Raw genomic sequence first — 115343 nt, 5'->3', positions numbered from 1 at the left:
GTTCTCCATGGCCACCTTTCACTTCGATCTCGTCTCTCCGGAAAAGCTCGCCTTCTCGGGCGAGGTCGATCAAGTCGACATCCCCGGCGTCGAGGGTGATTTCGGCGTGCTGGCCGGACATGCGCCGGTCGTGGCCGCGATCCGCCCCGGCATTCTCACCATCACCACCGGCGGCAGGCACGAGAAGGTCATCGTGCTCGGCGGCCTCGCCGAAGTCTCCGAAAAGGGCCTGACCGTGCTCGCCGACGTCGCGACGTCGCTGGCCGAGCTCGACCGTGCCCAGTTCGCCGAGACGATCGCGGAGATGGAAGAGAATCTGAAGGAGCACGAAGCCGGCGAGCTCGATCACGCCATCGAGCGGCTCGACCACTTCAAGAGCATCCAGCAGCAGCTCAGCTCCACGGCTATGCACTAAGCCCCGGGGCACCGCTCCGGGGCTCAAGCCTGGAATTCCTGAAAAGGTTCAGCGCTCGTCACGACCGTGGCGGGCGCTGAAACTTTGTTGCACGATCGATGAAGCTGCCGTGTATTTTATCTCGAAGTGTCAAACACTTCGCTACTGTGCATGGGGTTGTTTTCGCGGTTTTCAGTTTCCGAACGCCGCAAACTGCTGCGCCACCGCGCGGTAGACCTCGCGGCGGAACGGCACCACGAGATCGACGACGCGGTCGAGGCGCTCCCAGCGCCAGGCGTCGAACTCGGCGGGTTGGCCGTTGCGCGGCGTCAGCGGATCGATCTCGTCGTCGCGGCCGGTGAAGCGCAGCGCGAACCATTTCTGGCGCTGGCCTCGGAACTTCGCGAGCCGGTGCGTCGGCGGCCCGTCGTAAGGCGGGAATTCGTAGGTGAACCAGTCCGTCTCGCCGAGAAAGTCGGCGCTGACGACATTGGTCTCCTCCCAGAGCTCGCGCATCGCCGCATCGCGCAGATCCTCGCCCTCGTCGACGCCGCCCTGCGGCATCTGCCAATCGAGCCCCGGCAGGATGATCTCCGGCCCGTCGCCCTTGAAGCGGTGGCCGATCAGCACACGGCCGTCGGCATTGAACAGGGCAATGCCCACGTTGGGGCGGTAGGGCTTTTCATTGGTCATCTTTGTCATTCCGGGGCGCGCGGAGCGCGAGCTCCGATGCGCAATTGCGCATCTGAGAATCCTTAACCACAGGCAGTCGACGGTTGGAAGCTCGTGGTGATATTCGGCCCACCACTCCCGCCTGGGGTTATGGATCCCCGCCTTCGCGGGGATGACGAGCGAGGGCGGAGCGACAGTGGATCATTCATCCGCCAGCGCAGAAAATTCCTTCACCACGCGCTCATAGACCGGGCGCTTGAAGGGGATGATCAACCCAGGGAGATTCTTCATCGATTCCCAGCGCCAGCTCACGAATTCCGCCTTGTGGCCGCCACCGCCGGGCTTCTCGACGTTGATCTCGCTGTCCTTGCCGGTGAAGCGTACCGCGTACCATTTCTGGCGCTGGCCGCGGTAGCGGCCCTTCCAGGCACGCCCCGCAACCGTGCGTGGAATGTCGTAAGTGAGCCAGTCCGGGACTTCGCCGAGCCGCTCGACCGAGCGCACGCTGGTCTCCTCGTAGAGCTCGCGCTTGGCGGCTTCCCAGGTGTCCTCGCCGGGGTCGACGCCGCCCTGCGGCATCTGCCAGACATGGGTGTCGTCGACATGCTCGATGCCGCCGGCGCGGCGGCCGATGAACACCAGTCCCTTTGGATTGAGCAGCATCACACCGACGCAGGTCCGGTAGGGCAGATCCTCGTAACGCGCCATTCCGCCAGACCTCTCGCATGCCTCAGGTCCGGCTTGATGCGGCCCCGCGGGAGCCGTGCCGTACCAATTTGTTGATTTAGCTGGATTTTGATTTCAGCATCGCGGTTGTCAATGGCACCAAAAGGATACCTCGGTCGCCCAATGTCTTGGTCCAGGCGCCGATGCGTTCGATCGAGACGGGCAGGGCCGAGGCCGTGCCGACAGCGAAGCCGCGTTCGCGTGCGGTCGATTCGAGCTTGTTCAGAGCGCGGTCGATCTCGGTCGGCGTCGGCACCACGTCGATGGCGATGTCGCCCTTGCCGAACGGCATGGCCTGGTTCGCCGCGGCCTGGGGCGCGATGCTGCGCGGCGAGGAGCCGTCGTCGAAGAAGCCGAGGCCGCGCTTGGCGGCCTCGCGGATGATCGGCTGCATCGCCGGCTCGGTCGCGATGAATCGCGCGCCCATGAAATTGGTGAGGCCGGCATAGCCCTGCATCCGGCTCAGGTGCCAATAGAGACGGTCGATGTTCTGGTCGGGGCTGAGCGAGGTCAGCAGCGTCTGCGGTCCCGGATCATTGTCGGGGAAGTCATAGGGCTCCATCGGGATCTGGAGGAAGATCTCGTGGCGCTGCGCGCGGGCCCGCTCGGCGAGCTTGCCGGGGTCGGCGCCATAGGGCGTGAAGGCCAGCGTCACTGCCGGCGGCAGCTTCATGATCGCGTCGGTGGTCTTGGCGGCGCCGACGCCGAGGCCGCCGATCACGATCGCCACCACGGGCATCTTGGCAGCCTTGGCGCGGTCGGCGTCCGCCGCATAGACGTTGAAAGGCTTCAGCCCGTCAGCGGCCACCGGGATCATGCCGTAGCGTGATTTCTCCAAGAGCTTCGGATTGATCCCGGCCATGACGGACGGCGCAGCGGATGCCGCCTCGCTTTTGTCGGCGGCATCGCCACCGCCGATCACCACGTCGTGGCGGGCGCCGGTCGAGCCGTCGATCATGGTGATGGTCTTCTGCTCGCCGGGGGCGGCCTGCTTCGGCGTCTCCTTGGTCTCGTGCTTGCCCTCTGGCTTGCTCTCTAAGCCGTGGCCGGAGGCCGCCGGCTTCTCGTCCGTGGCATCGGGAGCGCGGATCGCGAGCCGGGTCATCGGCTCGCCGCCGAGCGGATCCTTGTTGAAGATGGCGAAGCCGGCAAAGGTGAGGAGGAACAGGCCAAGCAGGACGGCAAGCAGCTGCATGGCCGTGAACGGCAGCCGCAGCCGCCGTTTCCGGCGCGGCTTGTCCTGTCCGAGCGGGGCGCTCAGATCATCGGCCGTTTCAGTCATGCAAGGTCCCGAATCACTCCAGCCGACGATACCACGCCGTGGTCAAGCGGCGGCAGGCCGGGATAGGCCGGGGACGTCGGGAGCTCCACGCAAAAAGGGCGGCTCCAGGAGCCGCCCTTTTCGTCAGATCTCAGAATGCGGGGACTTAGTTCGCCGCCTTGGGCTTGTCGGTCGTGGCCTTGCTGTCGCCGCCCGGCGTGGGTGCGGCGGAGGCGCTGTTCTTGATGCCGTGGAGCAGGTCGCCGGCGAGCTTGAGCGCCTTGTCGTCCTTGGCATCCGGCGGGACGTAGGACTGCGAACCGGTCTTCTCGTCGCCGTCGTTCTTCAGATGGCCACGCAGCGAAGCCTCGCCCTTGGTGTCGGTGCGTGACTTCAGCTCGTCCGGCACGTCCTGCAGCACCTCGATGTCGGGTACGATGCCCTTGGCCTGGATCGACTTGCCCGACGGCGTGTAGTAGCGGGCGGTGGTCAGCCGCAGCGCGCCGTTGCCGCTTCCGAGCGGAATGATGGTCTGCACCGACCCCTTGCCGAACGAGCGCGTGCCGACGATCGTCGCTCGCTTGTGGTCCTGCAGCGCGCCGGCGACGATTTCCGACGCCGAGGCCGAGCCGCCATTGACCAGCACGATGACCGGCTTGCCCTTGGTCAGGTCGCCCGCATGCGCGGTGCGGCGCTGGGTCTCCTCGGCGTTGCGGCCGCGGGTCGACACGATCTCGCCCTTTTCCAGGAACGAGTCGGAGACGGTGACCGCTTCCTCGAGCAGGCCGCCCGGATTGTTGCGGAGGTCGATGATGAAGCCCTTGAGCTTGTCGCCGATCTGGTTCGTGAGGCTGGAGACCTCGCGCTTCAGGCCTTCGGTGGTCTGCTCGTTGAAGGTGGTGATGCGGATATAGGCGATGTCGTCCTGCTCGACGCGCGCGCGCACGGAGCGGACGCGGATGTTGTCGCGCACCAGGGTGACGTCGATGGGATTGTCCTGGCCCTTGCGGATGATCTTGAGCTTGATCTTGGTGTTGACCGGGCCGCGCATTTTCTCGACCGCCTGGTTCAGGGTCAGGCCCTGCACCGCCTCGTCGTCGAGATTGGTGATGATGTCGTTGGCCATGACGCCGGCGCGCGAGGCCGGCGTGTCGTCGATCGGCGAGACCACCTTGATCAGGCCGTCTTCCATCGTGACCTCGATGCCGAGGCCGCCGAACTCACCGCGGGTCTGCACCTGCATGTCGCGGAAGCTCTTGGCGTCCATGTAGCTCGAATGCGGATCGAGGCCGGTGAGCATGCCGCTGATGGCGGATTCGATCAGCTTGGTGTCATCGGGCTTCTCGACATAGTCGGAGCGCACGCGCTCGAAGACGTCGCCGAACAGATTGAGCTGGCGATAGGTGTCCGCGGTGGCGGCTCGCGCGCTGGAGCCCATGAACACCGCGCGGGGCTGGGTCACGAACAGCGTCAGCGCTGCACCGGTGGCGGCGCTGAGGAGGATTACTGAAGTCTTGCGCATCATCCGCGAACCTTCTCGCCTTCATTTGCGGCCCACCATGGGCCTGGATCGATTGGAGTGCCGTCTTTACGGAACTCGACATACAGCACAGGTTGACTCGCGTTCGTGGCGAGAATGGAGGCGACTTGAGATGTCGACCCCATGGTCGCGACCGGCTCCCCCGTGAGCACAAACTGTCCGATGTTGACCGAAATGCGCTCCATCCCGGCGATCAGGACATGATACCCGCCCCCGGCGTTGAGGATCAAGAGTTGTCCATAGCTGCGGAACGGGCCGGCATAGACCACCCAGCCGTCACACGGCGTCGTGACCTGGGAGCCGGGCTTGGTGGCCAGCGAAATACCCTTCTGGACCCCGCCAACCCCGTCGGAACCGCCAAAATCCCTGATCTTGTTACCGTTAACAGGGAGAGGCAAAAGGCCCTTGGCCGAGGCGAAGGCGATCGCCGGGGTGGTGCGGGACTTGTCCTTGAAAGCGCCCGGGCCCGACTTGGCGCTGGCGGCCGCCTTCGCCTCGGCCTGCCTTGCGGCCTCCGCGGCCTTCTCGGCAGCCTTGGCGGCGCTTTGCAGGTCCTGCTCCATCTTGGCGATCAGCCCCTGGAGATCGCCGACCTGCTTTGAAAGCGCGATGGCGCGCGAACTCTCGGTGTCCAAGTCCTTCTCGCGTGCCGCCTGCTGGCGTTGCCGCTCGTCGACCAAAGCGGCGAGCCGGGTCTGATCGTTGCGGACCCTGTCGCGGTCGGAGGCGAGCTGGTCGCGCTCGGTGGCGATTGTCTTGCGCAAGGCCACGAGCTCGCCGAGCTCGGCCGCGATCTTCTCGGCGCGGCCGCGCAATTCCGGCACGACGGCGCCGAGCAGCATCGCCGTGCGCAGTGATTGCAGCGCATCTTCGGGCCGCACCAGCAGCGCCGGAGGCGTGCGCCGGCCAGCGCGCTGCAAGGCCGCGAGCACTTCGACGATGTCGGCACGGCGTGAATCGAGCGAAGCACGCATCTGCTGCTCGCGGCCGTTCAGCGCGCGCAGCCGCGCTTCGGCCTCGTCGATCTTGGTCTCCACAGTGCGCACATTGGCGGCGGTCTCGATCAGCTGCTGGTTGAGCTGGGTGCGGTCCTGGCCGAGCGCGGTGATCTCGGCCTTGAGCTTGGCCTGCGCTTCTTCCGCGCTCTTCTGCCTGGCGCGCGCGGCTTCCAGCTCCTGCTCGCGCTGCTTGATCGCGTCGGGCGAGATCGCTGCGGTCTGCGGCGCCGGTGTTGCGGTCTGGGCTTGCGCCAGGCTTGCGCCGGCGACGTTGGCGATCAGCAGCAGGTTGAGAATCGGCGCTCGCATCGCTTCTCGGCAAAAGTGCTCGTTGTGGCGCGCATCACGCGCGGTGATAGGGATGGCCGGCCAGAATGGTGGCGGCCCGATAAAGCTGTTCCAGAAGCATGACGCGGACCATTTGGTGCGGCCAGGTCGCAGAGCCGAACGCGATCGCGAGTTTGGCCTTACGGCGCAATTCGGGCGAAAGTCCGTCCGCGCCTCCGATCACGAAAATAGTATGTCCGGCGCCTTCGTCGCGCCAGCGTCCGAGATGCCGTGCGAATACGGTGGACTCGAGATTCTGGCCGCGTTCGTCCAGCGCCACCAGGACGGATCTTTCCGGGATATGCGCCGAGATCGCCGCGGCCTCTTCGGCCATCCGTGTCGCGGTATCGCGCGCGCGGCTCTCGGGAATTTCGTGGATGCTGAGCTCGCGGAATCCAAGCTTGCGGCCGGCCTCGTCGAACCGCTCGAAATAGCGGTCCGCAAGCTCCCGTTCGGGGCCCTGCTTCAGCCGGCCCACCGCAATGACGGCAACACGCATGATATCTTCAGGGTCTGATATCTTCAGGGTCGCGTTTTCAAGACCGCGCGCCATAAGCGCGCGCACACGACGCTAGCATGCGCGCCAGCCGATTCGAAATCGGCTCGATGAGCCTAGATCGCCTTCGCCGCCCCCGGGCCCTGCGTGTACAATCTCTCGAGATTGTAGAACTCGCGGACCTCGGGTCTGAACACGTGCACGATCACGTCGCCGGAATCGATCAGCACCCAGTCGCAATTGGGCAAGCCCTCGACATGGATGTTCTTGATGCCGTTTTCCTTGAGGCTCTTGGTGACGTTTTCCGCGATCGCGCCGACGTGCCGGTTCACCCGGCCGGTGGTAACGATCATGTAGTCGGAGTACGCCGATTTGCCGCGAAGGTCGATGGTGACCGTCTCTTCCGCCTTCATGTCCTCGAGGCGGGAGAGGATCAGGCTCAGCGTCTTGTCGGCGTCGGGTTGCGCCTTCAAGGCCGCAGCTTTGGTCGATGTTTTACGCGTAGGCTTGGCAACCTTGGGTAAAACAGGCTTGGACAATACAGATGTGGTCAGGGACCATTCCTTTCACTGTATCGCGAACGCCGAATCCGGCGCTCACTGGTTACACTACATCATGTGGGGTTAAGGGTTTCAATATGCCAGAGAGCCTCCAGCCCGCACACTTCGTCTCACTTCGTACCTTTCCAGCTCCCGTCCGGGTTCCGCAGGCCCGTCGAGGAGAGGTTCAGCTTCAATCCGGTCAGGAACACCCAGGCGGGCGCCGGCCGATCCGCAAGTTCTGCTGCCTTCGTCTCGGGCAGACGGTAGCGCGATAACGCCTTGGCCGCCGGCGAGGCGAGGGCACGAAAACTCTGCGGCGGGCGATCGATGACCGCGATCGGCACCTGGCCGGCGATGCGCCGCCAGTCCTGCCAGCGGTGGAATTGAGCGAGATTGTCGGCGCCCATGATCCAGACAAAGCGCAGGCCGCGAAGGCGGCGGCGCAACGTGTTGATCGTGTCGATAGTGTAGCGCGTGCGAATGACGGATTCGAGACAGCTCACCTCGATCCTGGGATCGTTGGCGACGTCGCGCGCGGCCTGCATGCGCTCGCCGAGCTCGTGCAGCGGGCCGTTCTCCTTCAGCGGATTGCCGGGCGTGACCAGCCACCAGACGCGATCGAGCTGCAATCGCTTCAGCGCGAATTGACTGATCGCGCGATGGGCCTGATGCGGCGGATTGAAGGAGCCGCCGAGCAGGCCGACACGCATGCCCGGTGTCGAGGGCGGGATCGCTTGCGCCACGAAACGCGGCACGACGAAATTGTTGCTCAATTGCCCGCGCCTCGCGACGTTACCTACGGCCGCGTCTGCCCGGTGCCGTGGACGCGATATTTGAAGCTCGTCAACTGCTCGGCGCCGACCGGGCCGCGGGCGTGGAACCGGCCGGTGGCAATCCCGATCTCGGCGCCGAAACCGAACTCGCCGCCGTCGGCGAACTGCGTCGAGGCGTTGTGCAGTACGATCGCGGAATCGACCTCGCTCAGGAATTTCTTCGCGGCAGCCTCGTCCGCACTCACGATCGCGTCGGTGTGATGCGAGCCGTGGTTCTGGATGTGCGCGATCGCGCCGTCGACGCCGTCGACCACCTTCGCCGCGATGATCGCGTCGAGATATTCGGTGTCCCAATCGTCCGCGCTGGCAGGCTTGACCCGTGCATCGATCTTCTGCACGGCGTCGTCGCCGCGCACCTCGCAGCCGGCATCGAGCAGCATCTCGACCAGCGGTTTCAGATTTTTGCCGGCAGCGGCGCGATCGACCAGCAGCGTCTCGGCCGCGCCGCAGACGCCGGTGCGTCGCATCTTGGCATTGAGCACGATCGACTTCGCCATGGCGAGGTCGGCGCTGCCATCGACATAGACGTGGTTGACGCCTTCGAGATGCGCGAACACCGGCACGCGCGCCTCCTGCTCGACGCGCGCGACGAGGCTCTTGCCCCCGCGCGGCACGATCACGTCGATCGCACCGTTCAGGCCCGACAGCATCATGCCGACCGCGGCGCGGTCGCGCGTCGGCACCAGCGTGATCGCAGCTTCGGGAAGGCCCGCTTCGCGCAGGCCCTGCACCAGGCACTCATGAATGGCACGGCAGGATCGAAAACTGTCGGAGCCGCCGCGCAAGATCACGGCATTGCCGGACTTCAGGCACAGCACGCCGGCGTCCGCCGCAACGTTCGGACGGCTCTCAAAAATCACGCCGACGACGCCGAGCGGCACGCGCACGCGCTCGATGGTCATGCCGTTCGGCCGCTGCCAGCTCTCGGTGACGACGCCGACGGGATCGGGAATGTTGCGCACGGTTGCGATACCTTCGGCCATCGCCTCGATACGCGCCTGCGTCAGCGCGAGACGATCGATGAAAGCACCGGTGGCCTCGCCGCTGGCGCGGGCCTCGGCGACGTCCTCGGCATTGGCGGCGAGAATGGCGGCCGCATGGTTGCGGATCGCCCTCTCCATCGCCTCCAGCGCGCGGTTCTTCTGCTCCGCCGGCGCCAGCGCCAGAACCCGCGCCGCAGCACGGGTGCGGCTGGCGAGATCGTTCATCAGCGCCTGAAGATCGGCGCCGCTATCGACGGCTTTGAGGGGGGCGGCCATGGCTGATTCAACCTTCTGCTAAGGGCGTGTCCTAGCACGGAAATCGCGGGTTTGGCGAGGCTGGGAATTGGCATGACAGGGCGGCGAAGACGGGAGCGGGCGCGCTGAAATTCGCGCGACGTCGCCGGGAGAAAGCCCCTCTCTCAGTGTCGACCCAGCCGATGAAGCAGGTCGTCTGGTCCCGGCACCTCGCCGTGATCCCTGATCCAGGCCTCCGACATGTTCCTGATCTCGCCCGGGGTCAGGCCAAACTGTCGGCGAAAGGCGCGGACGAACGTGGAGTCGCTGCTGAACTGCAGATCGACGGCGAGATCAATCAGGCGCTTGTCCCGCGATGCCGGTGAGATCAGCAGCATCAAGCCGCGATTGAGCCTTTGCTCCTGCACGTAATGCGCAAGTCCTCCGTCCGCTTCGAACAGGCGATAAAGACTGGCACGGGAGATCTGAAAGCGGCGGCAAAGGTCCTGGACCGCGAGCGCGTCGGTATCGAGATTGGCTGCGATATGGCGCTTGATCATCGCGAGATACAGATGGCGCTCGGCCCGCTCGATGGCGCCGTCGACTTCGACGACGCTGCCGGCTGCGCCGGCGATGATATCGGCCATTGCCTCGATCGTGGCGGCGGGGCCGCCGGCCTCCGGCACGGTCGGCTGCCAAAGCGCGGCAAACTGGCTTGCCAGAAGACGCGCGTGGTGATGGCTGGCCGGCAAAGATGACGCCGTCGCCGAATCCGGATGCGCCAGCCGCGGCGCCAACACCGGGCGCGACAGGATGAGTGCCATCAGGTGGGCGCGGTCGTCGCCCGCCCCCGTCAGCACGGTGTGGTTCGGTTGCGCCATGTCGATCAGGCAGATGTCGCCGGGCCGCAGCGTCACCTCGCGGCGGCCCGAGGCGAAGCGCATCTCCCCCTGCAGGCAAAGGGTGACTTGATAATGATCGAGGCCGCCACGTGCGACGTGCGCGGGTGTCCTGTCGTATTCCAGCGCGCTCGCGAAGGATTCGACCAGCAAGGCATTTCCACACGCCATTGTCGCGGTGGAGACATGGAAATCATCATCGGCGGTCAAGGGGATCACGTCGCAGATGCCCGCTGTTGCCGCACGCAACTGTGCGAGGGCATGAGCCCCGCGCCCGCCCTCGTCGGCCGACATATTCTCGCTCACTGGTGCCTCGCGGACATCGTGGGTTCGACAAAGACGAGGCCGCACACAGCGTAGACTGTTGGGAGCGCCAATATCGGCCACCGCTATGTAGCGATCCGAGAATCGCACCGCAAGCGACACGTCTTGGACGAGCGTATGGCGGTAGACGCAATCAGCAATTGTGGTGACGGCTCCGCCGAACGATTCTGTGCCCTGCCTGCATCAGCATCCAATGAAATCGTCGCCTGAGACGCTCGGCACATCGCCCCCGCGGGCGACCTGTTACCGCTTGCCCCGCGCCCTACGACGTCGCGCGTGCCCAGCTTCGAGGCAATCGCGGCATGCTTTCGCCCGAGGTTTGCGACATTGAAGTCTCCCGGATTGCCGCTGCGCGTCGCGCTGCTCGCCACTATGCTCGGCCTCTCCTGGCACGCAAATGCAGCCACGCTGTTCGTGACGACCACGGCCGATGCCGGCGCCGGAAGCCTGCGGGCGGCGCTCACCAGCGCGGGCAATGGCGATACCATTGTTTTCCAGACTGGCGGCACCATCACGCTCGCGAGTGAACTGCCTGTCATCACCAAGAACCTGACCATCGACGGCAACGGCAATAACCCGGTCATCAGCGGTGCCGGGACCTATCGTCCGTTCTTCATCGGCGACGCCGGGACGACCGGTTCGACCTATTCGGTCACGATCGCGAACCTCTCCATCGCCAACGCGGCGGCGCAGGGCGGTAGCGGCATCGACGGCGGCGGCGGCGGTGCCGGTCTCGGCGGCGCGGTGTTCGTCTCGAGCAACGGCGCGCTGACGCTCAACAATGTGAGCTTGAGCAACAACCATGCGAGCGGGGGCGCGGGCGGCGCCTTTACCAACAACCTGAGCGGCGGTGGTGGTGGCATGGGCGGAAATGGCGGAAGCAGCTCAAGCTCCGCAGGCAATGGCGGCGGCGGGCTGGCTGTCGGCAGCAACAGCGTGAGCGGTCTTGGGACCAACGGTGGCGGCGCCAACGGTGGTACCGGCACAATGAACGCCGGCACCGGCGGTAGCGGAGGGTTCGGTGGCGGCGGCGGCGGGAGCAATGCGACTCTTACGTCTGGTGATTCGCAGGGCGGCAGCGGAGGTTCGGCGGCGGGGGCGGCGGCGGCTTTACCATCACGGGTCAAGGCACCGGCGGCGCAGGCGGGTACGGCGGCGGCGGCGGCGGGGCATACAGCGGGGTTAGCGCCGTCGGGGGTGATGGCGGTTTCGGTGGCGGCGGCGCCGCCGTATACTCTGCTACGCGCACAGCCGGAACCGGCGGGTTCGGCGCGGGCGCTGCGGATGTCAGCCTGTCTGTCCCGCTTGCCGCGGGCGGCGGCGGCGGGCTCGGCGCTGGCGGCGCGGTCTATGTCCAGACTGGCGGTACCGTCACGGTCAGCGGCTCGTTGATCGTCAACGGCAACAGCGTTGCAGGCGGCAGCGGCGGCGGCGGCTACGGCGCTTCAGGCAGCGCTTACGGTTCCGGCATCTTCTTCCAGGGCACCAGCGGCACCACGACCACGCTCGCTTTCGGGTCCGGCAGCCAATCGATTGCCGACACGATCGCCGATTACATCGGCTCGGGCGGGACCAATCCCGGCGGTGGCACCAACGCCGCGGACCAGGGTGGCAGCGTCGCGCTCACCAAAAGCGGCGGCGGCACCCTCGCCCTTGCCGGCCCCAACACCTATAGCGGTGGCACCACCATCAACGAGGGCTCTACGCTCGTGATCGGCAGCGGCAGCGCACTCGGCAGCGGCGCGCTGACGCTCAACGGCGGTGCAACCGGCGTTACCGTGAACTTCAACGGCAGCTTCAGTGTTGCCAACAACATCACGGCCACCGGCGATCCGACCTACAACGTTCTCACCGGCAACACGGTGAACCTGAGCGGCGTGCTGTCGGGTTCGGGCGATGTCGTCGTCAACAACCAGAGCGGCTATGCCGGATCGCTCGTTCTTTCGGGGGTGAATACCTATACCGGCCCGACCGTGGTCAATGCCGGGACGCTGCAGGCCGGATCGACCAGCGCTTTCGGCAACAATTCCGCGATGACGGTTGCCAGCGGTGCAATTCTCGACCTCGCCGGATTCTCCAACGCCGTGGGATCGCTGGCCGGTGCCGGCACCGTCACCAACAGCGGCGTCGCCGCCGTCCTGACTGCCGGCGGCAATAACGCCTCGACGGTGTTCTCCGGCACGATCGGGGACGGCACGGGGCCGATCGCGCTGACCAAGACTGGCAGCGGTCTGCTGGTGCTCGGCGGTGTCAATAGTTACAGCGGGGTGACGCTCGTTGGCGGCGGCGAGCTGCGGGTGAATGGCTCGATTGCTTCTTCCAGCTCGACCACGATTCTCAGCGGCGCCATCCTCAGCGGCAGCGGCACGCTCGGCAACACGTTGATCCAGAGCGGCGCGATATTCGCGCCCGGCTCGGGCACGCCGGGCAGTGCAATGACGATCGCCGGCAACCTCGCCTTCCAGTCGGGCGCGGTCTATCTGGTTCAACTCAATCCGACCGCAACGACCGGCGCCATCGTCAACGGCAGCGCGACGCTCGCGGGCAGCGTTATCGCCTCGTTTGCGTCAGGGACCTATCTGACCCGCAGCTATTCGATCCTGCATGCGACGTCGATCAGCGGCAGTTTTGCGACCTTCTCTACCGTCGCCCTGCCGGCCGGCTTCAACGTCGACCTGCAAACCACGACAACCGACGTGCTGATCAATCTGACGGCCCAACTCGGCGCGCTCTCCTCCGGCGGGTTGAACCGCAACCAGCGCAACGTCGCCGATGCGCTCAACGGCTTCTTCAACGGCGGCGGCGCACTGCCGCCCGGCTTCGTCGCGGTGTTCGGGCTGACCGGTGCCCCGCTTGCGGGCGCACTGACCCAGCTCTCCGGCGAAACCGCGACCGGCGCGCAACAGACGACCTTCGACGCCATGGATCAGTTTCTCGGCGTGCTCACCGATTCGTTCGTCGATGGCCGCGGATCGCGCGGGGCGGACACGGATGGCGCGATGGGCTATGCCGCCGCGGCCGGCAAGCGCAGCGGCGCCGAGCGAGAGGCCTACGGCATGATGACCAAGACACCCTCGCGCACGGGCTTCGATCCGCGCTGGCGCGTTTGGGCCGCGGGTTTTGGTGGGACGCAGACGACCGACGGAAATGCAGCGATCGGCTCCAACACTGCCACCAGCCGCATTGCCGGCACCGCGGTCGGTGCGGATGTGTGGCTGTCTCCGCGCACGGTCGCGGGCGTCGCCCTGGCAGGCGGCGGAACGAGCTTCAACGTCGCCAATGGCGGCGGCGGCCGCTCCGATCTATTCCAGGCCGGCGCCTTCATGCGGCATACCGCCGGGCCGGCCTTTGTCACCGCAGCACTCGCCTATGGCTGGCAGGAGGTCACCACCGATCGCACCATCAGCGTTGCCGGCAGCGACCGGCTGCAGGCGCGCTTCAATGCCAACGCCTTTTCCGGACGTGCCGAGGCCGGCTACCGTTTCGCGACGCCCTGGCTCGGCGTGACACCCTATGCCGCTGCGCAGGTCACCGCGTTCGACCTGCCGGCTTATGCCGAGCAGGTGCTGGCCGGCTCCGGCACCTTCGCATTGAGCTATGTGGCGAAGACCGCGACTGCGACGCGCAGCGAGATCGGGCTGCGCACGGACAGATCGTTCCTGATCGATGAGGCGGTGATGACCGTTCGCGGCCGCGCCGCGTGGGCGCACGAATACGGCATCGATCGCAACATCGTCGCCACCTTCCAGACCTTGCCCGGCGCAAGCTTGGTCGTGGGCGGTGCATCGCCGGGTCCGGACGCGGCGCTTGCCACCGCGTCCGCCGAGATCGCGTGGCGCAATGGCTTCTCGATCGCCGCGTCGTTCGAAGGGGCCTTCTCCCACGTTGTCAGGAGCTACGCCGGCAAAGGCGTCATCCGCTATGCCTGGTAGGACATGATGGTCAGGCGGGATCAGTCGGCTGCTACCCGCCCACCACCAGATCGTCGCGGTGGATCATCTCGGAGCGGCCGCTGATGCCGAGGATCATCATCACATCGGGCGAGGAGCGTCCCTTGATGCGGTCGGCATCCTCGGCGTCGTAGGCGACGAGACCGCGGCCGACCTCGCTGGTGTCGGGGCCGCGGACGATCACGGCATCGCCGCGGGCGAACTGGCCCTCCACCTTGATCACGCCGGCCGGCAACAGGCTGGCGCCGGCGCGCAGCGCCGTCACGGCGCCCGCATCGATCGTCAGCGTGCCCTTCGGCTCCAGCGTGCCTGCGATCCAGCGCTTTCGCGAGGTGATGGGGTTGGCCGGCGTCAGGAACCAGGTGCAGCGGCCGCCATTGGCGATCGCCTGCAGGGGATGCTCGATCTTGCCGGAGGCGATCAGCATGTGGGTACCGCCCGTGGTGGCGATCTTGGCCGCCTCGACCTTGGTGCGCATGCCGCCGCGCGACAGTTCGGACTCGGCGTCTCCCGCCACCGCCTCGATCTCCGAGGAGATGCTCTCGACCACCGGGATCAGTCTGGCGTTCGGGTTGTTCTTCGGCGGCGCGTCGTAGAGCCCATCGATATCGGACAGCAGCACCAGGAGGTCCGCGCTCGCCATGGTGGCGACGCGCGCGGCGAGGCGGTCATTGTCGCCGTAGCGGATTTCGTTGGTGGCGACCGTGTCGTTCTCGTTGATCACGGGGATCGCGCGCCATTCCAGCAGCTTGCCGATGGTGGAGCGGGCGTTGAGATAGCGGCGGCGCTCCTCGGTGTCCTGGAGCGTCACCAGGATCTGGCCGGTGCCGATGCCGTGCGCCCCCAACACCTCGGACCAGATACGCGCCAGCGCGATCTGGCCGACCGCGGCGGCGGCCTGGCTCTCCTCCAACTTCAGCGGGCCGCGCGGCAGCTTGAGGCGGCTGCGGCCGAGCGCGATCGAGCCGGAGGAGACGACGAGGACATCGCGCCCTTCGTTGTGCAGCTTGGCCATGTCGTCGGCGAGCGCGGCGAGCCAGGACGCCCGCACCTCGCCCTTGTCGGAATCTACCAGCAGCGCGGAGCCGACCTTGACGACGATACGGCGGAATTGACTGAGTTCGGGGCTGGCCATGTGGGTATGTGCTGGCGCGTGTGGCGAATTGCTCTGCATCGGAAGCGGCGGAGCGAAAGAGCGGCGCCGGTGAGGCCTGCTTTTGCAGCAGGACGATGGCCGGCGCAAGGCGGGCGAGATGGTAAACGGCCGACGGCGGCCTTGTCTTGGACGCCGTTCCGGTTCTAATGCCGGCAACCAAAAACGGAGCTGGAGAGGAAACGTATGGACCGCCGCAAATTCATGACCGGATGCCTCGGCCTGCCGCTCCTGGCGCAAGCGGGTGGGGCGCAAGCGCAGGCCGGGCTGAGCAAGATCATCTTCCCCTTCGCGGCCGGGGCCGGCGGCGACACGCTGTGCCGGCTGATCGCGCAGGAGATGGCCCCGGTGCTGCAACGGACCATCGTGGTCGAGAACCGCACCGGCGGCGACGGCCTGATCGGCATCAAGGCGGTGAAGGGCGCAAGTCCCGACGGCAGCATGGTGCTGGTGACGACCGGGCCCACCATGTACCTGCTGCCGATGGTGGAGACGACACCGAGCTTCGACACGGCCAGGGACTTCATGCCGGTGTCGCTGCTGGCGCGGTTCGAATTCGCCGTCGTGATCGGCCCGGGGGTCGACGCCCCGGATTTCAAGAACTTTGTCGCCTGGCTGAAGGCGCATCCCGACAAGACGTCGTTTGGCGTGCCGAGCAACGGCACCATCCCTCATTTCACGGGCTCCAAGCTGGAGAAGGACCTCGGCATTGCCCTGACCCGCGTGCCCTATCGCGGCAGCGCGCCGATCCTCAACGACCTCGTCGGCGGCCACATCTCGTTCGGCATCACCACGCTGGCCGACGCGCTGCCGCAGCATCGCGCCAAGGGGGTGAAGATCGTCGCGGTCGCGAGCGCGGAGCGCTCGCCCTTTGCTCCCGACGTCCCGACGCTGAAGGAGAGCGGCATCGATCTCGTCGCGGACGCCTGGTACGGCATGTGGCTTCCCGCCGGCAGCCCGCCGGAGTTTGCGAGCAAGCTTGGTGCAGCCGCAAGCGCCGCGCTGGCGAAGCCCGAGGTGAAGGAGAAGCTGACGGCGATCGGGATGATTCCGGTCGGGAGCAATGCAGATGGGCTCACCAAGGAGCTGGCAGCGAACATCGCGTTGTGGCAGCCGATCGTGAAGGCGACGGGCTACAAGATCGAGAATTGAATCTCCCGCGGCGACACACACTCAGTCGTCATGGCCGGGCTTGACCCGGCCATCCACGTGCGTCCGCGCTTACCGCAAGACGTGGGTGCCCTGGTCAAGCCCGGGCGAATGGAGAGAGCCTCCCTCCACTCACATCTTCGCGCGCTGCGCGATACCGTCCTTGATTGCTGCAAGCTCGGCCTCGTCCCAGATGCCGATCAGAATCCCACCCTTCACCTGCAGCTGGTTCTCCGCATAGGCCGCGATCTTCTCGCGCGGCGTCGTGATGTGGTCGTTGGGATGCAGCGCCCAGTCGAACAGCTCGGCCTGCAACCGAGCTACGATGCCCGCGCATTCCGGATCGTCGCCGCGATCCAGATATTCGTCCGGATCGGTTTCGAGATCGTACAGCATCGGGCGGAAGCCGGAGGCGTGGATGTACTTCCAGCGGCCGTCGAACACCATGAACAGGCGGCAGCGTTCGATCGGCTGGTTCAGCTTCAGCCGCACGTCCTGCATGGCGTAGTCATATTCGGAGAACGCAACCTTGCGCCAATCCGATGGCTTCGGGCCACGCAGCAGCGGCAGCAGCGAGCGCCCTTCGAGGATGTGGCCCGGCACCTTGCCGCCGAAATAGTCGACGAAGGTCGGTGCGAGATCGATCGCCTCCACCAGCGCATCGCAAAGCGTGCCTCGCGTGGCGTCGGCTTCCCTGGAGGGATCGATGACGATGAGCGGGATCTTCGCGGACTGTTCGTGGAACAGATCCTTCTCGCCCATCCAGTGATCGCCGAGATAATCACCGTGATCGGAGGTGAACACGATCATCGTCGTCTCCAGCAGGCCGCGTTCCTCCAGGAACTTCATCAGCACGCCCATCTGGTCGTCGATCTGCGTGATCAGGCCCATATAGGTCGGGATCACCTTTTCGCGGGCCTCATCGCGCGCCATGTTGCGGGAGTAGCGCATGTCCATATAGGCGCCGAACACCGGATGCGGATTCTGGCGCTCGCGCTCGGAGCGGATCACCGGAATCATGTCGTCGGTCGAATACATGCTCGCATAGGGCTCTGGCGCGATGTAGGGCCAGTGCGGCTTGATGTAGGACAGATGCAGGCACCACGACCGGCCGTCGGTCTCGGCCTCGCTGATGAAATCCATCGCGCGCCGCGTCATGTAGGGCGTCTCGGAATGCTCGTCCGGCAGGCGTGCGGCCTTGTCGGCATGCACCAGCAGCCAGCCGTTCTGCAAGGAGCCATCGTCGGCCGCGCCTGAATTGGCCCAGTGCTCCCAGGGGTTGGTGGCTTCAAAGCCCTGCTGGCGCAGATAGTCATCGTATTTCGGCCGCGGACGACCCGTCGGATGCAGGCCGTCGTCGCGCTCATAGGGCTCGAAACCGCATTCGGCGACGTGCACGCCGATGATCGATTCCGGCGGGATGCCGAGCGCCTTCATGCCCTCGAGGTCGGGCGCCATGTGGGTCTTGCCGACCAGCACGTTGCGCACGCCGATCTTGCCCAGGTGATCGCCGAGCGTGGGCTCGCCGACGCGCAGCGGCCAGCCGTTCCAATGCGAGCCGTGCGAGCGCATGTAGCGCCCGGTGTAGAACGACATCCGCGACGGGCCACAGATCGGCGACTGCACATAGGCGTTGGTGAACAGCACGCCGCGCCTGGCCATGGCGTCGATGTTCGGTGTCTTCAGCGTGGGATGGCCGGTGCAGCCGAGATAATCATAGCGAAGCTGGTCGCACATGATCCAGAGAACGTTCTTCGCGCGCGCCATGCGTCTCGCTCCACCCTTCGTTCGCTTGATATAGCGCTATTGATGGTGCGAAGAAAACCTCTCCCACAGGGAGAGGTCGGCGCGTAGCGCCGGGTGAGGGGTTACGGTGTCTCGTGGGACCTGATCCCCTCACCCGATTTGCTAACGCAAATCGACCTCTCCCCGGTGGGGAGAGGTGTGGAGAGCGCTGCTTACTTCACGCCGACCATGGCTCCGCTTCGGCGGCGCTCTTGGCCTTGCTGGACACCGGGGCCTCGCCGATCACCTCGGCAAGCGCGCGCAACGCTTCCTTGACGCCCTGGCCGGTCGCGCCCGAGAGCAGCAGCGGCGTCTTCCTGGCGGCGCGCTTGAGGCGGTCCTTCTGCTTCTTGAGCTCGTCCGGCTCGACCGCGTCGATCTTGTTCAGCGCGACGATCTCGATCTTGTCGGTGAGCTGTCCGCCATAGGCATCGAGCTCCTTGCGCACGGTCTTGTAGGCCTTGCCAGCGTGCTCGCACGTTGCGTCGACGAGATGCAGCAGCACCCGGCAGCGTTCGACATGGCCGAGGAAGCGGTCGCCGAGGCCCGCGCCTTCATGCGCGCCCTCGATCAGACCGGGAATATCGGCCAGCACGAACTCACGGCCGTCGGCATTCACGACGCCGAGCTGCGGATGCAGCGTGGTGAAGGGATAGTCGGCGATCTTCGGTTTCGCCGCGCTGACCTTGGAGAGGAAGGTCGACTTGCCGGCATTGGGCAGGCCGACGAGGCCGGCATCGGCGATCAGCTTCAGCCGCAGCCAGATCCAGCGCTCCTCGCCGGGCTGGCCGGGATTGGCGTTGCGCGGCGCGCGGTTGGTCGACGACTTGAAATGCGCGTTGCCGAAGCCGCCATTGCCGCCCTCGGCCAGCACGAACTTCTCGCCCACCTTGGTGAAGTCGTGGATCAGCGTCTCGCGGTCCTCGTCGAAGATCTGGGTGCCGACCGGCACCTTGAGCACGATGTTCTTGCCGTTGGCGCCGTGGCGGTCCGAGCCGGAGCCGTTCTCGCCCTTCTGGGCCTTGAAGTGCTGCTGGTAGCGGTAGTCGATCAGCGTGTTGAGGCCATCGGCGACCTCGATGATGACGTTGCCGCCGCGGCCGCCATTGCCGCCCGAGGGACCGCCGAATTCGATGAACTTCTCGCGGCGGAACGCCACGCAGCCGTTCCCGCCATCACCGGAGCGGATATAGACCTTTGCTTCGTCGAGGAATTTCATCGGCCATAGGTAGGCCAGCCGGTGCCCCGCGGCAACCCGCATTGCCCCGCGGATTGACCGAATTTCTCCCGAAGTCCCGCCTTGCTTAACCTGCCGGGCGGCGCCGGATCAGGAATTTCTGCATGCCCTCCAGCACCAGCTCCTTGCGCTGGTTGAAGATCGTGCTTCGAAGCGTCACCACGCCGGTCGTACGTCCCGGCACCAGCTCGATGACTTCGAGCGCGGGGTAGATCGTGTCGTCGGCGAACACCGGTTTGAGGAACCGGCTCGACTGCTCGAGGAAGCCGACCAGGGAGTCCTCGACCATGAACGGAAACAGGCCGGCACCGGGCGCGGTGTGGATCAAGGTCTGGAAGCCGTGGGCGAGCAGATGCGGCATGCCGCGGCTGCGGCAATATTCCACGTCGTAGTGCACCGGATGGGTGTCGCCGCTCGCGGTCTGGAATGCAGCGAACACCGCCGAGGTCTGGGTGCGGCTCGGCAGCACGAAGCGCTCGCCGACGACGAAATCCTCAAACCAGCGCTGCGCGGGGATCATGCGATGCTGGGCGGGATCGAAGTCGGTCATGCGCTGCACCATCGGAACGGACTTGGGGAATGATCCGTATCGCGCCGCGCGCAGTGCGACAATGCGTTCAATTGATCGAACTCGGACTTGTTTGGTGCCTTGTCGCCATTAAAAGGACCTCCCGACGCCCTATCGATCGCGCTGCTGCCCTGTCCTCCGTCATTGCGAGGTGCGCAGCGAGGAATCAATCCAGGCTGCCGCCGTGGTGGCAGCCTGGATTGATTCGCTTCGCTCGCAATGACGCATTTCCCGAAACAAACTCTGTCGATGCCCCTGTTCAAGAACCTCTCCGCCTATGACGACCGCTCGGCGCGGCTGGCCGGCATCGCGCTGATGGTGCTGTCGATCTTCATGTTCTCGTTCGGCGACGCCATGGGCAAGTTTCTGGTCGGCACCTATTCGGTCGGGCAGCTCTTGTTCCTGCGTGCCTGCGCGGCGCTGCTCTTGCTGGCGCCGATGATCTGGACGCAGCGTCACCAGTTCCTGCATCTGGAGCGGCCGGGCTTGCAGCTGTTCCGTGTCGTGCTGTCGACGCTGGAGGTGGCTGCCTTCTTCCTCGCGACGGTCTATCTGCCGCTTGCCGATGTCATCACCTATTACCTGGCCGGTCCGATCTTCGTCACGGCGATGTCGGCGATCTTCCTGGGGGAAAAGGTCGGCTGGCGGCGCTGGACCGCCATCCTGGTCGGCTTCTGCGGCGTGCTGATCGCGCTGCGCCCCTCCGCGCAGACCGTCAGCCTGCCAGCGCTGATCGCGCTCGGCGGAAGTCTGTCGTTTGCGACCTTGATGCTGATCACGCGCAGCCTGCGCAAGACACCCGACATCGTGATGGCGTCCTCGCAATTCATCGGCACGTTTTCGCTGGGTGCCGTGCTGTCGGCGTTCCACTGGGTGCCGCCGACGCCAGGCAGCCTCGTGATCTTCGCGCTGGCCGGATGCATCTCGGTGACCGCGCTGTTCTGCGTCAACCGCTCGCTAAAGCTGGCGCCGGCGAGCGTCGTGGTGCCCTACCAATATTCGATGATCGTCTGGGCCGTGATCTTCGGCTTCGTCGTGTTCGGCGACGTGCCGTCGATCGCAACCCTCGTCGGCGCCGCCATCATCATCGGCGCCGGGTTCTACATCTATTTGCGCGAGCGCGATCTCGGACGCGCGAGCGCCGACGTGAATCCGCCTGCGTGAACGCTCCCTCGTCGTCCCGGGGCGCGCGGAGCGCGAGCCCGGGACCCATACCCAAAGGGAGTGGTTTGACGAAGACTCGGAGTGGGAGTTTCCTCCCTCACTCCTCCCTGGGATTATGGGTCCCGGGCTCGCGACTTCGTCGTGCCCCGGGACGACAGCGGAGAATGTGGTGCGCTCTTGCGCTATTTCATGCGCCGTGCGCTGCTCCAGCTCTTCAGCGATGCCCACACGCCGCGTGACAGGCGGAAGCAGTCGACGGGCGTCGAGGAGCCCAGCGCCAGGAAGCGGTGCAGCTGCACGCCGCTCCACTGGAAGCCGCACTTCTCCAGCACCTTGCGCGAGGCCGGATTGGTGACGCGCGCACCGGCATGGAGATGCTCGTCCTCGAACTCCTCGAAGAAGAAGTCGATCGCGCCGCGCGCGGCTTCGGTGGCAAAACCCTGGCCCCAGTGCTCGACGCCGAGCCAGTAGCCGAGCTCGGCGTTGCCGGGCGTGGAGCAGTCGATGCCGACCATGCCGACCGGCCCGGTGTCGTGCTCGATCAGGAACACGGTCTCGCTGCCGAGCGCGGCGGTGGCGCGGATGAATTCGACGGCGTCGTCCTGCGAATAGGGGTGCGGAAGGCGGCGGGTGTTCTCGGCGACGCGGCGGTCATTGGCGAGCCGGGCGATCGTCCTGACGTCGGCGAGGGTCGGCCGCCGCAAGGTCAGCCGCTCGGTGGCGACGACGCTGGGTCTCGCCTCCTGCAAGGTCACGCTCGAGAAATCCTGCAACATGTCCGGCTCCGTGAAAGTCACTAATTCGAAGTGAGCAAGTCAAAGAAAAGGGGAGGCCGGTTTCCCGCCTCCCCTGGAGCCTGCTTGTGGACTCCGCCGGTTCAGTCAGGACCCGGCGGACTCCAAATTTGATCCACCGTCTATTCAGCCGCCTCGGCGATCGGGAGTACCGATACGAAGGTGCGGCCGTTGGCTTTAGCCTGGAACGCAACGCGGCCCTCGATCTTGGCGAACAGGGTGTGGTCCGTGCCCATGCCGACATTAAGGCCCGGGTGCCAAGTCGTGCCGCGCTGACGCGCAATGATGTTGCCGGGAGTGACGATCTCCCCGCCGAACGCCTTGATACCGAGGCGTTTGCCTTTGGAATCGCGTCCGTTACGCGATGAACCGCCTGCTTTTTTGTGAGCCATGGCTCGTCTCCGAAATCCTGCGTATGTCTAGGTCAATTCCTTGACGGAATCATTTCAAAAGGTCTCACGCATCAATTCGTGAACTGGCGTGATCGATTCTCGTTACTCGGCGGCTTCGGCTGCCGGCTCCTTGGCTACCTTCTCCCGCTTCGGGCGCGGGCCCTTGGTGGGCTTGGCGCCGTCCGTCAGAATCTCGCTGACGCGGAGCACGGTGATCTCGTCGCGGTAGCCGCGCTTGCGGCGCGAATTCTTGCGGCGGCGCTTCTTGAACGCGATGACCTTGGGGCCGCGCTTGTGGTCGAGCACCTCGACCGCAACGGACGCACCCGCCACCGTCGGGACGCCCAGCACCGGCGTGTCGCCGCCGACCACCAGAACTTCATTCAACTGCACGATCGAGCCGACTTCGCCTTCGATCTTGCCTACTTCCAGGACATCATCCGGCACGACGCGGTATTGTTTGCCGCCGGTTTTGATGACTGCGAACATCGTTTTTTTCCTTCGTGTTCAATCCCGGCCTCGCGACTGATATCGTCGGGGCCGGCTTTTTGTCAGTCGCTAAGGGTTCATGCGCGTTTGTGCGGGCGGGACTTATCCCCTTGAAAACCCACGCAAAAGCAAGCGGCGCGAGAAACGCCCCGCGCCGGCTGTGGGACTTATAGCCGCTGGATGCCGCGAGTCAAGGAAAACCGCGGGAAAAGGCCCGAGATTTGAAGGATTTGGAGCGTTTGCAAGGGCCGCGGGGAATCTCGGGCCGGGCTGCAACCAACGGGTTCCCTCGCCGTTGTCCTCGCAAATCTCTCGCGGGCAAGGGCTATCATGGCAACGGACGAGCTGGTCAAGACAACGGGCATCGCCCAGCACGGCGCGAGCCGCCTGCCGTCGGTCGATGTCGACAGCTTCAACATCGAGATCAAGGACGACAGCGGCTTTCTCGGTGACCGCGCCAGCAAGGGCGCGTTTCGCGACATTCTCGACCACTGGCGCAAGCCGCTGCGCAAGACGGGGGAGGACCCGTTCGGTAAGGTGCCGACGGAGGAGATCAACAAGAAGACGCTGGACGCCATCCTGGTCGGCGACGACACCGAGGCCTCGGCCGTGGTGCACAGCGCGATCGAGGATTTCGCCCAGGAGCTCGCCTATGTCACGCGCCGCTTCCTCAAGACCAAGGCCTGGGCCAAGACCGAGCGCATCGTCGTCGGCGGCGGCTTTCGCGATTCCCGGCTCGGCGAGCTCGTGATCGCCCGCGCCGAGATCATCCTGAAGTCGGACGACTTCAAGATCGACCTGCAGCCGATCCGCCATCATCCCGACGAAGCCGGCCTCATCGGCGCGCTGCATCTGGCGCCGTCCTGGATCTTCGAAGCCCATGACAGCATCCTCGCCGTCGACATCGGCGGCACCAACATCCGCTGCGGCCTAGTGGAAACCGGCTGGAAGAAGGCCAAGGATCTGTCGAAGGCCAAGGTGGTGCATTCCGAGCTGTGGCGCCACGCCGACGACGAGCCGACGCGCGAAGCCGCGGTGAAGCGGCTTACCAAGATGCTGAAGGGGTTGATCACGGAAGCCGAGAACGAAGGCTACAAGCTCGCGCCTTTCATCGGCATCGCATGCCCCGGGGTGATCAACCCGGACGGCTCGATCGAGAAGGGCGCGCAGAACCTGCCGGGCAATTGGGAGAGCAGCAAGTTCAACCTGCCGGCGAGCCTCATCGAGGCGATCCCCGTCATCGGCGAGCACGACACGGCGATCCTGATGCACAATGACGGCGTCGTTCAGGGTCTGTCGGAAGTGCCGTTCATGCAGGATGTCGAGCGCTGGGGCGTGCTCACCATCGGCACCGGGCTCGGCAACGCGCGCTTCACCAACCGCCGCAAGGAGAACGGCAACGGCAAAGACCGCGATTCCACGGAGAACGGGAAGAAAAAGGGCAAGAACGACAAGGAGTAACCTTGACTGGTTAGGTTAAGGGGCGGATTGCGTTGCGCCATGCGGACTACACGCTACGGTCGAAATCGCCGCTTTCACTCGGCCGGCGAAGCCGCCCTTCCTGGCCAGTATTTCAATGAGCGGCACGGGACCGCCAGTGTTTACCGCGTCTGGCGGTCCCACCCCGTTCTTGGGATGCCTCAACTCCAGCCGATGCGCTGAAAAAACGCTGCGATCTCGCTTCCCGCGCGATCCGGATCTTCCCGATGCGGGAAGTGGCCGACATCCGGAAACATCGCCAGATCGAGCTTGGTGAAGGTCTCGCCCAGCCGATCGGTCCACGCATACGGAAACAGCGGATCGTGCTCGGCCCAGCGCACGCATGTCGGCACATCGATCGGCGGCAGCGGCACCGCTTCGCCCTTCATCATCGCGACACGCCCGGCATGGGAAGCGCGATAATGCGCAAAGCCGCCGGCAAGATTGCCGTCCTTGAAGAAATTGTCGGCGAAGGCGTCGAGGACGTCGTCGAAGGCGCCTTTCCGGTGTGCCCAGCCTTTCAGGAAATGGCTGATATAGAGCCGGCAGCTCTCCCGGCTCGCGCCGACGAGTTTCGGCGCCATCTCCATCTGGTGAAACGACTGGTACCAGATGTGGTTGAGCCGATCAGGCGCCGCCATCCGCGGCCCAATCCCGGGATAGACGAAATCGAAGAAGAACAGCCCGGCGAGCCGCTCGCCCGCCTGCCGGGCCAGCGGCTGCATGACGGCGCCGCCGACGTCATGGCCGACGACTGCGAATCGGCTGACGCCGAGCCCGTCCATCAGCGCCAGCATGTCCGCCGCGTGGCCGTCCGGCCCGTAGGGGCCATCGGGCTTGTCGCTGTCGCCGGAGCCGCGCAGATCGGGCGCTACAAGCATGAAGCGATCCGCAAGACGCGCCATCACCGGCTCCCAGGTCAGCCAGAATTCCGGCCAGCCATGCAGCAAAAGCAGCGGTTTGCCCCGACCGGTGCGAACCAGGTGAAAATCGGCGCCATTGGCCGAGATGGTCAGATGCTCCATGGCGGTTCCTTTCGGGGGTAGAAGCGTTTCCGGGCGAACGGGACACCGGTTCGCGCCCGAGAAAACGCGTCAAAACGAGAATCCAGGGCTCCCGTTGCGATTCATCGGAGCGGTGCGCCCGGGACAAGGGCTGAAAGAGACTGCGGATTTTCCCCTTTCGCGCCTTGTCTGGCCAGCCATCCTCGCCTATTAACGCCCCCAACCACAGGGGCCGCAGCCCCGCAATGGCGCCTTCAGGAGAGGTGGCAGAGTGGTTGAATGCACCGCACTCGAAATGCGGCATAGGTGCAAGCCTATCGGGGGTTCGAATCCCTCCCTCTCCGCCATAACAAAACAGCCTCGAGAAAGCCCCGCAAGATTAGGCCTTTTCTGCACCCCGGAGCATCTGGGGTAGCCCAGCGGTTTGGCATGCGCGGTTCTCGCTTACGATATTTGCCTGACTTGGAAGCGCCTTGAGACACGACTTTCCCGGCGAACGTCGGTCAATCGCTTCGAGCAGACTTGCCGCGCGCCAGCGCTAGCCGGCACATGGTTGCGGAGAAGTTGCCTATTGATCGGGGCCCGATCGAGGACCGAATCCGCGAACAACCGGCGCGCAACGTCGCCCCCTCCTGCGCATTTATGCGGCTCCGCGTCGCCGGGGATAGCCCGAAGGCAATTTCGCCAGCTCCCCCGCTACGGCGAATCCATCTTCCCCGCGGGCGAGGGCCATCGCGGGATTTTCCTCGCATTTTCAATGACCGCGCGGCTGGCACACGCCTTGCGAAACGGAGAGGGACGATGAGCGTCGCGCGGTTGCGATTGCCTGGCCCCGGGAATTCGGAATGCCCAGCCCACTCACCGAATACAGTCCCGAATGGGAAACTTTCGAGGCCGAGGCGTCGGAGCTGGCGGATTCGGATCGCCGCGAGATCATCGACGAATCGACTGAGCTCGACCTCGCCAGCGAATTGCTGGCGGTCAGCAACGAGTTGGAGCTCGACCAGTTCCTCGGCGATCTCATTCGCAAGGTCGGCCGCGCGGCCGGCTCGATCGTGCACTCGCCGCTCGGCAAGGCGATCGGCTCCCGGCTGAAAAGTGTGATCAAAACGGCGTTGCCGCTCGCAGGCGGCGCGCTTGGGACTTTCGCGGGCGGACCGCTCGGCGCTTCGATAGGCAGCGGACTAGCCTCCATGGCCGGGCGAGCATTCGGCCTCGAGCTCGAGGGACTGGGCCCGGAGGACCGCGAGCTTGCAGCGGCAAAACGCTTCGTGCGCTTCGCCAGCGAGGCGGTGGGCGACGCGATCGGGGCACCGCGATCGCAGGAGCCGGCGACAACCGCTCGACTCGCGATCGCGGCCGCGGCGCGGCGCAACGCGCCGGGATTGTGGCGCTACACGATCCCGCGCGGCCGCAAACGTCGGCGGCAGTCGCAACGCGACCGTTCGGGCGGACCCATCCACATTCGATCTGCGGAGGACAGCATGCACAACATTGGCCGCATTCAGCTCGAGACCGATCCCGAGTTGGAGAACTACGAAGCCGGTCAGCTCGAATGGCCCGGCGAAACCGTATTCAACGAAGCCGAGGAGATGGAGCTCGCCGCGCAACTGATGGAAGTCAACAGCGAGGAGGAGCTCGATCAGTTTCTCGGCGACCTGATCCGCAAGGCCGGGCGTGCGCTCGGCAGCTTCGTGAGCTCCCCGTCCGGCCAGGCGATCGGCGGGATCCTGAAAGGCGCGGTCCGGCAGATCCTGCCGCACGCTGCGGGTGCGCTCGGCACGTTCGTTGGTGGGCCGCTCGGTGCGCAGATCGGCACCGGCCTCGCGGCGATGGCGGGCAACGAGATGGAAGCGGAAAGTTTCGAACAGGAGGATCGCGAATTCGCCGGCGCGCGGCAGTTCGTGCGCGTCGGCGCCGACGCCGTCAGGAACACGGTCGCGGCGGGGCCGCATGTCGAGGCGATGGAGGCGGCCCAAGCCGGTATTGCCCAGGCGGCGAATGCGCTGGCTCCGGCGTTGCTGCGGCCGCCCGCTCCCGACCTCGGACCATGTCGCTGCGGTCAGCGCGGCCGCTGGCGGCGTCGCGGCAACAAGATCGTACTTTACGGCGTCTAGGGCAGGGTATCGTGATCGGCTCCTTCGCAAAATCGATGCTGCTGCACGAGACGCGCGCCCTGCTGGCGCGGCTGGCGCTGGTCAAGCCGTTTGCGCTGCAGGAGCCGATGCTGCCCGCAGCGGCGTTGCTCCCGGCCGCGGAGGTCGCGATCGACCGCTTCCTGCTCGCCGGGCGCCGCGAGCTGAGGCTCATGGTCGGCCGCTACCTGGCCTGGCTGAATGCGGCTGGCGACGAGGTCAGCGCCGAGGAGGCGCAGCGCCGTTTCGCGGTGCTGCGTCTCAAGTTCAACGCGGTGCTGACCCAGTTCGACACCTTCGCAGATGTGATCACGCAGCGTAGCGAGAACGAGTCGGGCGTTTGGCTGTCCGGGCTCGACGTGGTGGCGGCCGAGGCCCTCGCGCTGCCCGGCTATTACGATCCGCCGCCGGTCATCTGCTATCTCGATCGCGACATCGGCGCAGCGATACGGCGCGCGCGCACGCGCATGCCCGGCGGCGGCGAGAGTCCGGTGGCCATCATCCGCGTTCCGCGCGAGCGCATGGTCGGCACCAGCATCGCGTCGTCGCTGGTGCACGAGGTCGGGCATCAGGCGGCAGCCTTGCTGGATCTGGTCAATTCGCTCCGGCCGGCGCTGTGGCGGCTGCAGCGTGGAGCCGGAGCCGCCCGCCGCGCCTGGCAATTGTGGGAACGCTGGATCTCCGAGATCGTCGCCGATTTCTGGTCGGTCGCGCGGGTCGGAATCGCGTCCACCCTCGGGCTCATCGGTGTCGTCAGCCTGCCGCGCGCCTTCGTGTTTCGCCTCAACGCCGATGACCCGCATCCGATGCCGTGGATCCGCGTCAAGCTCAGCGCGGCGATCGGAGATGCGCTCTATCCGCACCCGCAATGGCAGCGGCTGAGCGCGACATGGGAGTCGTTCTACCCACCGGACGGCGTGGCGGCGGAGATGCAGGCGCTGCTGCAGGAGTTGCAGGCGACCATGCCCGCTTTTGCGGCCGCGCTGATCAACCACCGGCCGCTGGCGTTGCGCGGCCGGTCGCTCGCCGAAGTGATGGACACCGGGGCGCGGCAGCCCGCGCGGCTCGCTGCGCTGTTCCGGTCCTGGCAGGCGCAGCCATCGGAAATGTATCGCGCGAAGCCGACGCTGGTCTTTGCCGTGATGGGACAAGCGCGCTCGGACGGCAAGCTCAGTCCCGAGGACGAGAGCCTGCTGCTCTGCAAGCTGCTCGCCTTCTGGGCGCTGCGCGCCACGTTGGACATGTCGGAAATCTGTGCGGCCGCGCCGGTTGCGCGCGCCCGCGCTGCATGAAGGCTCAAAGGAGGATCAGATGATCAAGAAGATTCAGACGGTCGAGCTCCAGGCGAGTGCCAACCTGGTTCTGCGGAGTAGTGACACGGTGACCCTCACGGTCAATCTCTCGGATCTGGAGCTGGAGAGGATCACGGCGGAGCACGGCCCCCCGGTGTTCGCAATCGACGGCGTGGATATCGAGCTCGATGCGCACAATCCGCGAATGGCACGATGGACGCCGCAAAAGATGTCAACGGCCGTCTACCACGCGACCGTCGCAGTGGCCGCCAGGAATGAGAAGCCGCACGTGATCGGTGAGACGTGGATCCACACCGTAGCCACCCGGGCCGAGGGCGGGCCGGAGTGGCATCTGGAGGTCAATGACGGCGAAAGGGGCGTTGAAGAGGGCGAGCCGATCGACCTCGAAGTGGCAGGCCCCCCCGTAGAGCGCGCCAAGCTGCACTGGCGGTTTGACGCCGGCAACAAGGGGACGATCCGCCGCGACAACACCTCAGTCACGAAGGCGTTCTGGGATACGAGCGGGATGCTCGCCGGCACGCACACCGTCAGCGCCTGGCTGGTGGACGAACGGGGATCCGCCGTGACGTCCGGGCACGATCCCGTGGTGCTGACCGGCACGGGACGCGTCAGGGCACAGCCGCTCGGCCGCGGCGACACGTTGCGCGTGTCGCTGCAGCGTCCGGCCGCACTACGCACCCGTGACCAGGCGTTCTGGTCGCTGATCCGCAGTTGCACGGGGCAGATCAGCGGCGCCCGCTATGCCGAGTTCATCGAAGGCGTGCTCTGCAAGCAGAAAACCGACCTCCTCGGCCGCGGTTCGATGCTCGCGAGCCGGCTGGTGCGCGACGCGCGCGATCTGCAGCCGTTCAGCTACGGTGTCGGAGCCTACGAGCTCTTGAAGACCGCTACGCAGGTGTTCCTGCTGCTGGAATGCGGCGGCTGTCATGCGGAGATCAAGAATCTCGATCCGGACGACGAGTCGCTGCGCTTCGGCGAGCAGGTGACGCTGGAGGATCTGCGCGCGCGGCTCTGCGCCTACATCCCGCACGGACAGCTGCCTTACATCAAGCGTGTACTCGATAGCGCTTTCCAGGGCGAAACGGAGATCGCCAGCCTGCACTGCTATGGCGTGCTCAGCTCGCGGATCCAGGTGCCGTGCCTGCTCGAGCTGATCTGGTCGTACTGGCACGAGGAAGGCATGCTGGTGCAGAGCATCGGCGCCATCGCGCGGCGCTTCCAGAACGTGCGGGCGCGGGGAGACCGCGATCCGCTCGCCCATCTCGAGATCGATCCGCTGCGTCCGCTCGGCAACCTGTTGTGGGGCTACATTCAGGACGAGCCGAACCTGCTGTCCGTGAAGCGCCGCGCCTATGAATACGACCATCAGTATGGCCTGCAGCTTTACGGCAAGGCGGTGCCGCCGCTGCGGTCGGCGGACAGCCGGTCGAAATTCCTCGAGGCATTCCACCATCTGCTGCACCGCTGCTCGATCTTCTACAAGGAGGACAACGACACGACGGTAATCGCCGACGGCTTCGCGCTGCTCAACGCGCTGCAGGAGGTGCACATCCTGCTGGCCGAAGGCGCGAACAACCAGTTCGGCGATCTGCCGTGGACGGCGCGCGCCGAGATGCTGATGCAGCAATGGCTGCTGTCGCGGCCGGAGATGCGCGACTTCCTGCAGGGCCGCCGCATGGTGCCCTACAAGGAGCCGTGGATGGCGACGGTCGACACCATGAAGGCGCTGCAGGGATGGACCGACATTCCGGTCACCTACTTCCGCGACCTCGGTGTCTATGGCGAGCAGATCCTGCTGACGATCCGCTACGGCGACTGGATCGACGTCAACAACGAGGAGGCGGCGAAGAACTGGGCCCGCTCCTGGCGACCCGAGGTCCAGGGATACCTGCACGCCTACCGTGCCGTCACCGGCATGGATCTCACCAACGCCGAGATGGTCGACCACACCATGCCGGCGATCCACCTTCAGAACCGGTTGGCGATGCAGCGGTCCCGGTGAAGGGCCGGCCGCGGCAGCATCACTGGGATCTCGTCTCCGGTCGCGCAACCAAACTGTCAGTGAGGACATCATGAACAGGGCATTCGAGAGCGAACGCAGCGACTTCGAGTTCAATTCCGAGATGGACGAATTCGGCGAGGCAGAATTCGGCGAAGCGGAGTCCGATGAAGCCGAATTCGGCGAAGCGGAGATCCGCGATCACCGGCGACGGTTGTCGCGTCTGCCGCCGCGCGCTTACCCGCAACGGCCATACACATCGCGCGTCAGCGCACCGTCGTTCCGTTACTCGCCGTCCGGCCAGGCTTCGCGCTACTACGCGGCGCGTCCCTATCGTTCGACTGTCTATGGCTCGCGTCCCTTTGGAGCCAGTCGGTGGTGGTCGGCGCGGCCAGTCTATGGATCGCAGGTTTACGGGATGCAGCAGCCGGTACGTTATGGCTACTGGCAGCAGCCCTATACGGCCGGCATAGCCCCGCGCTGGCGCCGCTGGCGTCGCTGGTATGGCGGTGGCTGGCCATACGGCCAAATGCGGTACCCGCAGCCTTACGACGAACCGCAATACCCCGAGCCGGCTTATGTCGAGCCGCCGCCACCGCCTCCGGTTGTTGCGCCGATGGTACAGATGGCGCCGCCGCCTGACGCTGAGCCGCCAAGTCCCGCGCCGGCCGAGCCTCCAGCGCCGCCACCCACCGGCCAGTCAGGCGAGTTCTTTATCGAGCCGGAGGCCTTCGAGTTCGAGTCGGAATACGGCTACGAGGGCGAACAGGACGAGTTCGAGGACGAATACGAACAGGGCTGGTATACGCCGAAGCGGCTCACGGGTCCGTGTCCTGCCTACGCGCCCGGCGAGGTCGCGAAGTCGAGGACCGAGGCGGGTCACCTTCCTGCCGATGTCTTCCCGCAGCCAAGCCAGGCGCTGGTCGCGGACTTCGGCGTCGATTGGCGCCATACCAAGCCGAGCCTCGCCCATGACGCCACGCTGCAGGCCTGGCTTGCGAGCGCAATCGCCGAGATGCGGGCCAATCCCGCGGTCGGTCTCTCGGTCGTTGGCTTCAGCGATTGCGTGGGGCGTGAGAACAACAACAGCTTCCTGCGCCGCGGCCGGGCCGAACGCGTGAAGGAACTGCTGCTGCGGCTCGCGGGTCCTGACCGCGCATTCCTCAGCTCGAGGCTCGACGCCTGGGCGGCACCGAGGGACGAATTCATCGCCGACAACGGCACGGTTGCCGGGCGCGCGCAGAACCGCGGGGTGCTGATCATGAAGTCGGAGATCATCCGCGTCACCGGGGCCGCGCCCGGTCGTGGCCGGCGATCAGGCCCGTAACGCACTGACGACAACGGGAGGGTGACATGACGAGCCCATTCAATATCTCCAAGCCGCTCCGCACCCGCAACCTGTGGCCGGCGCAGGGCCAGGCGCCGCCCGAGGAGTTCTATATCGAACCCGAGGCGTTCGAATTCGAGCCGGAGTTTGACGAGTACGAAACCGGATGGGCCGAGTCCGAAGGCGCCTTCGCTGAATATGAAGCGCCGCCGCCCCGGGCAGTATGTCCGCCGTATCAGCGGGGCGAGGTGGAGAAGTCCCGAACCGCGCAAGGGCATCTGCCATCCGACGTCACCAGGCCCAGCAGCGGCGGCTTGTTGGTCATGGATTTCGGCGTCGATCAGCCCGCTCCGAAAGCGTCCCTGAGAAGAGACGCCGCGCTGAGGAGCTGGCTCAAGGAGATCATCCAGGTCGCTCGCGCCAATCCCAGCACCACCATCTCGATCACCGGTTACAGCGATTGCGTCGGCCGGGAGAAAGACAACCGTGCCCTTCGCCTCGGCCGCGCGCGACAGATGGAGCAACTGCTCCAGCAGCTTGCCGGCTCCGACTGGAGGTATCTGAGAGGAAAGGTCGGAGTTGCCGCGGCATTGCCCGGTTCCTACATCGTCGACAACAGCACGGTGCAAGGACGCGCGCAAAACCGTGGCGTGCTCATCGAGAGCAAGCGCGAAATCTCATTTGCTCAGGAGCCTGTCACAGCGCGCTTCCCGGCCCCCACGCCCAACATCGAGGAAGACCCCGAATATATCGGGCGGGTCATCCTGAGGGCCCGCGAGCTGTTTGGGCGCACCGGCAAGTGGGACCAATTCGGCATGCCCGTCAACGAGGCGAAGCGACGGCGAATCCTGTGTCTTGTTGACCAGATTGCACGGCCCGGAAACGACATGCGGTATCTGACGGCTGACGCCGTGGACCGGTACGACCGGTACGTCGACATGACAGAACCGGAATTCAGCGACGCGATCGAGTTCCTGATCCCATCCGTTCGGGCCTGGGGCCAGGCCCCTCACCTCGCCAAACCGGGTCCGAAAAAGACAGACAAGGAGATCTGGCGCGACATGACCATCCTCGAGGAGAGGATCCGTGGCGGCATACGCATGATCAATCAGATGTTCGAGCTGCGACAAAGCGCGGTGTCGCAGCGTGTCCGGCGGTTGAGAGATTGGGTGGCAAAGCAGCAGATCAATCCTCTCAGCCTCTACCCTTGCTTCAAATGATGATGCTCATCGAAACAATCGCGCGTCGCAACAAGCCGGTCGACCCGCGGAGAAACGAGGGGAACTGTGGCAAGCAACTTCCGGATCCCACCGGACACGTTCGAATTCGAAGCCGGATTGCCGGCGGTCATCGCGCTACGGCAAAACGCTTCGACCGATCCTCTCGACTAAGTGCCCGAATTGCCGTTGTGAGCGCGCCGCGCGGCGCGTCGCATCTGCAGCGCACGGTCTGTCACGCCCAGGCGCTGCGCGGCGAGCTGCAGGCTCCCGTCCTCGCTGTCGATGGCGATGCGTATGGCGGTTTCGGCGGCGGCCTGGCTGATTTCCTTCAATCCGGCTCCAATGTCGACCGCATGGCGGATCGCCTGCTCGAAATCCGCGTTGAGCCACTGGCCATCTCCGGCGCCGATTACGGGATATTCGTCGACAGGTACATCGCCGACGGTGATCGGGCCCGGTCCGACATGGCGGCTCGCGATGCGCGCCACAAGATGTCGCAAATCCCGGACGTTGCCCGGATACACCCGCGCGAGCAGCAAACTGCGCACCGCGGGCTCGAAGTCGAGGTCCGGAATGTCCGGGCGGAACACGCGCAGAAAATGCCGGGCCAGCGGCAGAATGTCCTCGCGTCGTTCCTGCAGGCTGGGTACCCGGACCACCCAGCTGGCGATGCGATAGTACAGGTCGTTGCGGAAACAGCCGTCCGCGATCGCCTCGATCAGGTTCTTGTTGGTTGCACTGACGAGGCGAAACGCGGCGTGCCGCCAGACGTTGCCGCCGACGCGCTTGTAGGCGCCCTCCTGGATGACGCGCAGCAGCTGCGCCTGCAGCGGCATCGGGAGTTCGCCAACCTCGTCGAGCAACAGCACACCGCCGTCGGCCGCCGCGAAAGCGCCGTCGCGCATCGCCACGGCCCCGGTGAAGGCGCCGCGTTCGTGTCCGAAGAACTCACTGCCGGATAGTTCCGGCACGATCGTCGTGCAGTCGACGACGACCAGCTCGCTTTCGGCCGCGTTCGAATCCAGCTGATGGACGAGACGCGCGAGCAACTCCTTGCCGGTGCCGCTCTCGCCGGTCAGCAGGACAAAGGCGGACGTGAAGCGGGCAATCTCGATGACTTGACGCAGCGTCGCGCGCCATGCGGCGGTCCCGCCGACCAGCCGGTCCATTACCGCTGCGGATTGCATGAGCGCGTCGACGGCCTGCCAGCGCGCGAACCGCGCCTTGATGCGTTCGGCGACGCCGGCTGCCGACGACCATGTCAACAGGTCCGATGCGCCGGCGTGCAACAGCTGCCAGGCCTGCGCACCGTCTGCGGCCGCGCCAGCGGTCTCCAGCACCAGGACCCGCCCGTGATTGCGCGTGTGCTCGCGAACGAATTCGCAAATGTCCTCGTTCAACCGCGCGATGCACAGAATTCCGTCGCCCTCCGCACTGGAATCGAACGGGCGTGGGCGAATGCCCGCGCCGGCGAGCGACTCGAGCAACGTCTTTCGGTCGCAGGACTCGTTCTTGTCCCATACATGCAACCACGGCTCACGATGCATGGCCTGCTCCGGACAGGAAATACAGGACCTCGCGATCCTGCCCTCAGGTGCGAACGGCTATTACGTGATCGTCAGTGCCGTGCCGGAATTCCCGGCACTGGCTCTCGCGAGCCGGGCAGTGCGAAGGCTGCCTACTCGATAGCAACGGCATTGAAGCAAAGACGGGGTGGCTCGATGGAGCTCCGGCAATCGAAGAATATGATCCAGCACCAAACACGGGGCGACTCCAGAACGCAGAATCGACGCGGCAAGGGGGCAGAACTTCATGCTTGCTCGGCTTGGCGGGAGTTTCTCATGCTGGTTGAAATCGGGAAAGACCCGAATCTGTGCCGCTGGAAAAATTCCCTCGATGGAGCAGGATGGCGCTTGCGTCAATGTAATCGTCGCTTCAACCGACAGTTGTAAATTCTGATTCCCCGGCTGATGATTTCAAATGGATTGATTCAATTTAAGCGGGAATACCATCCTTTTCGCCAATCGATCGGCATCGAGGGGGATCGCTGTGATTGGCAGACGGCTTCGGCCTTGCGTAAGTCCTTGATCTTGCAGCCGCCGTCTACTGTGCATGGGGTTGTTTTCGTGCTTTTTGTGGCTGCTGCCGGAAAGACCCTCAGCCCGCCGCCCGCTTGAACCCACTCCTCGCGCGATCCGACCTAGCAACGTGCCGCCATCCGGCGGGACCCTGGTGATCCCCAACGATGTTCGACAAATCCTACCGGCAGCGCCTCGAAGCCGATCTTGCGCAATGGGAAGCTGATGGCGTGATCGCGCCGGCGGCGGCCGCCTCCATCCGCAATGCGCTGCCGCCGCTGCCGGCGAGCATCAACATCGCCGTGGTCGTCGCCATCGTCGGCGGCTTGTTGATCGCGGCGGCCTTCCTCGCCTTCGTGGCCGCGCACTGGACGGAGATCGCGCGGCTGTTGCGGTTCGCGATCCTGCTCGCCGGCATGGTTGTCACCGGCGGCCTCGGGGCCTGGTTCGCTGCGACCGGTCGAAACGTTCTCGCCGACCTCTGCGCCAGCATCGGGGCGATCATCTTCGGTGCGGGCATCGCGCTGGTCGGCCAGATGTATCATCTCGGCGAGGATTTTGCCGGCGGCATGCTGCTGTGGTCGATCGGCGCGTTTGCCGCCGCGTTCTTGACCGGCTCGCGCGGTGCGCTCGCGGTCAGTCTCGTCGCCGCCAGCATCTGGACGTGCATGCGGATCTACGATGCGCCCGACGTCCTGCATCTTCCGTTCGTGGCGGCCTGGCTGGTCGCAGCAGGCCTCGCCTTCGCCTGGAATTCGCGCGCTGCGGCTCATCTCGTCGCGCTCGCAGTGCTGCCGTGGTGGATTGCGACGTCGCTCCGCTTCGAATTCGATGGAGCCCAGCCGTCATTCGTGCTCGCGAACGGTGCGGCCCTGTTGTTCGGCGCCGGGCTCGCGATCGCCGCAGCACCCTCGCCGCGGGCGCTCTGCCTCGGAACAGTTCTGTCGATCTACGGAGCGTTGTCGCTGGCCGGCGTTGCCGTCCTGGAAGTGACGACCGTCGACGACATCATCCGCCTCCGGACTGCCACGGTGCCATCCCAGCCGCTTTGGGCGATCCTGTGCGGCGTTGCCGGCGTGATCCTTGCGCTTGTGTCTGCCGCGATCACCAGGCGCCCGGGTGAAGTCCTGGCAGGATGCGCGATCGGGCTCGTGCTGGTCGCGGCGCCGCTCTGGCCGGCATCCACGGCCGGCGAGCCCTGGTTCGCCTATGCCGTGCTGCTCTGCGCCATGCTGTGCCTCGTCGTGTCCGGCATGCTCGATGCAGCGCGTCCGCGCATCGTTGCCGGCTGGCTCGGGATCGCCGGCGTCATTGCGGGCATCACCTGGGCCGTGAAGGGCTCGCTGCTGCGCCGATCGGCTTTCCTTGCCGCCGCGGGCGTGGTGGCCGTCCTATTCGCAACCGCGCTCAATCGCATGCTGCCGAGGGCTGAGCGATGAACAAGACGATCGCGTCCCTCACCGGGCTCTGGCAGCGCATCCCGAAAGCGGCGCTGTTCGTCGCCGCCATCCTCGTTCAATGTGCGCTGCTTGTCCTGATGGTCGCCGACCGGATGCAGATCCTGCGCGAAGGCACCGAGGTCACGTTGCAGACTCAGCCGGTCGATCCCCGCGATCTCCTGCGCGGCGACTATGTCGTGCTCCGCTACGACATCTCGCAACTACCGGCCGGCGTGCTCGCCGGCAAGCCGGCCGACGCACGCAATCCGGTCGTGTTCGTCAAGCTTGCACCCGACGCCAACGGCCTCTACGCGGCGGTCTCGGTGCATGCCGAGCCCGTCACGGTCACGGCGCCCGAAGTGCTGATCCGTGGTCGCGTCGCCAATTACGGCGGGTCCTGTGGATCCGGCCGACGCACCTTCTGCGACAAGCTGCTGATCAAATATGGTCTCGAAAGCTACTTCGTGCCCGAGGGCGAGGGCCGGAAGCTCGAGCAGGCGCGCAATCAGCAGAAGCTGCGGGTCGTCGCCGCCGTGCTGCCCTCCGGCCGCGCCGCCATCAAGCGTCTGCTGCTCGACGGCGAGCCGGTGTATGAGGAGCCGTTGTACTAGCTGCCGGTGATTCCGGGCGCCGACTTCAAAGCCCGCCGTAGCACGTCCCACATTCTCGGCTCGCTTATCTGTGCCACGTTGAAGCGCATGAAGTGCGACGCCGACTGCGACACGCTGAACACGTTTCCCGGCGCGAGCACGACGTCCTCCTCGAGCGCGGCACGCGCAACGGCCGTGGCATCCAATCCGTCGGCGAGACGGCACCACAGGAAGAAGCCGCCGCGCGGCATCAGCCACGGCTCGATCCCCAGGGCCTGAAGCTTACGCGCGACGTCGCGACGCGTGCGCGTGAGCCTCTGCCTGAGCTCGTCCATGTGCTTGCGATAGCTGCCGCCGACCAGGACTTTCGCGATGATCTCGGTCGCGACCGGGCTCGGCCCGCCGAAGCTGGTTGCGACCTGGAGGTCGACGAGATGCTCGATCCAGTCGGCGCGGGCCGCGATGTAGCCGCAGCGCACCGAAGCCGACAGCGTCTTGGAGAAGCTGCCGATGCGGATCACGCGGGTGAGACCGTCGAGCGCGGCAAGGCGCGGCGAGCGCTCCGGCTCGAAGTCGCCAAAAATGTCGTCCTCGATGATGGTGAGGTCGTGCGCGGCAGCCGCGGTCAGAAGCCGGTGCGCGGTCGCAAGAGACAGCGTCGCGCCGGTCGGATTGTGCAGCGCTGAATTGGTGATGTAGAGCCGCGGCCGTTCGCTGCCGAGAATCTGCTCGAAGCGGGCGACGTCCGGGCCCGACGGTGTGGTGGGCACGCCGACGATCCTTGCCTGATGTGCGCGCAGCAGTGCGCGGAAATTAAAGTAGCAGGGATCGTCGACCAGCACGGTGTCGCCGGAACGGAGCAGGAAGCGGCAGACGAGGTCGGTGGCCTGCGTCCCCGAGCCCGTCAGCATGAGCTGGTCGACTGACGCCTCAACTGCATCTTCAGCCAGCCGCGTGATCAGCAGCCGGCGCAGCGCCAGTGCGCCGCGCGTGCTGCCATAGTCGGTCAGCAGGCTCTCGTCGGCCCGCGCCAGCGCACGGACGGCCCGCCGCAAGCCGGCCTCCGGCATCCAGTCTGCCGGCAACCAGCCGCAACCGGGCTTGAGCACGGCTGCATCGGCGTCGAGCGACTGCCTGGACACCCAGAACGGATCGACCTCGCGGTCGCGCCGCGGCTCGACTTCGGCCAGCGCGAGCGGCGGCGTTGCCGTCGGGGAGACATAGAAGCCCGAGCCGCGGCGCGCGCGGATCAGGCCTTCGGCTGCGAGACGGTCATAGGCCTCGACCACCGTGGAGGGTGAAACGTCCATGGTCGCGGCAAGGCTGCGGATCGAGGGCAGACGGTCGCCGGCACCGAGGGCGCGGCCCGCGACCTTGGCGCGGACCGCGCTCATGACATCGGCGGTCCGCGTGCCGTTGCGGCCCTTCACTCGTGTGTCGGCGCCCAATGTGTATGGCCTTCCATATCAATACAGTTTCGTCAGATTGTATGGGATTGTCGCTGGCTTCGCCACGGTCGAAGCGGATAGATGGCCGCGCCAGGGAATAAGGTGACATGCAATCTGCGGGCAGCGGCTGGGGCAACGGTCTCCTGGGCGTCATCATCTTCAGCGGGTCGTTGCCGGCGACGCGGGTTGCGGTCGGCGGCTTCTCGGCGCTGTTCCTGACGTCCGCGCGCGCAGTGATCGCCGCGCTGCTGGGGGCTGCGCTGCTCGGCCTGCTCCGTCAGGCGCGGCCGGCACGGAAGGATCTCGCCTCGCTCGCGATCGTCGCCGTCGGCGTCGTGGTCGGCTTCCCCCTGCTGACGGCGCTCGCGCTCCAGCACATCACCTCCGCGCATTCGATCGTCTTCATCGGCCTCCTGCCGCTATCGACGGCGATCTTCGGCGTGCTGCGCGGCGGTGAGCGGCCGCAACCGCTGTTCTGGCTGTTCGCCGTGCTCGGCAGCGCCACGGTGGCCGGCTTCGCCCTCGCTGGCGACGGCTCGGCGTCGCTCACCGGCGATCTCCTGATGGTGGCCGCGATCGTGCTGTGCGGCCTCGGCTATGCCGAAGGCGCCGCGCTGTCGCGCCGCCTCGGCGGCTGGCAGGTGATCTCCTGGGCGCTGTTGCTCGCGCTGCCGTTGATGGTGGCGCTCGCGATTCTGACATGGCCGTCGACCTGGAGCGGCGTCACTGTGCCCGCCTGGATCGGGCTCGCCTACGTCTCCGTCTTCAGCATGTTCGTCGGCTTCATTTTCTGGTACCGCGGGCTCGCCGTCGGCGGCATTGCCCGTGTCGGCCAGTTGCAGCAGCTGCAGCCGTTCTTCGGTCTCGCGCTCGCGGGCTTCCTGCTGCGCGAGCCCGTCGCCTGGAGCATGATCGCCGCGACCGCGCTCGTGGTCGTCTGCGTCTTCTTCGCGCGGCGGTTTGCGTGAGGCTGTGCCTCACGCCTCCCCCATCACCGTCCGCGTCAGCGCGCTCCTTGCAAACTTCTTCAGCGGCATCGGCTTGCCGAACAGAAAGCCCTGCACGAGGTCGAAGCCGAGCTCGTTCGCCGCGACGAGGTCGGCGCGGCTCTCGACCCCTTGAGCCACGGTGCGCGCGCCAAAGCTCTGCGCCAGCTCGACGATGTGGCGGCACACCGTGCGCTTCAGCCGGTCACCGCCGCTGCCGGTGACGAATTGCCGATCGGCCTTCAGCTTGACGAAGGGAATTCTGTCGAGCTCCATCAGCGACGGCCAGTTGGTGCCGAGATTGTCGATCGACAGGCCGATATTGTGCAGGCCCACCTCGCGCGCGACCTCGGTCAGGAGATCGAGCTCGCGGATCGCCTCGTCGCTGTCGATCTCGACCGTCAGGCCGCCGAAGGCCGGATGCGTCGGCACGCGCCGGCAGAGATCGCGCACCGCGTGCGGCTCCCTCAGATAGGAGGCGGGAAGATTGATCGACAGATCGACCGGGCTTTGTTGTTCCAGAAGATAGTGCCAGTCTTGCACGGCGCGATCGATCACGAACTCCGACAGACCGCGGAAATGCGGATCGTGCGGCTCCGGGATGAAATAGGCCGGTGGCACCACGCCCCAGGTCGGATGCCGCATCCGCACCAGCGCCTCGGCGCCGCTGCGGACGAGCGTGCGCGCGTCGATCTTGGGCTGGTACCAGAGCTCTAGCCAGCCGGCGTGCAAGGCCTCGCCGACATGCACCGCCGGGCTCGGCGCCGGCTCCTCCGGCAGCAGCATCGCAACACGCTCGCGCAGCGTCTCCGCGGCAAAGGGCGTGGTCAGCGGCGGCAGCATCGCAAGGCCGTATTCCTCACCGACCTGCCGCACGGCTTTGACGATGATCGACTCGCGGGCACCGACGGCGAGGACCCTGCCGGCAAATGCCTCGCGCACCAGGATCTCGAGGAATCGTCCCGGTTCGATGCCATCGGCTGCGACGCCGAGCAAGATCAGGTCCGGCAACTCGGTGGCGAGCACGGTTTGCAGCTCGTCTGCGCTGGCGCATTCGCAGGTGACGAAGCCGAGATCCTCAAGCACCTCGCTGAGAAAGGCGCGCAGGTGACGCTTGCTATCGGCCACGCAAGCGCGCGGCGTCACCTTTCGTCGTCCGAAGGTCACAGGCCTCCGTCCGACGAGTTCAGTCATCCCATCGTTCATCGTCCACCACTCCCGTTCCGTGACGGTTTTTTAAACGGCGAGCGTGGGTTCAAATAAGGAGAGCTTCACATCGTTCTTGAATAATTTGGGTAACGTTAAGCTCTGCAATTCGAGCTAATATTTCGACAGAATCTTCGAAAAGAATCCGCATCCCCAGGCATCGCACGCACAACGACGGTCGACGCACGTGAAATGCCTGCCGCGCGCAATGGGCGTGCAGTTTGCCGCTCGACTGCGTCGCGCAATGCGGTCGCCGACGCAGCGATGAGGCCGGCGGAGGATTGATTGCCCGCGACTTTCTCGTGTCACGCCAGCCCGCCTGCTCGCTCGAGGGGCGCGGCTGGTGGTGCTTGTGGTTGTGGTCGGTCTGCAATTGCCTTGCGGCGGTGACGTCTGCGTCATTGTCGTCGATGTGAGCGTCAGCGCGCGCACTGGCAACGCCCACCATCGTCCATCTCGTCGAGCCGGGCTCATCGGCAATTCCACTTCGGCAGCTCTTGCCGCGCATCGGAGCGACGGCTGCACCGGAGCTCGTCTTCCCGCCATGCGCGCATACTGCGCTTTCGCGCGCGGTGGTTCTGCGACAACGCGACCGGTCCGGCGGCCAAGAATGTGAAGCACATCACACGCACATTGCTGCACCTGCGCTATTGCTCCGCGCAGCCGGTGGTGGGCTGTCGAGGACTACAGCAATGACGATGCGGCGAATGATGTATTGGTGGTTCAGATTCGTGCTGTCCGGGCGGTTTTTCGACCGTTTCCTGAGCCTGCCGCGCGCGCCGCGCGCCTAGTTTTGCCCGATCAACTTGCGGAACGCCGCCGCACCGTCCTGCATCGCGTCGCGTCCCTTCCAGGCCAGATAAGTCAGCTTGCCGCCGAGAGTGTCGTGGCTGCGCAGCCGCCGCGATCCGAGAATGTGGCCCACATTGGCGGGGAAGCGGCTCACCTCGGCGGACACCAGCTTCGCGATCGCGTCCATCAATTGCTGGAGACGGACGCCCCAGTCGCAATGTTCGATGCCGTCGATGCGGACCTTGAGCGCATATTCGGTGTCGTAGATTTCGGCGAGCAGGTCGCGGGCGACCAGCACCCGGTTGTTTCGGAGCGCGATACGAAGCGCGAGGCGCTTGTCGTCGAGCCGGTCGAGGACCATGTGAACGACGCAGGCATAGGGCGTGGCGGCAATGTCCGCGGCGGCCTTGCTCGGAGCAGCCTTGGTGGCAAGCCGCACCAATTGCCAGGACGTCTTCAGACGCCGCGCCACCAGCGCCAGCGCGAAGGGCAGCGCCTCGGGATGGGCTTTCTTGAAGGCGTCGAGCTGCGCGGTGGTCTGGGCGACCTGGCCGTCGTCGAACTTCGCGATCCTCTCGGGCAGCTTCTCGTTGAACTTCGGTAGCGCATCGCCGGCGCGCAAGACATGCAGCATCTTCACGACGTCGTCGAAGGCAGTGCGCGAGGCCGTGTACTGCGCGAGCTTGGCTCGCGCCAGTTCGGTGCTCTCCGACGAGGTGAGGGTGCTCTCGAGGACCTTGACGACCTTGGTCTGGAAGGTCGACGCGATCTTCTGCACCTCCTTCGGGTCGTTCGCCGCGATCTGGTCGTTGACTGCCTTGATGTAGTCGCGCGCCATGGTCGGCAGCAGGTCGCGGCAGATCCACTCCCAGATCGGGGTGAGGGTGTTGCGCGAGATCCGCCCCAGATTGGCATGCTCTGGCGCGCCGTCGATCAGCAGCAACTGCAGCGGCGCGAAGAAATAGCGCGACGGGTTGGTGGCGCGTGCCTGGGTCGATCCGTCCTTGCGGAACTCGGCGCGCAAGCGGGACTGGATGTCGGCCGAACCCGGCATGTCGATGCCGCACAGCTCGAGCCGCTCGAGCTCGCTGAGCAGACAGCTGCGCGACAGCGGCGTCAGCCTCTGCAGGAATTCCGACAGTCGATCGATCTCGTTCATGGCACGCATCTTTCGCAGCGTGTCCCGCTGGCTTGCGGGCCCAATGCGTGGAGGCATTTGCGCGCTCAACCTCCCTAGAGAAGCAAGTCGCCGTTAATTAATCCGTAAAAGCCGGGGGACGGGCATCGGTCGGAGGCGGCCATCAAGGGAGTTTTCCGTCTGACCGCTTAAGATGTCGGCCGGAACTCAACCGCTGCACGATCGCGGGCGGCCGCACGCAAGCACAAATTGTGCCGAAGCCGCCTTTTTAGCGCAAAAGAGCCCAAATCACCGTAGTCTTACGGAGAAAAAAGTTAAGCACAGACCGGCCTCGGTTCCGCTAAACGAGTGATATGGGGTCACCGAACAATACGGCCGCTGATTCGCGGCCGTCGGAATGGGACGAAGTCGGCGCTGCGCCGGCTGAAGAGCCCGATTTCGTCCGCCTGAGCGCCGCCCGTGCCAAGGCGGCCGACGAAATGGCCGCGGCCATCGCCCGCGAGCTCAACGGCCCCCTGACTGCGCTCCTGCTCTACATGGGCGAGATCAAGCACCACAGCGATCAGCTCGTGCCTGCTACGGGCGATCGTGCCTATTTGCAGCGGGTGGTGGAGAACGCGCTGGTACAGACCGAGCGCGTTTGCGGTCTGGTCAAGCAGCTTGCCGGCCCTCACAAGGGCGGCTTGCCGATCCCGTCCAGCACCGAGGAGGCGCAATCGAAGGCCGCCCGCGCGCTGCAGCCGCAGCGCGTGCCCAGCGCCGAGCCCGTCGGTCCGTCGGGCCAGAAGCGGCTGACCAAGCGCGAGCGCGAGGTGCTGAGGCTGATCAGCGAAGGCTATTCGAACAAGCAGGGCGCGCTTCGCATGCAGATCAGCCCGCGCACTTTCGAGAGCCATCGCGCCGAGGCGATGCGCAAGCTCGGTGCGCGCAACACCGCGGATCTCGTCCGTGCGGCGCTACTGCATTCGATCGACTGAGGCGGGCGTGCTGCGTCGCCGGCAGGCGATGCGCCCGCGACATCTCTCGAGACGTTCGGAAACCCGTCCTGCTCAGAAATAATCTTCGGCGAACGGACGCGCGGGGGAGACGCGACGCAGCGGCTTGATCTCTTCCTTCGGCGCGTTCGGAATGATCGTGATGGTCCAGCGGGGAGGCACGCTCGATTCCTGCTCAAGCACCGAACGCACGAAACCGGTCACGGTGGACTCGCCGGCCTTCACTGTCGCCATCCGGCCGTTGAACTGTGCGATGCGGAAGCGACGAACCTCTTTCTGGTCTGCCGTCTCGTACTTGAACATTGGAAACCCTCCTGGTTTTCCCCGGGACTATCACCTCCTATGATTAGCCATCTATGAACATCCCAAACCGTAGAAGTACGGCGGGCTTCGCGCGGTCCGCGCCGGAGCGTCTTCGAGCGGAGTGGATACCGGTTCGCGCAAGAAAAACGCGTCAATGCGAGATGCTGCGCGATTCCCGTCCGACTTCGATCGGAAGGAAGATGGCTCTAGCTAGACCTGCGGCTCTTGCGCGCGCGCGGCGGCGTAGGCGGCATCCATCCGGTCCAGGAGAGCGCGGAATTCGGCCTCGCCGAGGCCCTCCGCGGTCTTTTCCAGCCGCAACGCCAGCGCTGCGAGCCTGACATAGCCGAACGTCCCGGCTGCGCTCTTGAGCGAATGCGCCTCGCGCGCGATCCGGGCGTGGTGCTGCGCAAGCGAGAGCGTGCGGAACAGTTGCAGGCGCGCACGGGTCTCGCTCCAGAACACATCGCGCACTTCACAGGCGGCATCCTCGCCGATCTCGCGCACCAGCGCTTCGTACGCGCGCGGCTCGCGCGCGGGCTCGGCATCAAGCGCGTTCTGCGCAGGCGCGACGGATGCGTCAAACATGGGCTTGCTTGCCTTGATCATCGTTCGTTGTCGCGCGGCACGTGGCGGCGCGAGGTACGTCCCGTGTCTACGGCATCGGAATTTCAGTTCCGGTAGCAGGATGGCCGGTGTTTGAAGACCGGCATTAGCCGGCGGTTTACCAATCGCACGCGGCGTTCAGCGTATGCCGAGCAGCCGGTCGTACTGGGCCTTCACGGTGGCGTAGCAGGCGCACGCCGTCTGGCGCAGGCCGTCGATGTCGATGATCTGGATGTGTCCGCGGCTGTAGTGGATGAAATTGGCCTGTTGCAAGGAGTGGGCGACCAGCGACACGCTGTTGCGCCGCGCCCCGATCATCCGTGCCATGGTCTCCTGGGTCAGCAGCAGCCGGGAGTCGCCCGACAGATCATGAGTGTGCAACAGGCACCGCGACAGCCGCGACTCCACCGGATGGGCGGCGTTGCAGCCGGCGGTCTGCTGCACCTGGACGTAGACCGCAAGCCCGTGACGCGTGAGCAACGTGCGCAGGGTGCTGCTCTGGTCGGCGGCGATCCGCAGCGGGTCCAGATCCACCACCGAGGCGACGCCGGGAACCAGCACAAGGGCGGTGTTCAATGCAGACGCCTCGCCCATGATCGAGAGCGTCCCGAGCAGGCTGTCGCGGCCGATCATGGCGACCTGCACATGCTCGTCCCCGGCCAGCTCCACCACCAGCGAGATGACGCCGCGGTGCGGAAAATAGGCGCGCTTGAGCGTCTCGCCGGTCTCGGCCAGCACTGCGTCATGGGGCAGATCAACCGTTCGCAGGTGCGGACGGATCAATTCATAATCGTCCGCCGACAGTGCGGACAGGAATCCGTTCGGTGGACGCGCCATCGTTGCCAAAGCTGCCTCCCCTGTTCCTGCACCGTCGAATCGCGACATGCGAAATCACGGCCCTGCGCGGTAAGTTCAATCATGTACAGGCCGGGATATATTGGCAATTGAGACAGGTTGTCCGGCCGCGGCAATCGCTTCCTGCGGCGCTTCGTGCTTGCAAAACGGCGCGCTTGCGGCAGCGACTGGAAGGAAAGCTCCGATTTCAAGCATGGAAGCAGTTCCGGGAAACAGCACGACGCGTCCATCGGATCCGTCGGCAGTGCCCGTTCGTCGCTCAGTTGTAAGTCTGGCAGATATTAGCCTAAAGGTTGTGACATGGTCCAACAATTTTCGGATGATGATGGCAAGGCTGGCCAAGCCGGGCTGCACGTTCGAACACGACCAGCTCGATCTGATGATCATCGGCATCGTCATGCCGCATTGCCTGCCAGAGCATCGTGGCGGTGGCATTGCTTGGCTGCGCGGCTAGGTTAGCGCAGCACGAGCCGCTATGGCTGCAGGGTAAGAGTTCGTTTACCTCATGCGCGGACCGCGCACGTCGCGGCAATACCGCGAAGCGCAGGTCACGAGAACACCGCCGGCTGCGGGCGGTTCGGTTCAACCTCCCGCAGGCCGTCTCCAATGCTCTTCGCGAGCAGGACTTTCCCGCGCGCCTCGTCCGGCTGTTATCGGCACGTTTACCTCGCACGCCGACTCCTCGGCGGCGTCGAGCCGGTTTTGCCGAAAAGCGCTGGGGCACGCGATCGAACCGCAAACTTCGCTTCAATATCCGTAGTAGGACGGAGGATGAAATTAACGGGACTGTGAAAGGGGATGTCTAACGATCGAGGATAGGCGTCCGTCCGTGCCAAGGGTGGCTCAGGCGTCGAGTTCAAATCCAGGTCAGTAAGGCGTAGCTCATGGATGATCTGTTGCGGGAGTTTCTGACGGAGACCAGCGAGAGCCTGGACACCGTGGACAATCAGCTGGTGAAGTTCGAGCAGGAGCCGAACAACGCCAAGATCCTGGATAACATCTTCCGCCTGGTCCACACCATCAAGGGCACCTGCGGCTTCCTCGGGCTGCCGCGGCTGGAAGCGCTGGCGCATGCCGGCGAGACGTTGATGGGCAAATTCCGTGACGGCATGCCGGTGACCGGGCAGGCGGTGACGGTGATCCTGTCCTCGATCGACCGCATCAAGGAGATCCTGGCCGGGCTGGAGGCGACCGAAGCCGAGCCTGAAGGTAACGACCGCGACCTCATCGACAAGCTGGAAGCGATGGTCGAGCAGGGCATGGCCGCCATGGCGGCCGGTTCGGCTCCCGTCGCCGAATCCCCGCCGCTGGCGCCGGAGGCGCCGGTTGCCGAGGCAAAGCCTGCACCCGCCAAGGAGCTGACCTCGGGCTCGCTGATCGAGCAGACGCTGGAGCGCCCATTGCGTCCCGGCGAGGTCTCGCTCGACGAGCTCGAGCGCGCCTTCCGCGAGACTGCGATCGAGGCGCCGGTGCCCGCGCCCGTTGCAAAGGCTGAAGCCAAGTCTGAAGCAAAGGCCGAGCCCGCCCCCGAAGCGCCTGTCGCGGAAGCCAAACCCGCCAGGGAGAAGGCCGCGCCGAAGAAGTCGATGGCCGATGAGGGCGCCGGCGAGGGAGCCAGCATCGCCAACCAGTCGATCCGCGTCAACGTGGATACGCTGGAGCACCTGATGACCATGGTCTCCGAGCTGGTCTTGACCCGCAACCAGCTGCTGGAGATCTCAAGGCGCAACGAGGACACCGAGTTCAAGGTGCCGCTGCAGCGCCTCTCCAACGTCACCGCCGAGCTGCAGGAAGGCGTCATGAAGACGCGCATGCAGCCGATCGGCAATGCCTGGCAGAAGCTGCCCCGCATCGTCCGGGATCTGTCGAGCGAGCTCGGCAAGCAGATCGAACTGGAGATGCACGGCGCCGACACCGAGCTCGACCGCCAGGTGCTCGATCTGATCAAGGACCCGCTCACCCACATGGTGCGCAACTCCGCCGATCATGGCCTCGAGACCCCCGCCGAGCGTCTGGCTGCCGGCAAGGGCGAGCAGGGCACCATTCGCCTGTCCGCCTATCACGAGGGCGGCCACATCATCATCTGCATCGCCGACAACGGCCGCGGCCTCAACACCGAGAAGATCAAGGCCAAGGCCATCTCCTCAGGTCTCGTCACCGAGGCTGAGCTGGAGAAGATGTCGGAAGCCCAGATCCACAAGTTCATCTTCGCGCCGGGCTTCTCGACCGCGGCGGCCGTCACCTCGGTGTCGGGGCGCGGCGTCGGCATGGACGTGGTGCGCACCAATATCGACCAGATCGGCGGCACCATCGACATCAAGAGCGTGGCCGGCGAGGGCTCCTCGGTCACCATCAAGATCCCGCTGACGCTCGCCATCGTCTCGGCCCTGATCGTGGAAGCCGCCGGCGACCGCTTCGCCATCCCGCAGCTCTCGGTGGTGGAATTGGTGCGGGCCCGCGCCAACTCCGAGCACCGCATCGAGCGCATCAAGGACACCGCGGTCCTCAGGCTCCGCAACAAGCTGTTGCCGCTGATCCACCTGAAGAAGCTGCTCAAGATCGACGACGGCGCGGCCTCCGACCCCGAGAACGGCTTCATCGTGGTGACCCAGGTCGGCAGCCAGACCTTCGGCATCGTGGTCGACGGCGTGTTCCACACCGAGGAGATCGTGGTCAAGCCGATGTCGACCAAGCTGCGCCACATCGACATGTTCTCCGGCAACACCATTCTGGGCGATGGCGCGGTGATCATGATCATCGATCCCAACGGCATTGCGAAGGCGCTCGGCGCCGCCGGCTCCTCGGCCCATGACATGGGCGACGACGCGGCCGGCCATCACATCGGATCGGGCGAGCAGACCACCTCGCTGCTGGTGTTCCGCGCCGGCTCGTCCCAGCCCAAGGCGGTCCCGCTCGGGCTCGTCACCCGCCTGGAAGAGCTCCCCGCAGACAAGATCGAGTTCAGCAACGGCCGCTACATGGTGCAGTACCGCGAGCAGCTGATGCCGCTGGTGGCCATGGAAGGCGTCACCATTGCCAGCCAGGGCGTCCAGCCGATCCTGGTGTTCGCCGACGACGGCCGCTCCATGGGCCTCGTCGTCGACGAGATCATCGACATCGTCGAGGAACGGCTCAACATCGAGGTCGGCGGTTCAAGTTCGGGCATTCTGGGCTCGGCCGTGATCAAGGGCCAGGCCACCGAGGTGATCGACGTCGGCCACTTCCTGCCGATGGCGTTCTCCGACTGGTTCACCCGCAAGGAGATGAAGCCGTCGATGCACTCGCAGTCGGTGCTGCTGGTCGACGACTCGGCCTTCTTCCGCAACATGCTGGCGCCGGTGCTCAAGGCCGCCGGCTACCGCGTCCGCACCGCGCCGACCGCGCAGGAGGGCCTTGCCGCGCTCCGCGCCCAGAGCTTCGACGTGGTGCTGACCGACATCGAGATGCCCGACATGAACGGGTTCGAGTTCGCGGAAGTGATCCGTTCCGACAACAATCTCGCCGCGACGCCGATCATCGGCCTGTCGGCGCTGGTGTCGCCGGCGGCGATCGAGCGCGGCCGTCAGGCCGGCTTCCACGACTACGTCGCCAAGTTCGACCGTCCCGGCCTGATCGCGGCGCTGAAGGAGCAGACCGCGGGCGCCGCCGGCGCTTCCGAGCTGAGCCGGGCCGCGGCCTAAGACAGGATCAGGAGACAAGCGATGACCAGCAAGACGCAAGTAAGCGAAGGCGCCATGGTCGAATACGTCACCGCGATGATCGGCGGCCAGCTGTTCGGCCTGCCGATCTCCCGCGTCCAGGACGTGTTCATGCCCGAGCGCGTCACCCGCGTTCCCCTGTCCTCGCGCGAGATCGCAGGGGTTCTGAACCTGCGCGGCCGCATCGTCACCGTGGTCGACATGCGCGCCCGTCTCGGCCTGCCCAAGGCCGAGGACGGCAAGGTGCCGATGGCGGTCGGCGTCGACCTGCGCGGCGAATCCTATGGCCTGCTGATCGACCAGATCGGCGAGGTGCTGCGCCTGCCCGAGGACGGCAAGGAGGAGAACCCCGTCAACCTCGACCCCCGCATGGCCAAGCTCGCAGGCGGCGTCCACCGCCTCGACGGCCAGCTCATGGTCGTCCTCGACGTCGATCGCGTCCTCGAGCTCGCACCCGAAATGATGGCGGCCTGAACCAACGAAACCATCGAAGCCGGAGAACCAAAATGAAGACGTGTTTGGTGGTCGATGATTCCAGCGTGGTGCGCAAGATCGCGCGCCGGATCCTGGAAGGTCTGGAATTCGAGGTCACCGAGGCCGAGGACGGCGCGAAGGCGCTCGAGATCTGCCAGCGGCAGCTGCCCGACGCGGTGCTGCTCGACTGGAACATGCCCGTCATGGACGGCTTCGAGTTCATGGGCCACATGCGCCGCCTGCCCGGCGGCGACCAGCCCAAGGTGGTGTTCTGCACCACCGAGAACAACGTGGCTCATATCGCGCAGGCGCTCAGCGGCGGCGCCAACGAGTACATCATGAAGCCCTTCGACAAAGACATTATCGCCGACAAGTTCGCTGAAGTTGGTTTGATCCCGGTCGGACAAGCCATGGTCTGAGTGTGTCTGGCCCGAGTGTTTGGGCCAGAGTGTTCCAGTACAGCTTCCGAGAGGCCATCCGTGACCCCGACCGAGTACGAGTATCTGCGTAAGTTCCTAAAGGATAATTCCGGTCTCGACCTGTCCGCAGACAAGCAATATCTGATCGAGAGCCGCCTGCTGCCGCTCGCCCGCAAGGCGGGGCTCTCCGGCATCGCCGAACTGGTGCAGAAGCTGCAAGCCGGCTCGCGCACGCTGATCACCGATGTGGTCGAGGCGATGACCACCAACGAGACCTTCTTCTTCCGCGACAAGGTCCCGTTCGATCATTTCCGCGACCACATCATGCCCGAGATCATCAAGGCGCGGGCCAACCGCCGCAGCGTGCGGATCTGGTGCGCCGCCGGCTCGACCGGGCAGGAGCCTTATTCGCTGGCGATGTGCCTGAAGGAGATGGGCGCGGCCCTCACCGGCTGGCGCGTCGAGATCATCGCGACCGATCTGTCGCAAGAGGTGTTGGAGAAGGCGAGGGCCGGCGTCTACAGCCAGTTCGAGGTGCAGCGCGGCCTGCCGATCCAGATGCTGGTCAAATATTTCAAGCAGACCGGCGAGACCTGGCAGATCAATCCCGAATTGCGGGCGATGATCCAGCATCGCCAGCTCAACCTGCTGCACGACTTTGCCCAGCTCGGCACCTTCGACGTCATCTTCTGTCGCAACGTGCTGATCTATTTCGACCAGGACACCAAGATCAACATCTTCAACCGGCTGGCGCGCCAGATCGAGCCGGACGGCTTCCTGGTGCTGGGCGCCGCCGAGACCGTGGTCGGACTGACCGATACGTTCAGACCGATTCCGGAGCGGCGCGGCCTCTACAAGCCGAACGATCCGCGTGCGGCAGCAGCCAAGCCGGTTCTCGCCGCAGCGGCGCCGCGCATGGCGGCGGCGATGGCGGGACAATAACATGGCCGACGATGGCAAGGGCGCGGAGCGCGTGACGTTCAGCCGCGGCTATGATGTCTGCATCATGGCCATCGACGGCACCTGGCGGCGGGACTGCAAGCTCAACGCAATCTCCGACACCGACGCCATCCTCACGGTGGAGGGCTCGATCCAGGGATTGAATCTGAAAGAGTTCTTCCTGCTGCTGTCGTCAACGGGCCTCGCCTACCGCCGCTGCGAGCTGGTCCGCGTCAACGGCGCCGAAATGGACATCCAGTTCTTGCGCGGCAAGAACAGGAAGAAGCGCGGTGCGGCCGGCGGCCACGACGCCGCGGCGTGATCTGGCCGCAGCTGCCGCCATTCCTTCCGGCACCTTGCTTCACATTTGCTGAACGCATTCGAATCAATTGGCCGCAGCAGCTTTACATCGCCTAAGCGCGAGCCGTGTATCCATTGAGGGCCTCAATCTCAGGATTCGGAAATGCCCAGAAGTTCTCTTTCCCCCGTCTCGTCAAACCTCCCCGATGTCGCCGAGCGGCGTGCGCTTCAGCTCCTGGTGGTCGACGACGACGCCACGCAGCGCCGCCTGATCGCGGTCGCCGCCAAGCAGGCCGGCCACGAAGTCACCGTGGCGCCATCCGTGACGGACGCGATCGAGAAGCTCCGCGCCGCGCGCTTTGATTGCGTGACGCTCGACCTCGTGCTGGAGGATGGCGACGGCATCGACGTGCTGCGCGAGATGGCGAGCGCGAAATTCGCGGGCTCCGTGATCGTCATCAGCGGCATGGACGGCAGCCGCCGCAGCGCCGCCCGCAGCTTTGCCCGCTCCGTCGGGATCGAGTTGCAGAGCCTGCCGAAGCCGCTCGATCTCGCGGCACTGCGCATCAGCCTCGCCAATCTCGGCAAGATCGCGATGGGCCTGCCTGCGATCCACACCTGGGGTGGTGTCGCCAACGACGCGATCGTGGAACGGCATCGCGCCTAAAGCATGATCCGGAAAAGTGCGCCGCGGCTTTCCGAAAAGATCATGCTTGAACAACAACCTAAAGCGCGGTGACGATTCATCCTGATCGCATCGCGCTTTAACGCGCTGAGCTGCCATGCAAGCGGCTGCGGCGGCTCCGCCGCGCTGATTGCGGCTCAGGCCTGATTGCCGGGTTCCGACAATTGTTGCAGGGCGTGGTCGAGCCCCGCCCGGCAGGCAATGAGAGCGGCGCCCGCCGCGGCGTAACGGGGCGTGACGTCGTCGAGCACGAAAATCTCATTGGAACCCGCGATAGCGCTCACGTGCCCCGCCGCGTCTTCCTCAGCCATGACTGCGTCGATCAGGCGCAGACTGATGTCGATGCGCACGATCAGAGAGCGAAGATCGGCTGCGATCAACTGACGGCTGTCAGTTGCAGACGTCGCGACAAGCGGGGCCGGGCCAGCGAAATTTAGCATGGATAATCTCCGTGTCCCGCAATTAGGCACCTTGCCGCTACTTGTGCGTTAAGTCCATGTCCCGTACAAATACGGGTGGGCCGAATCCGCGCCGAGCGCCATAAGGGTTGGCGCGGACGCGAGTCCTTCATGCCAACCGGATGTGGCACATGGCCGAACAAAGCTCTCGCGGTGAAATCTTCGTGGTGGACGATGACCCTGCCGTTCGCGACACCTTGTCGATGGTGTTGAAGGCGGCGGGCTATGACGTGATCTGTTTTGCGGACGGTGCAGCACTGCTCTCGGTCGCGCGAAGCCGCACACCGGCTGCGATTCTGCTCGACGTGCATATTCCCGGAAAGTCGGGTCTCGACATCCTGAAGGAGTTGCAGGGCGAGGACTATCCGGCGCCGATCTTCATGATCTCCGGTCAGGGCGACATCGCGATGGCGGTCGGCGCGATCAAGAGCGGCGCCCTCGACTTCATCGAGAAGCCGTTCCGCGGCAGCGAGATCGTCGGCCGGCTCGATGAGGCGATCGGCGCCTATGCACGCAGGCAGGCGCAGAATGCAGCGCCGAAGTTCGGCTCGCTGCATTTCCCCGGACGCGAGCCGTTGACGCGCAGGGAGCGCGAGGTGCTGGAGCAGTTCGCCTCCGGTGCATCCAACAAGGAAGCCGGCCGAACGCTCGGCATCAGCCCGCGCACGATCGAGGACCATCGCGCCAACATCATGAAGAAGCTCGGCGCGCGCAATGCCGCCGATCTGATCCGCATCGTGATGACTGCGGCCCAGCGCGCATCGTAGGGAGTTTGTAGCCCGGGTGAGCGAAGCGATACCCGGGAACGCTGCCGCAGAGTCCCGGATGTCGCTTCGCGCATCCGGGCTACGGGGCTCCCAGGCATCACCCGCTCAGCGCCCTGCGGATGATCTGCGCAAGATCCGATTTGCGATAGGGCTTTGCCAGCAGCAGAACACCCGAGTCCAGCCGGCCGTGATGGATGATCGCGTTCTCGGTATAGCCTGACGTGTAGACCACCTTGAGATCCGGGCGCGACTTCATCAACTCGTCGGCGAGCTGCCGTCCGTTCATCTTGCCGGGCATGATGACGTCGGTGAACAGAAGGTCGAACGGCTTTCCGCTGGCGACGATCGCGAGCGCCTCCGCGGCGTTCGCGGCCTGCAAGGTGACGTAACCCAGCGAATGCAGTTGCGCCAGCACGTAGTCCCGCACCAGACGGTCGTCCTCGACCACGAGGATCGTCTCGTGTCCGCCCTCGATCGTCGCCGGCGTCACGCCCTCGCCGACCGCTGTCGCCGTCTTGCCGGGCGGCAGGTACATCTTGATCGTGGTGCCGTGGCCCTCCTCGCTGTAGATCTTGATGTGACCTGCGGACTGCTTGATGAAGCCGTAGACCATCGAAAGCCCGAGTCCGGTGCCCTTGCCCGGTCCCTTCGAGGTGAAGAAGGGGTCGAACACCCTGGTCAACATGTTTGCGGGGATGCCGGAGCCGGTGTCGCTCACGGCGATCAGGACGTAGCGCCCCGGCGGCACATCGTTCGCGCTGGCATAGATCTCGTCGAGATAGGCGGCGCCAGTCTCCAGGATCAGCTTGCCTCCGCCGGGCATGGCGTCGCGAGCATTGAGCGCGAGATTGAGGATCGCGGTGGTGAGCTGGTTGGGATCGACGATCGCGACGCAATTCTCGTCCTCGAACACCGATTCGATCTGGATCTGCTCGCCCAGCGTCGGCCGCAACAGTTTCGCGGTGTCGACGATCAGCGAGTTGATGTCGATCTCGCGCGGCTGGAGCGGCTGCTTGCGCGCGAAGGCGAGCAGGTGCTGGGTCAGATCGGCGCCGCGCGCGGCGGCCTCGTCGATCATCTTGGTGATGGCCGCGAGCTGCGGCTCCTTCGCGACCGCCTCCGCGAGAATCTCGATCGTCCCGGTGATGACGGTCAGAATGTTGTTGAAGTCATGCGCCACGCCGCCGGTAAGCTGGCCGACAGCTTCCATTTTCTCGGCGTGACGGATGCGCTCCTCGGCGGCGATCTTGTCGGTGAGGTCGCGGCAGAACACGTTGAACAACAGGCCCTCGCGGCGCTTCAGGGCGGTGACGCTCAGCTCGGCCCTGAATTCCCTGCCGTCGCGGCGGCGGCACATGAGCTCGAGGCGGCGGTTCAGCGTCCTGCCGTCCTCATCCTCGAGGAAACGCCGCAGTCCCGCCCTGACCCTCTCACGCTCGCTCTCGGCGACGATCAGATCGATCGTGCTCTTGCCGAGCACCTCGTCACGGCGCCAGCCGAAGAGCTGTTCGGCCTGCGAATTCCAGCTCAGGATGCTGCTGGTCTCGTCGGTCTGGACGAAGGCGTCGAGCGAGGTCTCGACGATGTTGCGGGCGAGCCGTTCACTCTCGCGCAGCGACTCCTGCGCGAGCCGTGCTTCTGTCATGTCGCGACCGATGAAGAAAAATCGATGCGCCGGCTCGGACCAGTTACCGAGCCAGGACAGCCAGACCCCGTGGCCGTCCTTGTGGAAGCAGCGGGTGTCGGCGAGCTTTGGACGCTCGCCGCGCCGCAAGGCGCGCATCTCGGCGCGCGACTGCTCCAGATGATCGGGATGAATGAAATCGGCGCCGCTGCGGCCGATCATCTCGTCCGGCCGGTAGCCGAGAATGGCTTCGCTGCTCGGGCTGATCTGCGCGATATGGCCCCGCGCATCCATGATCATGATCAGGTCCTGCGACGTCTCGAAGATCTGTCGCCGCTCCTCGAGCTGGTGCTGCAGCGCCCGCTCGGCGCGCCGCGCCTCGGTCAGGCTGCTCGCGCTCCCGGAGACGCCGACGATCTCGCCGGATGGACCCCTGATCGGCGAGAGGCTGAGCGAGATTTCGACCGGCGTGCCGTCCTTGCGCAGGCGTACGGTCTCGAACCGTTCGATCGGCTCGCCCCGTGCGATCCGCTGCAAATAGTCCTTGCCGTGCGCGCGACGGTCGGGCGGGACGATGATCGACGTGGGCTTGCCGATCGCCTCCTCCGCCGAATAGCCATAGAGACGTTCGGCGGCCGGATTCCAGCCCGTGATGACCGCATCGAGCGTCTGCATCACGATCGCATCGTCGGATGATTCCACCGCGGCGCTGAACAGCCTCTCGCGCGCCGCGTGATGGCTTCGCGCAGCCTCGGTGCGGCGATGCTCCTCGATCTCGCGCTCGAGAGCGGCCGTTTTCGCACGCGTCTCCTCGACCATCCGGGCAAAGGCCCGCGCCAGCACGCCGGTCTCACCGCCAGCATCGACGGGAATCTCCGCTGGACGTCCGCTGCCGATGGCCTGCACCGCCGCAGTGAGGCGCCCGATCGGGCGTGTCAACGAACGCGCCAGCAGCACCGCGAGTGAGGCCGCTGCGAGCACGGCCAGCACACCGACGAGCAAGGAGGTTCTCTGGATGGCCCCTGGCACGAGGCCGAACACAGGCGCCGGAATCGTCTCGATGATTGCGACCCATTCCTGGCCCGCGAGCAGCGCCGGCGCGATGGCCGCGCCGCTCGGCCGGCCGGATCCATCCGGTATGAGCCGCGTGGATACTTCAAGCGTGCCGGCCAAGGCGGCGAAATATGGAAAGTCCTTGCGCCAGTCGTTGGCACGGTCGTGCAATGCGCCGAATTCCCGCGTGCGATCGGGATGGATGAGATAATCGCCGCGCGAATTCACGACGTAGATCTCCCCTCCCGAGGTCACGGTGGAGCGGACGCGCTCGAGTGCCGGACGCATGTCGACATTGGCGACGATAAGGCCGAACGGCTTGCCGTCGGATGCAAACAAAGGCATCGCGACCCGCAAAGTCGGAGCGTGAGCGGCCGTGGTTCCCCCGTGGCGGGTCGCGAGATCGATGGGGGACACGTAAATCTCGCCGGGCCCGAGCCGCATGGTTTCCTTGAAGTAGGTTCGGTCGCCCTTCCGCTCCAGTTCGCCGTCCGGGGCGATCCGTGCCGTTCCGCCCGGTCCGGAGCGGTCGACGCGGACCAGTTCGCGCTGGTCGTTGTCGACACCGATGATCCGGAACTGCCCATAGATGGGCTTGGCGTCGATCTCGGCCGCGAGCCGCGTTGCGATACGCTCGCGCCAGGTTTGCTCCGAGACGCCATCGATGGGGTCGGTTCCTCCACCGGTGTGAGCCCGGATGAGGCCATTGATTGCCGCTGCGGCGCGGTAGCCGACCATATCGCCGCGCACGCCGGCAACGTAGGATTCGAGATTGGTCGCGAGCAGGCGTGACTGGGCTTCAACCCGCTCCAGGACCCGTGGAATGACGGCCTGCGTGGTGTTGCGATAGCCCAGCCATCCGACTGCGGCCACGGTCACCGCCACCAGCAGGATCATCCCGATGGCCAGCCGCGTTGCCAGCGTCGTTGCCAGTCTCATGGGGGGTTTCGCCGGGCTTGCCGTATCGCGCCTGTTCCGGCCCGGAGCAGAGGAGGTGTCCTGGTCATCTGCAGCCATCGCCGGCGACCGTCACGTGATGACCAGCCCGTTCCAGCAGCCGGATGGTGATCTGTACGGCCGGATCGTCCCCCACGATCAGGATGTTGGCCACGCCTGCAATCCTCCGGGTCGGTGGGGAAACCCCCGGCGACCAGAATCAAAGCCATCAAAAACATGAAATTGTTGCGCGGATTGTCGTCTGCCGGCAAGCACTTCGGAGCCCCTCCGGCCTGAGGTCCGCCGATTTATTGCGCCACACCGTCCGTATGCCCGCCCGGGTGCATAGCAGAGGTTCGCCTTCAGCCCGCCCAGCGCCTTGCCGGGTATGGAGGGCCTGTGAGAAGAGCAGGGCGAATCCTTCGGACGGACAAGGAATAAAATGACCAACAAGAAGAAGTCGCCCGACCAGCTTCGCAGCGCGCGCTGGTTCGCGCCCGACGATCTGCGCTCGTTCGGCCACCGCTCCCGCGCCATGCAGATGGGCTATGCCCCCGAGGAGTGGAAGGATCGCCCGATCATCGCGATCCTCAACACCTGGTCGGACGCGCAGCCCTGTCACATGCACTTCAAGTCGCGTGTCGACGACGCCAAGCGCGGTATCCTGATGGCTGGCGGCCTGCCGCTGGAGCTGCCGGCGCTGTCGCTGTCGGAATCGCTGCTGAAGCCGACCACCATGCTCTACCGCAACCTGCTGGCGATGGACGCCGAGGAATTGCTGCGCAGCCATCCCGTCGACGGTGTGGTGCTGATGGGCGGTTGCGACAAGACCACGCCGGCGCTGCTGCTGGGCGCCACCTCGATGAACATCCCGGCGATCTATTTGCCGGCAGGTCCCATGCTGCGCGGCAACTGGAAGGGCAAGACGCTCGGCTCGGGCTCGGACGGCTGGAAATATTGGGACGAGCGCCGCGCCGGCAAGATCTCCGACAAGGACTGGCTCGACATCGAAGCCGGCATCGCCCGCAGCTACGGCACTTGCATGACCATGGGCACGGCCTCGACCATGACCGCGATTGCCGAGGCGATCGGCATGACGCTGCCCGGCGCGTCCTCGATTCCCGCCGCGGATGCCAATCACATCCGCATGGCCTCCGAATGCGGACGCCGCATCGTCGAGATGGTGTGGGAGGACCTGACGCCGAAGCTGATCCAGACCCGCAAAGCCTTCGAGAACGCGATCGCGGTCGCCATGGCGATGGGCTGCTCCACCAATGCGATCATCCACCTCATCGCTCAGGCCCGCCGCGCCGGCCAGGACATTGGCCTGGACGATTTCGAGACCGCGAGCCGCAAGGTGCCCGTCATCGCCAATGTCCGTCCAAGCGGCGATACCTATCTGATGGAGGACTTCTTCTATGCCGGCGGCCTGCCGGCGCTGATGAGTCAGATCAAGCCGCATCTGCATCTCGACTGCATCACCGTCACCGGCAAGACGCTGGGCGAGAACATCGAGGGTGCCGAGGTCCACAATGCCGACGTGATCCGCTCCATCGACAATCCCATCTACAAGGAAGGCGCGCTCGCCGTGCTCAAGGGCAATCTCGCGCCCGACGGCTGCGTCATCAAGCCGAGCGCCTGCGCGCCGCGCTTCCTCAAGCACACCGGGCCTGCGCTGGTGTTCGACGACTATCCCTCGATGAAGAAGGCGGTCGACGATCCCAACCTTGATGTCACCGAGGATCACATCCTGATCCTGCGCAATGCGGGGCCGCAAGGCGGGCCGGGCATGCCGGAATGGGGCATGCTGCCGATTCCGACCAAGCTCGTGAAGCAGGGCGTGCGCGACATGGTGCGTATCTCGGATGCGCGGATGAGCGGCACCAGCTATGGTGCCTGCATCCTGCACGTTTCGCCGGAATCCTATATTGGCGGTCCGCTGGCGCTGGTACGGAACGGCGACCGCATCACGCTCGACGTCGCCGCGCGCACGATCAATCTCGACGTCCCCGAGGCCGAACTCGACAAGCGCCGCGCCGCCTGGAAGCAGCCCGAGCCCCGCTTCGAGCGCGGCTATGGCTGGATGTTCACCAGGCACATCAAGCAGGCCAATGACGGCTGCGACTTCGATTTCCTCGAGACCGATTTCGGCGCGCCGATCGGCGAGCCGTCGATTTACTGACACCTGTCATTCCGGGGCGCCGCAAAGCGGCGAGCCCGGAATCCATTGTGCGGCAGTACGTGCGGCTCGATGGATTCCGGGTTCGCGCCAAGTGGCGCGCCCCGGAATGACGAACTAACGAGAGAGCTCAGCCGATGTCCAAACTTTCAGAAGCCACCCGCAACAAGCTCAGATCCGTTTCCACCGCCACGGTCGCCACCGCCTTGTTCAAGCGCGGCCTGCGCATCCAGATGATCCAGGATGTGCATCCCCTAAATCCGGATCAGCCGACCATGGTTGGCGAAGCCTTCACGCTGCGCTACATGCCGGCGCGCGAGGATCTCAACACGATCGACGTCTTCAAGGACCGTTCGCATCCGCAGCGCAAGGCCGTGGAAGATTGCCCGCCGGGCGCTGTGCTGGTGATGGACAGCCGCAAGGACGCGCGCGCGGCATCGGCAGGCGCGATCCTGGTGACGCGATTGATGAAACGCGGTGTCGCCGGCGTCGTCACCGACGGCGGTTTTCGCGATTCCGCTGAAATTGCAAAACTCGGCTTTCCGGCCTTCCACCATCGCCCCTCGGCGCCGACCAACCTCACGCTGCACCAGGCGATCGAGATCAACGTCCCGATCGGCTGCGGTGATGCCCCGGTGTTTCCCGGCGACGTCATCCTGGGCGATGCCGACGGCGTCATCGTGATCCCGGCGCATCTCGCGGACGAGATCGCGAGCGAAACCTTCGAAATGACCGCGTTCGAGGACTTCGTCACCGAGGAAGTCGGCAAGGGCCGCGGCATCCTCGGTCTCTATCCCGCCACGGACCCGCAGACGCTCACCGATTTTGCGGAATGGCGGAAGAAGAACGGGAGGTAATGCGGCCCGGAGAATGCACGACATTCTCCGATGTCGTCCCGGACAAGCGAAGCGCAGATCCGGGACCCATAGCCCCAGGGCGTGGTTTGGCGATGACCAGCAGTAACAGTTCTTCGCCGGTACTGCTCTCGCACTCCCTCGATAAATCACGCGGTATGGGTCCCTGCTTTCGCAGGGACGACAGCCGTGGGTGTCGCTACACCCCCGCCTCCGCCATTCCCACCGCCCACAGTGCGAAGGCATAGACGATCGCGACCTCATCAAGCCGGTCGAATCGTCCCGACGCGCCGCCGTGGCCGGCGCCCATGTTGGTGCGGAGCAGGACCGGGCCGCCGCCCGTCATGGTGGCGCGCAGGCGCGCGATCCATTTGGCGGGCTCCCAATAGGTCACGCGCGGGTCGGTCAAGCCGCCCATCGCCAGGATCGCCGGATAGTCCTTCGCCGCGACGTTGTCGTAAGGCGAGTAGGACAGGATGGTGCGAAAATCCGTCTCGCTCTCGATCGGGTTGCCCCATTCCGGCCATTCCGGCGGCGTCAGCGGCAGCGTGTCGTCAAGCATGGTGTTGAGCACGTCGACGAACGGCACTTCGGCGACGATGCCGGCGAACAATTCGCCGGCGCGATTGGCGACCGCGCCCATCAGCATGCCGCCGGCCGAGCCGCCATGGCCGACGATGCGCTTTGCGCCGGTGTATTTTGCATCGATCAGCGCCCGGGCGCTCGCGGCGAAATCGTCGAACGAATTCGTTTTCTTCTCGCGCTTGCCGTCGAGATACCAGCCCCAGCCCTTGTCGGCGCCGCCGCGGATATGGGCGATGGCGTAAACGAAGCCGCGATCGACCAGCGACAGGCGGTTGGCGTTGAACGAGGCCGGCATCGCCATGCCATAGGAGCCGTAGCCGTAGAGCAGCAGCGGCGCCGAGCCGTCCAGCTTCAGCCCGCCGCGATGCAGGATCGAGACCGGCACCTCGGCGCCGTCATGCGCCTTCGCCATGATGCGCGTGGTGACGTAATTGGCGGCATCGTGGCCGGACGGAATCTCCTGGCGCTTGCGCAGGGTGCGCGTGCGCTTCGCCATGTCGTAGTCGTAGACTTCCGACGGCGTTGTCATCGAGGAATAGGCAAAGCGCAGAGTCGTCGTCTCGAACTCGTAGGAGCCCATCGTATCGAGCGAATAGGCGGCCTCGTCGAAGGCGATGGCGTGCTCCTCGTTCGAGGCGAGATCGCGGATCACGATCAACGGCAGCGCGTTGGCGCGCTCGAGCCGGACCAGATGGCCGGCATAGAGATCGAGGTCGATGATGTAGATGCCCGGGCGATACGGGATCAGGTCGCGCCAGTTCTTGCGCTCGGGCTGGCCAAGCGGCGCGGTGACGATCTTGAAGTCGATGGCGTCGTCGGCATTGGTGAGAATGAAGAGCTCGTCGCCGCGGTCGGCGAGTGAATATTGCACGCCCTCCTCGCGCGCCGCGACCAGGCGCGGCGGCGCCTCGGGATTGGCGAGATCGATCAGCCGCTGCTCCGACGTCTCGTGGTCGCCGCCGGCGATCACGCAGAAGCGGCCGCTGGTGCTCTCATGCAGATGGGTGAACCAGCCGGCATCCTGCTCTTCATAGACGAGCGTGTCGTCCGCCTGCTTGGTGCCGAGCTTGTGTCGCCACACCTGCATCGGACGGTGATTGTCGTCGAGCTTCACATAGAAGAAGCTCTTGCAGTCCGCGGCCCAGACCACGCCGCCATCGGTCTCCTCGACGAGGTCGTCGAGATCAGCCCCGGTCGCCCAGTCGCGCACGCGGACGGAAAAATACTCGGAGCCCTTGGTGTCCGCGCTCCAGGCCTGCAGCTTGTGATCGTGGGAGTGCCGGCTGCCGCCGAACTTGAAATATTTATGGTCCCTGGCGAGCGCGTCGCCGTCGAGCACGATCTGGCCCTCGCCGCCATCGCGCGGCATGCGGCCGAACAGCTCGTGCTGCCCGCCCTCGCGAAACCGGCGGAAATAGGCGAAGGGACCGTCGGGCGACGGCACGCTCGAATCGTCCTCCTTGATCCGCCCGCGCATCTCGCGCACCAGCGTCTTCTGCAGGCTAGCTGTGTGGCCGAGCAGGCTCTCGGTGTAGGCGTTCTCTTCGTCCAGATATTTGCGGATATCGGGGCCGAGCACCGCAGGGTTACGCAGCACCTCCTGCCATTTCTCGTCCTTCAGCCAGGCATAGTCGTCGGTCACTGTGATGCCGTGCCGCGTGAAGGAATGCGGCCGGCGCGGCGCGACGGGCGGCTGGAAAGGCGTCTTGGCTGAAGGCGTCTTGGCTTGTGTCACTCGATCCTCGTTGCGTTTCACCGGAACCTCACTCGTCATGCGCGGGCTTGGCCCGCGCATCCATCAGAGAAATTTCGTGAGCGATGGATTGCCGGGGCAAGCCCGGTAATGACGGCGATAGGGCGGCAGTTCGCGCATCATATGGCGACGAGGGCTCGAATTGCCAGCGCCGGTGCGTCGAGCCTGCCGGGTTGTTGACCGGCCCCTTGTATGCTTTAGGGACGATATCCCCGCCGCCGGTCCAGCCAGATGCTGTTCAATTCCTATCCATTCATCCTGCTGTTCCTGCCGGTTGTGCTGGCCGGCTATTTCCGGCTCGGCCGGCGCAGCAATCTCGCCCCGGTGATCTGGCTGGCGCTGGCCTCGCTGGCCTTCTACGCCATCGGCAGCTGGCAGTTCGTGGCCCTGTTGCTGGTATCGATTGCGTTCAACTACGGCGTCGGCCATCTCCTCATCGTGGCGGAGCTCACCCCGTCACGGCGCCGGGCAGCGCTCGTTTTTGGCGTCGTCGGCGATCTCCTCGTGCTCGGCATCTTCAAATATGCCGGCTTTGCTGCTGAGAACATCAACGCGCTGCTCGGCACGCATGTTGCGGTTCACATCCTGCTGCCGGTCGGCATCTCCTTCTACACCTTCACCCAGATCGCGTTCCTGGTCGATGCCTATCGCGGGCAGGTCGCGGCCTATGCGCTGCCGCATTACACGCTGTTCGTGACCTATTTCCCGCATCTGATTGCGGGACCGATCCTCCACCACAAGGACATGATCCCGCAGTTCGAGCGAGAGGAATCGAAGCACCCGGACGCGCATCTGATCCTGTGCGGAATCATCATCTTCGCCATCGGCCTGTTCAAGAAGACCTGCCTTGCCGACGGCATCCAGCCGCTGGTCGCGCTCGCCTTCGAGGCGCGCTCGCCGAGCTTCGACCAGGCCTGGCTTGGCGCGCTCGCCTACACCTTCCAGCTCTATTTCGACTTCTCCGGCTATTCCGACATGGCGATCGGCATCTCGCTGATGTTCGGCATCTTCCTGCCGGTCAATTTCAACTCGCCCTACAAGGCGGCCAGCATTGTCGAGTTCTGGCGGCGCTGGCACATGACGCTGTCGCAGTTCCTGCGCGACTATCTCTACATCCCGCTCGGCGGCAACCGCAGAGGTCGCGTGCTGCGCTATGCGAACCTGATGATCACGATGCTGCTCGGCGGGCTCTGGCACGGCGCGGCCTGGACGTTCGTGGTGTGGGGCATGCTGCACGGCGCCTATCTCTGTCTCAACCATGCCTTCAACGCGCTGGTGCCGGATATCCCGTCGTCGCTGGCGCGCCCGGCCCGCATCGTCGGAGCGGTTCTGACGTTTCTTGCCGTCGTCGTCGCCTGGGTGTTCTTCCGCGCCGAGAGCGTCGCATGGGCGCTACGGCTCCTCCGCGCCATGGCCGATCCCGCCGACATCGTCCTTGGCCGCGAGGAGATTGCGGCGCTGGTGCTGGTGTCGGTCTACGCGGCGCTGGTGTGGCTGACCCCGAACACCCAGGCGATCATGGGCTACGATCACGGCAACCGCAGGGTCGGCGAGGCCTTGCTGGCAGGGCGGATGCGACCGTTGTTCCTCTATGGCGCATCGCTGGTGCTCGCGTTCGGCATTTTGGGCATCCAGAGCCACAGCGAATTCATCTATTTCCGGTTCTGATGCGCGCACCGTTTGCCAATGTGAGACGTCTTCTCCTCGCGAGCGTCGTGTGCGCGCTGGCCGCGGCTGCGCTGACCTTCGTCGTCGATCCCCTGCAACTGTTTCGCCCTTCGCGTCTCATGGCGGCCTTCTATTCCGACGACACCCGCGTGCAGAATGCCGGGCTGATCCGCAGCCAGTCGTTCGACACCGCCTTCATGGGCACATCGCTCGCGATCCATTTCCGTCAGAGCGAGATCGATCGCGCGCTCGGCGTCCATTCGCTCAAGCTGGCGATGACCGGCTCCAACTCGCGCCAGCAGGCCTTCGTGCTGGCGCAGGCGATCGATCGCGGCGCAGGACGGGTGATCTGGGAGATGGACGACTTCATCTTCGTCGATGCCGCCGACATCGAGGCAGATCCCTATCTCTCCGTCGACCTCTATCGCGGAATGGCCAGAGGCATCGCGTCCTATCTGTTCAGCGCGGCGATGGCGAAGGAATCGCTGTTCGCGCTGGCGCGGTCGATGCCGCCGCTGCGGCAGCCGCTGACCCGGGCGGCGCCGTTTCTCCCGGTCAAGTTCGCGCTGTCCGACGTCGATGACATCTACGCGCTGCCGCGGGATTTCGATGTCGCGCGCGGCTACAACGCGACCAGGACGCTTGCCGCCTTCGCCTACATCACCGATCCCCTTCGCAGCCGCTTCCTCGGCGAGGGCTATGGTTACGACGCGATGGTCCGGCATTTCGAGCACGACGCCGTCGGCCTGATCACGCGACATCCCGACGTGACCTTCGACATCTACTTCCCGCCCTATTCGATCCTGCAATTCGTCGCCATGCGCGATGCCTCGCCCGAGACGCTCAAGATCGTCACCGAACTGACGGCGCATGTCGCGCGCCGCCTGACGCAGTTTCCCAACGTGCGCCTGCATGATTTCCGCGCGATCAAGGCGGTCACGCACGATCTCAACAATTACAGCGACGTCATCCACCATTCGCCGGTGGTCGATGCGAAGGTGCTGAAGTGGCTGGCGAGTGGGGAATACCGGGTCGATCCGAAGGCGCCGCTCGCATCGTTGAATGAGCTCAAGGCTCAGGTTGAGGCTTATCGAGTGCCGAAGTGACTGCCGCAAATTCACCTGTCGTCCCTGCGAACGCAGGGACCCATAACCCCAGGAAGGAGTTTGGCGAAGACACGGAGCGAAAAGGCCTTTGGTACTGGCTCCGCGCCCTATCGCGATATCGCGCGGTATGGGTCCCTGCGTTCGCAGGGACGACGGCGGAGTGTTTGGCTCCGCCTACGCCGCCACCTCTTCGCCGAGATACGCGACCGCCGCCTCCAGCCCGCCCTTGCCATGCGGGATCTTCAGCGCGTTCAGGCCGATCTCGATCACCCCGAGCGTGCCGAGCAGCATCGGCGCATTCACATGGCCCATATGGGCGATGCGGAAGGCCTGTCCCGAGAGGTCGCCGATGCCGGTGCCGAGCACGACGCCGCACTTTTCCTTGCAATAGCGTTGCAGCACCGCGGGATCGTGGCCGTTGTTCATGGTCACGGTGGTCACGGTGTTGGACCGCTCGCTCGCTTCGGCCACGTTGAAGCCGAGCACCTGGCCTTCCGACCAGACGGCGACCGCACGGCGCGCGGCTTCGGCGAGCAGGCTATGGCGGCGGAAGGCGTTCTCCAGCCCTTCCTCACGCAACAGGTCGATCGCCTGGCGCAGCGCGAACAACAGATGCACCGGCGCGGTGCCGGCGTATTTGCGATAATTCTCGGTGCCTTCGCGCTCGCTCCAGCTCCAATAGGGCGTCGACATGTTGGCCTTCTTGTGCACCTCGAGCGCGCGCGCATTGGCGGCGACGAAGCCAAGGCCGGGCGGCGTCATCAGGCCCTTCTGCGAGCCGGACATCGCGACGTCGATGCCCCATTTGTCCATCTCGAACGGCATGCAGCCGAGCGAGGCGACGGTGTCGACCATGTACAGCGCGGGATGACCGCTCGCCTTGATCGCCTTGCCGATCGCCTCGATGTCGTTCTGTACGCCCGAGGCGGTGTCGACCTGGACCACGACGACCGCCTTGATCGTGTGCTCCTTGTCGCGGCGCAGGCGCTCCTCGACCTCGTGCGGCCGCACCGCGCGGCGCCAGTCGCCCTTGAGCACCTCGACCTCGGCGCCCATCAGCGCCGCCGCATTGCCCCAGCCGATCGCAAAGCGCCCACTCTCCAGCACCAGCACCTTGTCGCCGCGCGACAGCACGTTGCTCAGTGCCGCTTCCCAGGCGCCGTGACCGTTGGCGATGTAGATGTAGGACTTGCCCTTGGTCGCAAACAGCTTCGAGATGTCGCTGAGCAGGCTCTCGGTCAGATCGAGCATCTCCTTGGAGTAGATGTCGATCGCCGGACGATGCATCGCCCGCAGCACCTCGTCGGGCATCGTGGTGGGCCCGGGGATGGCCAGAAATTCCCGGCCCGCGCGAACGGTCATTGCTGTTGGTCCTTGTTGCTTGAGAACAGGCTGATAGGTCGCTGATTCATGCTTTTACGCGCCGCCGGGTCTCGAGAAAAGCACGTAAAATGCAGGGCTGGGTTATCGCTTCGTCTCCCGGCAACCGGCCGCTTCGGCCTCCTCGACGGAGCAGAACCAGCGAGTGCCCTTGCTGATCTTCATCTTGATCTGGGTGTACCAGCGGCTGGTCGGCTGGTGATAGATGCACTCGCCGGCGCTGTTCACATTGCCCTTGATGGTGCAGTCCGGCGAGGGGGCGACCGGCCCCGAGGCCGAGGCGAGCAGCACCGCATGCGCGCCGTCGGGCGGCTTGGTGGCGCCGAGGATAGCCGTCTTCTTGTTGCGCACACGCCAGTCCCAGGGCGCGATGAAGGCGCCCTGCCACATCCCGACCTTGGCCTCGCGCGCGGCCTTCTCATCCGCCTCATAGTCGTGGGACATGCGGGTGTAGGCCAGTGCCCAGCCGTTGCGCACCAGCCATTTCTGGATGTCCTCGCCGCCGACCTCGCAGCGCGCCACGGTGCGGCCGCGCCGGTCGATCGACCTCGTGTGGCAGGCCCAGCTTTTGCCGTCGGCGTATTTGGCAAGCTCGTCGCGGGCGGCAACGCCGCAGGTCCAGCGCTCGGTCTTGGTGTTGAGGCAGAGCTGGTCGACCGCGGGCGCGTCGATGCCGCCAAGCCGGATCCGCGTGTTCCCGATCACGACGGCATCGCCCGCTCGTACTTTTGCGATGCCGGTGATGTCGGCAGCCTGGGCGAGCGACGGGGCGAACAGTGACAGCGCAATCAGGATCTTTCGCAACATGCCGGTCCGCGTGTGAGGAAAGTCTCGATAGAGCCCGCGATTGTGGTCGGCTTTTGGCCTCCGGGCCAGCATATGCCTGACGACTGAGCTTTCAACTTCCTGTCATTGTGGCTCTCTCTTACCCTCCCCTGGAGGGTAAGATGAAACATCACCCCCGCGCCATCGCCCTTTTCGCCACGGCCAGCCCCATCAGCACGAACGCCGAGGTCACCTCGGGACCGCCGACCAGAATCCGCGTCGGTGTCTTCATCTTGTTCCATTCATAGGCGCGGAACGGGCCGCGGCGGCCGCCTTCGCCCAGGCTTGCGATGATGACGTTCAAAGCCGGCGCAAAGGCGCGCGGGTCGGCGCCGAGATGGCCGAGCGCGATCAGCGCGAGCGCGGCGTCGAACACGTTCATCTCGGCCGCCATCAGCTCGCCCTTGACGTAGGACAGCACGCGGTGGCGGATGAAATCGAAATCGCCTTCGGGATCGATCGCGGCCTGCGCCGCCAGCGGCAATGCCAGGAAGGCGGCATAGCAGCGGCCGAAATAGGCGCTGTAGAGCTCCGGCAGGTAATAGATGTGCGAGCGCGGATTGGCGAAGGCGCCGCTGGCCGCCAGCCGCTTCTGGAAGCCGATGATGCGATGCACCGTGGCGAGCCGCGCCGGCGTCTCCAGAATCTTCCAGCGCGCCAGGTTGCGAAAGCTGACCTCGAGAATGTCGAGATTGAGCGTCGGATCGAGATCGTTGCCGTAAGGGCGCTCGCCGGCGAGATTGTCGATCCAGGTCGCAACCCCACCCTCATAGTCGATATTGTCGTTGATCGGCACGGTCACGCGCGGCGCGTTGACGCCGGCGCGCACCTGGTAGCCGGCGTAGAAATCCAGCAATGGCTGGTCGATGATGGGATCGGTGCAGCCGGCCTGCGTTGCCGCGGAGATCGAGCACGCCGTGGTGTCGCAATCCGGCACGTAGATGCCGAAGCCGAGATCCTGCTTGATCTGCGCGAAGAAGCGGGAGAAGCGCGGATGCGGCGCCGGCGCGAGCGCGGTGACGACGTTGAAGCGCGCGCCGTCGATGCCCTCGACCTCCTCGCGGCTGATGTTGACGCAGAAATCGACCATGTCGGCGATCGCGCGCTCCGCCGCGACCTTGTCGGTGACCGAGGCGAGCCCGGTCTCGACGTAGCTCAGCAGCGCCTCGACGAAGAACGCATCGTAATAGGCCGAGCGATGGCGGATCTGCACCGGCTCCCACATCGGCTCGGCAATGCCCTTCCAGGGCGGATTGACCACGGCGCGCGCGGGCGAGCGCGCGATGAAGACGCGGGCGAGGTTGAACAGCAGCGAGGAGTTCTTGTAGCCGCGCGCGTTCAGCCCCGTGAGCGCCATGATCAGCTCGCGTCCGCGGAAGTCGGGATCGCCGATCAGGTTGAAGGCGGCATAGGTCGGCAGGAAGCCGTTTCGGCGGTACGAGCCGAGCAGATGCTGCGCGCAGTCGCGGATCGCGCCGTCGATCTGCGCGCTCTGCGGCATGGCGGCGGTGAACGGCGCCGGCGGCGGCTTGGGATGGTCGAGCGCGATGCTGTCGACGAGATCGGCGATCGGCCGCCCGACCGCCGCCCAGTCGGGCTCGACCTCGTCGCGGGCGTGGACGAGTGCCTCGCGCAGCCGGGTCAGCCTGGCCTCGTCGCGCAGCTCGGGCAGGCCGGCGCGGCGGAGCAGCATCCGCAGCGCGGGATTGCCGAGCGCGGTCTTGTAGAATTTGGCCAGATGCAGATCGCCGCTGGCCGCCTCAGACAATACGGGATCGCAGACGTCGTAAAGCGAGGGGCCGTCCTTCCGCGCCGTCAGCGCCCGGCAGGCGGCGCCGGCAAAATAATGAAAGCTCATGAAGTACCTGGTCGCGGGGGGCTTGTCCGGGGCCGGCGAGCGCGCAGCCGTCCGCACACCACCCCCTGCAAGTCTTTGAAAAGGCTACCCGGATTCGCAGGAAAAACAAATGTGATAGACGTCACAGAAAAAGTCGGCACGAGGCCTGCATGATCGGCCTCCGGAATGCTACGGGGGAGTCGAAAATGGAGCAATCTGGCTCGGAGAATTAACCAACGTATTCAGATACTTATATCAAATTTCGAGCAATCTATTGCCCGAGCGCCTATATGCGGTTAAGGGATTGTTTGGTGCGGCGCCGCAAATTGCGCGCAATTCGGGGGCACTCCCCCGGCCAATCCCTCAAACCTAAAGACGCTATCGCGCTACTCAAACAGTGCGCGCGCGCGTGGCTGGTCTTTGGCACAGGAAACGAACCGAGATGAATGTAAAGCAGCTCGACCTTTCCAGACGCACGATCGCCCTCGCCGCAGCCCTCATCGGCACGGTGTCGCTGGTGATCGGCGCCCATGCTGCTCTCAACATGCGCGCGATCGACGCCGCCAAGGCCGTCTCGACCGACCAGATCACCGGTTCGATCGGCCAGACCTCGCGCCTGGCGCTGGTCATCGGCAACGGACACTATCCCGACGCCAGCGCGCCGCTGACGCAGTCGATCAACGACGCCCGTGCGCTGTCCTCGTCGCTGCGCAAGAACGGCTTTGACGTCGACATGGTGGAAGACGCGACCAAGGACGACATGGTCCGCGCCGTCAACCGCCTGAAGTCCCGGATCAAGCACGACAGCGTCGTCATGCTATTCTTCGGCGGCTTCGGCGTGCAGGCCGGCCGCGAGAGCTACATGCTGCCGGTCGATGCCGTGATCTGGAAGGAAAGCGACGTCCGCCGCCATGGCGTCTCCATCGAAGGCGTGCTCGAGATGATGAAGGAGCAGGGCGCCAAGGCCAAGCTCGTCGTGGTCGATGCCTCCCGCCGTAACCCTTACGAGCGCCGCTTCCGCTCCTACAGCCACGGCCTCGCGCCGATCAGTGCGTCGGACAATGCGCTGATCCTCACCTCAGCCTCGCCCGGCAAGGTCGTCGACGACGGCAAGGGCGAGCACAGCGTGCTGGTCAGCGAGTTCCTCAACAACCTCAGCAAGCAGGGCAGCGCCGAGAGCGTCTTCAACAAGACCCGCCTCGCCATCTCCCGCGCCAGCGAAGGCGACCAGGTCCCGACCGTTTCCTCCTCGCTGCTCGAAGACATCCAGTTCGGCGAAGCCGGCGGCTAGTTTTCCTCAGGTCTTACGAAGTCTCGTGCCCCGGACGCGGCGCATCATGCAATGATGCGCCGCTGAGCCGGGGCCCAGTTCTTCGGGCTGTCGCATTGCGACGAGATGGGTCCCGGCTCTGCGCAGCAGCGTTGCACGCGGCAGCGCGTCCGGGACACGCGCAACGTTACTTCGCCGCTTCCGCGGCCATCACCGGGCGCACCGGATCGCCTTCGCGCAGCAGTGCGCCGGCGCGGGCGACGACGACATCGCCTTCGTTGAGGCCGTCGCGGACCTCGATGTTGCCGCCCGACATCAAGCCGACCTCGACACGCTTGGTCTCGACGCGGTTGCGGCGGATCACCTGCACCACGGTGCCCGCGGATGAATACTGCACGGCGGTCAGCGGCACCGCGACGTTGCAGCTCTGTCCGGTCTTGATCAGCGCGCGCCCGCTCGCGTTCAGGAGCAGACGCTTCTGCGAAGAGATGCCGATATAGACCATCCCCTGCTGGATGTTCGGCTCGACGGTCGCGCCGATGCGGCGCACCTTGCCGCCGATGTCGTCGGCGCCTGCGATCCACACCGTCGCCGGCTGATTGACCGCGAGCTTGCGCACATCGGTGGTGGCCACGAGGCCGACGAGATCGTATTCGCTGCGCGCCACGATCGTGAACAGCGCCTCGCCCTTGGCCGAGGCGAAGTTTCCGATCTGCGCAGTCGAGGTCGCGATCACGCCCGCCACCGGTGCGGTGACCTGAAGCGTGCCGCCTTCGGGTAGCGCCAGCCGTGCCAGCACCTGGCCGGCGGTGGTGGTATCGCCCGCTTCCGCCAGCACGTCCGTGACCTTCAGGCCGGGACGCTCGGGCCGCACCGAGGTTTGCTCCCGCGCGACGATCGTGCCGGTCGCCTCGACGATGTCGGAGAAGCAGGATTTCGCGACCTTCAGCACCGTGACCGCCGGCCCCTTGGGCGCGTCGTCATCGGCGGCTCCGGCCGGACAGGGGTTGAAGACGAGCAGGCCGGCGACGGCTGCGGGACACAGGTTTCGACCAACGGCACGGGGCAAATGACGCATCGGAAATTCCACAGGGGCTATGTCTCCAATCGATAGCAGATGGCCGCCGCCCGCGCACTATGGCCGCGTCGTCCCAAAACAGGATGCCGCGCCGCAGGCAGTCGCGGCAAGTCTTTGATTAGTCGCGGGATTGGAGAACAGGTTCGCGCCTCTGGCGCCCGGTCGCCGCGACCGTCCGGGCTCCCGGGTGCGGCCGATCACGGTCTTCTCAACTGTCGCAGCCACCTGTATGAAATTGGGATCAGGAACGATGCGGCGTCGCTGCCGTACAACTCGTGGTCGAGACGGGATGCAGCAGTTCGTATGCGAGCAGAATATCGTCCATTTCGAGCGGCTGCTCAATGAGACGAGCGACCCGACGGTCCAGAGTACGGTGCGCGCGCTGCTGGCATCGGCGAAGCGCCAGTTGGCGTTGCTGAACTCGGCTGCGTCAGGTGCCGATACGACGCCGCTCGAACAGCGCCGGCGGCAGCACATCGACGCCGCAACGATCCGGCGGCAATTCCAGCCTGAGTTCGATAGCTCGCCGCATCCCTATATGCTGCTGGACCCCGGGCCGGGCCTGTCGATCGTCGACATCAACGACGCCTATGCGGCGGCGACCTTCATCAGCCGGGCCGACGTCGTCGGCCGGTCCCTGTTCGAGATATTTCCCGACAATCCCGACGATCCGCTCGCCGATGGCGTCAGCAATCTCTACGGCAGCTTGCGGATCGTCGGCGAGACGGGGCGGGCTCATGCCATGGCGATCCAGCGCTACGACATCCGGGATCCCGGCGGCTCCTTCGTGGAGCGTCATTGGCAGCCGATCAACTCGCCGATCCATGACACGGCGGGCCATCTGGTCTTCCTGCTGCACCACGTCGAAGACGTCACGGCGCAGGGTACGGCACCGCGTTAACCGTCAGCCGCGTCGATCACCCAGCAGCTTGCCGGTGGCCCGCTCGATCAGATGCAGCCGCGTGCAGGCCGGGCATGACACGGACACGTGTGTGCGATCGGAGGGCTCATCGGTAAGCCGATGCTGCACGTTCAAGCCAGTCTGAGGGCATTTGAAGACAATCTGTCGATCCATGGCCGGAGATATGCCGCCAAGCCGGACCTTGCGAAATTACGGATGTTTACGTAGGTCGGCGGGCCCCTCACGGCAGGCTCAGAAACTCGACCCAGTTCGGCTTCTTGCCAGTGGGGTAGGATTTCAGCCTGGCCAGCGCGCCGCTGCTCTGGTCGATGGCATAGACCGTCATGCCGTCCGAGAGCTCGCCGACAGCCGCGAGGTAGCGCCCGGAGGGATCGATGTGGAAGGCGCGCGGCTGCTTCTCCGTCGGGACGCTGCCGACCGTGGTCAGCTTGCCGCTTGATCCATCGACCTTGTAGGCGGTGAGCGCGCTGGTGGTGCGCTCGGAGGCGTAGAGGAAGCGGCCGTCCGGAGTGATGTGGATGTCGGCGGCCCAAGGCTTCTTGTCGGACGATGTGGCATTGAACCCTTCCGGCAGCGTGGTGGTGCGCTGGATCTCGTCCCACGCGCCGCTCCTGGCGTCATAGGTGAATACCGCGACGTCGCCGTTCAGCTCGTGCAGGAGATAGACGAACTTGCCGCCCGGATGAAACACGAAGTGCCGCGGCCCCGATTTTTCCGGCACTTTGTGCGCCGGCGGATCGCCCGGCGTGAGCGTACCGGTCGCGGCGTCGAACGCGAAGCTCAGGACCTGGTCGGAGCCGAGATTGGTCGCGAACACGAAGCGGTTGTCGGGCGAGGGCAGGAAGGCGTGCGCGTTCAGCCCGGTCGGAATCACCTGCTTGGGCTCGCCGACGACGCCGTCGGCAAGAATCGGATTCAGCGCGACCTTGCTGCCGCCATAGGAGGCGCCGAACAGGAATTTGCCGCTGCGGTCGATGGCGACATTGGCCATGCTGTCCGCGAGCGGTCCGTTGCCGAGATGGCTGAGCCGGCCCGTCCTGGGATCGATCGCAAAGCTCACCGCGAGGTATGGCTGCGAGCGGATTCCGGCAATCAGCACGCGGTGGTCGGGCGTGATCGCGAGCGGCGTCGAGGAGCCGGGCTTTTCGACGCCTTTGAAGGGGGCCGTCTGCACGAGCGTCATCTCGCCGCTCTCGGTCATCTCGAACACGCTGATGTCGTTGCTGTCGGCGTTGCCGACATAGGCGAAGGTCTCGGCCATACCGGCACGGGCTCCGGAAACGAGAATGAGGGAAGCGAACAGGGTGGTGGCGATCGCAGCGCGTGATGCTCTGGATGCGGATCCTCGGCGCGGTCTCGGCCTCGGTTTCGACATGGGCTCCTCCTAAAGCCGGATCGCGGCATTGTCGTTTTGCCGGCGAGGATAGCGGCAGGCGCGCCGCCGCACCAAATCCCAATCGGGATCGATCGATGCCGAATTCGTATCGGTGGCGCCGGGTTAGCCAACGCACCGCCGCCGTGCGGCCAGTGCATTGCAAAGCGACGCTCCCATGAGCCCGTTCACAGGTCGAAAAGAGCCGATGCCGCTGCGAACCAATGCCGTGCGAACGCATTGAACCGCCATGCCCCGTGAAAACGATCTCGAAGGTAAGCCCGACATGGGCGGCAAGCATGGCGGTCAAGCCGGCCAGCCCAAGCCTCCACCACGTCCGCGCGAGGGCGAGCGCGACGAGGACGTCGTGGCAAAGCGCCACACCGGCCAAACCGATCGCGCGCCGCCACCGACCAAACCAAAATAGCGCCTCGTCCGCCCGCATGCTGTTGGACGGTCGCCGCGCCAGGGAACGGCGGCATCGCCACGCCGTTAGCCTCGCGCGGCGGGCGAGAGATGGAAACGGAGGCTGGCCTGTGTTTTGGATCTATTGGAACACCGCCTGGTCGCTGATCATCAGCGGCATCATGGTCGCCACCATTGTCAGCCACCCCGACGCCGAATTCGCCGAAGTGCGGGCGGCCCGACGATCGATGTGAGCTTGCCGGGGTCGCGGGTTTGATCCTGTTTCGGCGAGACCCTGAGCGGACGAATGCGGAGAGCAGCCCGCCAGGACTGCCTGCCGCCACCGTGATCCCTTTTGCCGTCAGCCAGCAGCCCGCCGTGGCCTGACCGATGTGCCGGAGGTCTGGGGCCGCGATCCCGTCACGTAGTCGGGAAGCTGAAACTTGCGCCGGTAATCCTTCGGTGACACGCCGGCCTGCTTTCGAAACAACCGACGAAAGGACGCCACGTCCTCGTAGCCGACCTCGCGGCAGATGTCCTCGATGGCCGTTTCCGTCGTCTCAAGCAGTTGCTTGGCTTCCTCGATGCGCAGCGTCTGCACATAAGCGAGCGGCGAATAGCCGGTCGCTGCCCGGAAGCGGCGATCGAATGAGCGCTTCGGCAATCCGGAGTGATGCACCAGCTCCGCAATGAGGTCCTGCCGCTGGTAGTTTTGCGCGATGTAGTCCTGGCACCTTCTGATCACGCCGTCGCCGTGATCCACGTTCTGCACCATCGAGGCGAACGGCAATTGTCCTTCGCGATGCCACTGGTAGAGAAAGAGCTTCGAGATGCGAATTGCCTCTTCCGTACCGCCGTATTTCGCGACGATCAGCAGCGCGAGATCCTGCCAGGATGATGCACCGCCCCCGCAGACGAGATTGTGGCCGGGCCCGTTCTGCACCAGGACGCGCTCCATGCGGAGCTTGACCTTGGGGAAATGCTTTCGAAACACCGGCTCGTAAACCCAGTGCGTGGTAGCCTCGTATCCGTCGAGCAGGCCGGCTTCGGCGAGCACGAGGGATCCACCGCAGGATCCGTACAGCTGTGCGCCCGCTTCGTGCATCCGCCTGATCCATGCGATGAGCCGGCGATCGAGCACGGCGGTGCCCGTCTCTGCCGTAACGATCACGTTCGGTACGAACACGATGTCGGTCGATTCAACGTGATCGACCACGTCCTGCGGCAGGATGCTGACCCCGGTGATCAGCGTGATCGGGCCAGGTTCGGCGCCCACCAGCCGCGGTTCGAACAGGCCTTCCGGCGTGCCACCCTTGACGCCGTCCCACATCCGTCCCGCGCCCCACAGCGTGTCGAATACGCCGTAGATGATCGACGGATCGCATTCGGCGAACACGGGAATACTCACGCGTACACGTCCACGTGACATTCTGCAGCCTCTGGCTCGATTGGCTCGAAACTGACTATTCTGCCTCTCCATCCGCGAGTCCAGACACCCTATGTCGCACCTCGGCGGCGCATCTCCGCGCCCTGAGGAGCCAGACATGAACTTGGATGAGAGGAAGCTCGAGCAGCTGCTTGGATTGGTCGTCAACGAACTCGGTGCTGCGTCGAATGCGGCGCTCGTCGTCCTCGGCGACCGACTGGGACTATTCCGCGCGCTGGCCGAAAGCCCGATGACGTCAGCCCAACTGGCCGACCGAACGGGGACTCACGAACGCTACGTTCGCGAATGGCTGTCCGCACAGGCGGCTTCCGGCTTCGTGAGCTACGACGCGACGAACGACACGTTCAGCATGACACCGGAGCAGAAGGCCGTATTCGCGGATGAAAACAGTCCAGTCGCGATGGTTGGCGGCTTTAGCCTGCTGCCGGCGGTCTATCACGACGAGCCGCGATTGGCCGAGGCGTTCAAGACCGGCAAGGGGCTGCGCTGGAGCGATCATTGCAATTGCATGTCCTGCGGCGTCGACCGCTTCTTCCGGCCCGGTTATCGCGCGCATCTGATCGCCGAATGGCTGCCTGCGCTCGACGGCGTCGTCGAGAAGCTGGAGCGAGGTGCCAAGGTCGCAGACGTCGGTTGCGGCCATGGCTATTCGACCCGGCTCATGGCCGAAGCATTCCCGAATTCGGACTTCATCGGCATCGACTACGACGAGGCCTCGATCGACTGCGCACGGACCGAGAGCTCCGGTGCGCGCAATCTGCGGTACGAGGTCGCAAAGGCCCAGGATTTCGCGGGATCGGGCTTCGATCTCGTGACGATGTTCGATGCGCTGCACGACATGGGCGACCCCGTTGGCGCCGCCCGCCACGTTCGTGCCGCGCTCAAGCAGGACGGCACCCTGATGCTGGTCGAGCCGGCGGCGGGCGACAGCCTGGCCGACAATCTCAATCCGGTCGGGCGGGTCTATTACGCCGGCTCCACCCACATCTGCCTTCCGACGTCGCTGAGCCAGGACGTCGGTCTGGGGCTGGGGGCGCAGGCCGGTGAAAAGCGCATCGCGCAGGTGTTGCGGCAAGGCGGCTTCGCGCAGATAGGCAAGCCTGCCGCATCGCCCTTCAACATGATCCTTGAGGCGCGGCCATGACGGCCGCGCACGTCCTTGCGCGAGGCGCACCAGCGCGATCGCGGTCCAGCCGCACGCTGGGGACGCGAGGCGAGAACGGCCGTGATTGAGATCATCTCCCACCTCCTTCTCGCCCGCGCTTCGCTGGTCGCCGGCCTGTCCCGGCTGTCCTGGAGGCGGCTGGCTGCGCTCGGCCGCCGCGGATGGCGCGCGTTCCGGACGGTCACCGCGGGGGCGTGAATGATGCCGGCGTGCCAAAGCATGATCCGGAAAAGTGCGCAGCGGTTTTCCGAAAGGATCATGCTTAAACAACAACCTAGAGCGCGATGCCGATTCATCCTCATCGCATCGCGCTTTAGGCCGCAACCGCCTGCGCCGCCAGCAGCTGCTTCAGCTTCGCCGCGGGCACGGCCGGGCTGAACAGCCAGCCCTGCATCTGGCTGCATCCGAGCTGACGCAGCACCTCGCGCTGGGCCTCGGTCTCGACGCCTTCGGCCGTTGTCGCCATGCGGCGGGCGGCGGCCATGTGCACCACCGCCTGCACGATCGGCGATGAGTCCTCGGGCTCGCCGATGTCGCTGATAAAGCTGCGGTCGATCTTGATCTTGTCGAACGGGAAGCGGTGCAGATAGCTCAGCGAGGAATAGCCGGTGCCGAAATCGTCGAGCGCGATGCGCACGCCGAGCTCGCGCAGCTGCTGCAGGATCGTCAGTGCCTCCTCGTCGTCGCGGATAAGCACGGTCTCGGTGATCTCGAGCTCGAGCCGTCCCGGTGCGAGCCCCGACTCAGCGAGCGCGGCCGCGACCTTGAGCGCCAGCGTCCGCGAGCGGAACTGGACCGGGGAGACGTTGACCGCGATGTGAATCTGGCCGGGCCATGAGGCGGCTTCGAGGCAGGCCTGCTTCAGCACCCATTCGCCGATCTCGCCGATCAGGCCGGTGTCTTCCGCAACGGGAATGAAGTCCGCGGGCGAGACCAAGCCGCGCTCGGGGTGGCGCCAGCGCAGCAGCGCCTCGCAACCGGTGACCACATTGGCCGCGAGGTCGACCAGCGGCTGATAGTGCACCTCGAATTCGCCACGCACGAGCGCGTGACGCAGATCGAGCTCGAGCTGCCGGCGCTGCCGTGCCTTGGCGTCGTATTCGGGCGCAAAGAGGCGGAAGGTGCGACGCCCTTCCGACTTCGCCGCATACATCGCCAGATCGGCGCGCTTGAGCAGATCGTCGAGATTGTCGCCGTGGTCGGGCGCGATGGCGATGCCGATGCTGGCATCGGTCGGGATGTCCTGGCCCTTGCAGCTCACCGGCGCGCGCAACGCCCCGAGGATCGTTTCCGCCAGCGCCGTCAATTCGGCCGCGTCGTTCGTTCCGGCCTTGACGATGGCGAACTCGTCGCCGCCGAGCCGCGCGACCATGTCGTTGCCGCTCACGCAGGCGCGCAGGCGGCTCGCCACCTGGCGCAGCAATTCGTCGCCGACCTCGTGGCCCAGCGAATCGTTGACGCCCTTGAACTCGTCGACGTCGATGTAGAGGATCGCGAACGGCTTGCCCTGGCCGAGCTCGGCGATGCGGCGCTCCAAATGCCCGCGCAGCAGCACGCGGTTGGGAAGGTCGGTCAGCGCGTCGTAGTGCGCCATATGGGCGATGCGCTCGTCGGCGCGGATGCGCTCGGTGACGTCGTCATGGGTGGCGAGCCAGCCGCCGGCGGCGGCGGGCTGGCTCTTGATCTCGATCAGGCGGCCGTCGGCGGTCTCGACGACGGTGCTCTGGGTCCGGCCGACATTGCTCAGGATGCCGTCGCAATAAGCCTCGACGTCGCCCTCGAACGAGCCGGTGTCGCGGCGGTGCCGGATCACGTCGCGGAAATGGGCGCCGGGCTTCACCACCTCGGCCGACAGCCCGTACATCTCGACGTAGCGCCGGTTGCAGACGATCAGGCGTTCGTCCTGGTCGAACATCAGGAGCCCCTGCGTCATCGTGTTCATCGCGGTGTCGAGCCGTTGCTTCTCGACCGAAAGCCGGTTCGTCATCTGGCGGAAGATCAGATAGAGCGTGAGCACCAGCAGGCCCGTCGACAGCACCGCAATGGTGACGAAGAATTTCGTCTGCGAGCGCCAGGTCGCCAGCGTCGCATCCAGCGACCTGGTTGCCACCACCACCAGCGGCTCGCCCGCGAGCAGGCGCGAGGCGACGATGCGGTCCTTGCCGTCGATCGGGCTTGCGAGCTGGGTGGTGACGAAGGTGCGCTCGAACACCGCCATCTGCTCCGGCGTGCCCTTGCGGAAATTCTGCCCGATCATCGCATCCGCATGCGGAATGCGCGCGAGCAGCTGGCCGTTCTGGTGGTGCATCGCGATCGAGGATTCCTCGCCGAGCCCGGTCGAGGCGAAGAAGGATTCGAGCTGTTCGGGCGCGATCGCACGCGAGACCAGCCCGAGGAATTCGCCGTGCGGGCCGGAGACGCGCCGCGCGAACACGATTGCCGGTCCGCTGCCGAGCCGGCCGGGCACGACTTCTACCTCTTCCTGCGAGGCGGGATCGTTCTTGAGCCGGTTGAAATAGCCGCGGTCGGCGACCGAGATGTCGGCGACCGGCCATTGCCGCGACGAGTTGATCAGCAGGCCCCTGGAATCGAACAGATTGGCGCCAGCAACGTCGGACCAGCCGCTGGCCTTGGCGCGCAGCACCTCGTGCACGGCGAGCGTGCCCATCTCGCTGCGGAAGATTTCAGCGGATTCGATGCCGTGGCTCTCGAGCTCGGCGATGATGCTCTTCTGCAGCACCGCAAAGTCCTCGAACTCGCGGTCGAAATGCCGGGCCAGCATGCGGACGGAGTTTTCCAGGCTGTCGCGGCCGCTCTCGATCGCATTCTGCCGGAAGCGGTCGACGGTGAGCGCGGTGCCGATGGCGGTTGCGGCCATCAGCACGAAGCCGCCGATGATCAGCCACGTCAGCGGCGCCCCGCGCCAACGGCGGAGCAACGCGCGCATTCGCGCGGTCCATCGGATCGATGCGCCCATCCAGCCCTCCCGTGGGATGCAAGATGCAGCAAAACCGACAAGACCCCGTTACCATTAAAGGTTAGGAAAACATAAATCGGAGGCCAGCTGGCGCTCACCGCTTGATCTCCCATCGCAGCGCTTCCGCATTTGCCTTGGCGAATATCGACGGCACATCGAAAGTGCCGGTCTTGAGATCATAGCGGCAGCGCCAGTCGGCGAGGCCCTTCACGGCAACGCTCTTCGGATGCTTGTCCATCTCGCCCGACAGCGAGATCACGAGATAGCGGCTGTTGGGCCAGCGGACGCCGAGCCAGCGATAGCCATCCTCCGCGCCTTTCACGAGATTGGCCGAGATGTGGTAGTCGAGCTTCATCCTCTTCGTGTCGGACCGGCTGTGGAAATAGGCCCAGGCGAGATCGCTGAGCGACTTCCTGGTCGCACTCACGACGGCTCCCTTCCCGACATGGTAGAGATAGAGGTCCTGCTCGCCGGAGCCGGTCTTCTGCACCCGCACCAGCCATCGCGAGTCGTCGGTGAAACGGAAGCCCGCCGGATAGGTCTGCTCCGGCTTCAGCTCGGTCATCTCTTCGCCGTGCCGAGCCCAGGCCTGCCACCTGACGTCGGAATCCTCGCTCTCCTTCACGTACTGCTCGATCCTGGTGGCGCCGTCGGGCGAGGTGAAGGCGAGATCCGTGTTGTCGGAGAGGGTGAAGCCGGGCGGCGGGCCGGAGGCAGCACGTGAGGGTGAAGCGGCCATCGTCAGGACCAGCGCCAGCCATCGGGCGGGACGGCGAAATACGGCCACGGGAAAATTCCTTGAAGAAATGCCGCGCTGCGGCCTCGGACGATTGGACGCCGGCGGGGTGACGCCGGTTCATCCCGGGCGCTGGGACGGAGGCTTATCATCCCATCGACCGTCTTGCTGCCGCAGCCAAATCGGCGCACTTTGCCGGCCTCGGCTGATTTGCCACCCAAGGTCCTTTTCAGATGATTACCGCGTCCAAGGCCCTCATTGCCCTCTGTCTGCTCGCGCTGGCCGGCACCGCACTGGTGATCGGCCCGACCGAGCTGCGCCGCCTGTTGCCGTCCGGGACGGAGACCGCCGTCGCCGCCAAGCCGGGGGCCAAGCCCGAACCCAAAGCTGAGGCCAAGGCCGAGCTCAAGCCGGAACAGCCAAAGCTCGCCGGCGGCTCGCCGCCGGCCCCGGCCTCCGGACCGAAGGCGGGCGCGCTGGCCGAGACGCAGAACCAGGTCACGGCCGCGCTCGCCGATCTCGCGCCGGTCAAGCCGCCGCCGGCGGTTGCGGATAGCGGCCCTCGTTTCGACGTCGCCCGCGTCGACGATCACGGCGAGGCGGCGGTGATCGCGGGCCGCGCCACGCCGGGGGCAAGGGTCGAGCTGCTGCGCGACGGCAGGCCGCTCGATAGCGTCGTCGCGGACGCCTCGGGCCAGTTCGTCATGACCCCGCCGCAGCTTCCCTCCGGTTCCTATGAATTGACGCTCCGGGCCAAGGCACCGGACGGCACGGTGACGGAGTCCGGCCGGACCATGCCGGTGACCATCGCCGCGGCGGCGCCGCGGCCCGCACCGGCCGCGAGGCAAGATGCAGGACAGGAGCCGAAGCAGGCCGAGAAGCCCGACGACAAGCCGGATGTCGTGGCCGCCCTGCCATCGGCCTCGCCGCGCCTGGCTTCAGTGCCTGACAGGCAGGCGGCCCGGCCGAGGCTGATCGGCGCGCCGAAGCCCAAGGTGCTGGCGCGTGCGCCGGCGGCCAACACGGTCGCATCGGCCTCGCCGGCGGACGTGCTCACCACTGCGCCGGCGCAGTCCGGCGGCAGCCGGGTCATTGCCCGTGGCGACAGTCTGTGGGCTCTGAGCCGGCTCGCCTACGGTGACGGCGCCCGTTACGCGGTGATCTTCAAGGCCAACCGCGACAAGATCAACAACCCCAATCTGATCTATCCCGGCCAGACTTTCGTGATGCCGCAAAAGGCGGAGTGAGGGCACGCTCGGTCCTCTTCCCCCGCCCAACCCCTGCCCAATCGGGCGTCTTGAACGTTGGGCCGCAGGCAATCCGCTTCTCGGATACAATTGCCTGTCTACGGGCAGGGTGAGCGGTCGCCCGCGACGCTGTGCCCTGTGTCTCTCCGGAACAATCGGTTCCCTTGCGCGTCATTGTGCTGCGACGCATTGCGCTTGGCGCTGGGAGGAGGCCGAGGTGGTCAGGTCAGCGATCAAGTCGGGACGCATGGGATTGGCACTGGCCGGCGCGACCCTCGTGATTGCGGCAGTGTTGCTGCCCAATAAGGCGGAGGCGCAGTTCGGATTGCGCGGCGGTCCGCTTGGCGTTGCACGCTTCGCGGTCGGCCACATGCTCGGCCTGTCGCGGCTGCGCCACTCCCGCATGGCCGTGCGCGGCAGCAGATACCGCTCCGCTGCGCTGAGGTCGCAAGATCCGCGCGGGGCCGAGCGCGGCCAGCTATCCAATCCTTACGTCCTGCGTGCTGCGCTCACGGCGCAGGCCGCGCTATCGGGCTGGCATGGCGGCCGACGCCCGCAGGGTTGGTGGCGCCATCCCGACGGCAGCTACGGCTGGGTCGGCCCGGTGTTCTGGCCATTCGCGCATGACGATCTCACCACCGCGATCATGTTCGGCGACTCCACCAGCCTCTCGTTCTACGGCTATGGCGACATCTATGCCGCGATCTTCTCGCCCTACGCGGCGACGGAGCTCGCCGCCTACACCGCGCCGCAAAGCCGGCGCGGACGAAGGGTTCCGACGGCGGAGACGCTCTGCGAGGCCAGCGACACCGGCGGCCTCCGGGTCGACCGCATCGCCGCGGCCGTGACACCGAACGAGTTGCAGCGCACCGCGCTTGACGAGCTCGCATCCGCCTGGAGTGCGGCGCGCGACACCATCCGCACCGCCTGCCCGGCGCAGGTCCCCGTGAATGCGTCGGAGCGCCTCGGCCTGATGCGCGAGCGCCTCGAGGCCATGATCAAGGCAACGGAGACGATCGAAGCGCCGCTGGCGAAATTCGTCGGTCTCCTCAATGACGACCAGAAGGCCAGGCTCGATGCCCTTGCCAACGAGCGTCGCGCCGCGCTTGCCGCGGTTCAGCGCAAGGACGCGCAGGCAGTCGCCGCCTGCCACCCCGACTACGATCCCCGCTATGACGAAAAGGCGCAGCGCCAATACGAGCAGCTCGTCCAGCAGCAATGGCCCGCAAACGACATTGCGTCCACGCTTCACCTCGACGAGGTGGCCCGCGCCCGCCTCGAGGTGCTCCAGGACACCACCCTGCGCAGCATGCAGACGCTCAGCGCCTGCCCGACAGAGCCCGCTGCGACACCGCAAACCCGTCTCCCGGCCGTGAAGGCGCGGCTGCAGACGATGCTGCAAGCCGTGGGCGATGTCACCGATGCGCTCGACGATTTCGAGGCGGATTTGAGCGACGAGCAGAAGGCCGGGTTCGAGGCGATCGGGCCGAAGCGGGGGGCGTGAGGGCGACGCGGAGACGCTCGCGCGAGAGCTGCCAAGCATGATCCGGAAAAGTGCGCAGCGGTTTTCCGAAAAGATCATGTTGAAACAACAATCTAAAGCGCGATGACGATTCATCCTCATCGCATCGCGCTTTAGCCGACCTCCCGCCGAACCTTCGCCGCTGCGTCGCACATGGCCTTCAGCTTCCCGAACGCAGTCGCACGCGGCATGTATTTCATGCCGCAATCTGGTGCCGGTACGAGACGATCCGGTGAGACATATTTCAGCCCGTTGCGGATGCGCTCGGCGACGGTATCGACGCTCTCGATCGCGGGATCCGCGAGGTCGAGCACGCCGAGCATGATCTTCTTCGACGACAGGTCCTTGAGCACGCCGAGGTCGAGCTTCGGCTGCGCCGCCTCGATCGAAATCTGGTCGGCGGTGGTGTCGTCGAGCTCGGCCAGGAAGGAATAGCCGGCCGGCTTGTTCGAGCCCGGCACGACCGCAGCATAGCCAAAGCAGAGATGCACCACGGTGGGCACCGTGATCCCTTGCAGCGCGCGATTGATCGCCTTGACGGCATAGCGCTTGGCGAGCTCCGGATTGTTGCGCACCCAGGGCTCGTCGAGCTGGATCACGTCGGCGCCGGCCTTTTGCAGATCGAGCGCCTCGGCATTGACGGCCTCGGCGAGAGCCATCGCGAGCTCTTCCTCGTCCTTGTAGTACTCGTTCTTGGCCTGCTGGCTCATCGTGAACGGGCCGGGAAGGGTGATCTTCGCCGCTCGTTCCGTGTTCTTGCGCAGGAACTGCATGTCATGCAGTTCGACCGGGCCTTTGCGCCTCACAGGACCGACGACGCGCGGCACCGGCGTCTGGGTGTTGCCGGTGCGCGCCACGATCATCGCGGGATTGTCCCCGTCGATGCCGTCGAGCGCGGTGGCGAAGCGATTGGAGTAACTCTCTCGGCGGATTTCGCCGTCGGTCACGATGTCGATGCCGGCGCGCTCCATGTCGCGGATCGCGACGATGGTGGCATCGTCCTGGGCTTCTTCCAGGTGTTCCGGCGGCAACCGCCACATGTCGTGCAGGCGTGTGCGCGGCACCACCTTCGACAGCATGGCGCGATTCACCAGCCATTCCGGCTGCGGATAGCTGCCGACCACGGTGGTCGGCAGGATGTGCGTCGGCATGGGCATGGGGTTCTCCTTCTTCTTGTTGTCGAGGCTTGTCGTTGTTGAGCGCGGCTGTTCAGGCCGCGCGCGTTGCCGCGGCCGATCCCTCGTCCTTGACGGGATTGCGCAGGATGCCGATGCCGGAGATCTCGATTTCGACGACGTCACCGCCCTTCATCCACAACGGTGGCGTGCGATAGGCGCCGACGCCGCCGGTCGTGCCGGTGACGATCACGTCGCCGGGCACCAGCTCGGTGAAGGTCGAGCAATAGGCGATCAGGGCCGGCACGTCGAAGACGAGATCGGAGATCGGAGCCTTCTGCACTTCGACGCCGTTGAGCCGGGTGATCAGCGTCTGCTTTGCGATATCGGTCAACTCGTCGGTCGTGACCATCCAGGGCCCGAAGCCGCCGGTGCCGGCAAAATTCTTGCCCGGCGCGAATTGCGAGGTGTGCCGCTGCCAGTCGCGGATGCTGCCGTCATTGTAGCAGGCATAGCCGGCGACATGGCTGAGCGCAGCCTCACGCGAGATGCGGCGGCCGGCCTTGCCGATGATGACGGCCATTTCGCCCTCATAGTCGAAACGTTCGGATTCCAGCGGCCGGATCATCGACTGGCCATGGCCGACCTGGCTGTTGGCGAAGCGGGTGAAGATCATCGGATGCGCCGGCGTCGGATGGCCGCTCTCGGCCAGATGCGTGGCGTAGTTGACGCCGATGCAGAAGATCTTGTCGGGATCGGGAATGGTCGGCAGCAGCACGACATCCTGCAACGCGTAGTCGGGCTTCTCGCCGGCGAGTTGCTTCAACTCGTCGAGCTCCCCCTTCGCGAGCAGCGCCTTCAAGGTCGGATAGGACTTCATCCGCTTGCCGGCATCGATGACGCCTTTGTCGGTGACGATGCCATAGCTGGCAGTGCCGGCGATCGTGAAGCTTGCGACTTTCATTGGTCAAACACTCTCTTCGATGGAGGAAACATAGTCGTTGATCGGAAGCGCGATCTCGCCGCTGCGGATCGGAACGCATTGCGGCGGGAAATCTTGGCGGAGGCGCGCGCCGGCGACCTCGGCGCGGTCGAGGAATTGCTCCAGGTGGTCCATGGCGCTGGTCGGCAGATCGTGCAGCACCATCAGCGTCCAGGGTTGCCGGCTGCACTGGTCGAGGGCGCGCTCGGTCCAGCCCTCGGGGTCGTCCCAGTCGCGCGGAATGGAATTCCAGAGCACGCAGCTGTGTTTTTTGCGCGCGAGATGGTCGACGACGGACGGCTTGAGCAGCCGCTTGTCCAGATTGCCGCCGCCACCGAACGGCCGGAACCAGCGCTGCGGATGTGCGAGATCGCCAATCGCGACTTGCGTGCGTCCGATCTCGCTCTCTGCGGTATCGCGCCCCGATTGCTCGCCGAGCGGAATGCTATGCGTAAAGGTGTGATTGCCGATCCAGTGCCCTTCGCGGTGTGCACGCTCCGCAAGGCGGCGCCGCTCGGGATCGGCGAGCTTCTCGCCGATGACGAAGAAGGTGGTCTTGATCCCGCGTTCGCCGAGAATGTCGAGCACGCGTGGCGTCACGTCAGGGTCGGGACCGTTGTCGAACGTCAGGGTCAAGTCGTACACGCGAGTACCTCAGGTCGCCGGCTGCATCGCGCCAGAGGCGATGTCGTCGTTGGCCTGACCGGCGCGGGTGCCGGTCTGCCAGATCGCCGCCTTGCGCTCGATCCACCGGATCACGGCGTTGAAGCCGATCGCAAGAAACAGCACGAGGAGCACGCCTGCGAACACGTGCGGGCTGTCGAGGATTGTCCGGTAGCGCGAGATCAGGTAGCCGATGCCCGCCGAGGAGATCAGCATCTCCGAGACGACGACGCCGACGATGACCAGCGCACCGCCGACGCGCAGACCCGACAGCACCGTCGGGATTGCCGCCGGGATGATGACGCGGACCAGCCGCTGGCTCAGGGTCGCGCCCATGCTGCGGGCTGCGAGCAGGAGTTGCGGATCGATGGTCTGGATGCCGGCGGCAGTGGCGAGCATCGTCGGCAGGAAGCCGTAGATCGAGGCGAATGCGATCTTGGATTCGGAGCCGATGCCGAGCCACACGGTGAAGACGGGATAGAGGATCACGAGCGGCACCGCATAGAGGCTCGACACCATCGGCATGATCAGCACGCGCGGACGCGGCAGGCTGCCGACGATGGCGCCGAGCAGGATGCCGCCGCCGCAGGCGAACGCCATGGAGACCACGACCTCGTAGAGGGTGACAGCGAGCGCATGACCGTATTCGCCGGCGTCGGTCCATCCCGCCATCAACGTGGACGACAGCGACGGCAGGAATAGTTCCGGGATCAGCCCGGCGCGCGGCAACAGCTCCCACAGCGCGATCAGGCCGATCACGATCAGATGTCGCAGCGTCTTCGCGCTTATCCTGGCACTCATCTCCGCCTCACGCCGATTTGCGGATGTGCCGCCAGATGCGGTCCCGCAAGCTCCCGAAGGCATCGCCGCTCAGCATCTCGTAGGTGCGCGGCCGCGGCAGCTGGACCTGGAGATGGTCCACGATGCGGCCGGGCCGTGCCGACATGACGATCACCTCGTCGGCGAGATAGACGGCTTCGGTCAGGCTGTGCGTGACGAACACGACCGTCTTGCCGGTCGCGGCCCAGATGCGCAAGAGCTCGTCGCCCATGGTCATGCGCGTCTGTTCGTCGAGCGCTGCGAACGGCTCGTCCATCAGCAGCACCGGCGGGTCCTGCACCAGCCCGCGCGCGATCGAGACGCGCTGCTTCATGCCGCCAGACAGCTCGTGCGGATGACGTTTGCCGAAGCCGTCGAGCCCGACCAGCTTCAGCGCATCCTGCGCCTTGGCTCGCCGTTCAGCCTTGGGGACACCCCGCAACGCCAGCGGAAACTCGACATTGTCCTCCGCCGTCAGCCACGGAAACAGGCTCGCCTCCTGGAACACCACGCCGACCCTGTCGGGGTCAGGCTGCAGGATCGGCGCACCGCTGATCGTGATGGTGCCGGCGGTCTGCTGGCGCAGCCCCGCCATCATCATCAAAAGAGTCGACTTGCCGCAGCCGCTCGGACCGACCAGTACGACGAAGCGGCCGGGCTTGACCTCGAGCGAGACGTCCTCCAGCGCGACGACGTCCTGCGACCGGGTCTTGAACACCTGGCCGACATTCTTCACCTCGATCGCGCCGGCGCGCGCGGCGGGCTTGAGCGGGGTCACGTTCGCCAATGGCTGCATCGCGTTTCCACCCATCTGACAAGTTCGTTGAAGGTCATGGCGATCGCGGCGACCATCACGACGCCGGCGAGGAGCTGCTTCATCTGGAAATTCTCGCCCCAGGTCGCGATCTGGTGTCCGATGCCGTCGCGCGAGGCGTACATCTCGGCGAGGATCACGCCGGTGAGGTTGAAGATCATGGAGATCCTGAGCGCTTCCAGCAGCACCGGCAGCATGCTCGGCAGGTAGACGCGGAACGCCGTCTGCATCGGCGTGGCGCCGTAGGAGCGCGCCACCGTCAGATGCTCGACCTTGACCGACTCCACCGCCGTGGTGGTCGACATGATCACGATGAAGATCGTGGAGAAGAAGCCGAAGCCGACCTTCTGGGCAAAGCCGACGCCGAACACGAGGATGAACATCGGCAGGAAGATCGATTTCGGGATGCTGAAGGCGAAGAACAGCAGCGGCTTGGCGACATCGGCGAAGTAGCGGTTCTCCGCCACCAGAAAGCCGATCACCGCGCCGAACGGCACGGCCAGCGCGAACGCGGCCAGCACCTCGGTCGCGGTCACCATCAGGTCCTTCTGCACGGCCGCGCGCTGCAGGAGATCGCCGAGCGTCACGAACGTGTCGGACGCCGACGGCAGCAGGCGCGGATTGACGATGCCGGTGCGCGACAGCACCTCCCACAGCGCCAGGATCGCGACGATGATCGCGATCCGCGCGAGGTTGATGGCAAGCGTGCTCTGCATCGCCGACTACTTGGTCGGGACGGGCTTGAACTTGGTCGAGATCACGTCCTCGACCGGCACGATGTCCTTGAGCCCGCCGAGCTTGGCGAGGTCGAGCGAGAGCTGCACCGCCGCGCTCACATTGGCCGCGCCCATGTCGCCGCTGGTCTCGAGCTTCATGATCGTGTTGTCGTATTCGAGAGCGGCGATCTCCGGCGGCATTTCGTAGAGTTCGGCGATCAGCTTGACGGTGACGTCGCGATTGGCGCGCATGAACGCGACCGCGCCGTAGAGGGCGTTCACCGCCTTCTGCACCAGCTGAGGCTTGGCCTCGGCGAACTTGTCGAGCACGATCCAGCCCGCGGTGAGGTTGGGCGGAACCGCGGTCGCGTAATCCAGGATGGTCCTGGCTTCGCCTGATTTCGAGATCTGGAAGCTCAGCGGCGAATAGACCACGGCGGCCTCGACATTGCCGGCCAAAAGGTTCGGCACCAGGCCGCCGCCGCCGACGGGGACGCGCGTGAAGTCGATCTTCTTGTCCTGGATGGTCCACAGCGCAAGCAGGTCCGAGCCCGAGCCGGCCGCGGTGATCGCCACCTTCTTGCCGTTGAGGTCCTTGACGTCGAGCGTCGATTTGGTCGGCACCATCAGCTGCCAGCCGAAATTGCCCATCGCGGCATTGGCGACGATACGCGACATCACGCCCTTCTTGCGGCCGGCGGAGACCAGCGATGGCGGATCGAGGATGATGTCGGCCGCGCCTGCGGCCATGCCTTCGAACGTCTCCGCGCCGCTGCGATAGATGGTCAGCTCGGCCTTGATGCCTTCCTTCTCGAACAGCTTTTGCCGCACGGCGGTCTCGGCGATCGTCGTCGGCCAGTATGTTTTCGTGGGCAGGCCGACGCGAATGGTGTCGGCGGCGCTCGCGGGGCCGGCGAAAATTGCGGCGGCAACGAGCGACATGAACGCGTGACGGCGATTGATCTTCATTGTTTCCTCCCGGTCTCTCTTTTTTTGTGTCGAATTTCTAGGGATCGTCAGGTCGTGCGGCTCACCTCCGCAATGCGCGAGGCGGCGAGCTCGACGAATTCCTTGGTGATGCCGAAATGCTTTGACAAGGCGCGAACTGCCGCATCCGCATCGCGCTTCAGCACGGCAGCGACGATCGCCTCGTGCTCGGCCTCGACGTCGCGCGGCTTGCCGCCGAGCTCGCGTCGGATCGACAGACGCCGATATCTCTCGCTCTGCTCGTGCAGCACGTCGCGGAAGCCGAGCAGCCATGGCGAGCCGCAGGCGTTGACCAGCGCGCGATGGAAAATGCGGTGACGGATCACCCATTCCTCGTAATGCACGGTCGGATCATCGGGGTAGTGATAGGGGACGGCTTTCAGATCCGCCCAGGTCGACTTCACCGACGCGAGCCAAGCGTCATCGCCCCGCTCGATCGAACGACGCAGCGCGAGACCCTCGATGTCGATCCGGGTCTGTGTCACATCGGCGAGATCGGCGAGCGACACCGGGCTCACGCGGAAGCCGCGCTGGTCCGAGGCCTGCACGAGGCCGTCGGCGACGAGGCGGGACAGAGCCTCGCGGACGGCGGCAAGGCTCACCGAAAACTGCTTGGCGAGGCCGGCGATATGCAGCTTCTGACCTGGCAGCAGCCGCGTCGCCAGGATATCGGCGCGCAACCGCTCATGCAGCGCCGACGTCAGGCTGCGCGGACCATCGCCGGGGTTTCCGGACATATCGAACTGAAGCGGACCCATCGCGGGATGATTGCAAGGTGGCACCTTGCGGTCAACAGAAAATCGAAAATCGATTTTTCTGCGCTTCCCGGTTGAGCAAGAGGAGCCGCGGCACGCTCGGCGTGATCACCCGCACGCCCAGTCGAACTTCATATCCCTGAAGTCGAGCTGCGCGTTGCCGCCGCCGAAATTGCAGCCGCCGAGATATTCCTCGAACTCGACGTAGAACGGGCTCATCTCCGGCACGGCCTGGCAGGGCCGCATGGTGCCGCCGAGATGATTGTGGGCGTGGTCCCTGGTCCAGTCATGCAGGCGGAAATTGTCGCGGCCCGGCCTGCCGCCGACATAATAGTAGTAAGGCTGATAACCGGTCGGCGGATTTTCGCGAACGTGCTCGTCCTGCGGTCCCTTGCCGGCATTGGGGTCGTTCGCGCGCGGCGTCAGCGCGATCGCGCGATTCTCGCTGAGATCCGCGCGCGGCGGAGCGGCGAACATCTTCCTCGCGTAAGGCGGCGCAGCCTCGAAGAAGGCGCTCGCGCCGCCGACGTCGAGCCAGCGCGGCCGTTCGGCCGTCGCCAGCGCCAGCGGTGCCGGCGGCGTCGCGAACGCACCCTCGTATTCGGCCCGCGTCAGCAGCAGCGCGGCATATTCGTAGTCGAGGATGTCGGTCATGCGCGACAGGCGTGGATGGGATGTGCGCGCCATCACCGCTTCGCGGACTTCGGGATCATCGGGCGCGCCGCCGTCATTGTGATCGGGTGCCGTGGCAAAGAACGACACCGCGATGATGTCCTCGCCATGCACGCGATAATCCTCCGGCAGCAGCAGCGTGAAACCGTGCATCAGCGGATAGCCCGTGACGGGATCGAGCGGCCATTCTTCGCTCGTAATTCCCGGCGGCACCCCATAGACCCAGCCATGATCGCGCGCACGGTCGGCGGGACGGTCCAGCATCTGCAGATCATAAGCGCGCGAAGGCAGGGCAAATGCCACGGGTCGTCTCCTATCGAAGCCGCCTCGCCGTTGAGGCGAGGGTTGGTCGCGGGCAGGCGGGATGTGGTTCGGGGGGAGTTTTGCTGGGTCTCTTCCCCCAGGGCGGATCGAGGAGGGGGCTGAGATGGCGCCACCGATCAGCCGGGTTGCCACCCTGCATCTTCTGAGGCACTTCTACCGGTCGAACTTGAGGGGCTTATGAACGCCGTTGAAATTGAAGAGGCCATCTCCGCGCTGGCGGAACAACCCTTTGACGCCGCAGAGTTCCCCTTTGCCTTCCTCCAGGCCTTCGGCAACAAGGAAACCACGCTCAGGCGCCTGCGCAAGGGCGAGACCAACAAGTCCGACCTCGGCGGCGTGCTTCAGACCGGCAACATCCACATCAAGGTTGCCGCACCGGGCGAGGTCACGGCCAAGCTTGCCGCGTTGAAAGCAAGCCCGGCGACTGCCAGGGCCAAGGCCAAGTTCGTGCTCGCGACGGACGGGGTGATGTTCGAAGCCGAGGACCTCACGAGCGGCGAAACCGTCGCCTGTCCCTATCCCGACTTTCCCAACCATTTCGGGTTCTTCCTGCCGCTCGCGGGCATCACCACCGTCAAGCAGATCCGCGAGAACGCCTTCGACATCCGCGCCACCGGCCGGCTCAACCGGCTCTATGTCGAGCTGCTGAAGACCAATCCCGACTGGGGCACGTCGGAGCGTCGCCACGACATGAATCATTTCATGGCGCGGCTGATCTTCTGCTTCTTCGCCGAAAGCACCGACATCTTCAACGGCAACGATCTGTTCACGGCGACCGTGACCCAGATGAGCGACGCCACCAACGCTCACGAGGTGATCGGCACGATCTTCCGCGCCATGAACGTCAAGACCAGAGAGCGCGCCGCCGAGAGCCTGCCGCGCTGGGCCGACGCGTTCCCTTACGTCAATGGCGGCCTTTTCTCTGGCAGCCTCGACGTGCCCCGTTTCAGCCGCATCGCGCGCTCCTATCTGCTGCACATCGGCAGCCTCGACTGGCGCCTGATCAACCCCGATATCTTCGGCTCGATGATCCAGGCGGTGGCCGAAGATGAGGAGCGCGGCGCGCTCGGCATGCACTACACCAGCGTGCCAAACATCCTCAAAGTGCTCAATCCGCTGTTCCTCGACGAGCTGCGCGAACGCCTCGCGGAAGCCGACGATAACACGCGCAAGCTGCTCAACCTGCGCAACCGCATGGCCCGCATCCGCGTGTTCGATCCGGCCTGCGGCTCCGGCAATTTCCTCGTCATCGCCTACAAGGAGATGCGGAAGATTGAGGCGGAGATCAACCAACGCCGCGGCGAGCCGGAGCGGCGGACGGAGATTCCACTGACCAATTTTCGCGGCATCGAGCTGCGGGATTTTCCGGCGGAAATCGCGCGGCTGGCGTTGATCATAGCGGAGTATCAGTGTGATGTGCTGTATCGTGGACAGAAGGAAGCGCTGCAAGATTTTCTGCCGCTTGATGCAGAGAACTGGATCACGTGCGGAAATGCGTTGCGGCTTGATTGGTTTAGTATCTGTCCGCCGACCGGATCAGGCGTCAAGCATCATGCCGATGACCTATTTCATGCACCGCTCGATCAGGCACAGATCGACTTTGAAAACGAGGGAGGCGAGACTTACGTTTGCGGTAACCCGCCCTATCTAGGTAGCAAGTGGCAAACGGAAGATCACAAGGATGATTTGAAACTAGTCTTCCAAGCTTATTCAAACAATTGGAAGTCGCTCGACTACGTCGCCGGCTGGTTTATGAAGGCTGCTGAGTACGGAAAGAGTACACAGGCTGCATCAGCGTTTGTTGCGACAAACTCTATATGTCAGGGCTTGCAGGTGCCGCTACTTTGGCCGTTGCTCTTTCAATTGGATCATCAAATTGCTTTTGCTCACACGAGTTTCAAATGGGAGAACTTACGGGCACCTTTCCTAGGTAGGGCCGAGAGTAGGTAAGGCATCACTACCCCGAGTGCGACCGGAATGGGTCTTGTACGGATTAGCACCGTCGCATCTGCTCGCGAGAGTAATTCTGGACGAGTTGTCGTAGAACATATAATGAACATCTAGTCATTGCACGAGTGACTGTTCGTAGCCATAGGTGTTTCGTTAAGGCGAAAACTAGTGAAAGAATGATGACGATGCGTGGCTCAAGCGACCCCATCGAATTGGCCGCCCTGCCGGAGGAGGCGATCGATACCTCCGACATCGCGGAGGCGGATGAGGCGTTCTTTCGTGCCGCCAGGCTGCGGCCTGCGAAGCCGAGGGCACCGGCCGGCGTCCCCAGTGTCGCTGTCACCTACGCCCGGACTGGGCAGTCTACCCGCGCCAACGCGCTCGGCATGCGCCCGATGCAGGAGCGCGCTTATGAGCGGCGCGGCGAGCAATACCTCCTCCTCAAGTCGCCGCCTGCCTCCGGTAAGAGCCGGGCGCTGATGTTCATTGCGCTCGACAAGCTGCACAACCAGGGCGTCAAGCAAGCAATCATCGTCGTGCCGGAGAAATCCATCGGCGCTAGCTTCCACGACGAGCCACTGACGAAGTATGGCTTCTGGGCAGACTGGACGGTTGTGCCCAAGTGGAATCTCTGCGATGCGCCCGGCTCAGACAATGGCGGCAAGGTCAATTCCGTCGGCGCATTCCTCGAGAGCGACGACAAGGTGCTGGTCTGCACCCACGCCACCTTCCGCTTCGCGGTGGACAAATTCGGCGTCGAGGCCTTCGACGGCCGGCTGATCGCGGTGGACGAATTCCACCACGTTTCCGCCAATCCCGACAACAAGCTCGGCCAGCATCTCGGAGAATTCATCGCCCGCGACAAGGTCCACATTGTCGCGATGACCGGCTCCTATTTCCGCGGCGATGCCGAGGCCGTTTTGGCGCCAACCGACGAGGCGAAATTCGCTCCCGTCACCTATACCTATTACGAGCAGCTCAACGGCTACGAATATCTCAAGGAACTCGACATCGGCTATTACTTCTATTCCGGCGCCTATGCCGACGACATCATCAAGGTGCTCGATCCCAACGAAAAGACCATCGTTCACATTCCCAGCGTCAATGCCCGTGAGAGTACCAAGGACAAGATCAAGGAAGTCGAGCACATCATCGAATCGCTCGGTGAATGGCAGGGGACCGACCCCGACACCGGGTTCCAGCTGATAAAGACGCCCGCAGGGCGCGTGCTCAGGATCGCCGATCTCGTCGATGACGACGCCACGAGGCGCGACCGGGTGTCGGCGGCGCTGAAGGACCCCGCGCAGAAGAACAACCGCGACCATGTCGACATCATCATCGCGCTCGGCATGGCCAAGGAGGGCTTTGACTGGGTCTGGTGCGAGCACGCGCTGACCGTGGGCTACCGATCGAGTTTGACCGAAATCATCCAGATCATCGGCCGCGCGACACGCGACGCTCTGGGCAAGACGCGCGCCCGCTTCACCAATTTGATCGCCGAGCCCGATGCCGCGCCCGAGAATGTCAACGAGGCCGTGAACGATACGTTGAAGGCCATCGCGGCTAGCCTGCTTATGGAGCAGGTGCTTGCGCCTCGTTTCGAGTTCAAGCCAAAGAATCCCGCGATTGGTCCGGTGGAAGGATACGATTACGGCGAGGGTGGGTACGATCCCACCAAGTGCAATGTCGGCTTCAATGAGGGCACTGGGCAGTTCCAGATCGAGATCAAAGGCCTTGTCGAGCCGAAGAGCAAGGAAGCCCAGCGCATCTGCCAGCAGGATCTCAACGAGGTCATCGCCGCGTTCGTGCAGGACAAGACTGCCATTGAGCGCGGGTTGTTCGATCCGGAAGTGGTGCCAGCCGAGCTGACACAGCTTCGGCTCGGCAAGATCATCAAGGACAAGTACCCCGAGTTGGATGACGGCGATCAGGAAGCCGTGCGCCAGCACGCAATTGCCGCGCTCAATCTCACCCAGATGGCCAAGAAGGTCGCCCTGGGCGGGTCCGAAGGTCCGGGCGAGGGGAGTCCGAACACCGCCTTCGTCGATGGCGTCCGCAGATACGCGATGGACGTGCGAGAGCTGGACATCGATCTGATCGACAGCATAAACCCGTTCGGGGAGGCCTACGCCATACTCGCCAAGACCATGAGCGAAGAGAGCCTGAAGCAGGTTCAGGCCGCGATATCGGCCAAACGCGTCAGCATGACGATGGATGAAGCCCGTGATCTCGCCAAGCGCGCCCTGAAGTTCAAGCAGGACCGCGGCCGGCTGCCATCCATCGCGGCCGCCGACGCCTGGGAGAAGCGCATGGCCGAAGGCGTAGCCTTCCTCGCCCGCATGAAGGCGGAGGCCGCTCGTGGCTGACTTCACCGAGGAGGACGACGCGCTGCTCGAAGAGCTGGGCGTCGAAGTCGAGACCAGGAAGCAGTCGGGCCGAACGCCGCGCGAAGAGCGAATCATCGCCGGCTTCGAGGACATCCAGCGTTTCGTCGATCAGCATGGTCATCCGCCGCGGCACGGCGAAGACCGCGACATCTTCGAGCGGCTCTATGCCGTCCGACTCGACCGATTGCGCGAACTCGACGAATGCCGGGCTCTGCTGGAGCCGCTCGACCGCCAGGGGCTGCTGGAGCGCGCCGCCACGACCCCACCCGGCTTCGCGGACAATCTCGACGACGATCAACTCCTGTCCCAGCTCGGCGTGGACGCTGAAGCGCCGACCGACATCACCGAGCTCCGCCACGTCCGCTCGACCGCGGAAAAGCGCGCCGCCGAGGAGATCGCGAACCGCACGAAGTGCGGGGATTTCGACCGCTTCAAGCCGCTATTCGTTCGGGTGAAGCGAGAGCTGGACGCAGGCATCCGCCAAACCCGCCCGTTTCAGACGATGGCCGAAATCAAGGAAGGCGAGTTCTTCATCGTCGGCGGACAGATCGCCTATGTTGCTGAGGTCGGCGAGGAGTTCATGTCTCAATACGACCGCCGCGACAGCCGATTGCGCGTGATCTACGACAATGGAACGGAGAGCGACGTCCTGCTGCGGTCGCTCCAGCGCGCGCTCCACCGTGATGATGCGGGCCGTCGCATCACCGACCCCAGCGCCGGGCCGCTGTTTGCCGACGAGGGTGAGGACGGCGACCTCGCGAGCGGCACGATCTATGTCTTGCGCAGCAAATCCGATCATCCCGTCGTTGCCGCCAATCGTGACCTGCTTCACAAGATCGGCGTTACCGGTGGCGACGTAGACAAGCGCATCGCGAACGCTAAGTTCGATGCTACTTATCTGATGGCCGACGTCGAGATCGTCGCGACCTACAATCTCTACAACGTCAACCGCACCAGGCTGGAAAACCTGATCCATCGCGTCTTTGGTCGCGCCCAACTCGACCTCGAAATCAAGGATCGGTTCGGGCATCCCGTCGTTCCCCGGGAATGGTTTCTGGTGCCCCTCTTCGTCGTCGACGAGGCGGTCGACCGCATCAAGGACGGGACGATCACCGACTATACCTACGATCCGCAAAAGGCGGCATTGGTGCCGGTGAAAGGAACCTGATTTATTGCTCAAGGAGCGCGTGAAGTGGAAGCTGTGCTGAAAGTCTTTAAATGGGGCGATGATCTGGCCATCGAGCTCCCTCACGAGCTGGTCAGCCAGCTCGCGCTCAAGGAGGGTGACGAACTCGAAATTGTTGCCGCAGTCGGGGCCGAGAGTGTCGAAGCTCGAATAAGCTCAGGGGAGCGGGACGGCCTTCAGCAGGATACCCGATGATGCCATCCTGCCAGTGTTTTGCCCGACGTGTCAAAATTTCCGTCCAGCTCACGCCGGCATCAGTGCCCGCCTCGGATGCCCGCGTAAATCGTTGATCTCAAAGCCCCCGTCTACTGTGCATGGGGTTGTTTTCGCACTTTTTGTTTGCGGCTAGCCTCGCATGCGCACCGCCGCGGCATCCACCACGTTCTCCACCTCCTCGCGCCAGCTCAAAATCTCCATTGCCAGCACGGGGTGATTGAAGCCCTTGAGCTGGAGATCGTCGAGGGCGCGTGCCTCGACCCAGGGCTCGACCATGCCGTAGACGCGGCGGCTCACCACGATCTGGTTGGGCTTGGCTTCGCCGCAGAGGCGGGAGGCGAGGTTGGTGACGCTGCCGATCGCGGCATATTCCAGCCGCTGCTCGAAGCCGACCTGGCCGAGCGTGGCATAGCCGAGCGCGATGCCGACGCCGAAGCCGAGGCTGTGCCCGCGGTTGCGCCAGCGCTCGGTCAAGGGGCCGATGGTGTCGCGCATCTCCACCGCCATCTTCACCGCGCGCCTGGTGTGGTCCTCGAACTGGATCGGCGCGTTGAACAGGATCATCACGCCGTCGCCGGCATATTTGTCGAGCGTGCCCTCGTATTTGAAGATCAGCTGGCCGAGCGCGGCGTGATATTCGCGCAGCACGTTCATCGCCTCTTCCGGCTCGGTCGCTTCCGTGAACGCAGTGAAGCCGCGCAGGTCGCAGAACACCACGGTCACCTCGCGGCGCTGGCTGGTGAGCAGCCCTTCCGGGCTGTCGGAGGAGGCGATCAGCTGCGCCACCTGCGGCGCCAGGAAACGCTCGAGCTTGCGGATGCGCTCGATCTCGCCGAGCTGGGTCCTGACGCGCGCCTCCAGCGACTTGTTCCAGTCCTTGAGCTGCTCGGTCTGCTCGCGCAGCTTGTCGGCCTGGGCGCGCACGGTCTTGTTCGCCGCCTCCAGCGCGTGGCTCTTGTGATCGACCTCGGTGAATAGCCGCGCATTGCGCATCGCCAGCACGGCCTGGTTGGCAAAGGTGCGCATCAATCCGATGACGCTGCCGGCGAACTCGCCGCCGGCGCGGCGCAGCACCACCAGCGAGCCCAGCGTGCCCTGCTGGTCGATCAGCGGCACCACCAGCACCGAGTTGAAGCCGGCCGCGAGCGCGACCTCGCGCAATGGCTGCTCCGCGGCCTCGCCGAGCTCGGCAAGCGCGATCGGCTCGCCGCTGGCGGCGGCATCGCTCAGGATGTTCTCGCCCTGCTCGATGGTGACATGCGCGCCGTCGGCGGATTTGTCGATGCCGTTGGCCTCGACCAGGTTGAAGCGGCCCGCCTCGGCGTCGAAGCCGTAGATCAGCACCGCGTCGGCATGGGTGATCTCGATCGCACGGGCCGCGATGGTCGCAAGCACCGCGTTGAGATCGAGCGAGGAGGCCACCGCGCGGCCGACCTCCTCCAGCACCTTGAGCTCGTGGATCGACTGCGCGAGGTCGCGGGTGCGCTCCTCGACCTTGGTCTCCAGGTTCGAATAGGTCTCCTGGATCTGGTCGGCCATGCGGTTGAACTGCCCGGCGAGGTCCTCCAGCTCGTCGGAGGTGTGCACGTCGATACGGTGGCTGAAATCGCCTTCGCCGAGCTTGTGCGCGCCGTCGCGCAGCGCCGTGATCGGGATGATCATGCGGCGCGCCAGCAGCGTACCGGCCAGGATCGCGACCATCAGGCCCATGCCGATCAGCAGCGCGATGCGCACCAGCTGGTCGCGGATCGGCATCAAGGCCTGCGTCGTCGGCTGCTCGAACAGCACGCTCCAGCCGAGCTTCGGCACGATGCTCGCGGCGCTCATCACCGCATGGCCGTTGAAGTCGGTGCCGGACGTGTCGGGCTCGTGGCCGGGCGCGATCGCGGCCGCAACCTGCGGCAGCCTGGAGAGGTCCTTGCCGATTTCGGGCCCCTTCGAGGACGTCGCCAGCACGCGGCCGCGTGGATCGACGACATAGGCAAAGGCCGCCTTGCCGACCTGGGCGTCCGACAGGAAGTCGGAGAGGAAGCTGAGATCGATCTCGGCCACGGTGACGCCGGCGTTGAAGCCGGAATGCGCCACCGAGATCGACATCAGCGGCGTCCGGTCGGCGAACCAGGCCGGCGCATAGCTGACGCCGCGGGCGACGGCGTCGGTGAAACGTATGTCGCGGGAGAGGTCGGCATTGCCGCCGGTCGTGGTCGACTGCCGGGAGACGCGCAGCACCTCGCGGCCATCGCCGTTGAGCTGGTACAGCTGGTTGACGTCGGAGACCTGGTGCAGCAGCTGGGCGTAGTCGGCGCGGCGCTTCTCCAGCGTGTCCTGGCTCGCCCGCGTCACCCAGCTGATCTGGCGATCGAGCTCGGAGATCGACTGCTCGATCCGCCGGGCGGCTGCCTGGGCCTTGTCCTCCAGCCCGTCGGTCAGCTGTGTCCGGGTGGCGCGGTAGGAGATCCAGGTCTCCATCGCCCCGTTGACGGCGAGGACGAACACGACGAGGCCGACGAGGGAGACGACGTATTTGGCGAACAGGCCCCCGCGCAGAGATCGTGTCTTGTCGTTCGCTCCTGCCATCCCGATCCTCTCGCGCCGCCATCGACGCCGGCGCTGCGGGCCGTTCTACCACAATTTGGGCCATGGGGCCGTGGCGGGTCCGGCGGACCGGCCGGTGTGGTTACTCCCTGCGGACTTCCGGGCCGATGGAAGAGGGGAATTGCCGCAGCCTCATCCCGCTCGGAGCAAGCCGCAGGGGTCGAAGCCGATGCAAGGATCTGCCCGTGACGTCCGGCACAACAGTCCTTCGGTCAGCGATTGAAGAGCTGCCGCAGCACGTCGTTCATTGGCTGACTGTCCTGCTGCGCCAGCGGCGGGTCCTCCAGAGCGGGGGCGGCAGGCGAGGCCTGCGGTGCCGGCGTGGAAGGCGTTGCCGGTACGCTGCGGCTGCGGCCGGGGCCGGTTGCTGCGCCACTGGAAAGCCCCTGCTGGATCAGATTGCCGATCGCCTCCCCCAGCGGGCCGCCGAGCAGATTGTTTTGCCCCGGCTGCTGGGCTTGCGGATTGGCATTGCCGGGCACATTGCCGCCGCCGGGCGCGGGGGTGCCACCCAGCCCGAGGCTGCCCAGAATGTTGCCGAGCCCGGCGCCGTCGGGGCCGAACAGGCCCTTGCCCATCTCGCGCAGCTTGGCATAGGCGGCGTCCGGATTGTCCAGCATGCCGGCCATGTCGGGATAGATCCGCGGCTGCGACCAGCTGCCCTGGATCATCACGGGGATACCGAAGCCGACCGGCTCGGAGGTGCGGCCCTGGCCTTCGGTCGTCATCACGAGCTTCGGCTCGACGCGAAAGCCCATCATCTTGGTGTCGAGCGCGATGGTGCCGGCGCCGGTCACGCGCACCAGCGGTCCGATCAGATTGAGATCGGTCGTCACCGCCTGACCCTTGTCGATGCGGAAGGAGGCCGAGAGCTGCGACAGGTCCGTGCTCTGTTCCTGGCCGGGGTCCTGATTTGCCTGCCAGCCGGACAGCATGCCCGTCGTCAGCGAGCGGATCATCTGAGCGACGTTGATGCCGCGGATCGCGCCGTCCTGGAAATTGACGAAGGCGGTCCCCTGCATGTTCGCCATCAGCGCGCGCTGACTGTTTCCTGCGCTGCGCAGAGCGAGCTTGGCCTGCAGCTTGCCGTCGATGCGGTCGAATTCGGCAAGGCCCTGGAGCAGCGGCAGCGCGCGCACGCCGACGAGATCGGAATGCATGGCAAAGCTCGGCGCACCGCTGGTCGCATCCAGGATCACCTCGCCCGAGACCTGGCCGCCATAGGCGCCGAGATTGGCGGTGCCGGCTTTCAGCACGCCGCCGGCGAGCTTGGCGTCGAGCGCCAGCGGCGCGATGCGCGCATCGCCGATCAAGGCTTCGTTCGCGGAGATCCTCACCTGCGCGTCGACATAGTTGAGCCCGGACACGTTGATCGGCGCATTGCTCCAGGGCTGCCCGGCCGTGCCCTCCGGCGATTTCGCCAGCGGCATCGCGAGCCGCTGGAAGTCGAGGTCGACCTTGACCAGAGGCTTGCTCGCAATGTCGACCGAGGCCCAGCCGTTGAATGCGCCGTCGCCGAGCTTGCCGTTCAGGCCGTTGATCATCACGACATCGCCATTGAGCCGCATCTCGGCGTGACCGGTGAGCTGGGACTTCAGCACGTCAGGCATGTCGATGGCGAAATCCACGGGAACCGTCGGCCGCTCGGCCGGCGACGCCGGCGGCGCTGCCTTGATGTCGAACTTGGTCGGATGATCGCCGACGCGCGCGGTGCCGGTGATATTGACCTTGCGGTCGCGGTCGACGGTCGCGTCGGCGTTGATGGCGCTGATGCGGCCCTCGACACGATCGCGCAGGCGCGAGAATGCAACTTCGCCGTCGATCACCTTGATGCGGTCGACGGTGGCGCCATTGGTATCGAGCGCGAGCGGCTTCGACGGGGCGCCGGCACTCGGCAGGCGCTCACGCAGCAGCGGCTGGTAGAGCACGGGATGGGTGACGACGAGCTCGCAGATCTCAGGGCGGCCGGACCATATGCTTGCGAGCGACATGTCGGCCTGCACACTGTCGACCGTCAGGCGCGTGATGCCGCTGCGATCCCTGGGGTCGGCAAGCGTGAGGTCGTTCAGGGTGACGTTCAGCGTCGGCCACAGGCTGATCTTCGTGGTGCCGTCGATCGACAGGCGATAGCCGGTCGCGCTCTCGACGCGCGAGGCGATCGTGGCGGTCAGGAAGCCCGAGGGGATTCCCACCATCAGCAGGAGCGCGATCACGATGATGACGGCGGCCAAAGCTCCGCCGGCGAATTTCAATGCTCTCATGTCGACTTTCCAACGACGGGTGATCGGCGTCGAATCCGCAGATGACCCGTCCTTTGCGCCTGAGTTTACCCCCGGACGGGAAGCGGCTCCAAGCGCGTAAAAATAGTCGGGGGGTGCTGCAAAGTTATGTGACTTATGACACACTTCTCCGGCGCGGTTTTACGCGATCCTGAAGTTGATGGTTTCAAGCGATTTGACAGGAACAGTGACCAGGACGTTCACAAGGACATTGAAATGAGCAAGCAGGCCGAATTTGCGGTCATCCTGAAGATGAACCCGATGTTCGCCGATCTCGGCGCAGACGAGCTCCAGCGGCTGTCCAATCTCTGTCACACCCAGCATTTGGGGAATGGCGAGGTGCTGTTCCAGAAGGGCGATCCCGGGGACGCGCTGTTCGGCGTGCGCCGCGGCCAGGTCCGCATCGAAACCGGCGCCTCCGACGGCAGCCGGCTGACGCTGAATTTCATGGGGCCGGGCGACCTATTCGGCGAGGTCGCGGTGCTGGACGGCCAGAGCCGCACGGCGGACGCCACCGCGGGAGAGACCAGCGAATTGTTCGTGCTGCGGCGCGAAGATTTCCTCGGTTTCCTCGAGCGCGAGCCAAAGGTCGCGATCAAGATCATCGCACTGCTGTGCCAGCGCATCCGCTGGCAGAGCGAGCGCATGGAGGAATCCATGCTGCAGCCGCTGCCGGTTCGCCTGGCCCGGCGGCTCTGCGCGCTCGCCGCCGATTTCGGCTCCGAGGTCCACATCTCGCAGGAGCAGCTCGGCGTCTTCGTCGGCGCCGCCCGCGAGAGCGTCAATCGCCAGCTTCAGGCCTGGCGCAAGGAGGCGATCCTCGATCTCCAGCGCGGCCGGATATTGCTGCGGAACATGAACAAGCTGACCGCGATCGCGCGGAACGAGTAGGGAGGCGGCTTCCGGCACCCTGATCGCGCGACGGCGTAGGGTCGCCCGTCGTCGCGTTCTTCGATAATCGTGCCGACGCTTCCCCGCGCCAGCCGGTGCTCCCGAAGGTTTGCGAGCGATGCGACAACGTCCAGTGCTCGCGGCGCACTCATCATCGCACCCAACAGGCGACGTCGTCGCTCGAGTCGCGCGATCCTACTCCGCCGCCGGGTGCACGATATTCTTCGGTACGCGGGGCGCCTCCGCTGGTGCCGCTCCGTGATGATCGTCCGTCTCCGCATCCTCGCTGTGCACGATCAGCCGCTTGGCGAAGCGCCAGATCAGGGCGCCGAAATCGTCCATCACCATGAACATCGCGGGCACGAACACCAGCGACAGGATGGTCGAGAAGATCAGGCCGCCGATCACCGCGAGCGCCATCGGCGAGCGGAATTCGCCGCCGGCGCCGACCGCGAGCGCGCTCGGTATCATGCCGGCGGCCATCGCGATCGTGGTCATCACGATCGGCCGGGCGCGCTTCATGCCGGCGTCGATCATGGCTTCCTCGCGCGGCTTGCCGGCGCGAATGGCTTCGATCGCGAACTCCACCAGCATGATAGCGTTCTTCGTGACGATACCCATCAGCATCAGGATGCCGATCCACACCGGCGTGGTGAGCTGCTTGCCGGTGACGAGCAGCGCGGCGATGGCGCCGCCGATCGAGAGCGGCAGCGAGAACAGGATGGTGATCGGCTGCAGGAAGGTGCCGAACAGCAGCACCAGCACGGCGTAGACCATCATCAGTCCCGCCGTGATCGCGGTCGCGAAGCCGTCGGACAGTTCGTTCAGGCTTTCCGCGTCGCCGGAGGGCGAGACCTTCACGCCCTTCGGCAGGGTCTTCATGACCGGAAGGTCGTAGATCTTCTTGGTGGCATCGCCGAGCGCGGCGGAGCCGACGAGGTCGGCCGCGACGGTTGCCTGCCGCTCGCGGTCGTAGCGGTTTATGCTGGTCGGACCCTGGTCGAGCTTGACGTCGGCGATGACCGAGAGTGGCACGCCGCCCTTCTCGCCGCGCTCGCCGAGCGGCACGCGCAACTGTTCGAGCGTCTTCAGATTGCCGCGCGCGGCATCCTCGAGCTGCACCCGGATCGGCACGAGACGATCGCCGACGTCGAACTTGGCGAGCGCAGGGCCAACGTCGCCGATGGTGGCGACACGGATGGTCTGCGACAGGCTTTCGGTGGACACGCCGAGCCGTGCGGCGAGATCGGCGCGCGGTTCGATACGCAGCTCGGGACGCTCCAGCGAGGTCTCCGAGATCACATTGGCGATGGTGGGAATGCGTTTCATCTGCGTCGCAAGCTCGCTCGCGACGTTGTTGACGATGTTGGGGTCGACACCGGTCACCACCAGCGAGATCGCGCGCAGGCCGTTCTCGTCCAGGAACCAGAAGCGGATATCAGGAACGTTCTCCAGCTCCTGGCTGATCGAGAATTCAAGCTCGCGCTGGGTGATGTCGCGGCTGTTCTTGGGCGTGTAGTTGATGATCAGGGCGGCGCGCCGGACTTCCTGCGTCCCCGGCGGGACGCGCCCGCCGTCGACGAAGATGCTCTTGACCTCGGGCCGCTTGCGCAGGCGCGCGACGATGTCCTCGGTGACCTTTTCGGTGTAGGCGAGCTGGGTGCCCGGCGGCAGCTCGAGGGCGAGCAGCGAGCGGGCGCTGTCCTGCGCCGGCAGAAAGCCCTGCGGCAGCAGCGTGATGCTCCAGATCGAGGCGGCGAAGACGCCGAGGCCGATCAGCACCGTGATGAAATGGTGCTTCACCGACCAGGCCACGATCCGATGATAGGACCGCAATATCCGGCCGGGCGGCGGTTCCACATGCGTATGGTGCTTGAGGAAGTAGGCTGCCAGAACCGGGGTGACGAAGCGGGCCGCGAGCAGCGAGAAGAACACCTGCACCGAGACGGTGATGCCGAACTGCTTGAAGAACTGTCCGGCAATGCCCGACATGAAGCTCGCCGGTGCGAAGATCGCGATGATGGTCAGCGAGATCGCGATGACCGCGAGGCCGATCTCGTCGGCGGCCTCCAACGCGGCACGGTAGGGCGATTTGCCCATGTTCATGTGTCGGACGATGTTCTCGATCTCGACGATGGCATCGTCGACGAGAATGCCGGTCGACAGCGTGATGGCGAGGAAGCTGACGAGGTTCAGCGAAAAGCCGAGCAGGTCCATCGCCCAGAAGGCCGGGAAGATCGACAGCGGCAGCGAGATCGCGGCGATGATGGTCGCGCGCAGGTCGCGCAGGAACAGGAGCACGATGACGACGGCGAGGATGGCGCCTTCGAACAGGGTCGAGATCGCCGCGTGGTAATTGCCCTTGGTGTACTCGACCGAGGTGTCGATCAGCTTCAGGTCGACCTCGGGATAGGCGGCTTTCAGCGCGTCGATGCGTTTCTGCACGGCTTCGGCGACCTTCACGTCGCTGGCGCCCTTGGAACGCTTGATGCCGAGCGCTACCACCGGCTCGCCATTGAAGCGGGCGAAGGTGCGGCGGTCGGCGATGGTGTCGGTGACGGTGCCGAGATCGTCGAGCCGGACCTCGCCGCCGCCGAACAGCGGGATCATGGTGCCAGCGAGATCGCCCAGCGTCTTGGCGCCTGCGAGCGTGCGGATCGCCTGGTCGTTCTTGCCGATCTCGGCGCGCCCGCCGGCGACGTCGACATTGGTGCCGCGCAGGCTCTGGCTGACATTGACGGCAGTCAGGCCCATTGCCTGCAAGCGATCGGGATCGAGCGAGACCAGGATCTCGCGCTCGACACCGCCGATGCGCTCGACCTGCGCGACACCGCGTACGCCCTGCAGCGCGCGCTTGACCACGTCGTCGACGAAATAGGAGAGCTGCTCCGGCGTCTTGCCGGGCGAGATCGCGGCATAGGTGACGATCGGCAGGCCGATGACGTCGACGCGCTGGATCAGCGGCTCGGTGACGTTCTGCGGCAGGTTGGAGCGCACGCGCGTCACCGCGTCCTTGACGTCGTTGAGCGCGCGGTCGGTGTTGGTCTCGAGCGCGAACTGGATCGTGGTGACCGACAGGCCGTCGGTGATCGAGGAGGTGATGTGCCTGACGCCCTCGACGCCGGAGACCGCGTCTTCAACCGTCTTGGTGACCTGGGATTCGAGCTCGGCTGGCGCTGCGCCAAACTGCGAGACCGCAACCGAGATCACGGGGATGTCGGCCGAGGGCAGCCGCGTCACTGCAAGCTTGGTGAAGGAGGTCCAGCCGAGAACCAGGAGGATGATTGAAAAGACGACGGACGGCAGCGGATGACGAATCGACCATGCCGAGATATTGAGAGCCATCAGCGTACCCGCGTGCGATCGAGTTCATCGGCGAACATGGTCTTGATCTGGTCGCCATCATGGAGCGAAGAGCCGGCGTCGGCCACGACGATTTCGCCGACCTCGAGCCCTTCCAGGATTTCCGTCGCGCTGTCGGACGACAGTCCGACCCGCACCTTGCGCGTCTCGACAATGTTGCCTTTGACGACCTGCACCATGAGATGATCGATCGCCGTCTTGGGGATCGAGACGCCGCAGCTGCGCTTGGCGTCGATCGAGGCGCGGGCGAACACGCCGACCTTGAGTGATGGATTGTTGGTAACGCTGATGCGGACGCGCCCGAGCTGGGTCGTGCGGTCGATTTCGGGCGCGACCAGCCGGACGCGTCCGATCAAATCGGGCGCGTCGTCGCGGCTGATGCGCACGGTCGCGCCGGAACTGAGCTTGGACATGTGCACCGCCGGCACCTGGGCGTCGAGCTCGATCTCGTTGTTGACGGCGATGCGGAACATCGGACCGGCTTGCGGCGAGGCCGGCGCGCCGACGATGGTGCGGACCTCGGTGACGAGCCCCGGCGCAGGTGCTCTCAACGAGATCGGGCCTTGTTGGCCGGGTCGCTGCGGTTGGCCCGGGATCTGCGGCGGCGCAGTCAGGCGCGCCAGCTCCTGGTTGTCGGCGACGATGGCGCCCTCGGTGACCAAGAGATCGGTGACTCTCGAGCCTTCCTGGTCGGCAACGACCACCGCCTCGCGGCGCGGCACGAAGAAGCCTGTCACCCGCACCAGGTCGGAGAAGCAGGCGTTGGTCGACTTCGTCACGATGACGAGCGCCTCGCCCGGCGTCTCCTTCGCTTCGGGGCGATGCCGATGCTCGAACAGATAATAGCCGACGCCGAGCACGGCGACGAACAGCACGGTTCCGGCCGGCTTGAGATATTCGGTCAGATTCATCGCCGGATCATCCTGGCCTGGCTCACGGCCATCCGCGCGAGGCCCAGACAGAGCGTTTCCCTGAAATAAAGCGTCCCGCAAGGTTGCGGGACGCGCTTTGGAAGCGAGACCTTACACCACATCACGACTTTTCACTGTAAAGGATTACGTCGGGCTCACTTCGACGCGGTAGTCTTGTTTTCCATGTTGACGACCTGCACGCGGCGGTTGACCTCTGCCAGAGGCTGGCTCGGATTCTTGAGCTTGCTCTTGCCATAGCCGACGGTGACGAGATCGGTCGCGGAGATGTTGTATTTCTCGACGAGGTAGCGCTTGATCGAATCGGCGCGACGCTCCGACAGGTCCTGGTTGTAGGCTTCGCCGCCGGCGGCGTCGGTGTGGCCGGCGACCACGAAGGTCGAGCCCTTCAGGTCGGGACTGGTCAGCGCCCGGCCGAGCGCCTGCACCGAGGGCATCGACTTGGCGCTGATGTTGGCGGAGTTGTAGTCGAACGTGATTTCGAGATCGATGTTCGGCTTGTCCTTGACGACTGAAGCGATTTCCTCGCGCTCGGTCGACGACAGCGAGCGTGTCGAGCGGCCGCGCACGGACTGAATCAGCTTGGTCTCCGCCGCGTTCGGCGCGGATTCGGTCTGCGGGCCAATCGAGAGGCCGCGGGTCAGGGGCTTCTTGGCCGGCGGCGCGAGCGCGCGGACGATCTCGTCCTCGGTCACATTCTTGCTGTTGCCGTCATCGCCCGCGTACGCGGCTGAGCGCGGCAATGACAGAGCGGCGCCGACGATGATGATGGACAGGATCGCGGTAAGTCCTTTTGCAGCCAATCTCATAGCCAGTCCCTCCTGCTCAGCCGGCTCGCGTGCTTCCAAATTCCAGCAACAAGCCCAGAAAAGGCCTCTTGCGGCATCCGCCCATTAGTCTTTCTTGGCCCGTTCAAGGTTCGAGGCTTCGACTGCCTCAATTCAAAAAAATATCAACGCACTCCGTAGCTTGCGAATTCCTGAACGATGTTCGGATCCATCGCCTTGGCATTGGCGATATCCAGCGCCCCTTCCTGGGCGGAGCCGTTGCGTTGCTTGGCAAGGCCCCGTCCATAGAGCGATGAAGTGAGGCGCGGGTTGATCTTCAGGGCCGCGTCGAAATCGGCGATGGCATTCTTCACCGCTCCCGACTTGAGGTTCACGAGTCCCCGGCTGTCCAGTGCATCGACGAAGTTCGGCCGAAGCCGCAGTGCCTCGTTGCAATCCTTCAGCGCGCCCTGGAGGTCACCGACCACGGTGCGGGTCCAGCAGCGGTTGTTCAGCGCCTCGACGTCCTTCGAATTGATCCGGATGGTGTCGTCGAAATCCTTGATCGCGAGGTTGTAGGCGCCCTTGCTGGCATAGACTTGGCCGCGCCGGTACAGCGCGTTCACGTCGTCCGGATTGGCGGCGATCTTGGCGGTCAGGCTCTTGATGGTGGGATCGTCAGCCAGGACGGCGGCGCTCGGCCCGCTGTCCGTGCTCGGCGCAGGACCGGGATCGATCGGTTTCACCGGCGGCGGTGGTGGCGGCAGGGCAGCCTCGATCTGCGGCTTCGGCGACGGGGCCGGTGCGGGCGCAGGAGGGGGTGTGGGTGCCGCAGCAGTGTCGGCCGGCTTCGGCGGCGGAGGCGGTGTCGGCGGGGCGGGTGGTGCCGGCGGCGGGTTGTTGGCGATGACGGCCGGCGCAGCGGGAGGCGCGGGCGGCGGCGTCGTTGCGGGACGCGATCCGCCGGCGCCCGGAATGAACGAGAAATCTTCGGCCAATGACGAGGAAATCCACGGCACCTGCTCGCCGCGAGAGGCACGGGTGACGCCCATCTTGGTACGGTTCAGCGTCTCTTCGGCCATCAGGTCGGGAACGCGGATCTCCTTCAACAGCTCCTGGACGAACAGGCTGTGGTCGCCACCGGCGTCCGAGACCACCGAGGCCAGCGCCGCCGAATACATCACCAGCGTGCCGTTGGGCGCGATGACGGGGGTCAGGCCGGCCGAGAAGCTGCGGAACCGGCGCTCGAACGGATTGCGCCTGGACGCATCGATCAGCGCGATCTTGACGCCGGCGCCGCGGCTGTTGAGCTCGCCGAGCACGGTCTCGAGGCTGAAACCATCGCGGCGCACGTCGGACTCCGTCCAGATCTGCGCATCGACCGGCAGCAAGTAGCTCTGGCGCGCCGACTGGATGCCGAAACCGCTGAAGAACACCAGCGCCACCGATCCCGGCTTGATCTTGCCGTAGAGCTTGTCGAAGGCGCGGCGCATCGCGTCGCCGGTCAGGTTCTCGCCGATCTCGACCGAGAAGCCGTCCCGCTTGAGCTCATCGGCCACGTCGCGCGCGTCGTTGATCGGTTCCTTCAGCGGAGCATCCGCATCCGGATATTTGGCGTTGCCGATGACCAGCGCAAAACGGTCGCCGGCCGCAAAGGATGGGGCAGTCGGGACAAGCGAGACGAGCAAGGGCAGAAGAAAAAAGAAGCGAATTTTCATAATCAGCGCGGTCCAGCCAAAAAGGCGCCGTTCCAGCTTGCGCCGCGGCGACCTTAACTTACGCTTCTTGCATTATCAAACCGGGGACGGGGGGCGTCAACCGCTTGGAGATTCGGCATTATCGTAGCGATTGACCGCAACGTATGGGCGTGCCGCGAGGGGATAGACGGGCTGTCATGACGGTACTCGGCGCGGCCTGGTTCGATCCTATCGGCAGCATGTTAGGGCAACCATGGCGATGAAAAATGTGATTGGTCTCACATTGCAGGGCCGGCTCCCGACGCAACGCCCCGTTTGACCTTTCCTGCCGACGATGGCTTGGTGTGCTCGATCGTCCCAAAAGATCCGACTCAGAAAAGCAAGACCATGGGAAACGTCTACGAAATCTACGCCCTGCGCTACGCGACGATGTCGCCGCGCACCCCCAGCATGAACTTCCTGCTACCCGATCCACATGACAGTGCGGCGCAGGACCTCGACTATTTCGTCTGGCTGATCCGAGGGCACGGCCGCGACATTCTGGTCGACACCGGCTTCAATGCCGAGGAGGCGAGCGCGCGGGCGCGCAAGCTGACGCTCAACCCGGTCGATGCGCTGGAGCGTTTCGGCATCGCCGCATCTGCGATTCGCGACGTCATCGTGACGCATCTGCATTACGACCATGCCGGCAATCTCGACCGCTTCTCGAATGCGCGCTTCCATCTCCAGGAGCGCGAGATGGCTTACGCGACCGGCCGCTGCATGTGCAACGGCCTGTTGCGACATCCGTTCTCGGTCGAGTACGTCACGCAGATGGTGCGCCACGTCTATGGCGAGCGCGTCAGCTTCTATTCGGGTGACGGCGAGGTTGCTCCGGGCGTAACCGTGCATCGCGTCGGCGGCCATTCCGACGGCTTGCAGGTGGTCAGGGTCGCAACCGCGCGCGGCCCGGTGGTGCTGGCATCCGATGCTGCGCATTACTATGCCAATCTGCAGCGCAGGAGCCCGTTCCCGATCGTCTACAATGTCGGCGACATGGCGCAGGGCTGGGAGACGATCGAGCGCCTTGCCGGCCATCCCGACAGGTTCATTCCCGGACATGATCCGATCGTGACGGAGATCTATCCGCGCGCCAGCGAGAAGGTCGACGCCTGGGCGCTGCATTTGCCGCCGACGCGATCTTTCGCGAAATGACGGCGAAGTCGTCATTCCGGGATGCGACGAAGGCGCAGGCCCGGAATCCATCGCGCGGCCAATTGCGCGGATAAATGGATTCCGGATTCGCGCTATGCGCGCCCCGGAATGACGCTAACTAATACGCCTGCTTGGCGTCGGCCTCTTCGCTGGTCTGGATCAGATCGAGGCTCTGCTCGATCTTGCCGAGCAGGGCCGAGAGTTGCCTGCGCTCCTGCGCGGAAAGGCAGGCGAGGATCTCGTCTTCCCGCCGCAGCAATTGCGGGAAGAGCTCTTCGTAGAGCGCTCGGCCTTTCCTCGTCAGTTGCAGCCGGAATTCGCGGCGGTCGGCCTCGTTCTCGACCCGTTCAATCAGATCGTCGTTGAGCAGCGTGGTCACCGCGCGGCTGATGGTGGATTTGTGCGTGCGGGTGCATTGCGCGATGTACTGCGCGCTGCAGGCATCGTTGCGGAAGCCGAGCGTGGCGATCACGCGCCAGGCCGGAATGTCGAGGCCATGCCGTTCCTGATATTCGACCGAAAGCGCGGAGCTGACTTCCGCTGCGAGCCGGTTAAGGCGGAACGGCACGAACTTGAACAGGTCGAGCCGTGGCTTTGGCCGCGCCGAAGTCTCGCGCGCCTTCAGCGCGATGTCGCTGGATGTCCTTGCCAAGGAAAGCGCTCCGAATTCCAGTTGACGGCCGGCCGGCTCCGGTCCAAAATAGTTGCACGTGAGACTATCTAGCAGATCAGTCCTCTCCTGACCAGAGCCGAGGTTAGTGCATGGCACAGGCCAAATCCCAGTTCGGCTATCGACGCCACCCCGATCAGGATCGTTCCGGCCAGAGCCCGGCCGAGCACGCGGTCGTGGTGGTCGGTGCGGGCCCTGTCGGGCTGTCGCTCGCGATCGATCTTGCTCAGCGCGGCCAGCGTGTCGTCCTTCTGGATGATGCCGACCGCATCGGCGAGGGCTCCCGCGCGATCTGCTTCTCGAAGCGCTCGCTGGAATATTGGGACCGGCTCGGCGTCGGCGACCGCATGGTCGACAAGGGCGTGGTGTGGAGCGTCGGCCGCATCTTCCACGGCGAATCCCAACTTTACCAGTTCAATCTCCTGCCGGAGGACGGCCACAAGCGGCCGGCCTTCATCAATCTCCAGCAATATTACGCCGAGGCCTATCTGGTCGATCGCATCGACGATCTGCCTGAGATCGACCTGCGATGGCGCAACAAGGTGACGGCGCTCGAGCAACGCAACGGTTCCGTCGCGTTGACGATCGAGACGCCGGAGGGCGCCTACCGCGTGCTCGCGCAATATGTCATCGCCTGCGACGGCGCGCGCTCCTCGCTGCGGCAGATGGTCGGCGCAGAGTTCGCCGGACAGGTATTCGAGGATCAGTTCCTCATTGCCGACGTCAAGATGACTGCGGAATTCCCGACCGAGCGCTGGTTCTGGTTCGATCCGCCGTTCCATGCCGGGCGTTCGGCGCTGCTGCATCGGCAGCCCGACGATGTCTGGCGCATCGACCTCCAGCTCAACCGCTACGCTGATCCCGTCGTCGAGAAGAAGCCCGAGAACGTGCGGCCGCGGATCGCGCGTATGCTCGGCCACGACAAGTTCGCGTTCGAGTGGATCTCGCTCTACAAATTCCAGTGCCGGCGGATGGACCGCTTCATCCATGGCCGCGTGGTCTTTGCAGGCGATTCCGCGCATCAGGTCTCGCCCTTCGGCGCACGCGGCGCCAATTCCGGGCTGGAAGACGCCGAAAACCTATCCTGGAAGCTCAACCGGGTGCTGCGCGGGACCTCGCCCGCGAGCCTGCTCGAGAGCTATCACATCGAGCGTAGCGCAGCCGCCGACGAGAACATCCGCGAATCGACCCGCTCGACCGATTTCATGGCGCCGAACTCACATCAGGAGGCACGGCTGCGCAAGGCGGTGCTGTCGCTGGCGAAGGAGACGGAGTTCGGCAAGCGCATGGTCAATGGCGGCCGGCTTTCGGTGCCATGCAGCTATGATTCCCCCTTGTCCTCACTCGACGCGGATACGTGGCACGGCGGACCGTCGCCCGGCTGTTCCATGCTCGACGCTCCCGTCACGACGCCGGCCGGCGAGCAGATCTATCTGACGGATGCCTTCCGCAAGGGTGGAACGGACTTCACCCTGCTGTCGTTCAGCAATGGTGCGGCCATCGATGCGCCCGATGGCGTCAAGGGCATCCGCATCGGGCGGCGAGGGCGGGTTTGCCGATCCCTCGGGCTTGGTCGCAAAGCGCTACGGCGCCGAACCGGGCGCCGCCTATCTGCTGAGGCCGGATGGTTATGTCGCGGCGCGCTTCCGCCATCCGGCGCGTGCGACGATCGCGGCAGCGCTGGCGCGTGCCGAAGGCTTGTATTGAGGTTTCGCATGCCGCTTTCCACCAGTTCCAACTTCGCACGCCCCGACGACGCCTTCCGCGCCATCGTCGAGGCGCATCGCGGGCTCACCGAGGAGCAGAGCGCCGATCTCGATTCGGCGCTGGTGCTGATCCTCGCCAACCATATCGGCGATATCGACGTGCTGCAGGAGGCGATCGGGCTGGCGAAGCGCCGCATGATCGACGGTCAGCAGCAACAACAGCAACAGCAATAGACCTGTAAGGACGAATTGATGGCGAAGAACTTCGCATCCACCGGCGATCTCTCCGAGAAGAAGATCACCTTCTCCGAGATCGGTACGGACCTCTATGCCTTCACCGCCGAGGGCGATCCGAACACCGCCGTCATCGTCGGCGACGACAGCTGCCTCGTGTTCGACGCACAGGCGACGCCCGCGATGGCGAACAAGGTGATCGAGCGCGTGCGTGCCGTCACCGACAAGCCGATCAAATATGTCGTACTGTCGCACTATCACGCCGTGCGCGTGCTTGGCGCCTCGGCCTACAAGGCGCAAGGCATCGTCGCCTCGCAGGAGACCTATCGGCTGATCGAGGAGCGCGGCAAGCAGGACTGGGATTCCGAATACGGCCGCTTCCCGCGGCTGTTCCAGGATGCGCAGAGCATCCCCGGCCTGACCTGGCCGACGCTGACCTTCGAAGGCGAGATGACGATTTACCTCGGCAAGCGCGAGGTTCGCCTGATGCAGCTGGGGGCCGGCCACACCTCCGGCGACATCGTCGCCTGGGTGCCGGACGCGGAGGTGATGTTCTCCGGCGACCTGATCGAATATCACTCGGCCTGTTATTGCGGCGATGCGCATTTGCGCGAATGGCCGATGACGTTGAACGAGATCCGCAACTTCAATCCCAAGGCGATCGCGCCGGGCCGCGGCGATGCGCTGAAGGGCACAGCCACGGTGCGCGAGGCCATCGCGATGACGCGCGACTTCGTCACCTCGCTCTATGGCGCGGCCGAAATCTCGGTCGCCAAGGGCCGCACGCTGAAGGAATCGATGGCTGCGACCCGCGAGGTGATGGATCCGAAATTTTCCAGCTTCGCCATCTACGAGCACTGCCTGCCGTTCAACGTGTCGCGCGCCTATGACGAGGCGTCGGGGATCGACGACCCCGTGATCTGGACCGACAAGCGCGATCAGGAAATGTGGGCTGCCTTGCAAGGAGGAGGATAGTCATGAACATCAATACCTCGCCTGACCAGATCATCCGCAGCTCGGCCCAGGTGACGCCCGGCTACATGTCCGGCTTCGGCAACTCTTTCGAGACCGAGGCGCTGCCGGGCGCGCTGCCGATCGGGCGCAACTCGCCGCAGCGCTGCGCCTACGGGCTCTATGCCGAGCAGCTCTCGGGCTCGCCTTTCACCGCGCCGCGCGGCGCCAATGAGCGCTCCTGGCTGTACCGCATCCGGCCTTCGGTGAAGCATTCCGGCCGGTTCGAGAAGGTCGATGCCGGCCTGTGGCGCTCGGCACCGTGCCATGAATACGAGCTGCCGATCGCGCAGCTGCGCTGGGATCCGACGCCGCTCCCCAAGGAGGATGTCACCTTCGTTGAGGGCGTGCAGACCATGACGACGGCGGGTGACGTGAACACCCAGGCCGGCATGGCCGCGCATGTCTACCTCATCACCAAATCGATGGTGGATCAGCATTTCTACAATGCCGACGGCGAGCTGATGTTCGTGCTCCAGCAGGGCGTCTTGCGCCTCGTCACGGAGTTCGGCCGCATCGACGCCGAGCCCGGCGAGATCGTGGTGATCCCGCGCGGAGTCAAGTTCCGGGTCGAGATTCCGAATGGCCCGGCGCGCGGCTATCTCTGCGAAAATTACGGCGGTGCCTTCACCCTGCCGGAGCGCGGTCCGATCGGTGCCAACTGCCTCGCGAACGCGCGCGACTTCCTCACGCCGGTCGCGAACTACGAGGACAAGGACACGCCGACCGAACTGTTCGTGAAGTGGGGCGGTTCGCTGTTCAAGACCACGCTGCCGCATTCGCCGATCGACGTCGTCGCCTGGCACGGCAATTATGCGCCGTACAAATATGATCTGCGCACCTTCTCTCCCGTCGGCGCGATCGGCTTCGATCATCCCGACCCGTCGATCTTCACGGTGCTGACCTCGCCGTCGGAG

96 protein-coding genes, 1 tRNA gene and 3 pseudogenes (1 of these 100 cut by a window edge) are annotated in these 115343 nt (G+C 65.2%); 46 read left to right on the top strand and 54 right to left on the bottom strand.

The annotated features are described in order from the left end of the window. The first annotated feature begins 7 nt into the window (after positions 1–7). Positions 8–415, top strand: coding sequence for a F0F1 ATP synthase subunit epsilon (locus ABIA42_RS32220; RefSeq protein WP_271527828.1), 408 nt, complete (start codon positions 8–10; stop codon positions 413–415). Positions 416–586: 171 nt separating this feature from the next. Here ABIA42_RS32220 and ABIA42_RS32215 read toward each other — a convergent pair whose 3' ends face one another. The 10 genes from ABIA42_RS32215 to ABIA42_RS32170 all read right to left on the bottom strand — a co-directional run bounded on the left by ABIA42_RS32215 (position 587) and on the right by ABIA42_RS32170 (position 10199). Beyond that, positions 587–1087, bottom strand: a complete 501-nt coding sequence (locus tag ABIA42_RS32215; protein WP_370117576.1) for an RNA pyrophosphohydrolase — start codon at positions 1085–1087, stop codon at positions 587–589. A gap of 180 nt (positions 1088–1267) precedes the next feature. Continuing rightward, positions 1268–1774, bottom strand: coding sequence for an RNA pyrophosphohydrolase (locus tag ABIA42_RS32210; protein WP_028177714.1), 507 nt, complete (start codon positions 1772–1774; stop codon positions 1268–1270). Between the two features lie 76 nt (positions 1775–1850). Continuing rightward, the gene (locus ABIA42_RS32205; protein WP_370117579.1) at positions 1851–3074 is read right to left on the bottom strand and encodes a divergent polysaccharide deacetylase family protein; all 1224 of its coding nucleotides are present in this window, start codon (positions 3072–3074) and stop codon (positions 1851–1853) included. Positions 3075–3219: 145 nt separating this feature from the next. Next, positions 3220–4578, bottom strand: a complete 1359-nt coding sequence (locus tag ABIA42_RS32200; protein WP_370117582.1) for a S41 family peptidase — start codon at positions 4576–4578, stop codon at positions 3220–3222. Then, complete coding sequence (locus ABIA42_RS32195; protein ID WP_370117584.1) at positions 4575–5900, bottom strand: murein hydrolase activator EnvC; 1326 nt, start codon at positions 5898–5900, stop codon at positions 4575–4577. The genes ABIA42_RS32200 and ABIA42_RS32195 overlap by 4 nt, the downstream gene beginning before the upstream one ends. 34 nt (positions 5901–5934) lie before the next feature. Then, complete coding sequence (gene rlmH / locus ABIA42_RS32190; protein ID WP_271527822.1) at positions 5935–6417, bottom strand: 23S rRNA (pseudouridine(1915)-N(3))-methyltransferase RlmH; 483 nt, start codon at positions 6415–6417, stop codon at positions 5935–5937. A gap of 113 nt (positions 6418–6530) precedes the next feature. Further along, a complete protein-coding gene (rsfS, locus tag ABIA42_RS32185; protein WP_024338888.1) occupies positions 6531–6887 on the bottom strand; it encodes a ribosome silencing factor in 357 nt (118 codons plus the stop codon). Positions 6888–7084: 197 nt separating this feature from the next. Then, positions 7085–7729, bottom strand: a complete 645-nt coding sequence (locus tag ABIA42_RS32180) for a nicotinate-nucleotide adenylyltransferase (protein ID WP_271527821.1) — start codon at positions 7727–7729, stop codon at positions 7085–7087. A 23-nt stretch (positions 7730–7752) separates the two neighbouring features. Next, a complete protein-coding gene (locus ABIA42_RS32175) occupies positions 7753–9048 on the bottom strand; it encodes a glutamate-5-semialdehyde dehydrogenase (protein ID WP_370117587.1) in 1296 nt (431 codons plus the stop codon). Between the two features lie 143 nt (positions 9049–9191). After that, a complete protein-coding gene (locus ABIA42_RS32170; protein ID WP_370117590.1) occupies positions 9192–10199 on the bottom strand; it encodes a helix-turn-helix domain-containing protein in 1008 nt (335 codons plus the stop codon). Between the two features lie 372 nt (positions 10200–10571). Between ABIA42_RS32170 and ABIA42_RS32165 the strand changes: the two genes are divergently transcribed. Beyond that, a complete protein-coding gene (locus ABIA42_RS32165; RefSeq protein ID WP_370157188.1) occupies positions 10572–11621 on the top strand; it encodes a hypothetical protein in 1050 nt (349 codons plus the stop codon). Next, a complete protein-coding gene (locus ABIA42_RS32160) occupies positions 11618–14161 on the top strand; it encodes an autotransporter domain-containing protein (RefSeq protein WP_370117596.1) in 2544 nt (847 codons plus the stop codon). The genes ABIA42_RS32165 and ABIA42_RS32160 overlap by 4 nt, the downstream gene beginning before the upstream one ends. A 31-nt stretch (positions 14162–14192) precedes the next feature. Here ABIA42_RS32160 and proB read toward each other — a convergent pair whose 3' ends face one another. Beyond that, positions 14193–15314: a glutamate 5-kinase gene (gene proB, locus ABIA42_RS32155; RefSeq protein ID WP_370117599.1), complete on the bottom strand. Its 1122-nt coding sequence runs from the start codon at positions 15312–15314 to the stop codon at positions 14193–14195. 204 nt (positions 15315–15518) lie between these two features. Here proB and ABIA42_RS32150 point away from each other — a divergent pair, with 204 nt between their 5' ends. Continuing rightward, the gene (locus ABIA42_RS32150; RefSeq protein WP_370117602.1) at positions 15519–16484 is read left to right on the top strand and encodes a Bug family tripartite tricarboxylate transporter substrate binding protein; all 966 of its coding nucleotides are present in this window, start codon (positions 15519–15521) and stop codon (positions 16482–16484) included. 129 nt (positions 16485–16613) lie between these two features. Here the strand turns inward: ABIA42_RS32150 and ABIA42_RS32145 are convergent, their stop codons facing one another. From ABIA42_RS32145 to ABIA42_RS32135, 3 genes are all read right to left on the bottom strand, one after another. After that, on the bottom strand, positions 16614–18248 hold the full coding sequence (locus tag ABIA42_RS32145; RefSeq protein WP_370117605.1) for an alkaline phosphatase family protein: 1635 nt from the start codon (positions 18246–18248) through the stop codon (positions 16614–16616). A 196-nt stretch (positions 18249–18444) separates the two neighbouring features. Continuing rightward, positions 18445–19485: a GTPase ObgE gene (gene obgE / locus ABIA42_RS32140; RefSeq protein WP_028180026.1), complete on the bottom strand. Its 1041-nt coding sequence runs from the start codon at positions 19483–19485 to the stop codon at positions 18445–18447. An 85-nt stretch (positions 19486–19570) separates the two neighbouring features. Then, the gene (locus ABIA42_RS32135) at positions 19571–20053 is read right to left on the bottom strand and encodes a MaoC family dehydratase (RefSeq protein WP_370117608.1); all 483 of its coding nucleotides are present in this window, start codon (positions 20051–20053) and stop codon (positions 19571–19573) included. 267 nt (positions 20054–20320) lie between these two features. Between ABIA42_RS32135 and ABIA42_RS32130 the strand changes: the two genes are divergently transcribed. After that, a complete protein-coding gene (locus ABIA42_RS32130; RefSeq protein WP_370117611.1) occupies positions 20321–21235 on the top strand; it encodes a DMT family transporter in 915 nt (304 codons plus the stop codon). Between the two features lie 182 nt (positions 21236–21417). Here the strand turns inward: ABIA42_RS32130 and ABIA42_RS32125 are convergent, their stop codons facing one another. The 3 genes from ABIA42_RS32125 to rplU form a co-directional block, all read right to left on the bottom strand. Then, positions 21418–22011 carry a GNAT family N-acetyltransferase gene (locus ABIA42_RS32125; RefSeq protein WP_370117614.1) on the bottom strand — a complete coding sequence of 198 codons (594 nt, stop codon included), beginning with the start codon at positions 22009–22011 and terminating at the stop codon, positions 21418–21420. Between the two features lie 140 nt (positions 22012–22151). Continuing rightward, on the bottom strand, positions 22152–22421 hold the full coding sequence (rpmA, locus tag ABIA42_RS32120) for a 50S ribosomal protein L27 (RefSeq protein WP_008538809.1): 270 nt from the start codon (positions 22419–22421) through the stop codon (positions 22152–22154). Positions 22422–22523: 102 nt separating this feature from the next. Next, complete coding sequence (gene rplU, locus ABIA42_RS32115) at positions 22524–22910, bottom strand: 50S ribosomal protein L21 (RefSeq protein ID WP_124163569.1); 387 nt, start codon at positions 22908–22910, stop codon at positions 22524–22526. Positions 22911–23240: 330 nt separating this feature from the next. Here rplU and ABIA42_RS32110 point away from each other — a divergent pair, with 330 nt between their 5' ends. Further along, the gene (locus ABIA42_RS32110; RefSeq protein WP_271527810.1) at positions 23241–24371 is read left to right on the top strand and encodes an ROK family protein; all 1131 of its coding nucleotides are present in this window, start codon (positions 23241–23243) and stop codon (positions 24369–24371) included. Positions 24372–24550: 179 nt separating this feature from the next. Here the strand turns inward: ABIA42_RS32110 and ABIA42_RS32105 are convergent, their stop codons facing one another. Then, positions 24551–25414: an alpha/beta fold hydrolase gene (locus ABIA42_RS32105; RefSeq protein WP_370117619.1), complete on the bottom strand. Its 864-nt coding sequence runs from the start codon at positions 25412–25414 to the stop codon at positions 24551–24553. A gap of 236 nt (positions 25415–25650) precedes the next feature. Between ABIA42_RS32105 and ABIA42_RS32100 the strand changes: the two genes are divergently transcribed. The 6 genes from ABIA42_RS32100 to ABIA42_RS32075 all read left to right on the top strand — a co-directional run bounded on the left by ABIA42_RS32100 (position 25651) and on the right by ABIA42_RS32075 (position 33387). Further along, a tRNA-Ser gene (locus tag ABIA42_RS32100) sits at positions 25651–25740 on the top strand. 498 nt (positions 25741–26238) lie between these two features. Beyond that, the gene (locus tag ABIA42_RS32095; protein WP_370117622.1) at positions 26239–27510 is read left to right on the top strand and encodes a hypothetical protein; all 1272 of its coding nucleotides are present in this window, start codon (positions 26239–26241) and stop codon (positions 27508–27510) included. Positions 27511–27545: 35 nt separating this feature from the next. Next, positions 27546–28820 carry a hypothetical protein gene (locus ABIA42_RS32090; RefSeq protein WP_370117624.1) on the top strand — a complete coding sequence of 425 codons (1275 nt, stop codon included), beginning with the start codon at positions 27546–27548 and terminating at the stop codon, positions 28818–28820. Positions 28821–28839: 19 nt separating this feature from the next. Further along, positions 28840–30843 carry a hypothetical protein gene (locus ABIA42_RS32085; protein WP_271527802.1) on the top strand — a complete coding sequence of 668 codons (2004 nt, stop codon included), beginning with the start codon at positions 28840–28842 and terminating at the stop codon, positions 30841–30843. A 70-nt stretch (positions 30844–30913) separates the two neighbouring features. Further along, the gene (locus ABIA42_RS32080; RefSeq protein ID WP_370117626.1) at positions 30914–32167 is read left to right on the top strand and encodes a hypothetical protein; all 1254 of its coding nucleotides are present in this window, start codon (positions 30914–30916) and stop codon (positions 32165–32167) included. A gap of 26 nt (positions 32168–32193) precedes the next feature. Beyond that, positions 32194–33387 (top strand): hypothetical protein, encoded by a 1194-nt coding sequence (locus ABIA42_RS32075; RefSeq protein WP_370117629.1) that lies wholly within the window; start codon positions 32194–32196, stop codon positions 33385–33387. Positions 33388–33554: 167 nt separating this feature from the next. Here ABIA42_RS32075 and ABIA42_RS32070 read toward each other — a convergent pair whose 3' ends face one another. After that, the gene (locus ABIA42_RS32070) at positions 33555–34934 is read right to left on the bottom strand and encodes a sigma 54-interacting transcriptional regulator (protein ID WP_370117632.1); all 1380 of its coding nucleotides are present in this window, start codon (positions 34932–34934) and stop codon (positions 33555–33557) included. 698 nt (positions 34935–35632) lie between these two features. Here ABIA42_RS32070 and ABIA42_RS32065 point away from each other — a divergent pair. Continuing rightward, a complete protein-coding gene (locus ABIA42_RS32065; RefSeq protein ID WP_370117635.1) occupies positions 35633–36904 on the top strand; it encodes a DUF2157 domain-containing protein in 1272 nt (423 codons plus the stop codon). Then, a complete protein-coding gene (locus ABIA42_RS32060; RefSeq protein WP_370117638.1) occupies positions 36901–37515 on the top strand; it encodes a GDYXXLXY domain-containing protein in 615 nt (204 codons plus the stop codon). Before ABIA42_RS32065 ends, ABIA42_RS32060 begins: the two co-directional genes overlap by 4 nt. Here ABIA42_RS32060 and ABIA42_RS32055 read toward each other — a convergent pair. Next, the gene (locus ABIA42_RS32055; RefSeq protein WP_370123822.1) at positions 37512–38888 is read right to left on the bottom strand and encodes a PLP-dependent aminotransferase family protein; all 1377 of its coding nucleotides are present in this window, start codon (positions 38886–38888) and stop codon (positions 37512–37514) included. The two genes, ABIA42_RS32060 and ABIA42_RS32055, sit on opposite strands and share 4 nt — an antisense overlap. A 161-nt stretch (positions 38889–39049) precedes the next feature. Between ABIA42_RS32055 and ABIA42_RS32050 the strand changes: the two genes are divergently transcribed. Beyond that, a complete protein-coding gene (locus tag ABIA42_RS32050; RefSeq protein WP_370143709.1) occupies positions 39050–39910 on the top strand; it encodes a DMT family transporter in 861 nt (286 codons plus the stop codon). Positions 39911–39919: 9 nt separating this feature from the next. On the opposite strand, the gene ABIA42_RS32045 is transcribed toward ABIA42_RS32050, so the two are convergent. From ABIA42_RS32045 to ABIA42_RS32035, 3 genes are all read right to left on the bottom strand, one after another. Next, positions 39920–41134 (bottom strand): EAL domain-containing protein, encoded by a 1215-nt coding sequence (locus tag ABIA42_RS32045; RefSeq protein ID WP_271527794.1) that lies wholly within the window; start codon positions 41132–41134, stop codon positions 39920–39922. A 49-nt stretch (positions 41135–41183) separates the two neighbouring features. Then, complete coding sequence (locus ABIA42_RS32040; protein ID WP_370117642.1) at positions 41184–41582, bottom strand: hypothetical protein; 399 nt, start codon at positions 41580–41582, stop codon at positions 41184–41186. Positions 41583–41921: 339 nt separating this feature from the next. Continuing rightward, entirely contained in the window at positions 41922–43085 is a 1164-nt protein-coding gene (locus tag ABIA42_RS32035) for a hypothetical protein (protein WP_271527793.1), read from the bottom strand. A gap of 332 nt (positions 43086–43417) precedes the next feature. Between ABIA42_RS32035 and ABIA42_RS32030 the strand changes: the two genes are divergently transcribed. After that, a complete protein-coding gene (locus ABIA42_RS32030) occupies positions 43418–44041 on the top strand; it encodes a LuxR C-terminal-related transcriptional regulator (RefSeq protein WP_370117645.1) in 624 nt (207 codons plus the stop codon). A 72-nt stretch (positions 44042–44113) separates the two neighbouring features. Here the strand turns inward: ABIA42_RS32030 and ABIA42_RS32025 are convergent, their stop codons facing one another. From ABIA42_RS32025 to ABIA42_RS32015, 3 genes are all read right to left on the bottom strand, one after another. After that, positions 44114–44362 (bottom strand): hypothetical protein, encoded by a 249-nt coding sequence (locus ABIA42_RS32025; protein ID WP_271527791.1) that lies wholly within the window; start codon positions 44360–44362, stop codon positions 44114–44116. Between the two features lie 210 nt (positions 44363–44572). Next, on the bottom strand, positions 44573–44950 hold the full coding sequence (locus ABIA42_RS32020; protein WP_271527790.1) for an Hpt domain-containing protein: 378 nt from the start codon (positions 44948–44950) through the stop codon (positions 44573–44575). A 156-nt stretch (positions 44951–45106) separates the two neighbouring features. Beyond that, the gene (locus tag ABIA42_RS32015; protein ID WP_370123825.1) at positions 45107–45805 is read right to left on the bottom strand and encodes a Crp/Fnr family transcriptional regulator; all 699 of its coding nucleotides are present in this window, start codon (positions 45803–45805) and stop codon (positions 45107–45109) included. A 211-nt stretch (positions 45806–46016) separates the two neighbouring features. On the opposite strand from ABIA42_RS32015, the gene ABIA42_RS32010 reads away from it, so the two are divergent. From ABIA42_RS32010 to ABIA42_RS31980, 7 genes are all read left to right on the top strand, one after another. After that, positions 46017–46277 carry a hypothetical protein gene (locus ABIA42_RS32010; protein WP_370117649.1) on the top strand — a complete coding sequence of 87 codons (261 nt, stop codon included), beginning with the start codon at positions 46017–46019 and terminating at the stop codon, positions 46275–46277. A gap of 430 nt (positions 46278–46707) precedes the next feature. Further along, entirely contained in the window at positions 46708–49503 is a 2796-nt protein-coding gene (locus ABIA42_RS32005; RefSeq protein ID WP_370115684.1) for a chemotaxis protein CheW, read from the top strand. A gap of 21 nt (positions 49504–49524) precedes the next feature. After that, positions 49525–49995: a chemotaxis protein CheW gene (locus ABIA42_RS32000; RefSeq protein WP_271526910.1), complete on the top strand. Its 471-nt coding sequence runs from the start codon at positions 49525–49527 to the stop codon at positions 49993–49995. A gap of 32 nt (positions 49996–50027) precedes the next feature. Continuing rightward, positions 50028–50414: a response regulator gene (locus tag ABIA42_RS31995; protein ID WP_028181013.1), complete on the top strand. Its 387-nt coding sequence runs from the start codon at positions 50028–50030 to the stop codon at positions 50412–50414. 60 nt (positions 50415–50474) lie between these two features. Then, positions 50475–51356, top strand: a complete 882-nt coding sequence (locus ABIA42_RS31990; protein ID WP_271527639.1) for a protein-glutamate O-methyltransferase CheR — start codon at positions 50475–50477, stop codon at positions 51354–51356. 1 nt (position 51357) lies between these two features. Beyond that, positions 51358–51675: a hypothetical protein gene (locus ABIA42_RS31985; protein WP_028181011.1), complete on the top strand. Its 318-nt coding sequence runs from the start codon at positions 51358–51360 to the stop codon at positions 51673–51675. Between the two features lie 141 nt (positions 51676–51816). Further along, complete coding sequence (locus ABIA42_RS31980) at positions 51817–52320, top strand: response regulator (RefSeq protein WP_271527640.1); 504 nt, start codon at positions 51817–51819, stop codon at positions 52318–52320. 155 nt (positions 52321–52475) lie between these two features. Here the strand turns inward: ABIA42_RS31980 and ABIA42_RS31975 are convergent, their stop codons facing one another. Then, complete coding sequence (locus ABIA42_RS31975) at positions 52476–52778, bottom strand: hypothetical protein (protein WP_271527641.1); 303 nt, start codon at positions 52776–52778, stop codon at positions 52476–52478. 149 nt (positions 52779–52927) lie between these two features. Here ABIA42_RS31975 and ABIA42_RS31970 point away from each other — a divergent pair, with 149 nt between their 5' ends. Next, the gene (locus ABIA42_RS31970) at positions 52928–53563 is read left to right on the top strand and encodes a response regulator transcription factor (RefSeq protein WP_028181008.1); all 636 of its coding nucleotides are present in this window, start codon (positions 52928–52930) and stop codon (positions 53561–53563) included. A gap of 97 nt (positions 53564–53660) precedes the next feature. Here ABIA42_RS31970 and ABIA42_RS31965 read toward each other — a convergent pair whose 3' ends face one another. Then, positions 53661–57179 carry a PAS domain S-box protein gene (locus ABIA42_RS31965; protein ID WP_370117656.1) on the bottom strand — a complete coding sequence of 1173 codons (3519 nt, stop codon included), beginning with the start codon at positions 57177–57179 and terminating at the stop codon, positions 53661–53663. 73 nt (positions 57180–57252) lie between these two features. Continuing rightward, a pseudogene (locus ABIA42_RS31960) lies at positions 57253–57351 on the bottom strand (response regulator); the annotation flags it as partial. A gap of 267 nt (positions 57352–57618) precedes the next feature. On the opposite strand from ABIA42_RS31960, the gene araD reads away from it, so the two are divergent. Both araD and ABIA42_RS31950 read left to right on the top strand, forming a co-directional pair. Continuing rightward, positions 57619–59358 (top strand): L-arabinonate dehydratase, encoded by a 1740-nt coding sequence (araD, locus tag ABIA42_RS31955; RefSeq protein WP_370117659.1) that lies wholly within the window; start codon positions 57619–57621, stop codon positions 59356–59358. Between the two features lie 134 nt (positions 59359–59492). Beyond that, positions 59493–60212 carry a ribonuclease activity regulator RraA gene (locus tag ABIA42_RS31950; protein WP_370117662.1) on the top strand — a complete coding sequence of 240 codons (720 nt, stop codon included), beginning with the start codon at positions 59493–59495 and terminating at the stop codon, positions 60210–60212. 196 nt (positions 60213–60408) lie between these two features. On the opposite strand, the gene ABIA42_RS31945 is transcribed toward ABIA42_RS31950, so the two are convergent. Next, complete coding sequence (locus tag ABIA42_RS31945; protein ID WP_370117665.1) at positions 60409–62529, bottom strand: S9 family peptidase; 2121 nt, start codon at positions 62527–62529, stop codon at positions 60409–60411. A 249-nt stretch (positions 62530–62778) separates the two neighbouring features. Here ABIA42_RS31945 and ABIA42_RS31940 point away from each other — a divergent pair, with 249 nt between their 5' ends. Further along, the gene (locus ABIA42_RS31940; RefSeq protein WP_370117667.1) at positions 62779–64215 is read left to right on the top strand and encodes an MBOAT family protein; all 1437 of its coding nucleotides are present in this window, start codon (positions 62779–62781) and stop codon (positions 64213–64215) included. Further along, positions 64215–65321, top strand: a complete 1107-nt coding sequence (locus tag ABIA42_RS31935) for a hypothetical protein (protein WP_370117670.1) — start codon at positions 64215–64217, stop codon at positions 65319–65321. Before ABIA42_RS31940 ends, ABIA42_RS31935 begins: the two co-directional genes overlap by 1 nt. Before the next feature lie 174 nt (positions 65322–65495). Here the strand turns inward: ABIA42_RS31935 and ABIA42_RS31930 are convergent, their stop codons facing one another. From ABIA42_RS31930 to ABIA42_RS31920, 3 genes are all read right to left on the bottom strand, one after another. Then, positions 65496–66683, bottom strand: coding sequence for an alanine--glyoxylate aminotransferase family protein (locus ABIA42_RS31930; RefSeq protein WP_370117673.1), 1188 nt, complete (start codon positions 66681–66683; stop codon positions 65496–65498). Positions 66684–66785: 102 nt separating this feature from the next. After that, positions 66786–67508, bottom strand: coding sequence for a thermonuclease family protein (locus ABIA42_RS31925; protein ID WP_370117676.1), 723 nt, complete (start codon positions 67506–67508; stop codon positions 66786–66788). A gap of 148 nt (positions 67509–67656) precedes the next feature. Further along, the gene (locus tag ABIA42_RS31920) at positions 67657–69384 is read right to left on the bottom strand and encodes a hypothetical protein (protein WP_370117678.1); all 1728 of its coding nucleotides are present in this window, start codon (positions 69382–69384) and stop codon (positions 67657–67659) included. A 421-nt stretch (positions 69385–69805) separates the two neighbouring features. Between ABIA42_RS31920 and ABIA42_RS31915 the strand changes: the two genes are divergently transcribed. Beyond that, the gene (locus ABIA42_RS31915; protein WP_370117681.1) at positions 69806–70654 is read left to right on the top strand and encodes a caspase domain-containing protein; all 849 of its coding nucleotides are present in this window, start codon (positions 69806–69808) and stop codon (positions 70652–70654) included. Positions 70655–70820: 166 nt separating this feature from the next. Here ABIA42_RS31915 and ABIA42_RS31910 read toward each other — a convergent pair whose 3' ends face one another. Next, positions 70821–71711, bottom strand: coding sequence for an efflux RND transporter periplasmic adaptor subunit (locus ABIA42_RS31910; protein ID WP_271527652.1), 891 nt, complete (start codon positions 71709–71711; stop codon positions 70821–70823). Between the two features lie 289 nt (positions 71712–72000). Between ABIA42_RS31910 and ABIA42_RS31905 the strand changes: the two genes are divergently transcribed. Then, positions 72001–72612 carry a PAS domain-containing protein gene (locus tag ABIA42_RS31905; RefSeq protein ID WP_370117684.1) on the top strand — a complete coding sequence of 204 codons (612 nt, stop codon included), beginning with the start codon at positions 72001–72003 and terminating at the stop codon, positions 72610–72612. Between the two features lie 241 nt (positions 72613–72853). Here the strand turns inward: ABIA42_RS31905 and ABIA42_RS31900 are convergent, their stop codons facing one another. After that, positions 72854–74008, bottom strand: coding sequence for a lactonase family protein (locus tag ABIA42_RS31900; RefSeq protein WP_370117687.1), 1155 nt, complete (start codon positions 74006–74008; stop codon positions 72854–72856). Between the two features lie 247 nt (positions 74009–74255). Between ABIA42_RS31900 and ABIA42_RS31895 the strand changes: the two genes are divergently transcribed. Together ABIA42_RS31895 and ABIA42_RS31890 are read left to right on the top strand one after the other, a co-directional pair. Then, positions 74256–74432 (top strand): hypothetical protein, encoded by a 177-nt coding sequence (locus ABIA42_RS31895; protein WP_155252009.1) that lies wholly within the window; start codon positions 74256–74258, stop codon positions 74430–74432. A gap of 109 nt (positions 74433–74541) precedes the next feature. After that, a complete protein-coding gene (locus ABIA42_RS31890) occupies positions 74542–74664 on the top strand; it encodes a hypothetical protein (protein ID WP_256439331.1) in 123 nt (40 codons plus the stop codon). Between the two features lie 107 nt (positions 74665–74771). On the opposite strand, the gene ABIA42_RS31885 is transcribed toward ABIA42_RS31890, so the two are convergent. Next, positions 74772–75818, bottom strand: a complete 1047-nt coding sequence (locus ABIA42_RS31885) for a GlxA family transcriptional regulator (RefSeq protein WP_271527656.1) — start codon at positions 75816–75818, stop codon at positions 74772–74774. Positions 75819–75954: 136 nt separating this feature from the next. Between ABIA42_RS31885 and ABIA42_RS31880 the strand changes: the two genes are divergently transcribed. After that, entirely contained in the window at positions 75955–77001 is a 1047-nt protein-coding gene (locus ABIA42_RS31880) for a trans-aconitate 2-methyltransferase (protein ID WP_271527657.1), read from the top strand. Positions 77002–77082: 81 nt separating this feature from the next. Continuing rightward, positions 77083–77220 carry a hypothetical protein gene (locus tag ABIA42_RS31875; RefSeq protein ID WP_370117691.1) on the top strand — a complete coding sequence of 46 codons (138 nt, stop codon included), beginning with the start codon at positions 77083–77085 and terminating at the stop codon, positions 77218–77220. 115 nt (positions 77221–77335) lie between these two features. Here ABIA42_RS31875 and ABIA42_RS31870 read toward each other — a convergent pair whose 3' ends face one another. Next, a complete protein-coding gene (locus ABIA42_RS31870; RefSeq protein ID WP_370117694.1) occupies positions 77336–79999 on the bottom strand; it encodes an EAL domain-containing protein in 2664 nt (887 codons plus the stop codon). Positions 80000–80093: 94 nt separating this feature from the next. Beyond that, complete coding sequence (locus ABIA42_RS31865) at positions 80094–80786, bottom strand: hypothetical protein (protein WP_271527659.1); 693 nt, start codon at positions 80784–80786, stop codon at positions 80094–80096. A 182-nt stretch (positions 80787–80968) separates the two neighbouring features. Here ABIA42_RS31865 and ABIA42_RS31860 point away from each other — a divergent pair, with 182 nt between their 5' ends. Together ABIA42_RS31860 and ABIA42_RS31855 are read left to right on the top strand one after the other, a co-directional pair. Further along, positions 80969–81982 (top strand): LysM peptidoglycan-binding domain-containing protein, encoded by a 1014-nt coding sequence (locus ABIA42_RS31860; protein WP_370117697.1) that lies wholly within the window; start codon positions 80969–80971, stop codon positions 81980–81982. Positions 81983–82229: 247 nt separating this feature from the next. Next, positions 82230–83486 (top strand): Spy/CpxP family protein refolding chaperone, encoded by a 1257-nt coding sequence (locus ABIA42_RS31855; RefSeq protein WP_370123828.1) that lies wholly within the window; start codon positions 82230–82232, stop codon positions 83484–83486. Between the two features lie 131 nt (positions 83487–83617). Here the strand turns inward: ABIA42_RS31855 and ABIA42_RS31850 are convergent, their stop codons facing one another. From ABIA42_RS31850 to ABIA42_RS31810, 9 genes are all read right to left on the bottom strand, one after another. Continuing rightward, positions 83618–84661, bottom strand: a complete 1044-nt coding sequence (locus ABIA42_RS31850; RefSeq protein WP_271527661.1) for a uroporphyrinogen decarboxylase family protein — start codon at positions 84659–84661, stop codon at positions 83618–83620. 52 nt (positions 84662–84713) lie between these two features. Continuing rightward, a complete protein-coding gene (locus ABIA42_RS31845; protein ID WP_370117700.1) occupies positions 84714–85583 on the bottom strand; it encodes a fumarylacetoacetate hydrolase family protein in 870 nt (289 codons plus the stop codon). 3 nt (positions 85584–85586) lie between these two features. Then, complete coding sequence (locus tag ABIA42_RS31840; RefSeq protein WP_271527663.1) at positions 85587–86246, bottom strand: polysaccharide deacetylase family protein; 660 nt, start codon at positions 86244–86246, stop codon at positions 85587–85589. Between the two features lie 9 nt (positions 86247–86255). Beyond that, positions 86256–87065, bottom strand: a complete 810-nt coding sequence (locus ABIA42_RS31835; protein ID WP_370117703.1) for an ABC transporter permease — start codon at positions 87063–87065, stop codon at positions 86256–86258. Positions 87066–87072: 7 nt separating this feature from the next. After that, a complete protein-coding gene (locus ABIA42_RS31830) occupies positions 87073–87879 on the bottom strand; it encodes an ABC transporter ATP-binding protein (RefSeq protein ID WP_370117706.1) in 807 nt (268 codons plus the stop codon). Next, on the bottom strand, positions 87858–88613 hold the full coding sequence (locus ABIA42_RS31825) for an ABC transporter permease (protein ID WP_028178795.1): 756 nt from the start codon (positions 88611–88613) through the stop codon (positions 87858–87860). The genes ABIA42_RS31830 and ABIA42_RS31825 overlap by 22 nt, the downstream gene beginning before the upstream one ends. A gap of 6 nt (positions 88614–88619) precedes the next feature. Then, positions 88620–89582, bottom strand: coding sequence for an ABC transporter substrate-binding protein (locus ABIA42_RS31820; protein WP_370117709.1), 963 nt, complete (start codon positions 89580–89582; stop codon positions 88620–88622). A gap of 47 nt (positions 89583–89629) precedes the next feature. After that, the gene (locus tag ABIA42_RS31815) at positions 89630–90337 is read right to left on the bottom strand and encodes a GntR family transcriptional regulator (protein WP_370117712.1); all 708 of its coding nucleotides are present in this window, start codon (positions 90335–90337) and stop codon (positions 89630–89632) included. A gap of 126 nt (positions 90338–90463) precedes the next feature. Beyond that, a complete protein-coding gene (locus ABIA42_RS31810; protein ID WP_370117714.1) occupies positions 90464–91330 on the bottom strand; it encodes a hypothetical protein in 867 nt (288 codons plus the stop codon). Between the two features lie 198 nt (positions 91331–91528). On the opposite strand from ABIA42_RS31810, the pseudogene ABIA42_RS31805 reads away from it, so the two are divergent. The 4 genes and pseudogenes from ABIA42_RS31805 to ABIA42_RS31790 all read left to right on the top strand — a co-directional run. Beyond that, positions 91529–93265: pseudogene (locus ABIA42_RS31805) on the top strand (DNA methyltransferase); the annotation flags it as partial. A 221-nt stretch (positions 93266–93486) separates the two neighbouring features. Then, positions 93487–95667, top strand: coding sequence for a DEAD/DEAH box helicase (locus tag ABIA42_RS31800; protein WP_370117717.1), 2181 nt, complete (start codon positions 93487–93489; stop codon positions 95665–95667). Next, positions 95660–96856: a GIY-YIG nuclease family protein gene (locus ABIA42_RS31795; protein ID WP_370117720.1), complete on the top strand. Its 1197-nt coding sequence runs from the start codon at positions 95660–95662 to the stop codon at positions 96854–96856. The genes ABIA42_RS31800 and ABIA42_RS31795 overlap by 8 nt, the downstream gene beginning before the upstream one ends. A 24-nt stretch (positions 96857–96880) precedes the next feature. After that, positions 96881–97069: an AbrB/MazE/SpoVT family DNA-binding domain-containing protein gene (locus tag ABIA42_RS31790; RefSeq protein ID WP_370117722.1), complete on the top strand. Its 189-nt coding sequence runs from the start codon at positions 96881–96883 to the stop codon at positions 97067–97069. Positions 97070–97219: 150 nt separating this feature from the next. Here ABIA42_RS31790 and ABIA42_RS31785 read toward each other — a convergent pair whose 3' ends face one another. Beyond that, positions 97220–99667: an adenylate/guanylate cyclase domain-containing protein gene (locus tag ABIA42_RS31785; RefSeq protein ID WP_370117725.1), complete on the bottom strand. Its 2448-nt coding sequence runs from the start codon at positions 99665–99667 to the stop codon at positions 97220–97222. A 230-nt stretch (positions 99668–99897) separates the two neighbouring features. Continuing rightward, entirely contained in the window at positions 99898–101946 is a 2049-nt protein-coding gene (locus ABIA42_RS31780; RefSeq protein WP_370117728.1) for an AsmA family protein, read from the bottom strand. Between the two features lie 234 nt (positions 101947–102180). Between ABIA42_RS31780 and ABIA42_RS31775 the strand changes: the two genes are divergently transcribed. Continuing rightward, a complete protein-coding gene (locus tag ABIA42_RS31775; RefSeq protein ID WP_271527670.1) occupies positions 102181–102855 on the top strand; it encodes a Crp/Fnr family transcriptional regulator in 675 nt (224 codons plus the stop codon). A gap of 195 nt (positions 102856–103050) precedes the next feature. Here the strand turns inward: ABIA42_RS31775 and ABIA42_RS31770 are convergent, their stop codons facing one another. The 4 genes from ABIA42_RS31770 to ABIA42_RS31755 form a co-directional block, all read right to left on the bottom strand. Continuing rightward, positions 103051–106200, bottom strand: coding sequence for an efflux RND transporter permease subunit (locus tag ABIA42_RS31770; RefSeq protein ID WP_271527671.1), 3150 nt, complete (start codon positions 106198–106200; stop codon positions 103051–103053). Beyond that, entirely contained in the window at positions 106200–107129 is a 930-nt protein-coding gene (locus tag ABIA42_RS31765; RefSeq protein ID WP_370117731.1) for an efflux RND transporter periplasmic adaptor subunit, read from the bottom strand. The genes ABIA42_RS31770 and ABIA42_RS31765 overlap by 1 nt, the downstream gene beginning before the upstream one ends. A gap of 155 nt (positions 107130–107284) precedes the next feature. Next, entirely contained in the window at positions 107285–107956 is a 672-nt protein-coding gene (locus tag ABIA42_RS31760) for an OmpA family protein (protein ID WP_271527673.1), read from the bottom strand. Positions 107957–108099: 143 nt separating this feature from the next. Beyond that, positions 108100–109632, bottom strand: coding sequence for a caspase family protein (locus tag ABIA42_RS31755; protein ID WP_271527674.1), 1533 nt, complete (start codon positions 109630–109632; stop codon positions 108100–108102). A 366-nt stretch (positions 109633–109998) separates the two neighbouring features. On the opposite strand from ABIA42_RS31755, the gene ABIA42_RS31750 reads away from it, so the two are divergent. After that, positions 109999–110805: an N-acyl homoserine lactonase family protein gene (locus ABIA42_RS31750; protein ID WP_370117735.1), complete on the top strand. Its 807-nt coding sequence runs from the start codon at positions 109999–110001 to the stop codon at positions 110803–110805. A gap of 118 nt (positions 110806–110923) precedes the next feature. Here the strand turns inward: ABIA42_RS31750 and ABIA42_RS31745 are convergent, their stop codons facing one another. Continuing rightward, a complete protein-coding gene (locus ABIA42_RS31745) occupies positions 110924–111457 on the bottom strand; it encodes a MarR family winged helix-turn-helix transcriptional regulator (protein ID WP_028178783.1) in 534 nt (177 codons plus the stop codon). A gap of 110 nt (positions 111458–111567) precedes the next feature. Between ABIA42_RS31745 and ABIA42_RS31740 the strand changes: the two are divergent. From ABIA42_RS31740 to hmgA, 4 genes and pseudogenes are all read left to right on the top strand, one after another. Then, a pseudogene (locus tag ABIA42_RS31740) lies at positions 111568–113182 on the top strand (FAD-dependent oxidoreductase). 8 nt (positions 113183–113190) lie between these two features. Continuing rightward, the gene (locus ABIA42_RS31735) at positions 113191–113415 is read left to right on the top strand and encodes a DUF2783 domain-containing protein (protein ID WP_271527677.1); all 225 of its coding nucleotides are present in this window, start codon (positions 113191–113193) and stop codon (positions 113413–113415) included. A gap of 18 nt (positions 113416–113433) precedes the next feature. Next, complete coding sequence (locus ABIA42_RS31730; RefSeq protein ID WP_370117740.1) at positions 113434–114390, top strand: MBL fold metallo-hydrolase; 957 nt, start codon at positions 113434–113436, stop codon at positions 114388–114390. 2 nt (positions 114391–114392) lie between these two features. After that, positions 114393–115343, top strand: partial view of a homogentisate 1,2-dioxygenase gene (hmgA, locus tag ABIA42_RS31725; RefSeq protein WP_271527679.1) — the 5' portion only. The gene runs 396 nt beyond the window's last position; 951 of the gene's 1347 nt are visible here — the first part of the coding sequence; the start codon lies at positions 114393–114395; its stop codon lies beyond the right edge, outside the window.

The sequence above is a fragment of the Bradyrhizobium sp. USDA 327 genome (assembly GCF_041262065.1).
Classification (GTDB): Bacteria; Pseudomonadota; Alphaproteobacteria; order Rhizobiales; family Xanthobacteraceae; genus Bradyrhizobium; species Bradyrhizobium liaoningense.
Note: the sequence above shows the minus strand (reverse complement) of the source record. Positions and strands in the feature narration are given on the sequence as shown.

What these genes read in the sequence shown, in the direction of transcription:
- ABIA42_RS32220 (WP_271527828.1), top strand. Translation starts at nt 8, where the DNA reads ATGGCCACCTTTCACTTCGATCTCGTCTCTCCGGAAAAGCTCGCCTTC.
- ABIA42_RS32215 (WP_370117576.1), bottom strand. Translation starts at nt 1,087, where the DNA reads ATGACCAATGAAAAGCCCTACCGCCCCAACGTGGGCATTGCCCTGTTC.
- ABIA42_RS32210 (WP_028177714.1), bottom strand. Translation starts at nt 1,774, where the DNA reads ATGGCGCGTTACGAGGATCTGCCCTACCGGACCTGCGTCGGTGTGATG.
- ABIA42_RS32205 (WP_370117579.1), bottom strand. Translation starts at nt 3,074, where the DNA reads ATGACTGAAACGGCCGATGATCTGAGCGCCCCGCTCGGACAGGACAAG.
- ABIA42_RS32200 (WP_370117582.1), bottom strand. Translation starts at nt 4,578, where the DNA reads ATGATGCGCAAGACTTCAGTAATCCTCCTCAGCGCCGCCACCGGTGCA.
- ABIA42_RS32195 (WP_370117584.1), bottom strand. Translation starts at nt 5,900, where the DNA reads ATGCGAGCGCCGATTCTCAACCTGCTGCTGATCGCCAACGTCGCCGGC.
- rlmH (WP_271527822.1), bottom strand. Translation starts at nt 6,417, where the DNA reads ATGCGTGTTGCCGTCATTGCGGTGGGCCGGCTGAAGCAGGGCCCCGAA.
- ABIA42_RS32175 (WP_370117587.1), bottom strand. Translation starts at nt 9,048, where the DNA reads ATGGCCGCCCCCCTCAAAGCCGTCGATAGCGGCGCCGATCTTCAGGCG.
- ABIA42_RS32170 (WP_370117590.1), bottom strand. Translation starts at nt 10,199, where the DNA reads ATGTCGGCCGACGAGGGCGGGCGCGGGGCTCATGCCCTCGCACAGTTG.
- proB (WP_370117599.1), bottom strand. Translation starts at nt 15,314, where the DNA reads ATGGCCAGCCCCGAACTCAGTCAATTCCGCCGTATCGTCGTCAAGGTC.
- ABIA42_RS32150 (WP_370117602.1), top strand. Translation starts at nt 15,519, where the DNA reads ATGGACCGCCGCAAATTCATGACCGGATGCCTCGGCCTGCCGCTCCTG.
- ABIA42_RS32145 (WP_370117605.1), bottom strand. Translation starts at nt 18,248, where the DNA reads ATGGCGCGCGCGAAGAACGTTCTCTGGATCATGTGCGACCAGCTTCGC.
- obgE (WP_028180026.1), bottom strand. Translation starts at nt 19,485, where the DNA reads ATGAAATTCCTCGACGAAGCAAAGGTCTATATCCGCTCCGGTGATGGC.
- ABIA42_RS32135 (WP_370117608.1), bottom strand. Translation starts at nt 20,053, where the DNA reads ATGACCGACTTCGATCCCGCCCAGCATCGCATGATCCCCGCGCAGCGC.
- ABIA42_RS32130 (WP_370117611.1), top strand. Translation starts at nt 20,321, where the DNA reads ATGCCCCTGTTCAAGAACCTCTCCGCCTATGACGACCGCTCGGCGCGG.
- ABIA42_RS32125 (WP_370117614.1), bottom strand. Translation starts at nt 22,011, where the DNA reads ATGTTGCAGGATTTCTCGAGCGTGACCTTGCAGGAGGCGAGACCCAGC.
- rpmA (WP_008538809.1), bottom strand. Translation starts at nt 22,421, where the DNA reads ATGGCTCACAAAAAAGCAGGCGGTTCATCGCGTAACGGACGCGATTCC.
- rplU (WP_124163569.1), bottom strand. Translation starts at nt 22,910, where the DNA reads ATGTTCGCAGTCATCAAAACCGGCGGCAAACAATACCGCGTCGTGCCG.
- ABIA42_RS32110 (WP_271527810.1), top strand. Translation starts at nt 23,241, where the DNA reads ATGGCAACGGACGAGCTGGTCAAGACAACGGGCATCGCCCAGCACGGC.
- ABIA42_RS32105 (WP_370117619.1), bottom strand. Translation starts at nt 25,414, where the DNA reads ATGGAGCATCTGACCATCTCGGCCAATGGCGCCGATTTTCACCTGGTT.
- ABIA42_RS32095 (WP_370117622.1), top strand. Translation starts at nt 26,239, where the DNA reads ATGCCCAGCCCACTCACCGAATACAGTCCCGAATGGGAAACTTTCGAG.
- ABIA42_RS32090 (WP_370117624.1), top strand. Translation starts at nt 27,546, where the DNA reads ATGCTGCTGCACGAGACGCGCGCCCTGCTGGCGCGGCTGGCGCTGGTC.
- ABIA42_RS32085 (WP_271527802.1), top strand. Translation starts at nt 28,840, where the DNA reads ATGATCAAGAAGATTCAGACGGTCGAGCTCCAGGCGAGTGCCAACCTG.
- ABIA42_RS32080 (WP_370117626.1), top strand. Translation starts at nt 30,914, where the DNA reads ATGAACAGGGCATTCGAGAGCGAACGCAGCGACTTCGAGTTCAATTCC.
- ABIA42_RS32075 (WP_370117629.1), top strand. Translation starts at nt 32,194, where the DNA reads ATGACGAGCCCATTCAATATCTCCAAGCCGCTCCGCACCCGCAACCTG.
- ABIA42_RS32070 (WP_370117632.1), bottom strand. Translation starts at nt 34,934, where the DNA reads ATGCATCGTGAGCCGTGGTTGCATGTATGGGACAAGAACGAGTCCTGC.
- ABIA42_RS32065 (WP_370117635.1), top strand. Translation starts at nt 35,633, where the DNA reads ATGTTCGACAAATCCTACCGGCAGCGCCTCGAAGCCGATCTTGCGCAA.
- ABIA42_RS32060 (WP_370117638.1), top strand. Translation starts at nt 36,901, where the DNA reads ATGAACAAGACGATCGCGTCCCTCACCGGGCTCTGGCAGCGCATCCCG.
- ABIA42_RS32055 (WP_370123822.1), bottom strand. Translation starts at nt 38,888, where the DNA reads ATGAGCGCGGTCCGCGCCAAGGTCGCGGGCCGCGCCCTCGGTGCCGGC.
- ABIA42_RS32050 (WP_370143709.1), top strand. Translation starts at nt 39,050, where the DNA reads ATGCAATCTGCGGGCAGCGGCTGGGGCAACGGTCTCCTGGGCGTCATC.
- ABIA42_RS32045 (WP_271527794.1), bottom strand. Translation starts at nt 41,134, where the DNA reads ATGAACGATGGGATGACTGAACTCGTCGGACGGAGGCCTGTGACCTTC.
- ABIA42_RS32040 (WP_370117642.1), bottom strand. Translation starts at nt 41,582, where the DNA reads ATGGTGGGCGTTGCCAGTGCGCGCGCTGACGCTCACATCGACGACAAT.
- ABIA42_RS32035 (WP_271527793.1), bottom strand. Translation starts at nt 43,085, where the DNA reads ATGAACGAGATCGATCGACTGTCGGAATTCCTGCAGAGGCTGACGCCG.
- ABIA42_RS32030 (WP_370117645.1), top strand. Translation starts at nt 43,418, where the DNA reads ATGGGGTCACCGAACAATACGGCCGCTGATTCGCGGCCGTCGGAATGG.
- ABIA42_RS32025 (WP_271527791.1), bottom strand. Translation starts at nt 44,362, where the DNA reads ATGTTCAAGTACGAGACGGCAGACCAGAAAGAGGTTCGTCGCTTCCGC.
- ABIA42_RS32020 (WP_271527790.1), bottom strand. Translation starts at nt 44,950, where the DNA reads ATGTTTGACGCATCCGTCGCGCCTGCGCAGAACGCGCTTGATGCCGAG.
- ABIA42_RS32015 (WP_370123825.1), bottom strand. Translation starts at nt 45,805, where the DNA reads ATGGCGCGTCCACCGAACGGATTCCTGTCCGCACTGTCGGCGGACGAT.
- ABIA42_RS32010 (WP_370117649.1), top strand. Translation starts at nt 46,017, where the DNA reads ATGGAAGCAGTTCCGGGAAACAGCACGACGCGTCCATCGGATCCGTCG.
- ABIA42_RS32005 (WP_370115684.1), top strand. Translation starts at nt 46,708, where the DNA reads ATGGATGATCTGTTGCGGGAGTTTCTGACGGAGACCAGCGAGAGCCTG.
- ABIA42_RS32000 (WP_271526910.1), top strand. Translation starts at nt 49,525, where the DNA reads ATGACCAGCAAGACGCAAGTAAGCGAAGGCGCCATGGTCGAATACGTC.
- ABIA42_RS31995 (WP_028181013.1), top strand. Translation starts at nt 50,028, where the DNA reads ATGAAGACGTGTTTGGTGGTCGATGATTCCAGCGTGGTGCGCAAGATC.
- ABIA42_RS31985 (WP_028181011.1), top strand. Translation starts at nt 51,358, where the DNA reads ATGGCCGACGATGGCAAGGGCGCGGAGCGCGTGACGTTCAGCCGCGGC.
- ABIA42_RS31980 (WP_271527640.1), top strand. Translation starts at nt 51,817, where the DNA reads ATGCCCAGAAGTTCTCTTTCCCCCGTCTCGTCAAACCTCCCCGATGTC.
- ABIA42_RS31975 (WP_271527641.1), bottom strand. Translation starts at nt 52,778, where the DNA reads ATGCTAAATTTCGCTGGCCCGGCCCCGCTTGTCGCGACGTCTGCAACT.
- ABIA42_RS31970 (WP_028181008.1), top strand. Translation starts at nt 52,928, where the DNA reads ATGGCCGAACAAAGCTCTCGCGGTGAAATCTTCGTGGTGGACGATGAC.
- ABIA42_RS31965 (WP_370117656.1), bottom strand. Translation starts at nt 57,179, where the DNA reads ATGAGACTGGCAACGACGCTGGCAACGCGGCTGGCCATCGGGATGATC.
- araD (WP_370117659.1), top strand. Translation starts at nt 57,619, where the DNA reads ATGACCAACAAGAAGAAGTCGCCCGACCAGCTTCGCAGCGCGCGCTGG.
- ABIA42_RS31950 (WP_370117662.1), top strand. Translation starts at nt 59,493, where the DNA reads ATGTCCAAACTTTCAGAAGCCACCCGCAACAAGCTCAGATCCGTTTCC.
- ABIA42_RS31940 (WP_370117667.1), top strand. Translation starts at nt 62,779, where the DNA reads ATGCTGTTCAATTCCTATCCATTCATCCTGCTGTTCCTGCCGGTTGTG.
- ABIA42_RS31935 (WP_370117670.1), top strand. Translation starts at nt 64,215, where the DNA reads ATGCGCGCACCGTTTGCCAATGTGAGACGTCTTCTCCTCGCGAGCGTC.
- ABIA42_RS31930 (WP_370117673.1), bottom strand. Translation starts at nt 66,683, where the DNA reads ATGACCGTTCGCGCGGGCCGGGAATTTCTGGCCATCCCCGGGCCCACC.
- ABIA42_RS31925 (WP_370117676.1), bottom strand. Translation starts at nt 67,508, where the DNA reads ATGTTGCGAAAGATCCTGATTGCGCTGTCACTGTTCGCCCCGTCGCTC.
- ABIA42_RS31920 (WP_370117678.1), bottom strand. Translation starts at nt 69,384, where the DNA reads ATGAGCTTTCATTATTTTGCCGGCGCCGCCTGCCGGGCGCTGACGGCG.
- ABIA42_RS31915 (WP_370117681.1), top strand. Translation starts at nt 69,806, where the DNA reads ATGAATGTAAAGCAGCTCGACCTTTCCAGACGCACGATCGCCCTCGCC.
- ABIA42_RS31910 (WP_271527652.1), bottom strand. Translation starts at nt 71,711, where the DNA reads ATGCGTCATTTGCCCCGTGCCGTTGGTCGAAACCTGTGTCCCGCAGCC.
- ABIA42_RS31905 (WP_370117684.1), top strand. Translation starts at nt 72,001, where the DNA reads ATGCAGCAGTTCGTATGCGAGCAGAATATCGTCCATTTCGAGCGGCTG.
- ABIA42_RS31900 (WP_370117687.1), bottom strand. Translation starts at nt 74,008, where the DNA reads ATGTCGAAACCGAGGCCGAGACCGCGCCGAGGATCCGCATCCAGAGCA.
- ABIA42_RS31895 (WP_155252009.1), top strand. Translation starts at nt 74,256, where the DNA reads ATGCCCCGTGAAAACGATCTCGAAGGTAAGCCCGACATGGGCGGCAAG.
- ABIA42_RS31880 (WP_271527657.1), top strand. Translation starts at nt 75,955, where the DNA reads ATGAACTTGGATGAGAGGAAGCTCGAGCAGCTGCTTGGATTGGTCGTC.
- ABIA42_RS31870 (WP_370117694.1), bottom strand. Translation starts at nt 79,999, where the DNA reads ATGGGCGCATCGATCCGATGGACCGCGCGAATGCGCGCGTTGCTCCGC.
- ABIA42_RS31860 (WP_370117697.1), top strand. Translation starts at nt 80,969, where the DNA reads ATGATTACCGCGTCCAAGGCCCTCATTGCCCTCTGTCTGCTCGCGCTG.
- ABIA42_RS31855 (WP_370123828.1), top strand. Translation starts at nt 82,230, where the DNA reads ATGGGATTGGCACTGGCCGGCGCGACCCTCGTGATTGCGGCAGTGTTG.
- ABIA42_RS31850 (WP_271527661.1), bottom strand. Translation starts at nt 84,661, where the DNA reads ATGCCCATGCCGACGCACATCCTGCCGACCACCGTGGTCGGCAGCTAT.
- ABIA42_RS31845 (WP_370117700.1), bottom strand. Translation starts at nt 85,583, where the DNA reads ATGAAAGTCGCAAGCTTCACGATCGCCGGCACTGCCAGCTATGGCATC.
- ABIA42_RS31835 (WP_370117703.1), bottom strand. Translation starts at nt 87,065, where the DNA reads ATGAGTGCCAGGATAAGCGCGAAGACGCTGCGACATCTGATCGTGATC.
- ABIA42_RS31830 (WP_370117706.1), bottom strand. Translation starts at nt 87,879, where the DNA reads ATGCAGCCATTGGCGAACGTGACCCCGCTCAAGCCCGCCGCGCGCGCC.
- ABIA42_RS31825 (WP_028178795.1), bottom strand. Translation starts at nt 88,613, where the DNA reads ATGCAGAGCACGCTTGCCATCAACCTCGCGCGGATCGCGATCATCGTC.
- ABIA42_RS31820 (WP_370117709.1), bottom strand. Translation starts at nt 89,582, where the DNA reads ATGAAGATCAATCGCCGTCACGCGTTCATGTCGCTCGTTGCCGCCGCA.
- ABIA42_RS31815 (WP_370117712.1), bottom strand. Translation starts at nt 90,337, where the DNA reads ATGTCCGGAAACCCCGGCGATGGTCCGCGCAGCCTGACGTCGGCGCTG.
- ABIA42_RS31800 (WP_370117717.1), top strand. Translation starts at nt 93,487, where the DNA reads ATGCGTGGCTCAAGCGACCCCATCGAATTGGCCGCCCTGCCGGAGGAG.
- ABIA42_RS31785 (WP_370117725.1), bottom strand. Translation starts at nt 99,667, where the DNA reads ATGGCAGGAGCGAACGACAAGACACGATCTCTGCGCGGGGGCCTGTTC.
- ABIA42_RS31780 (WP_370117728.1), bottom strand. Translation starts at nt 101,946, where the DNA reads ATGAGAGCATTGAAATTCGCCGGCGGAGCTTTGGCCGCCGTCATCATC.
- ABIA42_RS31775 (WP_271527670.1), top strand. Translation starts at nt 102,181, where the DNA reads ATGAGCAAGCAGGCCGAATTTGCGGTCATCCTGAAGATGAACCCGATG.
- ABIA42_RS31770 (WP_271527671.1), bottom strand. Translation starts at nt 106,200, where the DNA reads ATGGCTCTCAATATCTCGGCATGGTCGATTCGTCATCCGCTGCCGTCC.
- ABIA42_RS31765 (WP_370117731.1), bottom strand. Translation starts at nt 107,129, where the DNA reads ATGAATCTGACCGAATATCTCAAGCCGGCCGGAACCGTGCTGTTCGTC.
- ABIA42_RS31760 (WP_271527673.1), bottom strand. Translation starts at nt 107,956, where the DNA reads ATGAGATTGGCTGCAAAAGGACTTACCGCGATCCTGTCCATCATCATC.
- ABIA42_RS31755 (WP_271527674.1), bottom strand. Translation starts at nt 109,632, where the DNA reads ATGAAAATTCGCTTCTTTTTTCTTCTGCCCTTGCTCGTCTCGCTTGTC.
- ABIA42_RS31750 (WP_370117735.1), top strand. Translation starts at nt 109,999, where the DNA reads ATGGGAAACGTCTACGAAATCTACGCCCTGCGCTACGCGACGATGTCG.
- ABIA42_RS31735 (WP_271527677.1), top strand. Translation starts at nt 113,191, where the DNA reads ATGCCGCTTTCCACCAGTTCCAACTTCGCACGCCCCGACGACGCCTTC.
- ABIA42_RS31730 (WP_370117740.1), top strand. Translation starts at nt 113,434, where the DNA reads ATGGCGAAGAACTTCGCATCCACCGGCGATCTCTCCGAGAAGAAGATC.